95 protein-coding genes and 2 pseudogenes (1 of these 97 running past the window's edge) are annotated in these 115343 nt (G+C 71.6%); 40 read left to right on the top strand and 57 right to left on the bottom strand.

Annotated elements, in window-relative coordinates; all coding sequences use genetic code 11:
• Positions 1-1621 carry the 5' portion of an IclR family transcriptional regulator C-terminal domain-containing protein gene (locus ACFZCY_RS23125; protein ID WP_391176277.1) on the bottom strand. It extends 266 nt beyond the left edge of the window, so 1621 of the gene's 1887 nt are visible here — the first part of the coding sequence; it begins with the start codon at positions 1619-1621; its stop codon lies off the left edge, out of view.
• 97 nt (positions 1622-1718) lie between these two features.
• Here ACFZCY_RS23125 and ACFZCY_RS23120 point away from each other — a divergent pair, with 97 nt between their 5' ends.
• The 4 genes from ACFZCY_RS23120 (at position 1719) to ACFZCY_RS23105 (ending at position 6704) form a co-directional block, all read left to right on the top strand.
• Positions 1719-2903 (top strand): 4-hydroxybenzoate 3-monooxygenase, encoded by a 1185-nt coding sequence (locus ACFZCY_RS23120; RefSeq protein ID WP_391176274.1) that lies wholly within the window; start codon positions 1719-1721, stop codon positions 2901-2903.
• On the top strand, positions 2900-3712 hold the full coding sequence (locus tag ACFZCY_RS23115) for an IclR family transcriptional regulator C-terminal domain-containing protein (RefSeq protein ID WP_391176271.1): 813 nt from the start codon (positions 2900-2902) through the stop codon (positions 3710-3712). Before ACFZCY_RS23120 ends, ACFZCY_RS23115 begins: the two co-directional genes overlap by 4 nt.
• Positions 3713-3818: 106 nt before the next feature.
• Positions 3819-5264 carry an MFS transporter gene (locus ACFZCY_RS23110; RefSeq protein WP_391176268.1) on the top strand — a complete coding sequence of 482 codons (1446 nt, stop codon included), beginning with the start codon at positions 3819-3821 and terminating at the stop codon, positions 5262-5264.
• 48 nt (positions 5265-5312) lie between these two features.
• Positions 5313-6704, top strand: a complete 1392-nt coding sequence (locus ACFZCY_RS23105; protein WP_391176265.1) for an FAD-dependent oxidoreductase — start codon at positions 5313-5315, stop codon at positions 6702-6704.
• 22 nt (positions 6705-6726) lie between these two features.
• On the opposite strand, the gene hemE is transcribed toward ACFZCY_RS23105, so the two are convergent.
• The gene (gene hemE, locus ACFZCY_RS23100; RefSeq protein WP_391176263.1) at positions 6727-7812 is read right to left on the bottom strand and encodes a uroporphyrinogen decarboxylase; all 1086 of its coding nucleotides are present in this window, start codon (positions 7810-7812) and stop codon (positions 6727-6729) included.
• Between the two features lie 91 nt (positions 7813-7903).
• On the opposite strand from hemE, the gene ACFZCY_RS23095 reads away from it, so the two are divergent.
• The 5 genes from ACFZCY_RS23095 to ACFZCY_RS23075 all read left to right on the top strand — a co-directional run bounded on the left by ACFZCY_RS23095 (position 7904) and on the right by ACFZCY_RS23075 (position 14395).
• Entirely contained in the window at positions 7904-8626 is a 723-nt protein-coding gene (locus ACFZCY_RS23095) for a DUF3000 family protein (protein WP_391176261.1), read from the top strand.
• Between the two features lie 175 nt (positions 8627-8801).
• A complete protein-coding gene (locus ACFZCY_RS23090) occupies positions 8802-9464 on the top strand; it encodes a LuxR C-terminal-related transcriptional regulator (RefSeq protein ID WP_055549586.1) in 663 nt (220 codons plus the stop codon).
• 106 nt (positions 9465-9570) lie between these two features.
• On the top strand, positions 9571-10848 hold the full coding sequence (locus ACFZCY_RS23085) for an HRDC domain-containing protein (RefSeq protein WP_391176258.1): 1278 nt from the start codon (positions 9571-9573) through the stop codon (positions 10846-10848).
• A gap of 203 nt (positions 10849-11051) precedes the next feature.
• Positions 11052-12269, top strand: a complete 1218-nt coding sequence (locus ACFZCY_RS23080) for an acetyl-CoA C-acyltransferase (RefSeq protein WP_391176256.1) — start codon at positions 11052-11054, stop codon at positions 12267-12269.
• Positions 12266-14395: a 3-hydroxyacyl-CoA dehydrogenase NAD-binding domain-containing protein gene (locus ACFZCY_RS23075; protein ID WP_391176253.1), complete on the top strand. Its 2130-nt coding sequence runs from the start codon at positions 12266-12268 to the stop codon at positions 14393-14395. The genes ACFZCY_RS23080 and ACFZCY_RS23075 overlap by 4 nt, the downstream gene beginning before the upstream one ends.
• A gap of 81 nt (positions 14396-14476) precedes the next feature.
• On the opposite strand, the gene ACFZCY_RS23070 is transcribed toward ACFZCY_RS23075, so the two are convergent.
• The 4 genes from ACFZCY_RS23070 to ACFZCY_RS23055 are packed head-to-tail and all read right to left on the bottom strand — an operon-like array spanning position 14477 to position 18601.
• Entirely contained in the window at positions 14477-15298 is an 822-nt protein-coding gene (locus tag ACFZCY_RS23070; RefSeq protein ID WP_391176249.1) for an ABC transporter permease subunit, read from the bottom strand.
• Positions 15295-16245: an ABC transporter permease subunit gene (locus ACFZCY_RS23065; protein WP_391176246.1), complete on the bottom strand. Its 951-nt coding sequence runs from the start codon at positions 16243-16245 to the stop codon at positions 15295-15297. Before ACFZCY_RS23065 ends, ACFZCY_RS23070 begins: the two co-directional genes overlap by 4 nt.
• Before the next feature lie 9 nt (positions 16246-16254).
• A complete protein-coding gene (locus ACFZCY_RS23060) occupies positions 16255-17640 on the bottom strand; it encodes an extracellular solute-binding protein (RefSeq protein ID WP_391176244.1) in 1386 nt (461 codons plus the stop codon).
• 34 nt (positions 17641-17674) lie between these two features.
• Positions 17675-18601 carry a PfkB family carbohydrate kinase gene (locus ACFZCY_RS23055; protein WP_391176242.1) on the bottom strand — a complete coding sequence of 309 codons (927 nt, stop codon included), beginning with the start codon at positions 18599-18601 and terminating at the stop codon, positions 17675-17677.
• A 143-nt stretch (positions 18602-18744) separates the two neighbouring features.
• Between ACFZCY_RS23055 and ACFZCY_RS23050 the strand changes: the two genes are divergently transcribed.
• Complete coding sequence (locus tag ACFZCY_RS23050) at positions 18745-19530, top strand: DeoR family transcriptional regulator (RefSeq protein WP_391176239.1); 786 nt, start codon at positions 18745-18747, stop codon at positions 19528-19530.
• Complete coding sequence (locus ACFZCY_RS23045) at positions 19527-20882, top strand: 6-phospho-beta-glucosidase (RefSeq protein WP_391176236.1); 1356 nt, start codon at positions 19527-19529, stop codon at positions 20880-20882. The genes ACFZCY_RS23050 and ACFZCY_RS23045 overlap by 4 nt, the downstream gene beginning before the upstream one ends.
• Here ACFZCY_RS23045 and ACFZCY_RS23040 read toward each other — a convergent pair.
• A complete protein-coding gene (locus tag ACFZCY_RS23040) occupies positions 20879-21937 on the bottom strand; it encodes a hypothetical protein (protein WP_391176233.1) in 1059 nt (352 codons plus the stop codon). The genes ACFZCY_RS23045 and ACFZCY_RS23040 overlap by 4 nt on opposite strands.
• Before the next feature lie 68 nt (positions 21938-22005).
• Here ACFZCY_RS23040 and ACFZCY_RS23035 point away from each other — a divergent pair, with 68 nt between their 5' ends.
• Positions 22006-22410, top strand: coding sequence for an NTP pyrophosphohydrolase (locus ACFZCY_RS23035; RefSeq protein ID WP_391176230.1), 405 nt, complete (start codon positions 22006-22008; stop codon positions 22408-22410).
• A gap of 27 nt (positions 22411-22437) precedes the next feature.
• Here the strand turns inward: ACFZCY_RS23035 and ACFZCY_RS23030 are convergent, their stop codons facing one another.
• The 9 genes from ACFZCY_RS23030 to ngcE all read right to left on the bottom strand — a co-directional run bounded on the left by ACFZCY_RS23030 (position 22438) and on the right by ngcE (position 34841).
• Entirely contained in the window at positions 22438-23907 is a 1470-nt protein-coding gene (locus tag ACFZCY_RS23030; protein ID WP_391177202.1) for an amino acid permease, read from the bottom strand.
• A gap of 262 nt (positions 23908-24169) precedes the next feature.
• Positions 24170-26161 carry a 1-deoxy-D-xylulose-5-phosphate synthase gene (gene dxs, locus ACFZCY_RS23025; RefSeq protein WP_391176227.1) on the bottom strand — a complete coding sequence of 664 codons (1992 nt, stop codon included), beginning with the start codon at positions 26159-26161 and terminating at the stop codon, positions 24170-24172.
• A 116-nt stretch (positions 26162-26277) separates the two neighbouring features.
• The gene (locus ACFZCY_RS23020) at positions 26278-27618 is read right to left on the bottom strand and encodes a sugar ABC transporter permease (RefSeq protein ID WP_391176224.1); all 1341 of its coding nucleotides are present in this window, start codon (positions 27616-27618) and stop codon (positions 26278-26280) included.
• A complete protein-coding gene (locus ACFZCY_RS23015) occupies positions 27615-28403 on the bottom strand; it encodes an ATP-binding cassette domain-containing protein (RefSeq protein WP_391176222.1) in 789 nt (262 codons plus the stop codon). The genes ACFZCY_RS23020 and ACFZCY_RS23015 overlap by 4 nt, the downstream gene beginning before the upstream one ends.
• Positions 28404-28584: 181 nt before the next feature.
• On the bottom strand, positions 28585-29682 hold the full coding sequence (locus ACFZCY_RS23010; RefSeq protein ID WP_391176219.1) for a substrate-binding domain-containing protein: 1098 nt from the start codon (positions 29680-29682) through the stop codon (positions 28585-28587).
• A gap of 255 nt (positions 29683-29937) precedes the next feature.
• Positions 29938-31137, bottom strand: coding sequence for an ROK family transcriptional regulator (locus tag ACFZCY_RS23005; protein ID WP_361484603.1), 1200 nt, complete (start codon positions 31135-31137; stop codon positions 29938-29940).
• A gap of 270 nt (positions 31138-31407) precedes the next feature.
• Complete coding sequence (locus ACFZCY_RS23000; RefSeq protein ID WP_391176216.1) at positions 31408-32352, bottom strand: ABC transporter permease subunit; 945 nt, start codon at positions 32350-32352, stop codon at positions 31408-31410.
• A gap of 61 nt (positions 32353-32413) precedes the next feature.
• Complete coding sequence (locus ACFZCY_RS22995; protein WP_391176212.1) at positions 32414-33331, bottom strand: ABC transporter permease subunit; 918 nt, start codon at positions 33329-33331, stop codon at positions 32414-32416.
• A 73-nt stretch (positions 33332-33404) separates the two neighbouring features.
• On the bottom strand, positions 33405-34841 hold the full coding sequence (gene ngcE / locus ACFZCY_RS22990) for an N-acetylglucosamine/diacetylchitobiose ABC transporter substrate-binding protein (protein ID WP_391176209.1): 1437 nt from the start codon (positions 34839-34841) through the stop codon (positions 33405-33407).
• 338 nt (positions 34842-35179) lie between these two features.
• Between ngcE and ACFZCY_RS22985 the strand changes: the two genes are divergently transcribed.
• From ACFZCY_RS22985 to ACFZCY_RS22975, 3 genes are all read left to right on the top strand, one after another.
• Positions 35180-35701, top strand: coding sequence for a PT domain-containing protein (locus tag ACFZCY_RS22985; RefSeq protein WP_391176205.1), 522 nt, complete (start codon positions 35180-35182; stop codon positions 35699-35701).
• Positions 35702-35925: 224 nt separating this feature from the next.
• Positions 35926-39783: a GH92 family glycosyl hydrolase gene (locus tag ACFZCY_RS22980; protein WP_391176202.1), complete on the top strand. Its 3858-nt coding sequence runs from the start codon at positions 35926-35928 to the stop codon at positions 39781-39783.
• 92 nt (positions 39784-39875) lie between these two features.
• Complete coding sequence (locus tag ACFZCY_RS22975; RefSeq protein WP_391176199.1) at positions 39876-40421, top strand: isochorismatase family protein; 546 nt, start codon at positions 39876-39878, stop codon at positions 40419-40421.
• Between the two features lie 112 nt (positions 40422-40533).
• Here the strand turns inward: ACFZCY_RS22975 and ACFZCY_RS22970 are convergent, their stop codons facing one another.
• Positions 40534-40839: a hypothetical protein gene (locus tag ACFZCY_RS22970; protein ID WP_391176196.1), complete on the bottom strand. Its 306-nt coding sequence runs from the start codon at positions 40837-40839 to the stop codon at positions 40534-40536.
• 145 nt (positions 40840-40984) lie between these two features.
• Here ACFZCY_RS22970 and ACFZCY_RS22965 point away from each other — a divergent pair, with 145 nt between their 5' ends.
• From ACFZCY_RS22965 to ACFZCY_RS22955, 3 genes are read left to right on the top strand one after another with little or no spacing between them, the layout of a single operon-like run.
• Positions 40985-41836 carry a Scr1 family TA system antitoxin-like transcriptional regulator gene (locus ACFZCY_RS22965; RefSeq protein WP_391176192.1) on the top strand — a complete coding sequence of 284 codons (852 nt, stop codon included), beginning with the start codon at positions 40985-40987 and terminating at the stop codon, positions 41834-41836.
• A 10-nt stretch (positions 41837-41846) separates the two neighbouring features.
• Positions 41847-42116 carry a DUF397 domain-containing protein gene (locus tag ACFZCY_RS22960; RefSeq protein ID WP_391176189.1) on the top strand — a complete coding sequence of 90 codons (270 nt, stop codon included), beginning with the start codon at positions 41847-41849 and terminating at the stop codon, positions 42114-42116.
• 38 nt (positions 42117-42154) lie between these two features.
• On the top strand, positions 42155-42925 hold the full coding sequence (locus ACFZCY_RS22955) for a PIG-L family deacetylase (RefSeq protein ID WP_391176187.1): 771 nt from the start codon (positions 42155-42157) through the stop codon (positions 42923-42925).
• Positions 42926-43145: 220 nt separating this feature from the next.
• On the opposite strand, the gene ACFZCY_RS22950 is transcribed toward ACFZCY_RS22955, so the two are convergent.
• A complete protein-coding gene (locus ACFZCY_RS22950; protein WP_391176184.1) occupies positions 43146-43694 on the bottom strand; it encodes a MarR family transcriptional regulator in 549 nt (182 codons plus the stop codon).
• 85 nt (positions 43695-43779) lie between these two features.
• Here ACFZCY_RS22950 and ACFZCY_RS22945 point away from each other — a divergent pair, with 85 nt between their 5' ends.
• Positions 43780-44811, top strand: coding sequence for an alpha/beta hydrolase-fold protein (locus ACFZCY_RS22945; RefSeq protein ID WP_391176181.1), 1032 nt, complete (start codon positions 43780-43782; stop codon positions 44809-44811).
• Here the strand turns inward: ACFZCY_RS22945 and ACFZCY_RS22940 are convergent.
• Together ACFZCY_RS22940 and ACFZCY_RS22935 are read right to left on the bottom strand one after the other, a co-directional pair.
• Positions 44790-45050, bottom strand: coding sequence for an alcohol dehydrogenase catalytic domain-containing protein (locus ACFZCY_RS22940; protein WP_391177198.1), 261 nt, complete (start codon positions 45048-45050; stop codon positions 44790-44792). The genes ACFZCY_RS22945 and ACFZCY_RS22940 overlap by 22 nt on opposite strands.
• Before the next feature lie 39 nt (positions 45051-45089).
• The gene (locus tag ACFZCY_RS22935; protein WP_391176178.1) at positions 45090-45836 is read right to left on the bottom strand and encodes an MFS transporter; all 747 of its coding nucleotides are present in this window, start codon (positions 45834-45836) and stop codon (positions 45090-45092) included.
• Positions 45837-45940: 104 nt separating this feature from the next.
• Between ACFZCY_RS22935 and ACFZCY_RS22930 the strand changes: the two are divergent.
• Positions 45941-46302 (top strand): annotated as a pseudogene (locus ACFZCY_RS22930) (MerR family transcriptional regulator).
• 31 nt (positions 46303-46333) lie between these two features.
• On the opposite strand, the gene ACFZCY_RS22925 reads toward ACFZCY_RS22930, so the two are convergent.
• Complete coding sequence (locus tag ACFZCY_RS22925; protein WP_391176175.1) at positions 46334-47203, bottom strand: hypothetical protein; 870 nt, start codon at positions 47201-47203, stop codon at positions 46334-46336.
• A gap of 90 nt (positions 47204-47293) precedes the next feature.
• Positions 47294-48283, bottom strand: a complete 990-nt coding sequence (locus tag ACFZCY_RS22920; protein ID WP_391176172.1) for an NAD-dependent epimerase/dehydratase family protein — start codon at positions 48281-48283, stop codon at positions 47294-47296.
• 78 nt (positions 48284-48361) lie between these two features.
• Here ACFZCY_RS22920 and ACFZCY_RS22915 point away from each other — a divergent pair, with 78 nt between their 5' ends.
• Positions 48362-49249, top strand: a complete 888-nt coding sequence (locus ACFZCY_RS22915; protein WP_391176169.1) for a GNAT family N-acetyltransferase — start codon at positions 48362-48364, stop codon at positions 49247-49249.
• Between the two features lie 80 nt (positions 49250-49329).
• Here the strand turns inward: ACFZCY_RS22915 and acnA are convergent, their stop codons facing one another.
• Positions 49330-52047: an aconitate hydratase AcnA gene (acnA, locus tag ACFZCY_RS22910; protein WP_391176166.1), complete on the bottom strand. Its 2718-nt coding sequence runs from the start codon at positions 52045-52047 to the stop codon at positions 49330-49332.
• 294 nt (positions 52048-52341) lie between these two features.
• On the opposite strand from acnA, the gene ACFZCY_RS22905 reads away from it, so the two are divergent.
• Positions 52342-53241 carry a LysR substrate-binding domain-containing protein gene (locus ACFZCY_RS22905; protein WP_391176163.1) on the top strand — a complete coding sequence of 300 codons (900 nt, stop codon included), beginning with the start codon at positions 52342-52344 and terminating at the stop codon, positions 53239-53241.
• A 50-nt stretch (positions 53242-53291) separates the two neighbouring features.
• Here ACFZCY_RS22905 and ACFZCY_RS22900 read toward each other — a convergent pair whose 3' ends face one another.
• Positions 53292-53651 (bottom strand): GntR family transcriptional regulator, encoded by a 360-nt coding sequence (locus tag ACFZCY_RS22900; protein ID WP_391176160.1) that lies wholly within the window; start codon positions 53649-53651, stop codon positions 53292-53294.
• An 8-nt stretch (positions 53652-53659) separates the two neighbouring features.
• Positions 53660-54625: a hypothetical protein gene (locus ACFZCY_RS22895; protein ID WP_391176157.1), complete on the bottom strand. Its 966-nt coding sequence runs from the start codon at positions 54623-54625 to the stop codon at positions 53660-53662.
• Positions 54626-54736: 111 nt separating this feature from the next.
• Between ACFZCY_RS22895 and ACFZCY_RS22890 the strand changes: the two genes are divergently transcribed.
• A complete protein-coding gene (locus ACFZCY_RS22890; protein WP_055549643.1) occupies positions 54737-56266 on the top strand; it encodes a UDP-N-acetylglucosamine 1-carboxyvinyltransferase in 1530 nt (509 codons plus the stop codon).
• Positions 56267-56515: 249 nt separating this feature from the next.
• On the opposite strand, the gene ACFZCY_RS22885 is transcribed toward ACFZCY_RS22890, so the two are convergent.
• The 3 genes from ACFZCY_RS22885 to ACFZCY_RS22875 all read right to left on the bottom strand — a co-directional run bounded on the left by ACFZCY_RS22885 (position 56516) and on the right by ACFZCY_RS22875 (position 59312).
• Positions 56516-57352 (bottom strand): undecaprenyl-diphosphate phosphatase, encoded by an 837-nt coding sequence (locus ACFZCY_RS22885; protein WP_391176153.1) that lies wholly within the window; start codon positions 57350-57352, stop codon positions 56516-56518.
• A 92-nt stretch (positions 57353-57444) separates the two neighbouring features.
• A complete protein-coding gene (locus tag ACFZCY_RS22880; protein WP_391176150.1) occupies positions 57445-58662 on the bottom strand; it encodes a glycosyltransferase in 1218 nt (405 codons plus the stop codon).
• Complete coding sequence (locus ACFZCY_RS22875; RefSeq protein ID WP_391176148.1) at positions 58659-59312, bottom strand: VTT domain-containing protein; 654 nt, start codon at positions 59310-59312, stop codon at positions 58659-58661. Before ACFZCY_RS22875 ends, ACFZCY_RS22880 begins: the two co-directional genes overlap by 4 nt.
• A 144-nt stretch (positions 59313-59456) precedes the next feature.
• On the opposite strand from ACFZCY_RS22875, the gene ACFZCY_RS22870 reads away from it, so the two are divergent.
• The gene (locus ACFZCY_RS22870) at positions 59457-59834 is read left to right on the top strand and encodes a BlaI/MecI/CopY family transcriptional regulator (RefSeq protein ID WP_391176146.1); all 378 of its coding nucleotides are present in this window, start codon (positions 59457-59459) and stop codon (positions 59832-59834) included.
• Positions 59835-59849: 15 nt separating this feature from the next.
• Positions 59850-60785 (top strand): M48 family metalloprotease, encoded by a 936-nt coding sequence (locus tag ACFZCY_RS22865; protein WP_391176143.1) that lies wholly within the window; start codon positions 59850-59852, stop codon positions 60783-60785.
• An 80-nt stretch (positions 60786-60865) separates the two neighbouring features.
• Here the strand turns inward: ACFZCY_RS22865 and ACFZCY_RS22860 are convergent, their stop codons facing one another.
• Positions 60866-61342: a hypothetical protein gene (locus ACFZCY_RS22860; protein WP_391176140.1), complete on the bottom strand. Its 477-nt coding sequence runs from the start codon at positions 61340-61342 to the stop codon at positions 60866-60868.
• A 43-nt stretch (positions 61343-61385) separates the two neighbouring features.
• The gene (locus tag ACFZCY_RS22855) at positions 61386-62648 is read right to left on the bottom strand and encodes an AbrB family transcriptional regulator (protein ID WP_391176137.1); all 1263 of its coding nucleotides are present in this window, start codon (positions 62646-62648) and stop codon (positions 61386-61388) included.
• A gap of 238 nt (positions 62649-62886) precedes the next feature.
• Here ACFZCY_RS22855 and ACFZCY_RS22850 point away from each other — a divergent pair, with 238 nt between their 5' ends.
• Together ACFZCY_RS22850 and ACFZCY_RS22845 are read left to right on the top strand one after the other, a co-directional pair.
• On the top strand, positions 62887-63564 hold the full coding sequence (locus tag ACFZCY_RS22850; RefSeq protein ID WP_391176135.1) for a response regulator: 678 nt from the start codon (positions 62887-62889) through the stop codon (positions 63562-63564).
• Positions 63565-65022 carry an ATP-binding protein gene (locus ACFZCY_RS22845; RefSeq protein ID WP_391176132.1) on the top strand — a complete coding sequence of 486 codons (1458 nt, stop codon included), beginning with the start codon at positions 63565-63567 and terminating at the stop codon, positions 65020-65022.
• 108 nt (positions 65023-65130) lie between these two features.
• On the opposite strand, the gene ACFZCY_RS22840 is transcribed toward ACFZCY_RS22845, so the two are convergent.
• From ACFZCY_RS22840 to ACFZCY_RS22825, 4 genes are all read right to left on the bottom strand, one after another.
• Positions 65131-66225 carry a serine hydrolase gene (locus tag ACFZCY_RS22840; protein ID WP_391176128.1) on the bottom strand — a complete coding sequence of 365 codons (1095 nt, stop codon included), beginning with the start codon at positions 66223-66225 and terminating at the stop codon, positions 65131-65133.
• Positions 66226-66228: 3 nt separating this feature from the next.
• Positions 66229-66744, bottom strand: a complete 516-nt coding sequence (locus ACFZCY_RS22835; RefSeq protein WP_391176125.1) for a helix-turn-helix domain-containing protein — start codon at positions 66742-66744, stop codon at positions 66229-66231.
• 66 nt (positions 66745-66810) lie between these two features.
• A complete protein-coding gene (locus tag ACFZCY_RS22830; RefSeq protein WP_391176122.1) occupies positions 66811-67215 on the bottom strand; it encodes a Rid family hydrolase in 405 nt (134 codons plus the stop codon).
• Entirely contained in the window at positions 67212-68336 is a 1125-nt protein-coding gene (locus ACFZCY_RS22825; RefSeq protein WP_391176118.1) for an acyl-CoA dehydrogenase family protein, read from the bottom strand. Before ACFZCY_RS22825 ends, ACFZCY_RS22830 begins: the two co-directional genes overlap by 4 nt.
• A gap of 138 nt (positions 68337-68474) precedes the next feature.
• Here ACFZCY_RS22825 and ACFZCY_RS22820 point away from each other — a divergent pair, with 138 nt between their 5' ends.
• The 7 genes from ACFZCY_RS22820 (at position 68475) to ACFZCY_RS22790 (ending at position 74040) form a co-directional block, all read left to right on the top strand.
• Entirely contained in the window at positions 68475-70106 is a 1632-nt protein-coding gene (locus tag ACFZCY_RS22820; protein WP_391176115.1) for an AMP-binding protein, read from the top strand.
• Positions 70107-70110: 4 nt separating this feature from the next.
• On the top strand, positions 70111-70953 hold the full coding sequence (locus ACFZCY_RS22815; protein ID WP_391176112.1) for a PaaX family transcriptional regulator C-terminal domain-containing protein: 843 nt from the start codon (positions 70111-70113) through the stop codon (positions 70951-70953).
• Positions 70953-71222, top strand: a complete 270-nt coding sequence (locus ACFZCY_RS22810; protein WP_391176109.1) for a hypothetical protein — start codon at positions 70953-70955, stop codon at positions 71220-71222. Before ACFZCY_RS22815 ends, ACFZCY_RS22810 begins: the two co-directional genes overlap by 1 nt.
• Before the next feature lie 14 nt (positions 71223-71236).
• On the top strand, positions 71237-71692 hold the full coding sequence (locus ACFZCY_RS22805) for a hypothetical protein (RefSeq protein ID WP_391176106.1): 456 nt from the start codon (positions 71237-71239) through the stop codon (positions 71690-71692).
• Between the two features lie 233 nt (positions 71693-71925).
• The gene (locus ACFZCY_RS22800; RefSeq protein WP_391176103.1) at positions 71926-73140 is read left to right on the top strand and encodes a cytochrome P450; all 1215 of its coding nucleotides are present in this window, start codon (positions 71926-71928) and stop codon (positions 73138-73140) included.
• 20 nt (positions 73141-73160) lie between these two features.
• A complete protein-coding gene (locus ACFZCY_RS22795; protein WP_361484670.1) occupies positions 73161-73355 on the top strand; it encodes a ferredoxin in 195 nt (64 codons plus the stop codon).
• A 13-nt stretch (positions 73356-73368) separates the two neighbouring features.
• Positions 73369-74040, top strand: coding sequence for a TetR family transcriptional regulator (locus tag ACFZCY_RS22790; protein WP_391176099.1), 672 nt, complete (start codon positions 73369-73371; stop codon positions 74038-74040).
• Here the strand turns inward: ACFZCY_RS22790 and ACFZCY_RS22785 are convergent.
• Both ACFZCY_RS22785 and ACFZCY_RS22780 read right to left on the bottom strand, forming a co-directional pair.
• Complete coding sequence (locus ACFZCY_RS22785) at positions 74012-76348, bottom strand: bifunctional salicylyl-CoA 5-hydroxylase/oxidoreductase (protein ID WP_391176096.1); 2337 nt, start codon at positions 76346-76348, stop codon at positions 74012-74014. The genes ACFZCY_RS22790 and ACFZCY_RS22785 overlap by 29 nt on opposite strands.
• A complete protein-coding gene (locus ACFZCY_RS22780; RefSeq protein WP_391176093.1) occupies positions 76345-77172 on the bottom strand; it encodes an enoyl-CoA hydratase family protein in 828 nt (275 codons plus the stop codon). The genes ACFZCY_RS22785 and ACFZCY_RS22780 overlap by 4 nt, the downstream gene beginning before the upstream one ends.
• A 243-nt stretch (positions 77173-77415) precedes the next feature.
• Between ACFZCY_RS22780 and ACFZCY_RS22775 the strand changes: the two genes are divergently transcribed.
• Positions 77416-77973: an ATP-binding protein gene (locus ACFZCY_RS22775; RefSeq protein ID WP_391176090.1), complete on the top strand. Its 558-nt coding sequence runs from the start codon at positions 77416-77418 to the stop codon at positions 77971-77973.
• 104 nt (positions 77974-78077) lie between these two features.
• Positions 78078-78281: pseudogene (locus ACFZCY_RS22770) on the top strand (hypothetical protein); the annotation flags it as partial.
• Positions 78282-78364: 83 nt separating this feature from the next.
• On the opposite strand, the gene argF reads toward ACFZCY_RS22770, so the two are convergent.
• The 12 genes from argF to ACFZCY_RS22710 all read right to left on the bottom strand — a co-directional run bounded on the left by argF (position 78365) and on the right by ACFZCY_RS22710 (position 93533).
• Positions 78365-79369 (bottom strand): ornithine carbamoyltransferase, encoded by a 1005-nt coding sequence (gene argF, locus ACFZCY_RS22765; RefSeq protein ID WP_391176086.1) that lies wholly within the window; start codon positions 79367-79369, stop codon positions 78365-78367.
• Between the two features lie 155 nt (positions 79370-79524).
• The gene (locus ACFZCY_RS22760) at positions 79525-80754 is read right to left on the bottom strand and encodes an arginine deiminase (protein ID WP_391176083.1); all 1230 of its coding nucleotides are present in this window, start codon (positions 80752-80754) and stop codon (positions 79525-79527) included.
• Positions 80755-80850: 96 nt separating this feature from the next.
• Positions 80851-81657: a hypothetical protein gene (locus tag ACFZCY_RS22755; protein WP_391176081.1), complete on the bottom strand. Its 807-nt coding sequence runs from the start codon at positions 81655-81657 to the stop codon at positions 80851-80853.
• Positions 81658-81671: 14 nt separating this feature from the next.
• Entirely contained in the window at positions 81672-83801 is a 2130-nt protein-coding gene (locus tag ACFZCY_RS22750) for a hypothetical protein (RefSeq protein ID WP_391176078.1), read from the bottom strand.
• A gap of 267 nt (positions 83802-84068) precedes the next feature.
• Complete coding sequence (locus ACFZCY_RS22745) at positions 84069-84788, bottom strand: helix-turn-helix domain-containing protein (protein ID WP_391176075.1); 720 nt, start codon at positions 84786-84788, stop codon at positions 84069-84071.
• A 379-nt stretch (positions 84789-85167) separates the two neighbouring features.
• Complete coding sequence (locus tag ACFZCY_RS22740) at positions 85168-87771, bottom strand: polynucleotide kinase-phosphatase (RefSeq protein WP_391176072.1); 2604 nt, start codon at positions 87769-87771, stop codon at positions 85168-85170.
• The gene (locus tag ACFZCY_RS22735) at positions 87768-89360 is read right to left on the bottom strand and encodes a 3' terminal RNA ribose 2'-O-methyltransferase Hen1 (protein ID WP_391176069.1); all 1593 of its coding nucleotides are present in this window, start codon (positions 89358-89360) and stop codon (positions 87768-87770) included. The genes ACFZCY_RS22740 and ACFZCY_RS22735 overlap by 4 nt, the downstream gene beginning before the upstream one ends.
• 34 nt (positions 89361-89394) lie before the next feature.
• A complete protein-coding gene (mmuM, locus tag ACFZCY_RS22730) occupies positions 89395-90312 on the bottom strand; it encodes a homocysteine S-methyltransferase (RefSeq protein ID WP_391176065.1) in 918 nt (305 codons plus the stop codon).
• Positions 90313-90430: 118 nt separating this feature from the next.
• Positions 90431-91354, bottom strand: a complete 924-nt coding sequence (locus tag ACFZCY_RS22725) for a TIGR03560 family F420-dependent LLM class oxidoreductase (RefSeq protein ID WP_391176062.1) — start codon at positions 91352-91354, stop codon at positions 90431-90433.
• Between the two features lie 18 nt (positions 91355-91372).
• Positions 91373-91858, bottom strand: a complete 486-nt coding sequence (locus ACFZCY_RS22720; protein ID WP_055549708.1) for a DUF6099 family protein — start codon at positions 91856-91858, stop codon at positions 91373-91375.
• A 132-nt stretch (positions 91859-91990) separates the two neighbouring features.
• The gene (locus tag ACFZCY_RS22715; protein ID WP_391177195.1) at positions 91991-92329 is read right to left on the bottom strand and encodes a MazG-like family protein; all 339 of its coding nucleotides are present in this window, start codon (positions 92327-92329) and stop codon (positions 91991-91993) included.
• Between the two features lie 67 nt (positions 92330-92396).
• Positions 92397-93533: an AAA family ATPase gene (locus ACFZCY_RS22710; RefSeq protein WP_391176058.1), complete on the bottom strand. Its 1137-nt coding sequence runs from the start codon at positions 93531-93533 to the stop codon at positions 92397-92399.
• Between the two features lie 144 nt (positions 93534-93677).
• Between ACFZCY_RS22710 and ACFZCY_RS22705 the strand changes: the two genes are divergently transcribed.
• Together ACFZCY_RS22705 and ACFZCY_RS22700 are read left to right on the top strand one after the other, a co-directional pair.
• On the top strand, positions 93678-94202 hold the full coding sequence (locus ACFZCY_RS22705; RefSeq protein ID WP_391176055.1) for a hypothetical protein: 525 nt from the start codon (positions 93678-93680) through the stop codon (positions 94200-94202).
• A 108-nt stretch (positions 94203-94310) separates the two neighbouring features.
• The gene (locus tag ACFZCY_RS22700) at positions 94311-94718 is read left to right on the top strand and encodes a hypothetical protein (RefSeq protein WP_391176053.1); all 408 of its coding nucleotides are present in this window, start codon (positions 94311-94313) and stop codon (positions 94716-94718) included.
• 166 nt (positions 94719-94884) lie between these two features.
• Here the strand turns inward: ACFZCY_RS22700 and ACFZCY_RS22695 are convergent, their stop codons facing one another.
• The 7 genes from ACFZCY_RS22695 to ACFZCY_RS22665 all read right to left on the bottom strand — a co-directional run bounded on the left by ACFZCY_RS22695 (position 94885) and on the right by ACFZCY_RS22665 (position 102049).
• Positions 94885-95691, bottom strand: a complete 807-nt coding sequence (locus tag ACFZCY_RS22695; protein WP_391176050.1) for an ABC transporter permease — start codon at positions 95689-95691, stop codon at positions 94885-94887.
• Complete coding sequence (locus tag ACFZCY_RS22690) at positions 95688-96656, bottom strand: ATP-binding cassette domain-containing protein (RefSeq protein WP_391176047.1); 969 nt, start codon at positions 96654-96656, stop codon at positions 95688-95690. The genes ACFZCY_RS22695 and ACFZCY_RS22690 overlap by 4 nt, the downstream gene beginning before the upstream one ends.
• 91 nt (positions 96657-96747) lie before the next feature.
• A complete protein-coding gene (locus ACFZCY_RS22685) occupies positions 96748-98151 on the bottom strand; it encodes a class II 3-deoxy-7-phosphoheptulonate synthase (protein WP_391176043.1) in 1404 nt (467 codons plus the stop codon).
• On the bottom strand, positions 98148-98954 hold the full coding sequence (gene trpC, locus ACFZCY_RS22680) for an indole-3-glycerol phosphate synthase TrpC (protein ID WP_391176039.1): 807 nt from the start codon (positions 98952-98954) through the stop codon (positions 98148-98150). Before trpC ends, ACFZCY_RS22685 begins: the two co-directional genes overlap by 4 nt.
• Entirely contained in the window at positions 98951-99964 is a 1014-nt protein-coding gene (gene trpD, locus ACFZCY_RS22675; RefSeq protein ID WP_391177192.1) for an anthranilate phosphoribosyltransferase, read from the bottom strand. The genes trpC and trpD overlap by 4 nt, the downstream gene beginning before the upstream one ends.
• Before the next feature lie 13 nt (positions 99965-99977).
• On the bottom strand, positions 99978-100565 hold the full coding sequence (locus ACFZCY_RS22670) for a gamma-glutamyl-gamma-aminobutyrate hydrolase family protein (protein ID WP_391176037.1): 588 nt from the start codon (positions 100563-100565) through the stop codon (positions 99978-99980).
• Positions 100562-102049 (bottom strand): chorismate-binding protein, encoded by a 1488-nt coding sequence (locus ACFZCY_RS22665; protein ID WP_391176034.1) that lies wholly within the window; start codon positions 102047-102049, stop codon positions 100562-100564. Before ACFZCY_RS22665 ends, ACFZCY_RS22670 begins: the two co-directional genes overlap by 4 nt.
• 335 nt (positions 102050-102384) lie before the next feature.
• Here ACFZCY_RS22665 and gntA point away from each other — a divergent pair, with 335 nt between their 5' ends.
• Positions 102385-103080, top strand: a complete 696-nt coding sequence (gene gntA, locus ACFZCY_RS22660) for a guanitoxin biosynthesis heme-dependent pre-guanitoxin N-hydroxylase GntA (RefSeq protein ID WP_391176030.1) — start codon at positions 102385-102387, stop codon at positions 103078-103080.
• A gap of 50 nt (positions 103081-103130) precedes the next feature.
• Positions 103131-104033 carry a DUF5937 family protein gene (locus ACFZCY_RS22655; protein WP_391176026.1) on the top strand — a complete coding sequence of 301 codons (903 nt, stop codon included), beginning with the start codon at positions 103131-103133 and terminating at the stop codon, positions 104031-104033.
• On the opposite strand, the gene ACFZCY_RS22650 is transcribed toward ACFZCY_RS22655, so the two are convergent.
• Positions 104034-104561, bottom strand: a complete 528-nt coding sequence (locus tag ACFZCY_RS22650) for an ATP-binding cassette domain-containing protein (RefSeq protein ID WP_391176023.1) — start codon at positions 104559-104561, stop codon at positions 104034-104036. It lies immediately after the preceding gene.
• Between the two features lie 228 nt (positions 104562-104789).
• Positions 104790-115343: amino acid adenylation domain-containing protein (locus ACFZCY_RS22645; protein WP_391176019.1), on the bottom strand; the 10554-nt coding region annotated here is incomplete at its 5' end.

Genomic DNA, 115343 nt, shown 5'->3' with positions numbered 1-115343 from the left:
GGACGCGGGCCAGCTCGGGCACGGCGGTCACGGTGTGCCGGGTCAGCGGCTTCGGGGCGAGCCCGGCGAGATAAGCGGCGCGCGCCTCCGGGCCGAGCCCGGCGAGCAACACCCGTCCCATGGATGTCGCGTAGGCGGGGAAGCGGGTGCCGATGGTGATGTTGACGCTCATGATCCGCACGGTGGGCACCCGCGCCACATACCGGATGTCGTCGCCGTCGAGGACCGCAAGCGACGCCGACTCGTGGACGGTGCGGACGAGTTCGCGCATATGGGGCTGGGCCAGCTCGGTGAACGACAGGTCGCCCAGCGGCGCGTAGCCCAGCTCCAGCACGCGCGGCAGCGGGCGGAAGGCCCGGCCGTCGGCCGCCGCGTACTCGGCGTATCCCAGATCGACGAGAGTGAGCAGGGAGCGGCGCGCGGTGGCCCGGGGCAGCCCGGTGGCCTCGGCGACGGCGGTGAGCGTGAGCCCGTGCCGCGCGGCGTCGCCCTCCGCCCCCTCCCCCGGCGTGCCCAGCGCCCGCAGCACGGCGAGGCCGCGCGCGAGCGACTGCAGATACCCGGCCCCCAGCTCCCGCTTGGCCGCCCGCGCCGGATCCTCGGCGGGCCCGGCACCGGACCCGGCGGCCGAGCCCGCCGTGGCCCGCCCCGGCTGATCGGGCTCGGCACGGGCCGCCTCCGCCGGATTCGCCCGGCCGACCGGCCCCGCACCGTGCCCCGCGGGGCCCGCCGGGGCGCCCCCCGGGCCGGAGGCGCCCGGCCCGGTGAGCGCGCGCCCCGGCGGGCGCCCCCGGCGCGTGGGCGGGGCGGCCAACGCCGCCTCCATCTCCGGGATCAGCGCGCGCAGCGGACCCAGCACGGCGGCCCGCAGCGAGGCCACGTCGTGGCGGCTGGTGTGACTGACGACGTTCACCGCGCACGCGGTACGGCCCGAGGCGTCCCGGACCGGGACGGACACCGCCACCAGGCCGGGCTCGATCAGCTGGTCGTCGGCCGCCCAGCCGGTCCGGGCGGCCTCCCGTGCGCGCGCCTCGAAGCCGGTGTCGGCGGCGGGCCGGTGGCGCGGCGGAACGGCGGGGAACGCGGCGTCGAGGGGGTCGGCGGCGCGGCGGGCGCGCCAGGCCGCCCAGGCCCGCTCGTCCCACTCGGCGGCGAAGAGCGCGCCCGGGGCGCAGCGCTCGGCGGGGAGCAGATCGCCGATGCGGAAGGCGAGGGACATGGTGCGGCGGCGGGTGGCCTGGACGACGAAGCGCGCCCCGTCGCCGTCCGGCACGGCGACCGAGACCGATTCGTCGAGCCCGTCGGCCAGCCGCTCGGCGAACGGACCGAGCGCGTCCGGCAGGCCGCTGGCGGCGAGGTAGGCGTTGCCCAGCTCCATGAGCCGGGCCGCGAGGCTGACGTCGCGCCCGTCGAGCCGCACATATCCGAGCTGTTCGAGCGTGCCCACGACGCGGTCGACGACGGACCGGGCGAGCCCGGTGCCGCGCACGAGGTCGCCGGGCCGGACCGTGGCATCGCCCTGGTGCGCGGCCAGCCGGGTCAGCTCGCAGAGCACGGCGAGGCCGCGCTCGAGAGGGCCGACGGGGCCATTGACAGGTGGGGACACCGGACCGAGACTCATCACAACTCACATTATGAACGAAGTTTCACTCCGCGAACAAGTGGGGATCCTCATCCCACCCGGCCCGGACGGCCGGCCCGGACGAAGGGACGTTTCGATGCGCACGACCGTCGGGATCATCGGTGGAGGACCCGCCGGCCTGCTGCTCGCCCGTCTGCTGCACCGCGCCGGGGTGGACTGCGTCGTGCTGGAGAGCCGGGACCGGGCCTATGTCGAGCGCCGGCAGCGGGCCGGGATCCTGGAGCAGGGCACCGTGGACGTGCTGCGGGAGTGCGGCGCCGCCGAGCGCCTGGACCGCGAGGGGCTGCCGCACCAGGGCATCGAGCTGCGCTTCGAGGGCCGCGGCCACCGCGTCGACTTCCCCGCCGCCACCGGCGGCAAGGCGGTGACGGTCTATGCCCAGACGGAGATCGTCAAGGATCTGGTCCGGCTCCAGCTGGCCGACCCCGGGGGGCCTCCGCTGCTGTTCGAGGCCGAGGCCCTGGCGATCGAGAAGGCGGATTCCGGGGCCCCGGTCATCCGCTTCCGCCACGAGGGCCGTGAAGAGACGCTGAGCTGCGACTTCGTGGCGGGCTGCGACGGCTTCCACGGCATCGCCCGGCGCGCGGTCCCGGCCGGTCTGGTCCGCACCTTCGAGCGCACCTATCCGTATTCCTGGCTGGGGGTGCTGGCCGATGTGCCGCCGTCCTGCGAGGAGTTGATCTACGCCCGCCATCAGCGCGGCTTCGCGCTGCACAGCATGCGCTCCCCGCAGGTCTCCCGGCTCTATCTCCAGGTGCCGAACGACACCGATCCCGCCGACTGGTCCGACGAACGGATCTGGGACGAGCTGTCCACCCGCTTCGCCCTCGACAACAGCGGGTGGAGACTGGAGCGCGGTCCGATCACCGCCAAGTCCGTGACCCCGATGCGCAGTTTCGTGCAGGAGCCGATGCGCCACGGCAGGCTCTTCCTCGCGGGCGACGCGGCTCATATCGTGCCGCCGACCGGGGCCAAGGGGCTCAACCTCGCCGTCGGCGACGTGGTCACCCTGGCCCGCGCGCTCGCCCATCACCACACCACGGGCTCGACCGAGCTGCTGGACGGCTATTCGGCGACCTGCCTCGCCCGGGTGTGGCAGGCCGAGCGCTTCTCGTACTTCATGACGGACACCCTGCACCGGCGCCCGGAGCAGAGCCCGTTCGAGGACCGGCTGCAGATCGCCCAGCTGGACCGGATCGCCACCTCCCGCACCGCTTCCGCCGAGCTGGCCGAGAACTACGTCGGCCTCCCGCTGTCATGACGGCCCCGGCGAGCCCCCCGGTCGGCCACCGCCCCGACGCCGGGCGGTCGGTCGCGGGCCGGGTGCTGGCCGTGCTGGACGCGTTCGACGCCTCGCACCGCTCGCTGTCGCTCACCGCTCTCGCCCGGCGCGCCGGGCTGCCGCTGGCCACCGCGCACCGGCTGGTCGCCTCGCTCACCCGCTGGGGCGCCCTGGAGCGCGACACCTCGGGGGCGTACCACATCGGGCTGCGGCTGTGGGAGGTGGCGACGCTGTCGCCGCGCGGGGTCGGGGTGCGCGAGGCGGCGCTGCCGTTCATGGAGGACCTGTACGAGGCCACCCATGAGAACGTCCAGCTGGCGGTGCGCGACGGCCTGGAAGTGGTCTTCGTCGAGCTGATCTCCGGCCGCTCCGCGGTCCATGTGCGCACCCGGGTCGGCAGCCGCTGGCCGCTGCACGCCACCGGCGTCGGCCTGGTGCTGCTCGCGTACGGGCCGCCGGGGCTTGGCGAGCGGGTGTGCGCCCGGCCGATGCGCCGGTTCACCGAGCGGACCATCCAGGATCCGGCGCGGCTGCGGGCCACGCTCGCCGAGGTGCGGCGCACCGGGATCGCGGTCAGCGACCGGCAGATCACCATGGACGGGCTGTCCATCGCCGCCCCGGTGCGGGGTCCGCGCGGGGAGGTGGTGGCCTCGCTGTCGGTGGTGGTCCCGGCCGCGGAGGGGCGGGCACCGGGGCTGATACCAGCGGTGCGGGTCGCCGCCCACGGCATCTCCCGTACTCTCGCGGCCGCCTGGGATCAAGAGTCCCTTGCCGAGGCTTCCGGCTGACGGAAGACCTGGGTCCGCCTCTTGCCGGAGGTGCCTCCACGCCACATCCTGTGGGGCGCACCGCGCTCCGAGCTGGAACACCCAACACCCAAGGGGGCCGCCCGAAGTGACCATCGAGGACACCGCAGCGCGGGAGCCGACCGCCCGGCGCACCGGCTGGCAGCCGTATCACACGCTGTGGGCCATGCTGCTCGGCGGCTGGCTCTTCTCCTACGCCGATCGCACCCTCACCGGCCCGGTGGTCACCTGGCTGATCGAGAACGACCACGGCATGCTGGGCTCCGCCGGCCATCCGCATGCCCTCGGCGGACTGATCGGCAGCCTCTTCTTCGCGGGCTACATGCTCACCCAGTTCCCCGGCGGCTATCTCGGCGACCGCTTCGGCCATCGCACCATGCTCGCCGTCTCGCTGCTGTGGGCCGGGGTGGCGACCCTGGCCAGCGGGCTGGTGAGCGGGCTGATCGCGTTCGTCGTCCTGCGGGTGCTGACCGGTCTCGGCGAGGGCGTCTTCTACTCCAACGACCGCGCGCTGATCGCCCAGCGCACCCCGCCCGCGAAGACCAGTTTCGGCATGGGTGTGGCCATCACCGGGCTGTCCATCGGGCTGACGATCGCGACCATCAGCACGCCCTATCTGATCGACTGGGGCGCCGAGGCGTTCGGCCGGGAGGACGCCTGGCGGATGCCGTTCCTGGTGCTGGGCGGTGCCACGCTCGCGTTCGGCTGGATCACCACGGTCTATATGCGCCGCATCGGCGGCCCGCTGAAGGCCACCGGCTCCACCCTGCGGCTGCTGGGGATATCAGGAGTGCTGTGCGCGGCCGTCATGGCGGTCTATCTGATCGCCGACGGGGCGGGGATGCCGAGCTGGGGCGTGGCCGTCCTGGAGTGCGTGCTCGCGTTCGTGCTGATCGGGGCGATCTTCGCCAGGCGCGGGTCGCGGCTCGGCGCCATCTCCCGGAACCGCAATGTGCTGTTGCTCAGCTTCGCCTTCATCGCGGTCATGTGGAACCTGTGGTTCTTCAGCTTCTGGTCGGTGTCGATCGTCGCCGACGCCGCCCACAGCTCCTTCCAGAACGCGGCGCTGGTCGCGACGTTCAACGCGGGCGCGGGCATCCTCGGCTTCCCGGTCGGCGGCCGGCTGTCGGACCTGGCGAAGGACCGGGGGTGGGGGCGGCGGCCGCTGCTGATCGCGTTCACCGTGGTCCAGGGGGTGCTGGTGCTGGTCTTCGCGGCCTATCTCCAGGCCCAGGAGAAGCCGTCCCTGCTGGTGATGTCGATCCTGCTGTTCGTCACCAGCCTGTTCTTCAACGCCCTCCAGCCGATGGCGCACGCCCTGCTGAACGATGTGGTCGACGCGTCCGAGCGCGGCGCCGCCTTCGGCCTGTTCAACCTGGTCGGGGAGATAGGCGCGGTGATCAGCCCGGCGCTGAGCGGCACCCTCTTCGACCACTACGGCAGCTGGACGTCCGCCGTCTACATCGACGGCGCGCTGATGCTCACGAGTGCCGTTCTGTACGTCCTGGTCCGCGAGCCCATGGCGCGCTCGTAGCGTGGTACCCGACGGACCACGACATACGGCGACGAAGGGGCGGACGCGATGGCGGCAGCACGGCGGATGGTGGTCATCGGGGGCGACGCGGCGGGGATGTCCGCCGCGTCCCAGGCACGCAGGCTCGGCAAGCGGGGCGAACTGGAGATCCTCGCCTTCGAGCGCGGCCACTTCACGTCGTACTCGGCCTGCGGCATCCCGTACTGGGCCGGAGGTCTGGTGGACGGCCCCGACGACCTCGTGGCCCGCACCCCGGAGGCCCACCGCGCGCGCGGTATCGACGTCCGCCTCCGCAGCGAGGTGACCGAGATCGACGTCGCCGGGCAGCGGGTCCGGGTCCGGGAGCTGGACGCGTCCGGCGGCGCCGAGCGCTGGCACGGCTTCGACGACCTGGTCATCGCCACCGGCGCCCGCCCCCGCCGCCCCGGCATGCCCGGCATCGACGCGCCCGGGGTGCACGGGGTGCAGACCCTGGACGACGGGTGGGCGCTGCTGGAGACCCTGGAGGGCCGGACGGTCGAGCGGGCCGTCGTCGTCGGCGCCGGTTACATCGGGGTGGAGATGGCCGAGGCGCTGACCCGCCGCGGCTGCCGGGTCACCGTCCTGGAGCGCGGCGAACAGCCGATGGCCACCCTCGACCCCGACATGGGGCGGCTGGTGCGGGACGCGATGGGCGGGCTCGGCATCGACACCGTGACCGGCGCGGAGGTCGCCGAGGTGCTGACCGGCGAGGACGGCCGGGTGCGCGGAGTGGCCACCAAGGGCGGCGAATACCCCGCCGAGCTGGTGGTGCTGGGCCTCGGGGTGGCCCCGGAGACCCGGCTCGCCCGGGAGGCGGGGCTGCCGCTGGGCGAGTCGGGCGGGCTGCTCACCGACCTGGCCATGCGGGTGCGCGGCCACGCCAACATCTGGGCGGGCGGCGACTGCGTCGAGGTCCTGGACCTGATGTCCGGCCGCACCCGGCACATCCCGCTGGGCACCCATGCCAACAAGCAGGGCCAGGTCATCGGCACCAACATCGGCGGCGGCTATGCGACGTTCCCCGGTGTGGTCGGCACCGCGGTCAGCAAGGTCTGCGATCTGGAGATCGCCCGCACCGGACTGCTGGAGTCCCAGGCGGAGTCGGTGGGGCTGCGCTTCCACACCGTCACCGCCGAGTCCACCAGCCGCGCCGGGTACTACCCCGGCGCCCGCCCGATGACGGTGAAGATGCTCGCCGAGCGCCGCACGGGGCGGCTGCTCGGCGTGCAGATCGTCGGCCGGGAGGGCGCGGGCAAGCGCGTGGACATCGCGGCGGTCGCGCTCACCGCCGGGATGACGGTCGAGCAGGTCGCGTCGCTGGACCTGGGGTACGCCCCGCCGTTCTCCCCGGTGTGGGACCCGGTGCAGGTGGCGGCGCGCAAGGCGGCGGCCGTCGTACGGGAGGCCACCGGCCGGTAACGGTCCGGCGCCGCCGGGCGCGTCAGCGCTCGGTGCGGGTGTGGACGTACTCGACGAGCCGGGTCAGGGCGTCCGGGTCGGTGGTGGGCAGCACGCCGTGGCCGAGGTTGAAGATGTGCCCCTCAAGCCCCTGGGCCGCGTCCAGCACCTCGGCCGCCTTGGCCTCCACGGCCTCACGCGGCGCGAACAGCACGGCGGGGTCGAGGTTGCCCTGCAGCGCCTTGCCGGGGCCCACCCGCCGGGCGGCCTCGTCCAGCGGCACCCGCCAGTCGGCGCCGACGACGTCCGCCCCGGCCTCGCCGAGCAGGCCGAGCAGCTCGCCGGTGCCGGCGCCGAAGTGGATGCGCGGCACGCCGTACCCGGCGACGGCCTCGAAGACCTTCGCGGAGGCGGGCATCACGCTGCGCCGGTAGTCGGACGGGGCCAGGGCGCCGACCCAGGAGTCGAAGAGCTGCACGGCCGAGGCTCCCGCCTCGATCTGCACCTTCAGGAAGGTCGCGGTGATGTCCGCGAGCCGGTCGAGCAGATCGGCCCACAGCTCCGGGTCGCCGTACATGAGCGCCTTGGTGTGCTCGTGGTTGCGCGACGGGCCGCCCTCGACCAGATAGCTGGCGAGCGTGAAGGGCGCGCCCGCGAAGCCGATGAGGGGGGTGGCGCCCAGCTCGCCGACGAGCATCCCGACGGCCTCGGTGACGTACTTCACATCGTCGGGATCGAGCGGACGCAGCCGCTCCAGATCCGCGCGGCTGCGGATCGGACGCTCCACGACGGGGCCGACGCCGGGCTTGATGTCGAGGTCGATCCCGATCGCCTTGAGCGGCACCACGATGTCGCTGAAGTAGATCGCGGCGTCCACCCGGTGACGGCGCACCGGCTGCAGCGTGATCTCCGTGACCAGGTCGGGCCGCGTGCAGGACTCCAGCATGGCGATGCCCTTACGGGCCTCGTGGTACTCCGGCAGCGAGCGCCCCGCCTGCCGCATGAACCACACCGGGGTATGCGGCACCGGTTCGCGTCGACAGGCCCGGAGGAAGGCCGAATCGGCGCACGGGTTCGCCGCCGGACGGCCGGTCTGCTGCTGGCCCGAGGGCCGCTCTGTGGCGCTCATGCACCAAATCTTCGCACGGGCCGAACGAGTGACCCGCCAACCCGGGTGTTCCTCCCCGGTTGGAGCCCTCAGTGCGCCTAGTCTTCCGGGCATGGCAGCGGTTCAAGGACACCTCTCGAACGGTGCTGACGGTGCTGACGGCCCGGACGCGGGCGGGGAGGGCACCCCGCTCGCCTTCCGGCGTGCGGTCGCCGGTCTGCGCGCGGTACGGGTGCGGCCGGAGGTGGAGCTCGACCCGACCCCACCGCCGCGCCGGCTGGCGCCGTTCTCCTACGCACTCGAAGCGGTGGTCACGGACACCACCGCCGCCGACGACGAGGACGAGCTGGCCGAGGGCCGGCTCATCCTGCTGCACGACCCGGCGGGCCACGACGCCTGGCGCGGCACCTTCCGGCTGGTCACGCTGATCCACGCCGACCTGGAGCCGGAGATCGCGGCGGATCCCCTGCTGCCCGAGGTGTGCTGGTCGTGGCTCACCGGCGCGCTGGACGCGCGCGGCCTCGGCTGCGTGGAGCCCAGCGGCACGGTCACGCGCGCCAGCTCGCACTACTTCGGCGGGATCGGGGAGCGGGAGCCCTCGACCCGGATCGAGATCCGCGCCTCCTGGACGCCGTCGGACCACCCCTCCCCCGAACCGGCCCGCCCGGAGCGGGCGGACGAGGCGGCCGCGGAGCCACTGGGCGTCCCCGACACCGGGGCGCACCTGGCGGCCTGGTGCGATCTGCTGTGCCAGATCGCCGGGCTGCCGCCGGCCGGGACCACGGAGGCGGGTGTGGTCTCGCTCCCCCAGCGCCGCGGCCCCCAGCCCCGCTGACCCTCCGTATCCGTGCCCACCGCCCGGTCGCGCTGTGCGCTTCCGGCGCTCAGGCAACCCCGTCTGACCGAGATCGCCCGAATTGTTACTCACCAAATCGTGATCATTCCCTAAAGCTGGACCGTATCGGTGCCGAAGGAGTGGTGACCCGTCCCACCACTTTCCAGGAGGCCTGGTGTCTGTTCTCCTCGAGCAACCGTCCAGCCTGGTCGCCTATCGCCCGAACAAGCCGACGGCCATGGTCGTCGTCGCCGACCCCCGCGTTCGTTCCACCGTCACCCGTCACCTGTGGGCCCTCGGGGTGCGCGACGTCATCGAGGCGTCGTCCGTCGCGGAGGCCCGCCCCCGTATCGGCAACCCGCGCGACATCTGCGTCGCGGAGGTCCACCTCCCCGACGGCTCCGGCCTCACCCTGCTGTCCGAGACCCGCGCCGCGGGCTGGCCGAACGGGCTGGCCCTCTCCGCCGCCGACGACATCGGCGCGGTGCGCAACGCGCTGGCCGGTGGCGTCAAGGGCTACGTCGTCACCGGCACCCGCACCAACCTGGGCATCCCCGGGCGCCCCGGCGCCGCCCCCATCGGCGCCGCCGCCGCCCGGATGCACCGCCGCCCGCCGGGCGCCCCCGGTCACCCGGGCGGCTACCGGGAGCTGTCGGGACGCGAGGTCGAGGTGCTGAGGCTGGTTGCGGAGGGCCAGTCCAACAAGGCCATCGGCGTCTCGATGGGCCTGTCCGCACTCACCGTCAAGAGCCACCTCGCCCGCATCGCCCGCAAGCTCGGCACCGGCGACCGGGCCGGCATGGTCGCGGTCGCGCTGCGTACCGGCATCATCCACTGAGTCCTGCGGCGGGGATCGCCCCGTCCGGCACCGCCCCGCGCCCGTCGACGGAACGTTCCGTCGACGGGCGCCCTGTGTACCCCCCGTACACAGCTACCCTTGACAGGTGACCGACGCCCAAGAGACCGCAGCAGAGACGACACTGCGAACCACCGGGGGCGCTCCTCCGGACGACCTCCCCCCGGCGCCGGTCCCCTTGCTGGAGCCGCGTGAGGGCATTCCGCCCGTCACCGCCGACCCGGACGCGCTCGCCGAAGTCGTCGCGGCCTTCGCCGCGGGCCACGGCCCCGTGGCCGTCGACGCCGAGCGCGCCTCCGGCTACCGCTACGGACAGCGGGCCTATCTGGTCCAGCTGCGCCGGGCGGGAGCGGGGACCGCACTGATCGACCCCGTCGGCTGCCCCGACCTGTCGGGTCTGGGGGCCGCCGTCGCCGACGCCGAGTGGGTGCTGCATGCCGCGACCCAGGATCTGCCGTGTCTGCGTGACATAGGCATGGTCCCGGACCGGCTCTTCGACACCGAACTCGCGGGCCGGCTGGCCGGGTTCGCCCGGGTGGGGCTCGGCGCCATGGTCGAGAACATCCTCGGCTACGCGCTGGAGAAGGGTCATTCGGCCGTCGACTGGTCGACCCGCCCGCTCCCCGAGCCGTGGCTGCACTACGCCGCGCTCGATGTGGAGCTGCTGGTCGACCTGCGGGACGCGCTGGAGGAGGAACTGACCCGGCAGGGGAAGCTGGAGTGGGCCCACCAGGAGTTCGCGGCCATCGCCGCGGCCCCGCCCGCCCCGCCCCGTAAGGACCCCTGGCGGCGTACGTCGGGGATGCACAAGGTGAGACGACGACGGCAGATGGCCGTGGTGCGCGAGCTGTGGACGGCCCGGGACCGGATCGCCCAGCGCCGCGACGTATCGCCCGGCAAGGTGCTGGGGGACGCGGCGATCGTGGAGGCCGCGCTCGCGCTGCCGGTGAACGCCCGGGCGCTGTCCGCGCTCAGCGGCTTCGGCCACCGGATGAGCCGCCGCCAGCTGGAGCAGTGGCAGGCCGCGGTGGACCGGGCCCGGGACCTGCCGGAGGCCGAACTCCCGCAGCCAGGCCAGCCGGTGGCCGGTCCGCCCCCGCCGCGCGCGTGGGCCGACAAGGACCCGGCCGCGGCGGCCCGGCTCTCGGCGGCCCGTACGGCGGTGACGGCGCTCGCCGAACGGCTGAATCTGCCGCAGGAGAACCTGATCGCCCCGGATACGGTCCGGCGGCTGTGCTGGGAGCCCCCGGCGGAGCCGACGACGGACGCGGTGGCGGACGTTCTCGCTGCTCATGGGGCCCGTCCCTGGCAGATCGACCAGGTGTCCACGGTCCTGACCGGCGCCCTGCGGACGGAGACCGCGTGAGTCCGGAGTGATGTCCGGCGTGATGTGACGCGCGTGGACCGGCGGCCTCGGCCGCCGGTCCTTTTCGCCGTATGACCTGTGACCTTCGACGCTACGGCGGCGAAGACTGGGCAGCGTGGTTACTCATAAGTAGCATGAGGGTGTGGAGGCGCGCCGATGGCGTGCCCGCAGCAGTGCCATCCCGCACCTGGAGGAGAGCCAACGTGCCTCGTACCGCTAGGGACGTCGTCTTCGTCGACGGCGTCCGTACCCCGTTCGGCAAGGCGGGCCCGAAGGGCATCTACCACGAGACCCGCGCCGACGACCTGGTCGTCAAGTGCATCCGGGAGCTGCTGCGACGCAACCCGGATCTGCCGCCGGAGCGCATCGACGAGGTGGCCGTCGCCGCGACCACCCAGATCGGGGACCAGGGCCTGACCATCGGCCGCACGGCGGGCATCCTGGCCGGGCTGCCGCAGTCGGTCCCCGGCTACTCGATCGACCGGATGTGCGCCGGTGCCATGACCGCCGTCACCACGACCGCGGGCTCCATCGCCTTCGGCGCGTACGACGCCGTCGTCGCGGGCGGCGTGGAGCACATGGGCCGCCACCCGATGGGCGAGGGCGTCGACCCGAACCCGCGGTTCGTCTCCGAGAAGCTGGTCGACGAGTCGGCCCTCTTCATGGGCATGACGGCGGAGAACCTGCACGACCGGCTGCCGCACCTCACCAAGCAGCGCGCCGACGAGTTCGCGGTGCGCAGCCAGGAGAAGGCCGCCAAGGCGTACGCCAACGGCAAGATCCAGCAGGACCTGGTGCCGGTCTCGGTGCGCCGCACCACCCCCGAGGGCGGGGAGACCGGCTGGGGGCTCGCGACCTCCGACGAGCCGATGCGCCCGGGCACCACGCTGGAGAACCTGGCCACGCTGAAGACCCCGTTCCGGCCGCACGGCCGGGTCACCGCGGGCAACTCCGCGGGGCTCAACGACGGCGCCACCGCCTCCCTGATCGCCTCCGAGGACTTCGCCCGGGAGCTGGAGCTGCCGGTCCGGATGCGCCTGGTGTCGTTCGCCTTCGCGGGCGTCGAGCCCGAGGTGATGGGCTACGGCCCGGTCCCGGCCACCAAGAAGGCCCTGTCCAAGGCCGGGCTGACGATCGATGACATCGGCCTGTTCGAGATCAACGAGGCGTTCGCCGTCCAGGTGCTGTCGTTCCTGGACCACTACGGCATCGCGGACGACGACCCGCGCGTCAACCAGTACGGCGGCGCGATCGCCTTCGGCCACCCGCTCGCCTCCTCCGGCGTCCGCCTGATGACGCAGCTGGCACGGCAGTTCGAGGAGCAGCCGGAGGTCCGCTACGGCATCACCACCATGTGCATCGGTTTCGGCATGGGGGGCACCGTGATCTGGGAGAACCCGCACTTCGAGGGGAACAAGTGACTACCACCGCAGAGCTTCTCAAGGGAGCGGCCGAGCTGTTCCCGGACGAGGTCGTGACGCAGGCGCACGTCCGCCACCTCGACCTCCCCCAGGACGCGGGCCGCTTCGCGCTCATCACCCTGGACAACGGGCTTGACCACACCAAGCCCACCACCTTCGGCCCGGCCTCGCTGGCGAACCTCAACGCGGCGATCGACCAGGTGGAGAAGGAGGCCGCGGACGGCGCGATCACCGGCGTCGGCATCACCGGCAAGCCGTTCATCTTCGCCGTCGGCGCCGACCTCAAGGGCGTGGAGCTGCTGAAGCGCCACGAGGACGCGCTCGCCATCGGCAAGGGCGGCCACGACGTCTTCAAGCGGCTGTCCACCCTCGCCGTGCCGACCTTCGCCTACTACAACGGCGCGGCGATGGGCGGCGGTGTCGAGGTCGGCCTGCACTGCACCTACCGCACCGTCTCGGCCGCGCTGCCCGCGTTCTCGCTGCCCGAGGTGTTCCTCGGCCTGGTCCCCGGCTGGGGCGGCTGCACCCTGCTGCCGAACCTGATCGGCGCGGACCGCGCGGTCTCGGTCATCATCGAGAACTCGCTCAACCAGAACAAGCAGCTCAAGGGCAAGCAGGTCTACGAGCTCGGGATCGCCGACGCGATCTTCGAGGGCGCGGACTTCCTGGAGCAGTCGCTGATCTGGACCGCGGCCGTCCTCAGGGGCGAGATCGAGATCGCCCGCCCCGAGATCGACCGCGGCGACGCCTGGCACGAGGCCGTGGTGCGCGGCCGCGCCATCGCCGACGGCAAGGTGCACGGGGCGGCCCCGGCCGCGTACCGGGCGCTGGAGATCATCGACGCGGCCCGCAACGGCGACCTGGCCCGCGGCTACGAGGCCGAGGAGAAGGCGCTCGCCGACCTCATCATGGGCGGCGAGCTGCGCAGCGGCATCTACGCCTTCAACCTGGTGCAGAAGCGCGCCAAGCGCCCGGCCGGCGCCCCGGACAAGTCGCTCGCCCGCCCGGTCGGCAAGGTCGGCGTGGTGGGCGCGGGGCTGATGGCCTCGCAGCTGGCGCTGCTGTTCGCGCGCCGCCTGGAGGTGCCGGTCGTGCTGACCGACATCGACCAGGAGCGCGTCGACAAGGGTGTCGGCTACGTCCACGGCGAGATCGACAAGCTGCTGCTCAAGGGCCGTATCAACCAGGACAAGGCCAACCGGCTCAAGGCCGCGGTGACCGGTTCGCTGGACAAGGCCGCCGCCTTCGGGGACGCCGACTTCGTCATCGAGGCCGTCTTCGAGGAGATGGGCGTCAAGCAGCAGGTGTTCGCCGAGGTCGAGGCGGTCGTGCCGGAGCACGCCATCCTCGCCACCAACACCTCCTCGCTGTCGGTCAGCGAGATGGCCTCCAAGCTCAAGCACCCCGAGCGGGTCGTGGGCTTCCACTTCTTCAACCCGGTGGCGATCCTGCCGCTGCTGGAGATCGTCCGCGGTGAGAAGACCGATGACGCGTCGCTGGCGACGGCCTTCGGGGTGGCGAAGAAGCTGAAGAAGACCGCCGTCCTGGTCAAGGATGCCCCGGCGTTCGTCGTCAACCGGATCCTGACCCGCTTCATGGGCGAGATCCAGAACGTCATCGACGAGGGCACCCCGGTCGACGTCGCGGAGCGCGCGGTGGAGCCGCTCGGGCTGCCGATGTCCCCGCTGGTGCTGCTGGAGCTGGTCGGCCCGGCCATCGGTCTGCACGTCTCCGAGACGCTGCACGGCGCCTTCCCGGACCGCTTCACGGTCTCGCCGAACCTCAAGCGCGTGGTCGAGGCGGGCAAGCGGGGCTTCTACGTCTACGACTCCGGGAAGCCGGAGCTGGACCCGGAGGTCGCCGCGCTGCTCCAGCAGGGCGGCACGGTCCTGACGGAGGAGCAGGTGCGCGAGCGGGTGCTGGACGCCGTCGCGCAGGAGATCGGCCTGATGCTGGACGAGGGCGTCGTCGCCGAGGCGCAGGACATCGACCTGTGCCTGATCACCGGCGCCGGCTGGCCCTTCCACCTGGGCGGCCTCACGCCGTACCTGGACCGTGAGGGTGTCTCGGAGCGGGTGAACGGGAAGCGGTTCCTGGCCCCGGGCGTCGCGAGCGTGCCCGCGTAAGCCGCGGGCGGGTGAGGTGCCCGGGCGCCGGGCGGGCCGAGGGTCCGCCCGGCGCCCGGGTGTTTTCGCTCCTGTACCGCGTCAGCCCTTCACCGCGCCGGAGAGCATGCCGGAGATGAAGTGCCGCTGGAGGAAGACGTACAGGGCGACGACCGGCAGGGCCACGATGATGGAGGCGGCCGCCAGCAGGGAGTACTGGGTGGTGTGCTCGCTCTGGAAGAAGGCCAGGCCGAGCGGTGCGGTGCGCTTGTTCTCGTCGGTGATCATGACCAGCGGGAGCAGGAACTCGTTCCAGGTCCACATGAACACCAGCATCGCCATCGTCAGCAGCGCCGGGCGGCTGGTGGGCACCAGGATCCGCCACAGCAGCCGCCAGTCGGACGCCCCGTCCAGGCGCGCCGCCTCGATGACGCTGGACGGCACCGAGCGGAAGAAGTTGCGCATCCAGAAGACGCTGAAGGCGAGGGACTGGGCGGTCTGCGGGAGGATCAACGACCAGTAGGAGTTGGTCAGTCCGGTGTCGCGCAGGTTGAAGTAGAGCGGGATGACGAAGGCCTCGGGTGGGATCATCAGCCCGATGAGGGTGACGTAGAACAGCAGCGAGCGGCCGGGGTAGTCGAAGTGGGCGAAGGAGAAGCCCGCCAGGATCGCCAGGACGGACGTCAGGAACACCACCGCCACCGCGACCAGCACGCTGGAGGACAGATAGGTGCCGAAGTGGCCTTGGTGCCAGGCGGCGGCGAAGTTGCCGAAGTCCAGGTGGTGGGGCCAGGTGAAGGAGGGCGAGGACTGCGCGGCCGGGGTCAGCGCGGACGCCACCACGCCGATCAGCGGCACCAGGGCCAGCGCGGCGAAGACGGTGAGGATGGCGTAGTTCAGCAGGCGTTCGCGTCCGGAGATCACGTCTCGTCCTCCCGTGGCTGGAGCTTGGTGATCAGGAAGGTGAGAAAGAGGATCACCACGGTCAGCACGACGGCGATGGCGCAGGCCGAACCCACCTGGCTGGTGCCGAAGGCCCGGTTGTAGACCTCGTAGGCGGGCAGGCTGGTGGCGTCGCCGGGGCCGCCGTGGGTGGCGACGTACACCAGGTCGAAGGTGCGCAGGGCGGCGATCACGGTGAGAGTGAGCGCGACGGTGATCTGCCCGCGCAGTCCGGGCAGGGTGACGGCGAAGAACTCCCGTACCGCGCCTGCCCCGTCCAGCTTCGCGGCCTCGTACAGGTCCGCCGGGATCTGCCCGATACCGGCGATGAACAGCACCAGGCACAGGCCGATCTCCAGCCAGGTGCCGATGAGGCCGACGGCGGGCAGGGCGGTGGAGAAGTCACCGAGCCAGGGGCGGGCGACCGCCTCCAGGCCGATGGCGCGCAGCGCGGTGTTGAGGACGCCGTCGGGGGCGTAGATCGCCGTCCAGGCGGTGGCGGTCACGACCATGGCGACCACCTGCGGCAGGAAGATCATCGCCCGGAAGACCGAGACCCCGCGCAGCCGGCCGGCGCGGGTGGTGACCGCGGCGAGCATCAGGGCGAGCGCGATCGGGATGACGGAGAAGAACAGGATCAGGACGAACGAGTGGAGGAAGCTCACGCGCAGCTGCGGGTCGCGGGCGATCTCGGTGTAGTTGGCGAGCCCCGCCCAGGTGGAGGCGGACACTCCGTCCCAGTGGTAGAGGGAGATCTGCACCAGCTGACCGAGCGGGACCAGCAGGAAGACCGTGAGGACGGCCAGGGCGGGAAGGGCGTAGAGGTAGCCCTTCCACTGGATGACGCGGCCGCGGCGCCGGGCCGGCCCCCGGGTGGGGGCGCCGGCCGGGCGCTCGGCGGCCGTCGTGCGGGGTGCGGTGGTGGCCATGGGGGCGGGCTACTTGCTGCTCTGGAAGGAGGAGTAGTCGGACTGGAGCCGGTCGGTGAACGCCTTGGGACTGAGGTGTCCGGCGGTCAGTTCCTGGACGGCGGCGGTGAGGGTGTCGTAGAAGGTCGGGGTCGTGTAGTCGAGGTAGGGAAGCAGTCCGTCCTTCTCGCTCACGCCCTTCCACTGGGTGAGGACGTCCGCGTCGACGGTGCCGGGGGTGGGCTTGTAGTCGGCCGGCGGCAGCGCCGGCAGGTTGCCGTGGGCTGCGCTGACCTTCATGCCGCCCCGGTCGACGAGGAAGTTGATGTACGCGGCGGCGACGTCGGGGTGCTTGGACTTGGAGGTCACCGACCACGCGAGGCCCTCGCCGCCCTGGGTGAGCGGGGGCTGACCGGCGGCGGGGCTGAGCGCGGTGAAGCCGACGTTCTTGTTCATCTTCGGGGCGAGGACGGCCGCCTGCCAGGTGCCGTCCACGAGGAACAGGGACTTGCCCTTGGCGAAGGAGGCGACGGCCTGGTCCTTGCTCTGGCCGTTGAAGCCGGAGCCCAGGTAGCCCTTGTCGGCCCAGCCGCGCAGCGTGGTCGCGGCCTTGAGCGTGCCGGGGTCGGTCCACTTGGCGCCGCCCTCGTCGAAGACGAGCTTGCGGACGTCCGCCTTCCCGGCGGTGGCGGCCTGGACGACGCCGAAGATGTGGATGCCGGGGCTCTTGTCGGCGTCGCCGTAGGACAGCGGCTGGAGGCCCGACGCCTTGGCCTTGGCCAGGGCCTTCTCGAAGTCGGCGAGCGTGGTGGGCGCGGACAGGCCGAGCGACTTCAGCTTGGCCTTGTTGTAGTAGACGCCGACGATCTCACCGGTCTGGGAGACGCCGTAGAGGTTGCCCGTCTTCCAGGTCTTGCCGTCGGAGGTGAAGCGGTTGAGGTCGAGCAGCTGGGACGGGTAGGCGCTGTTCCAGCCGTAGGCCTTGGCGTACCGGTCCACCGGCTGCAGCAGCCGGGCCTTCACGAACGCGCCCATGTCCGGGTAGCCCTGGTTCGCCTGGACGACGTCGGGCGGGTTGGTGGAGGACAGCGCGAGCTTCAGGGTGGTCTTGAGGTCGGAGAAGGACCGGGAGACGCGCTTGACGGTGACGTTCGGGTACTTCTTCATGAACGCCTTGTTGAGCGCTTCGGTGGAGGCGTCGGTACCGGGGTCGGTGTTCTGGTCCCACTCGGTGAGAGTGACCTTCCCGGCCTTGGCGGGGTCTTTGGAGACCGGGCCGGAGGTCTTCGTGCCGCCGGCGGACGAGTCGGCGCTCGGGCCGGGGGAACAGGCCGCGACGCCGGTCAGGACACCGGTGGCGAGCGCGGCTGCGGCTATGAGGCGACGGCGGGGGTGCCGTGGGGTTCTCTCACTCATGGGATGGTTCCTTCTGGTGCTGTGGCGCGGTCGCTCAGGGGGCGGCGTCGTCCGGGCTGTGGGGGTTGCGTTCGAGGAAGGCGTCGATCTCCTCCCGGTACGGCGCGCTGCTCGCGCCGCCCAGATTCCGCACCGACAGGGCGGCGCACAGCCCGGCGTAGCGGAGCCGGGTGGGGAGGGACCAGCCGTGGCTCAGGCCGGTGATCAGCCCCGCGGTGAAGACGTCACCGGCGCCGGTGGGATCGACGGCCTCCACCCGTGGGGCGGAGGCCCGGACCAGCTCGCCGGTGCCGCCGTCCACCGCGACCGCACCGCGACCGCCATCGGTCACGACGATGTCGGGCACGTGGTCGGCGAGTATCTTCACCGCCTCCTCGACGGTGCCGGCGCGGGTGTAGCTCGTCGCCTCGACGGCGTTGCACACGAACACGTCGACCTCGGCGAGACGGGTGAGCAGCTCCGGTGACCAGTCGCCGGTGGGGTCCCAGCCGACGCCGCCCACCACACGGGTGCCGCGGGAGCGGAGTTCGGCCGCCCAGGCGGGCAGCGGCCGTCCGATGCCGAGGTGCAGGAAGCGGACGCCGGGCAGCTCGCCCTCCCACACCTCGGGGCGCCGGGCCCCGGCCTCCTCGTAGGTGAGGAAGGCGCGGTCGTGGTCCTGGGGCACCGCGACCGTGACCGGGGTGTGCACGGCGGGGTCGCGGCGCAGCCAGGTCAGGTCCAGGTTCTCCTCGGCCGCGAGCCGGGCGGAGAGGTGCTCGCCGAAGGGGTCGGTGCCGATCACGCCGAAGATCCCGGTCCGCAGTCCCAGGCGGGCCGCGGCGACGGCGCGGGTGGCGGTTCCGCCCGCGGAGACGGCGAATCGGTCGGCGTACACCTCGGTCCCCGGGGTGGGCAGGTGCGGGATGCCGCCGAAGACGAGGTCGCAGAAGACCTCGCCGGCGAAGACCACATCGAGCACGGGAACCGCCTCTCTCCGGTGCGACCGCAGTGAAGTGCTCAACTATGAGCACCGCATATGCCACACGACAAGAGTCGGTCAGTTACAACAATGTATCGACGCATAAATGACTGACTTCGGTCATGCAGTGCTATCTTCAACGCGTGACTTCACGCAAACGCCACGCGAAGATCGTCGAATCGCTCCGGTCGACCGGAGTGGCCTCGGTCCGCGAGCTCGCCGAGAACCTGCAGGTCAGCGAATCCACGATCCGCCGGGACCTGACACTCCTCGACCGCAACGGCGAGCTGGTCCGCACCTACGGCGGAGCGGCCCTGTCACCGCGGGGGGCCGCGGAGGCCGCCGGTGAGGAGGCGGCGGACGAGGTCCCGTTCGACGTGGTCGCCTCGCGCGACGAGGCGCTGAAGGTCGCGATGGCCGAGGAAGCCGTGAAACTGGTCGAGGACGACAGCGTGATCGTCCTGGACATCGGCACCACGCCCCGGGCCATCGCCCGCCGGCTGCGGGGCCGTCCCGTCACCGTGATCACCAGCAGTCTGGCGGTGCTCGACGAACTCCGCGACGACGACGCCGTACGGCTGGTGATGCTCGGCGGCGTGCTGCGCCGCAACTACCAGTCGCTGGTGGGTTCCCTTACCGAGCAGGCGCTCCGCCAGGTCAGCGCCGACCTGCTCTTCCTCAGCTGCACCGGAGTGCGGCCGGGCGGCCATGTGGTGGACAACATGGCCGTCGAGGCGCCCCTGAAGCAGGCCATGATCGAGACAGCCGGGAAGGTCGTCCTGGTCGCCGCCGAGACCAAGTTCCCCGGCACCGGATCGCTGCGCGTGTGTTCGCTCTCCGACATCGACGTCCTGATCACCACCAGCGGCGCCGACCCCGACACGCTCCAGCTCTGCCGCGAAGCGGACGGAAAGGTGATACTCGCATGAAGTTGACCATCCTCGGCGGCGGCGGATTCCGCGTGCCGTACGTCTACCAGGCCCTGCTGCGCGACGAGGGCTCCCCCCGCATCGACGACGTGTGGCTGTACGACACCGACCCGGCCCGCCTCAAGGCCATGGCCGCCGTGCTCGCCCAGTTCGCCGAGGGCCACGCCGACGCGCCCCGGGTGACGGTCAGCACGTCGCTCGACGCCGCCCTGGAGGGCAGCGACTTCGTGTTCGCCGCCATCCGCGTGGGCGGGCTGGCGGGGCGGACGTGCGACGAGCGGGTCGCCCTCGACCTCGACGTGCTCGGCCAGGAGACCACCGGCCCGGGCGGCCTGGCCTACGGGCTGCGCACCATTCCCGTCATGCTCGACATCGCGCACCGGGTACGGCGCCTGGCGCCGCACGCCTACGTCATCAACTTCACCAACCCGGCCGGCATGATCACCGAAGCGATGCAGAGCGTCCTCGGTGACCGCGTCCTCGGCATCTGCGACACGCCGTCGGGCCTGGGCCGCCGCATCGCCACGACCCTCGGCCTGGACCCGGCCCGGGCCCAGTTCGACTACGTCGGCCTCAACCACCTCGGCTGGATGCGCCGCGTCCTGCACGACGGTGAGGACGTCCTGCCCCGCCTGCTCGCCGACGAACGCCTCGCCGACCTGGAGGAAGGCGTCGTCTTCGGGCGCGAGTGGCTGCGCGACCTCGGCGTGATCCCCAACGAGTACCTGTACTACTACTACTTCAACCGGGAAGCCGTACGCTCCATCCTCGACGCCCCGCAGACCCGCGGCGAGTTCCTCGCCCGCCAGCAGCAGGAGTTCTACCAGCGGGTGACCGAGACGGCCGGCGGCTCGGCCGTGTCGCTGTGGCGAAAGACCATCGCCGACCGCAGCGCCAACTACATGGCCGAGGCCAAGGGCGCCGTCCAGGGAGAGGCACAGGCCGACGAGAGCTTCCGGCCGGACCCCGCGCACCAGGGGTACGCCGGGGTCGCCCTCGCGGTGATGGCCGCGATCAGCCGCAACGAACGCGCCACGATGATCCTCAACGTGCGCAACGGAACCACCGTCTCCGCCCTCCCCCACGACGCCGTCGTCGAGGTGCCCGTGACCATCGACGCCGGTGGCGTACGCCCGCTCACCATCACCCAGCCCGACCTGCACCAGAGCGGCCTGATGCAACAGGTCAAGGCGGTCGAGCGCCTGACCATCAGCGCCGCCACCACCGGCTCCCGCACCGACGCGGCGAAGGCGTTCTCGCTCCACCCCCTGGTCGACTCGGTGACGGTCGGACGCAAGCTGCTCGACGGCTACATCGACCGCATCCCCGAAGTGGCCGCGGTCTTCGCCTAGTCCGCCGGTCCCGGGCCCCCCACCCGGGACCAGGCGCGCAGGGCGAGGCCCCGTTCGTCCGTCTTCTGACGCGCCACCAGCAGCCCGCCGTCCGGCGCGAGCGCGGCCAGGACCACCAGCCCGTGCCCGTCGCGGGCCAGCGCCGGGTGCCGGGCGCCGGGGTCGCCGGACGGCGTCCACCACACGCCCGCCGCCTCGTCCTCCGCCGGATGCGCGGCGACCGCCAGCCGGCCGCCGGCGGCGTCGCGGTGCGCCAGTACGGTGCAGTCGTGGCCGTCCACCGGGGCGCGCAGCACCGCGACCGGGCCGCTGCCCGTCGCCCCGCCGAGCGGCGCGGGGGCCGGGGCGTCCGGCCGCCAGGCCATGACCTCACCGCTGCGGGCGTCGCGCCAGTAGTGGGTGACGGTGCCGGGGCTGGTCTCCACCGCGGACGCCGAATCCGGCCGGGCGTCGGCGGGGACGTCCTCGCCCCGCTTCGGGGCGGCGCCGGGCTCGGGCTGGTACCAGCGCAGCGCGGCGCCCTTCCCGGCCGGTGCGAGCAGTTCGAGGCGGCCGTCGGCGGTCACCGCCGCCGACAGGCCGTCCAGCACGTGCGCGCCCTTCCAGTCGGTCCAGCGGTCCCATCCGCCCTTGGGGTTCTGCCGCCGCGCGCTCACCCCGCCCCCGGCGTTGCGGACGAAGACGCGCAGGGCGCCCGTGGAGTCCACCGCCGCGGCCGGTGCCCCGATCCGCTGCGCCTTGGCGCGGTCCTTGGGGTGCGGGGTGCCCAGGGAGTGCCACGCGGTGAGCGCACGGCCGGTCTGGAACTGGGTGGCGTGGACGATGTCGGCCTGTGGCCCGTCCTTGCCCTCCGTGTGCCGGAGCCCCACGAGATGGACGTAGCCGTCGGGCCCCTGAGCGGCCGTCACCCGGGACAGTCCGGGGGCCTGGATCAGCCAGGGGCCCGTCCAGTCCGGTCCGCCGGGGCGGTCCTCGGTCCAGCGGGCGACACCGCCCGCCACCAGTGCGTAGGCCGTGAGCCTGCCGTCCTTGCCGCGGAGCAACCGCAACGCCATGGCCCGCCGCCCAACCTTCCCGCGTCGATGTGTCCGACCCCCGTCGCCCATAGTATTTTGCCTGGTCTATGAGTGGTCTTGTCGGGCTCGTCGTCGTGGACGCAGCGAACGTGGTCGGCTCGGTGCCGGACGGCTGGTGGCGCGACCGGCACGGGGCGGCCGAGCGGCTGCGCGACCGGCTCGGCGCGGTCGCGGTGAGCGGCGTCCCGGAGCGCGCGGACGTCCCCGGCTGGGCCCGTCAACCGCCCCTGGACATCCTCCTGGTGGTGGAGGGCGCGGCGCGCGGAGTGGAGCCGGTGGAGGGCGTACGGGTGGAGGCCGCGCCGGGAAGCGCGGACGACCTGATCGTGGAGGTGGTGGCCGGGCGCGATGCGGGCCGGCCCTGCCTGGTGGTCACCGCCGACCGGGAGCTGCGGGAGCGGGTGACGGCGCTGGGCGCGGAGGTCGTGGGCCCGCGCAGCGTCAGGGGCTAGACGCGCCGTCAGAAGGCCGACGGGGTGTCAGCCGCGCGTACCGGTCTCGGTCGCCCGGCTGTGGCCGCGCCCGTACAGGACGTAGATGACCAGGCCCAGCACCATCCACACCGCGAACCGCAGCCAGGTCTCCGCGGGCAGATTGAGCATCAGCCACACTGACGCCGCCACGGAGACGGCGGGCAGCACCGGCACCCATGGCGCGCGGAAGGCGCGGGGCAGGTCGGGGCGGGAGCGGCGGAGGACGATGACGCCGAGCGCGACGACGACGAACGCGAAGAGGGTGCCGATGTTCACCAGCGCCGCCAGCTGCTTGATGCTGGTGAACCCGGCGACCACGGCGATGAGACCGCCCAGCAGGATCGTCGAGCGGTACGGGGTGCCGAACCGCGGATGCACCTTGGAGAAGACCCGGGGCAGCAGCCCGTCGCGGCTCATCGCGAAGAAGACCCGGCTCTGGCCCAGCAGCAGGATCATGCACACCGTGGTGAGCCCGACCGCCGCGCCGAAGCTGATGAGGCCCGCGTAGAAGGGGTGCCCGGTCGCCTTGAAGGCGTCGGCGAGCGGGGCGTCGATCGACAGCCGGGAGTACTTCTCCATGCCGGTGACCACGATGGACACGGCCACGTAGAGCGCGGTGCAGATGAAGAGCGAGCCGAGGATGCCGCGCGGCATGTCGTGCTGCGGGTACTTGGTCTCCTCCGCCGCGGTGGCCACGACGTCGAAGCCGATGAACGCGAAGAAGACCACGGCGGCGGCGGTGAAGATTCCCTCGACGCCGAAGGCCGTCGGCTGGTATCCGGCCATCAGCTGGATCAGCGGCGCCTTCAGCCCGGAGGCGGCGGGCGTGGGCTGGGCCTCGGGGATGAAGGGGTGGTAGTTGTCGCCGTCGATGAAGAAGGAGCCCGCGATGATGACGAGCAGTACGACGGTCACCTTCACCGCGACCACGACGGAGGTGACGCGCGCGGACAGCTTCATGCCGAGGACCAGGATCGCGGTCAGCACCAGCACCAGGAGGGCGGCGAGGATGTCGAAGGTGAAGCCGCTCGCCTCGTCGGGCCCGGAGAGCACGGCGGGCAGCCGCCAGCCCGCGTTCGCCAGGAGCGAGCGCACGTACCCGGCCCAGCCGACCGCGACCACGGCGGTGCCGAGCGCGAACTCCAGCACCAGGTCCCAGCCGATGATCCAGGCGGGCAGCTCGCCGAGCGAGGCGTACGAGAAGGTGTACGCGGACCCGGCCACCGGCACGGTCGAGGCGAACTCGGCGTAGCACAGCGCGGCCAGCGCGCACACCACGCCCGCGACCACGAAGGCCAGCGCGGTCGCGGGGCCCGCCTGCTGTTTGGCGACGGCCCCGGTGAGCACGAAGATGCCGGTGCCGATGATGACGCCGACGCCGAAGACCGTGAGGTCCAGGGCGGAGAGCGACCGGGTGAGGGCGTGCTCGGGCTCTTCGGTGTCCTGAATGGACTGCTCGATCGTCTTCGTCCGCAGATAGGCCGGCCGGGCCTTGCCCCGGGGGCCGCCGCGGCCCCCGTCGCCGCCTGGTTCCTCATCGCTCACCGGTGACACCTCCACGCCTGCCCCCGCGCGTCATGGTTCTGCCAACCGCCCGGGAGCGAAGCGCGCACACTCGGCGGCCTCGCCGATTCACCCGATGGGGGCGGGCGAGCGGGACAGGCGCTGGGCCGGTCGGAGCATGAAACGGCCCCGGCCCGGACCGCAGAGGTCCGGGCCGGGGCCCTTCGTACGAGAGCTAGTCGCGCACCGGCTCGGCGGGGGTCGCCGGACGCGTCGCCACGCCCTGCCCCTCCGTACCGGACGGCTCCTCGTAGCCGCCGCCGAGCCGCGACACCAGGCCGGTGATCTGGCGGGCGACGTCCGGGGCGGTCAGACCGATCTCGGCCATGACCTCCTTGCGGGAGGCGTGCTCCAGGAAGCGCGGCGGGATGCCGAAGTCGCGCACCGGCATGTCGACGCCGGAGTCGCGCAGCGCCTGGGCGATGGCGGAGCCCACACCGCCGACCCGGCTGTTGTCCTCGACGGTGACGACGACGCGGTGGCGCTCGGCGAGCGCGGGAAGCTCCTCGTCCACCGGCTTGACCCAGCGCGGGTCGATCACGGTGGCCGAAATGCCCTGCTTGTCCAGAAGGTCGGCGATCTCCAGGCACATCGGGGCGAGCGCGCCGACCGAGACCAGCAGCACGTCCGGGGTGTCCCCCGCGGCCTCGGCGGGCTCGCGCAGCACGTCCATGCCGCCGATGCGGCCGACCGCTGCCACCTCCGGGCCGACCGCGCCCTTGGAGTACCGCACCACCGTCGGCGCGTCGTCCACCTCGACGGCCTCCCGCAGCTGGGCGCGGACCTGGCCCGCGTCGCGCGGGGCGGCGATCCGCAGCCCGGGGACGACCTGGAGCAGCGACATGTCCCACATGCCGTTGTGAGAAGCCCCGTCCGAACCGGTGATCCCGGCACGGTCGAGGACGAAGGTGACGCCGCACTTGTGCAGCGCCACGTCCATCAGCACCTGGTCGAAGGCGCGGTTGAGGAACGTGGCGTAGACCGCGAAGACCGGGTGCAGCCCGCCGGTGGCCAGGCCCGCCGCCGACACGGCGCCGTGCTGCTCGGCGATGCCCACGTCGAAGACCCGCTCGGGGAACCGTTTCGCGAACTCGGTGAGGCCCACCGGGTGCAGCATCGCCGCCGTGATCGCGACGATGTCCTCCCGCTCCTCGCCGAGCTTGACCATCTCCTCGCCGAAGACCGAGGTCCAGTCGGCGCCACCCGCAGAGATCGGCAGACCGGTGTCGGGGTGGATCGGGCCGATGCCGTGGAAACGGTCGGTCTCGTCCTGCTCGGCCGGGGTGTAGCCGCGGCCCTTCTCCGTGAGGCAGTGCACGATGACCGGGCCGCCGAAACGCTTCGCCCGCTGCAGCGCGGACTCCAGCGCCTCGATGTCATGACCGTCGATCGGGCCGACGTACTTCAGCCCCAGGTCCTCGAACATGCCCTGCGGGGCGATGAAGTCCTTCAGCCCCTTCTTGGCGCCGTGCAGCGTCTCGTACAGCGGCCGGCCGACGACCGGGGTGCGCTCCAGGAGGTCCTTGCCGCGGGCCAGGAAACGCTCGTAGCCGTCGGTGGTGCGCAGCGTGGCGAGGTGGTTCGCGAGGCCGCCGATGGTCGGCGAGTAGGACCACTCGTTGTCGTTCACGACGATCACCAGCGGGCGGTTCTTCGCGGCGGCGATGTTGTTCAGCGCCTCCCAGGCCATCCCGCCGGTCAGCGCGCCGTCCCCGATGACCGCGACCACATGGTCGTCCTTGCCCTGCAGCTCGTTCGCCTTGGCGATGCCCTCGGCCCAGCCGAGGACGGCGGAGGCGTGGCTGTTCTCGATGACGTCGTGCTCGGACTCGGCGCGCGACGGGTAACCCGACAGCCCGCCCTTCTTCTTGAGCCGAGAGAAGTCCTGGCGCCCGGTGAGCAGCTTGTGGACGTAGGACTGGTGGCCGGTGTCCAGCAGCACCTTGTCCCTCGGCGACTCGAAGACCCGGTGCAGGGCGATGGTCAGCTCGACCACCCCCAGATTGGGCCCGAGATGCCCTCCGGTCTTGGACACTGCGTCGACGAGAAAGGTGCGGATCTCCGCGGCCAGCTGATTCAGCTGCTCCGGGGAGAGCCGGTCCAGATCGCGCGGTCCCCTGATGCCGGTCAGCAGCACCCGTGCCTCCTTGCTGTCGAGCGTCTCCATCGAGCCAGTAGCCCCCGAGAGTCTAATGCTGCCCTACGGAAAGGCCCGGTTCGTCTCCGGGGCACGGTGTCGGTTCGCGCCCGGCCCTGGAGACGTCCCCGCGGCGGAGGGGGTTCCTAACCGCGGCCGGCCGAGCGCTGTGTTCTCCGCGACACCGAGTCGATGACCACGGCGGCCAGCAGCACCGCACCGGTGATCATGTACTGCACGGAGTTCGCGACGCCCAGCAGGTTCATACCCGAGGAGATCGACCCGATGACCAGCATGCCGAGCATCGCCGACCATACCGAGCCGCGCCCGCCGAAGAGGCTGGTGCCACCGATGACCGCGGCCGCGATGGCCTCCATGAGCAGGTTGCCGGTCCCGGCCTGCTGGCTCGCCGACCCGATCCGGGACGCGATCATGAGACCGCCGAACGCGGCCATCAGCCCGGACACGGCGAACACCGAGATCCGCACGGCGACCACGTTGATGCCCGCGCGGCGCGCGGCCTCGACGCTGCCGCCCAGGGCGATCACCTTGCGTCCGTACGGGGTACGGCGCACCACGAAGTCGAGCGCGACCAGCACCACCACGAAGATCACCAGGGCGAGCGGCAGGCCCAGGTACTCGTTGAGCCGCCAGGCCGCCGCGTAGGCGATCACCGCGAGCACGGCGGTGCGCACCAGGATCTCGCTCAGCGGCCGGGAGGGTATGCCGACCGCCTTGCGGCGCCGGCTGTCCAGGAACTGGGCGAGAAAGAATCCGGCCACCGCGACGGTCGCCGCGCCATAGGCGGCGATCAGCTGGCTGAAGTAGTGATCGGTGAGCATGCGCACGAAGCTGTCGTCGTCGATGCCGATGGTGCCGGTGGTGCCGAGCACCTGCAGCATCAGCCCGTTCCAGGCCAGCAGGCCGGCGAGGGTGACGACGAACGCCGGGACGCCGATCTTGGCGAAGAAGAAGCCGTGCAGCGCGCCCAGCGCCGCTCCGGCGGCCAGCGCCGCGACCACCGCGACGCCCTCGGGCACGCCATGGCGCACGTTGAGCACCGCGAGGGTGGCCGCGGCCAGACCGCTGAGGGAGCCGACGGACAGATCGATCTCGCCGAGCAGCAGCACGAAGACGATCCCGACCGAGATCATGCCGGTACCGCCGATGAGGATCGACAGGTCGGAGAGGTTCTTGGGCGAGAGGAAGGCGCCGTCCTTCCACTGGAAGACCGCCCAGATGACGGCGATGCCGACGATCACCGGGACCGCGCCCAGATCACCGCTGCGCATCTTGCGGGCGAACTCGCGGAGGTAGCCCTTGAAGCCCTCCTGGCGCACCAGCAGCCGCGGATCGACCACGGTCACCGCGTCCTTGGCGACCGGGCCGGCGTCGGCCGGTCCGGCCGGGGCCTTGTTGCCGACGTCGTCCCCGCCGGCCCCCTCCCCGCCATGGGCGTCATTGGTCTTGTCGAGACGGGTGCTCACTTGGCGGCCTCCCCGCTGCGCGCCTTGCGGCGGGTCACGGCGTTGTCCGTGGCGCCGGTGATGGCGGAAATGATCTCTTCTTGAGAGGTGGTACGGACGTCGAACGTGCCGTTGTTGCGGCCCAGCCGCAGCACCGCGACCCGGTCCGCGACCGCCTTGACGTCGGCCATGTTGTGGCTGATGAGGATCACGGCGAGCCCGCGCTCGCGCAGCCGCTCGACCAGGTCGAGGACCTGCGCGGTCTGCTCGACGCCGAGGGCGGCGGTCGGCTCGTCCAGGATGACCAGCTTGGGCTCGCCCAGCATCGAGCGGGCGATGGCGACGGTCTGCCGCTGGCCGCCGGAGAGCGAGGCGATCGGGATCCGCACGCTGGGGATGCGGATCGACAGGGTGCTCAGCAGTTCACGGGCGCGGCGCTCCATCTCGACCTCGTCCAGCACCCCGGCGCGCAGGATCTCGCGGCCGAGGAAGAGGTTGCCGACGACGTCGATGTTGTCGCACAGGGCGAGGTCCTGGTACACCGTCGCGATGCCCAGGTCCTGGGCGTCGTGCGGCCGGGTGATCCCGACGGGCCTGCCCTGCCATTCGAGGACGCCCTCGTCGGCGGGGCCGACTCCGGCGATCGCCTTGACGAGGGTCGACTTTCCGGCGCCGTTGTCGCCCACCAGGGCGACCACTTCACCGGCGCGGACCTCCAGTTGGATGTCGGTGAGCGCCTGGACGGCGCCGAACCGCTTGGAGATCCCGCGCAACGCCAACACGGGTTCGTTCGGCACGATGGCCATCTCCGTTCCGGGCAGGGGGCGGCCCCTGCTGTGTGACGGAGGGGAGAGATCTCTCCCCTCGGACGGGGGGTGTTCGTGGGGCAGCGGCCGGGCCGCCGGTGTGTTCACGGCGGCCCGGCCGCGCGCTGACGCGCTGTGCGCCGTACGGGGTCGTACGGGTCGTACGGGTCGTACGGCGGGGCTACTCGAGCCCGGCCGCGGCGCAGGCGGCCTTGAACTTCGCCGTGCAGATCTGGCCGACCGAGTACAGACCGTCCTTGACGACGGTGCTCTTGATGTTGTCCTTGGTCAGCGAGATCGGGGGGATGAGAGTGGCCGGGATGTCCTTGGTGGTCGGGCTGTCGACCGTGTTGGACTCGGCGACCTTCTCACCACGGCCGAGGGCGATGGCCATCTTCGCGGCCGCGGTCGCCTCCGCCACGTAGGACTTGTAGACGCTCATGTACTGCTCGCCGCTCACCACCCGCTGCACACCGGCGAGTTCGGCGTCCTGGCCGGTGACCGGGGGCAGCGGCTTGACGCCACCGCTCTTGAGCGCGGTGATCGCGCCGCCCGCCATGCTGTCGTTGGCGGAGTAGACGCCGACGATGTTGTCCTTGCCGACGGAGGAAATGGCTCCCGTCATGGCCTTGTTGGCCTCTTCGGCCAGCCAGCGGTCGACGTCGTAGGACTTGGCCACGTCCACCTTGCCCTTGAGGACCGACATCGCGCCCTTCTTGAACAGGGCGGCGTTGGGGTCGGCCTCCCAGCCGTTGAGCATGATGACCTTGCCGTCCTTGGCCTTCTTCCCCAGCGCCTTCAGCAGCGCCTCGCCCTGGACCTTGCCGACCGTCTCGTTGTCGAAGGACGTGTAGGCGGAGACCGGGCCCTCGGCCAGCCGGTCGTAGGCGACGACCGGGATGTGCGCCTCGGCGGCCTTCTTGACCGATCCGGCAATGGACTTGGAGTCCACCGAATCCAGAATGATCACATCGACCTTCTTAGTGATCATGGAGTCGACCTGCTGCTGCTGTACCGCCGGGTCCGACTTGGCGTTGGCGTACTGAATCTTGCAGTCGGAGCAGTCGGCCAGGATCTTCTTCTTGATCAAGGGCCGGTCGAAGTTCTCGTATCTCGCCGTCTGGTCCTCGGGCAGAAGGAGACCGACGGTCAACGGCCCGGACTTCTTCTTCTTTTCGCCCTTGTCGCCCGCTTCCTTTGCCGAACCACAGGCGGCGAGCGAGGCGGCCATCGATAAGGCGGCGGTGACAATGGCGACGCGGCGCATCGTTGCGTTCATAACGGGGGTGACCTCCCTGACGAGGCCGCGTCATTGCGGCCGAGGTTGGCGTGAAGTCAACTCCGGCCCCGTCATGGCGTCAAGAAGTAAATCCTTAACGAGATGGCAACGGTGCCATTCGTTATCTGAGTGAACGCAGCCGGACGGGCCCGAAAGGGCATGCCACATGCCCCCGGAGGGCACCGGGAAGGTCCTCGGGGGCACGCGGGGCGTCAGGCGTACGGCAAGCGCCGCGTACGGCGGCGGCGCGGCGGCTCAGGCGAGTGCCGGGGTACCCGCCGACAGGGCGCCCTCCAGCAGCGTCGAGTCGCCCATCTCGCTCAGCACCAGCGCGAGGGCGCCCAGCACCTCGGCCCGGCCGCCGAGCGCCCCCGGCATCACGGCCAGCTGACGGGCGGCGCTGGGAATGGCGTAGCGCGCGACCGACTCGCGGATCGGGCCCAGCACCAGCTCCCCCGCCTCGGCGAGGTGACCGCCGAGCACCATGCGGCTGGGGTTGATCAGGTTGCACAGGTTCGCCACGCCGCTGCCGATGTGCCGGCCGACGTCCGCGATCACCCGGCGGCAGCCGGGGTCGCCGTCCCGGGCGAGCTGCACCATGCGCTCGATGGTGAGGTCCGCGCCATGGCTGGAACGCAGCAGCGGCAGGATGTAGCGGGCCGCGGCGAAGGTCTCCAGGCAGCCGCGGTTGCCGCAGCGGCACACCGGGCCCGACTCGTCGAGGGTGATGTGGCCGATCTCGCCCGCCGTGCCGCCCGGGCCCCGGTAGATCTGGCCGCTGATCACCAGCCCCGCGCCGACACCGTCGGCGACCTTGATGTACGCCAGGTCGGCGACCCCGCGCCCGGAGCCCCACACCAGCTCGCCGAGCGCGCCCAGGTTGGCGTCGTTGTCCACGTGCACCGGCACCCCGAGCCGCTGGGCCAGGTCGTCGCGCGGATTGGTGCCCGCCCAGCCCGGCAGGATCGCGGTCGAGCCGAGCGTGCCGGTCTCCACGTCTATCGGGGCCGGGACGCCGAGGCCGACGCCGACGACCTTGTCCTGGCTCAGCCCGGTGCCGGCGATCAGCCTGCTGACCAGCTGCTCCGCCCGGTCCAGGCCCTGCGCGGAGGAGGCGTCCACATCCAGCGGCTCCGCCTCCTCGGCCAGGACCTGGTGGGCGAGGTTGCCGACCGCGACCCTGAGGTGCGTATGGCCGAAGTCCACGCCCACCACGATGCCCGCGTCCCCGCTGAGCGAGACGCTGCGCGCCCGGCGGCCACCCGCCGAGGTGGGCGTGACCTCGACCGTTCCGCCGTCCTTCAGCTCGCGCACGATGTTGGAGACGGTGGCAGCGGACAGCCCGGTGGACCGGGCGATCTCCGCCTGGGTCAGCGAGCCCGCCATACGCACCGCCCGGACCACCCGCTCCAGGTTGGCCCGGTGCAGCGACGACTGCGATCCCGGAGTCTCCACGCCCATCCACTCCCGCCTTCTGCGGGCGGCACGCCGGCCGCTCCGCCGGCCGGGCCGCAGCAGTGAGGCCCGGCTTTGTCTCCAACATGTGAACTCTAAGCTGAGCCGCCCCGCTTGTTCCACGTCAAGCCCTTGACATGGTGAGGCGGCCTTCGAGCGAGGGTGTGGCAGGAGGTTTCCCCGCGCTTCCCCGCACAATCGCGATATCCCGCCAGCGTACGACGGAGCGATTGCATCCGTTTCGTTCACATATCGAATACTATGCGGGTTCTACTTGAGCGCCCCGGCGGTCAGCCCGCTCTGGACCTGGCGCTGGAAGACGATGTAGGCCGCGAGCACCGGAAGCATCGCCAGCACCAGCCCGGCGAACAGCGCCGACCAGTCGCCCTTGTACTGCTGGCTGGCCGCGAGCTGCACCAGCCCCTGGGTGAGCACCCGCTTGTCCTCGTCCGTGTTGAGCACCGTGGGCAGCATGTACTGGTTCCACTGGCCGAGGAAATTGAAGATACCCACGCTGATCAGCCCGGGCTTCGCCATCGGCAGCATGACCTGGAAGAACGTCCGGGTGTGGGACGCGCCGTCGATCAGTGACGCCTCCGCCACCGAGGTGGGCAGGGTCTTGAAGAAGGAAGTGAGGAAGAAGACGGTGAACGGCAGCGAATAGGCGATGTAGACCAGGATCAGCCCGTGGAAGGTGTTGAGCAGACTCATGTTCTTCATGACGAAGAACAGCGGCACCAGCGCCAGGATGATGGGGAAGCTCATCCCGCCGACGAACATGAAGTAGATGACGCGCTTCCCCGGAAATTCGAACCGGGCCAGTACATACGCCGCCATCGCCCCCAGCAGCATCGTGCCGATCAGCGAACAGCCCACCACCAGAACGGTGTTGACGAAGAAGTCGCCGATGTTCGACTTGCTCCAGGCGCGCGACCAGTTGTCGAAGTGCAGCGCGGAGGGCAGCCCCCAGGGCGAGGTGAAGATCGCCTTGTCGGTCTTGAGGGAGCTCATCACCGCCCACAGCAGCGGCATGGTGACGAGCAGCCCCCAGATCACCAGGATGCCGTGCGAGAAGACGTTGAGGACCTTGCCCTCGCTGCCGATCCGCCCCTCGGGGGTGAAGCGCGGCGGCCGCTCGGCGCGGGGGGCGGCGAGCGGCGGCTCGTCGTCCTTGGTGACGCCGGGGAGTTCCGAGGGCTCTGCTTGCGAGGTCACTGTGATCCCCCCAGGTCGGCGGTCGAACGGTGGTTCGCGGGTGCGGTCACGGGCCCCGGCATCAGTACTCCAGCCGTTCGCGCCGGCCGAGCCTGCCCACGACGACCGCGAAGATCAGGGTGACGATCAGCATCGCGACGCCGATCGTGGTCGCGCGTCCGGCCTGCCCGTCGTGGAAGGTCTTGGTGTACACGTAGTAGCCGAGGACCTGGGTGGAGTCGGCGGGTCCGCCCGGGCCCACCGTCATGATCTGCACGACGGCGAACGCGTCGAGAGCGATGATGCCCATGTAGATCCAGCCGGTCTGGACCGTGTCCCACAGCAGCGGCAGGGTGATCCGGAAGAAGGTGTGCACGCGGTTGGCGCCGTCGAGCAGCGCGGCCTCGTAGAAGTCCTTCGGGATGGAGCTCATCCCGGCGGAGAAGAGGACGACATAGAAGCCGACGTTGCTCCAGACCATCACGGCCATGAGGCACCACAGCGCCAGCTTCGGATCGGCCAGCCACTCCTGTTGCAGCGCGTCCAGGCCGACTCCGCCGAGGAAGGCGTTGAGCGCGCCGTTGCGCGGGTTGTAGGTGAACTGGAACAGCAGGGCGACGATCGCGATCGACAGCACCTGCGGAAAGAAATAGATCACCTTGTAGACGCTCGACCCGCGCACGCCCGTGATGGCCGCGTTCTTTCTGCCGCGGCCGCCGACGTTGAGCATGAAGGCGAAGAAGAGTCCGAGCCCGAGCGTCACCAGCGGCACGACCAGCAGCAGCAGAACATTGTGTCCGACCGCTTTCCAGAAGAGGTCGTCATGCAGCAGCCAGGTGTAGTTCCTGAACCCGACCATCTTGAAGTCGGAACTCAGGCCGGTCCAGTCCGTGAACGAATAGTAGACGGCCTGGACGAACGGCGAGATCACGAAGACCGCGTAAAGGATCACCGGCAGGGCCAGGAACCCCGCGATGAACCGGTATTTACCATGCTGCATTTCTACCGACCTCGGACTTCTCTCGCGGATAATGCCGCCGGCGACGCGTCGAACTCCATCAGATGTGCCTCGATCAGACGTGCTTGTACTTCTTGACGGCGTCGTCCTTCGCCGTCTCATCGGCGAACTTCTGACACTTCTTGATCGCCTCGGCCGGAGTCATCCGGCCCGCCATCATCTCGCCCAGCGCGCCCACGCCGATCTGCTGCTTCTGCAGCGTCCCGTACCAGTCCTGCATGCGCGGGTTGACGATGTTCTTGCCCGCCTTCTCCAGCGCCTCCTGAGCGGACGCCAGGCCGGGCGGCAGCGTGAGGCCGTCGGTGCCACCGTTGAGGGAGGTGAGCGAGGAGACCTGCTTGATGAAGTTCTTGCTGGACTTCTCACCGAGCATGATCCGCAGCAGCTCCATGCCGCCCTCGGGGTTCTTCGCCGACTTCGGCACGATGAAGGGCTCACCACCGGAGGCCCAGAGGGTGCCGAACGGCATCTTGTCGCTCTTGTCGAGGCCGGACGGCGCGCCCACCGCCATCTGGAAGTCCTTCGGCGTGGTCTTCTTCGCCTCGTTCTCCACCCAGGAGCCGTTGGGGATGAACAGCGCCCGGCCCTGATTCCACGCGGTCTGCGACTCGATGTGGGTGAGGCCCGGGGTGCCCTTGAGGATGTAGCCCTTCTGGTACAGCTCGTAGTACGCCTCGAAGGCGGCCTTCACGGCTGGGTGCTTCCAGGCGTTCGGCTCCAAGTTGTCGATCGAGTCCAGGACCCCCCTGCCACCGATCTTGGCGATGAAGGGGTAGAGGCTGAACGGCAGGTAGTACGGGTACTTGCCCGGGTACGTCCAGCCCGCGATGCCCTTCTTCTTGGCCTTCTCGCAGACCTTGAGCATGTCGTCCCAGGTCTCGGGGTACTCCACGTCGAGCTTGCCGAGATTGGTCTTGGAGTACCAGACTCCGTAAACGGTGTAGGCGTAGTAGAGGACGTAAACCGGCTTCCCGTCGAACTGGCCCATCTCCGCGACACCGGGGCGCAGCGTGTCGCGCACCGTCTTGTTCGGGTCGTCGACGGAGGGCGCGTCGAGCAGCGGAGTCAGATCGGTGAGCTGGTTCTTGCCGACCAGGGTGCCGATGTCCATCTGCTCGGCGCCGTTGTTGTCGACCAGGTCCGGCGGGGTGCCGCCGTTGAACCGCGGCTGGAGCACGGTCTGGACCTTCTGGGTCGCCGAGTGCTTGATCTTGCCCTTGGTCTTCGGGTACGCCGCGGCGTACTCGGCCTCGGCGTCCTTCGCGTACTGCTGGCCCAGGCCGCCGTCGAAGATGACGACGTCGAGGGCGGCGCTTTCGTTGACGGCGAGCGGGTTCTTGGCGCTCTTCTTGCCCTTGTCGACCTTCTTCTCGCTGTCGTCACCACCACTGGCACAGGCGGAGAGCACACTCATCGCCGGCACCGTGATCAGCCCGAGGGCCGCCGACCGCTTGATCAGGTCACGCCGTCCGAAATCTGGGGTGGATCCCATGCTCAAGTCCTCGCCTTCGTCAGGACTCAGGCGGTGTAACGGTTTCCCGTACATGCTCGCCTCCGGGCGAGGGGCCCGACACCGCGGGTCAGTTGAAGCGTGAAGCGGAATTGCTGGGTGTGCGCCGGGAGGGCTCAGAACCGCCGAGGCCAGCTCGACACGGCCGCGGCGCGGCCTCCCCCTGGGGCGACAGGTATAGTCCACTGGGCATCGAGAGGGCAAGATCGAATGGTCATCGGGTAGGCATCTTTCCCGAGTTGAGACCTGTCCGACATACCGTGGAGGGCCCAGCCCGTACGGCACTCAGCCGTGCGCGCGACGCTTGAGAGGCGGTCCCCGTGTCCCGGAAGCAGCTCCCCCTCGCCACCAGTGTTGTCGTGGCCGCGACACTCGCGTTCTCCGCCGGCTGTGGCTCGGACAGAGGCGGCTCGCCGGCCGGGGACGCCAAGGGCGGTGCCGCGATCGGCAAGGGCATGGCCCGCCTCCCCGTGGAACCGACCCAGGAGCCGACCGAGGAGCCGACCGAGGACCCCACCGACGAGCCCTCGGACGGGCCCACCGGCGGCTCGGGGCTCATATCGGCGGACGCCAAGATGGGCACGTGCGGCTGGAGCCCGGACGGCAAGCCGTACGCCAATGTGAAGATCAGCAACTCCAGCTCCTCCACGGCCTACTACTTCCTCCTCGTCGGGTTCGTGGACAGCTCCGACGAGGTCGTGACCACAGGCACCGAGTCCGACGCCTCGGTGGCGGGGAACTCCGACAAGACCGTCAAGGTCTCCGGCCTCCAGGCGGACTCCTCCAAGAAGGCGAAGAAGTGCCGTCTGTCGATGGCCACCAAGTCCGACTCTCCCGGCTGATGGGTCGCTGATGGATTATTGACCGGCCGTCATGGACAGGGGCCGCATCCCGGCGCGGGTGCGGCCCGCGTCGCGCGGTCGCCACCCCAAAGATCACTCGCATGGAGTGATCACCCGCACGGGTTGTGCACCGCCGTCACCTTGACACCACCCTCCCCGCGACGCCCTACTTATCCTTGCCCCACCCAATCGACAACGTTGTCAAACTCGTTGAGAGGCCGAGTATGCGACAGAGACGGCTCAGACGCAGACCTCCGTTACGTCGAGCGGCCGCCCTGGTGACGGCCGCTCTGCTGGCGGTCACCGCCCAGGGCGCGGCGACCGCCGTTCCGCGGAGCCCCGGAGCGGCCGCTGACCGGGCCGGGACGGCGTTCGCCTCGTCCTTCGAGGCGGACGATCCGCAGCCCGACTGGCGCAACACCGTCGAGACCACCCCGGACGGCGCGAAGAAGGCCGACGGCGTCGACGGCGGCTACACCACCGGCATCCCGGGGAACGTGACCGACAAGGTCACCGACGTCCGGGCGAGCGGCGAGTACACCGACGCGGGCGAGACCAAGGAGAACCTGGTCGACGGTGAGGTCACCACCAAGTGGCTCGCGTTCGACCGGACGCCCTGGCTCGAATTCGACCTCTCCGAGCCCGTCGCCGTCGTCCGTTACGCCCTCACCTCCGCCAACGACGCCCCGGAGCGCGATCCGGCCGACTGGACGCTCAAGGGTTCCGCCGACGGCTCCGGCTGGACCACGCTGGACACCCGCGAGAACGAGGCGTTCGACAAGCCCCACCAGACCCGGGAGTTCCCCGTCGAGGGCGCCGCCGCCTACCGCCACTTCCGCCTGGAGATCACCCGTAACAGGGGCGCGGACGCCACCCAGCTCGCCGAGGTGCAGTTCGGCAACAGTGACACCAGCCCGCCCGCCCCCGCCGACATGCGCAGCCTGGTCGACCAGGGCCCCACCGGTTCCCCCACCGCCAAGCGGAACGCGGGCTTCACCGGCACCCACGCCCTGCGCTACGCGGGCACCCACACCCCGGACGGCCGGGCGTACTCGTACAACAAGGTCTTCGACGTGAACACGGCCGTCACCCGCGACACCCTGCTCTCGTACCGCATCTTCCCGTCGATGCCCGAGACCGACCTGAGCTATCCCGCCACCCATGTGTCGGTCGACCTCGCCTTCACCGACGGCACCTACTTAAGTGAGCTGCCCGGCGCGGTGGACCAGCACGGGGCCCGGATGAGCCCCCAGGGGCAGGCGGCCTCCAAGACGCTGTACGTCAACCAGTGGAACCACAAGGAGTCCCGGATCGGGGCCGTCGCGGCGGGCAAGACGGTCGACCGGATCCTCGTCGCGTACGACTCCCCGGGCGGCCCGGCGAAATTCCGCGGCTGGGTGGACGACATCTCGCTCGCCCCCAAGGCGCCCGAGAAGCCGCTGAAGCACCTCTCCGACTACGCGGTGACCACGCGCGGCACGAACTCCAGCGGCAGCTTCTCGCGCGGCAACAACTTCCCCGCGACCGCCGTCCCGGGCGGCTTCAACTTCTGGACGCCGGTGACCAACGCGGGCTCCACCAGCTGGCTCTACGAGTACGCCCGCGCCAACAACGACGACAACCTGCCCACCATCCAGGCGTTCGGCGCGAGCCATGAGCCGAGCCCGTGGATGGGCGACCGGCAGACGTTCCAGGTGATGCCGTCCGTCGCGGCCGGCACTCCGGACGCCTCCCGCACCGCCCGCGCGCTCCCCTTCCGGCACACCAAGGAGACCGCTCGCCCGTACGGCTACGGCGTGACGTTCGAGAACGGCCTCACGGCCGAGATCGCGCCCACCGACCACGCGGCGGTCATGCGCTTCACCTATCCGGGTGAGGACGCGAGCGTCATCTTCGACAACGTCGACAACAACGGCGGGCTCACCCTCGACGCCGAGCACGGCGTCGTCTCCGGCTACTCCGACGTCAAGAGCGACCAGTCCGCCGGCGCCACCCGGATGTTCGTCTACGGCGTCTTCGACGCGCCCGTCAGCGCGAGCGGCACGCTGCCCGGAGGCGGCGGCAAGGACGTCACCGGCTACTTCCGCTTCCGCCCGGGCGCGGACCGTACCGTCACCCTCCGCATCGCCACCTCCCTCATCGGCGTCGACCAGGCGAAGAACAACCTGCAGCGCGAAATCCCCGCCTCGACCTCGTTCGAGCAGGTCAAGCGGAGCGCCCAGAGCGCCTGGGACGACATCCTGGGCCGTATCGAGGTCGAGGGAGCGAGCCGCGACCAGCTCACCACGCTCTACTCCAGCCTCTACCGGCTATACCTCTATCCCAATTCCGGTTACGAGAACACCGGGACCGCGCGGAAGCCGCGCTACCAGTACGCGAGCGCCTTCTCACCCGCCGCCGGGGAGAACACCCCGACCCGCACCGGCGCGAAGATCGTCGATGGCAAGGTGTACGTCAACAACGGCTTCTGGGACACCTACCGCACCACCTGGCCCGCCTACTCGCTGCTGACCCCGAAGCGCGCGGGCACGATGGTCGACGGCTTCGTCCAGCAGTACAAGGACGGCGGCTGGATCTCCCGCTGGTCCTCCCCCGGCTACGCCGACCTCATGACCGGCACCAGCTCGGACGTGGCCTTCGCGGACGCGTACCTCAAGGGCGTCCGCTTCGACGCCGAGGCCGCGTACGAGGCGGCGCTGAAGAACGCCACCGCCGTGCCGCCCTCCTCGGGCGTGGGGAGGAAGGGCATGTCCACCTCCCCCTTCCTCGGCTACACCAGCACCGAGACCCATGAGGGCCTGTCCTGGGCGCTGGAGGGCTACCTCAACGACTTCGGCCTCGCGAAGATGGGCCGCGCCCTGTACGCGAAGACCAAGAAGCCCCGCTACCAGGAGGAATCCGACTACTTCCTGCACCGCGCCCAGAACTACGTCACGCTCTTCGACAACAAGGCGGGCTTCTTCCAGGGCCGGGACGCGGCCGGGAAGTGGCGCGTGCCGTCCGAGAAGTACGACCCGCGGATCTGGGGCTACGACTACACCGAGACCAACGGCTGGGGCTACGCCTTCACCGCCCCGCAGGACAGCCGGGGCCTGGCCAACCTCTACGGCGGGCGCTCCGGCCTGGCCAAGAAGCTCGACACCTACTTCTCCACCCCGGAGACCGCCTCCCCCGACGTCAAGGGCTCGTACAACGGCGTCATCCATGAGATGACCGAGGCGCGCGACGTCCGGATGGGCATGTACGGGCACAGCAACCAGGTGGCCCACCACGCCACCTATATGTACGACGCGGCCGGACAGCCCTGGAAGGCCCAGGAGAAGGTCCGCGAGGTGCTGGCCCGCCTCTACACCGGCAGCGAGATAGGCCAGGGCTACCACGGCGACGAGGACAACGGCGAGCAGTCCGCGTGGTACATCTTCAGCGCGCTCGGCTTCTACCCGCTGGTGATGGGCGGCTCCGAGTACGCGATCGGTTCGCCGCTGTTCACCAAGGCCACGGTGCACCTGGAGAACGGCCGCGACCTGGTCATCAAGGCGCCGCGCAACAGCGCGCGGAATGTGTACGTCCAGGCTCTGAAGGTCAACGGCAAGCCGTGGAACTCCACCGCCCTACCGCATGCGCTCCTCTCCAAGGGCGGCACGCTGGAGTTCGCCATGGGCGCCAAGCCGTCGAAGTGGGGTACGGGGGCGAAGTCCGCACCCTCCTCCATCACCCAGGACGACAAGGTGCCCACCCCGCGCCACGATCTGACGGTGCCGAGCGGTGGCACCGCGCTGCTGGACGACACGTCGGGTACGGAGGCGACGTTCGAGTCGGTGGACCTGCCGGTTGAGGATGCGGGCCGCGCGGTCCAGTACACCCTCACCTCTGCCGACCGCGCGAAGGCACCCACCGGCTGGGTCCTCGAAGGCTCACACAACGGCGAGAAGTGGCAGGCCCTGGACCGGCGCTCGGATGAGTCGTGGTCCTGGGACAAGCAGACCCGCGTCTTCTCGGTACGGGCGCCCGGTACGTACGAGCACTACCGCCTGGTGCCGGACGGCAAGGCGACCCTGGCCGAGGTCGAACTGCTCGGCTGAGCGGTTGGGGTGGGCCGGGTCCGTACGCACGGCCCCGGCCTGCCCGGCCCTGGACGCGAGCAGGTGACCGGGCGGCCCATTACGGTGAGTTCATGTCACATTCCCTCGCACTCCTCGTCATCGACATGCAGAACGCTCTGGCGGCGATCTCGTACCGGTCCGCCGAGACCATCGCCGTGATCGCGGCGCTCCGCGAACGTGCCAAAGCCGCGGGCGTACCGGTCGTGACGATTCAGCACCGGGGCGGCGAGTTGGAGGCTGGTACCGAGGGCTGGCGGATCGTGCCCGCACTCACGCCCGCCGCTGACGAGGTCGTCGTCCACAAGACCAGTGCGGACAGCTTCCTCCACACTGATCTCGACAAGACCCTCAAGGCGTTGGGCGTCACCGAGGTGGTCATCACCGGGTTCGCGACCGAGGTCTGTGTGGACACCACGGCCCGGCAGGCGCTGAGCCACCAGTACGACTTGGTGCTGGTCGCCGACGGGCACACCACATCCGAGCGGCCCGACACCGGCGAGTACGCCTCGCCGGAGAGGTCGATCGCCCACCACAACGAGATTTTCCGGCACATCGACTTTCCCGGGCGCCGCATCCGCGTAGTGCCCGCACACGAAGTGGACTTCACTGGCGCTTAGCACTGTTCTCGGCGTGAGGACGCCGGACGGCGACGGCGCGGGCCCCGCCCCGGCCCCGCCGCTGCTCCATGCGCCGAAGGCGCGAGACGAAGCCCGCGCCCGACGGCCGGTCTCAGGCCGCTTCGGCCCGCTCGAAGGTGGGCGCCGAGGGCGCCGCGAACCACACGATCCGGGCGGTGATCCCCTTCTCCCGCCCGAACCACAACGTCGCTCGTTCGGGTGAAGTGAGGCTGAGCCGGTGTTGCCCGTTGGCGGTGACGACGTGCGCGCTCCCGTCCTCGTAGGCCAGGCCCCACGCGGCGATCTCCCCGTCCAGCCCGCCGGGTTCCACCTCGTACTGCACGGCGACGGCGAAGACGCGGGGCGCCTGGTCGAGTGCGAGGTCGCGGAGTTCTTGGTCGAAGTCGAAGACAGACATGGAAGTCTCCCGTCAGGAAGGGGAATTGAGCCATGCACGTACGGTGACGTGGTTCACACCATAGCGAGTCACATCTAAACCTTTACTTGATTTACCAGGAATCCTTTATAGATACCCTCTTGTGGGGGACAAGGGAGGGAACGTCATGCCGACAAGTAACCCACCGACCGCGCGACGACAACGCCTGGGCGCCGAACTCCGCAAGCTCCGTGAGCGCGCGGGAATGTCGGCTGCAACGGCAGCGGGGCGCTTGGGCGGCAACCAGACCCAGATCAGCAACATCGAGGCGGGCCGCCACGGAGTGAGCGCTGACCGCGTCCGGACGCTGGCTCGCCTCTACTCTTGCGGGGACCAGGACTACATCGACGCACTCGCCGCCATGACCGGCGCGCGCACGCGAGGGTGGTGGGAGGAGTATCGCGAGTACCTGCCGGTCGGACTGCTCGATCTGGCCGAGGTGGAACACCACGCCACGTACGTACGCGTCGCCACCATGGTCCACATCCCAGGGTTGCTCCAGACCACCGAACACGCACGCGTGGTCTTCAACGCAGGCATCCCGCAACTCGCACCGTACGAGGTGGAGCATCGCGTCTCGCACCGCATCAAGCGGCAGGCGATCCTCCACGGGGACACCCCGACACCGCTGACAACGATCATTCACGAGGCCGCTCTCCGCATGGGGTACGGCGGCTCCACGGTGGTCCGTAGGCAGCTTCAGCACCTGATCGACATGGGCGAGCGGGACAACATCACCATCGTGGTGATTCCGTTCGGTGCCGGACCTCTTCCCGGCTCCGGCCAGTCAGTTGTTTACTTCGGAGGCCCCGTGCCGCAGCTCGACACCGTCGAACTCGATACCAGTCACGGTATCGAATTGGTCGACGCGGAGGCCCAACTGATCAATTACCGAAACGTGCTGGACCGTATGCAGGGGTATGCCCACAAGCCCGCAGCATCCAGGGACCTCATCCACCGCATCGCGCAGAGCAGCTAAGGGGAACCACGTGTCCATCCATGACTGGCAGAAGTCCTCGTACTGCGCCCAAGGAGCCAACTGCATCCACGTCCGCAAAGTGACTGCTGAATGGCAGAAGTCGTCCTACAGCCACGAGGGGGCCAACTGCCTCAACGTCGCCGCCCCGGCTCCCCACACCATCGCGCTCCGGGAGAGCGACGAACCGGACGTCATCCTCACCACCACCCCCGCCACGCTCGGCACCTTCATACGCGCGGCGAAGGCCGGGGCGTTCGACGGGCTCACCCAGGACCGATAGGGCGCGTCGCGCCGCCCGCGAATGCCAGGATGGAGCGCATGGCTACCGTCCTGGCATTCCACGCCCACCCCGACGACGAGGCGCTGCTGACCGGCGGCACGCTCGCCCGGCTCGCCCACGAGGGACACCGGGTGGTGGTCGTGGTCGCCACGGACGGCCTGATCGACGCCGCGCCAGCGGAGGGAGAATCACCCCGCCTGCACGAACTGCGCACCAGCGCCGCTTTGTTGGGCGTCGACCGCGTCGTCCACCTCGGCTACGCGGACAGCGGCCACGGCCCGCTCCTCTACCCCGACCCGCCGGACCGCGCCCGCTTCGTCCGCGCGGACACGGAGGAGGCCGCCGAGCGGCTGGCCACGATCCTCCGCGAGGAGGACGCGTCGATGCTGCTTCACTACGACCCCCACGGCGGCTACGGCCACCGCGACCACATCAAGGTCCACCAGGTCGGCCGCCGCGCCGCCGAACTGGCCAAGACGCCCAGGGTGCTGGAAGCGACGATGCCGCGCGACACCGCCGAGCGCCTGATCCGCCTGGCCCACCGGCTGAGGATCCCCCTCCGCTTCACCCCCGAGGAGCTGAACACCCGCTTCAGCCCCCGGTCGGACATCACCCACCGCCTCGACGTCCGCCGCTACGCCCGCCAGAAGCAGGCGGCCCTGGCGGCCCACCGCTCCCAGATCAACGGCAACGGCCGGATGAGCGCCGCCATGCGGACGATGCTCCGGCTACCGGCCCCGCTCTTCGGTCTGCTGCTGGGCCGGGAGTGGTACATCGACGTCTCCCCCGTCCGAGCCCCACAGCCCTAGCCAGTGCCGCATCAGACAACCTTCGCCCTGTAGTGACGTGACGCCAGGCAGGGGACCGGCGAGCATCTCCAGGATCCGGTTGTGGGCGCCGGGCCGATCCGGATCCAGCGGGGCCCGGCGGCGCGTTACCGATCTTGCTCCGGCAAAGGGTCGTTGGCGAGAGCGGCGGCTGAGGTCCAGGGGTCGACTTCTGACAGAGCCCACTGAGCCGGTGGGGCGTTCAATCGAGGGTCGGCATCAGCGGTGGGCCATCCGACTCCGCCGCCAAGGTGACTTTTCGCAGCAGGACCACAAGTTGCTCCCGCTCCGCTTCGCACAGCGGCGCCAGTAGTGCACGCTCAGTCGCGAGCTGATCGCCAATCGTGGATGACCAGGCATGGCGTCCCTTTTTGGTCAATGTGACAAGCAGGCTCCGGCGATCCTCCGAGGCATGATCTCGGGTCACGTAGCCGGACTTCGCCAGACGGTCCAGTCGGTTCGTCAGCGTCGCCGGATGGGTGTCCAGAGCTTGAGCCAGCCGCGTCGGCGACATCTGGTACGGCTCCCCGACGGAGCACAGACGCCAGAGGATCTCGTACTCCCACATCTTCAGCTTGCGCTTGGCGAGCCCTGCCTCCTTACGGCGCTGGAGATGTCGTACCAGCATCTGCATCCGCGTGACGACGCCTTCGATCTTCGGATCCAGGTCAGGGACCTCGTGTCCCCAGTGAGCAATGTGCCGGTCGATCGAGTCCACCGATGAGAGCGGATCGTGCGGCGTCGTGTCCATGAGGCCAGCATACAGTCAGTTACTACCGATACATATATTTTGAAATCATAGTAATGTCGAACCACTCGCTTCCGAGGAGGTTCTGATGGCTCCCTTGCCCACCGCGCTCGCAGGCCGCATCGACGAGCACGTCATCGACAGCACCCTGCTGCGCCACAACCCCCTGGGAGATTCGGCGCACAGGCCGTTGTGGGTCTACACCCCACCCGGATACGACACCGACACCGAGCACCGATACCCCGTCACCTATCTGCTGCTCGGCTACGCCGGCACCCTCCCGATCTGGCGCAACCGCACCCCATACCGCCAGCCGGTACCCGAACTCATCGACGGGATCTTCGCCCGTGGCGATGCGCCGCCGATGATTCTGGTGTTCGTCGACGCCTGGACCACCTACGGCGGCAGCCAGTACGTCGACTCACCAGGGACCGGCCGCTACCACTCGTACCTCTGCGAGGAGATCGTGCCGTGGGTCGATGCCCACTACCGGTCGCTCGCCGACCGCGATCACCGGGCGTTGGCGGGGAAGTCCAGCGGGGGACTCGGCGCAATGATCACATCGATGCTCCGACCCGACCTGTTCGGAGCGTTCGCGACACACTCAGGCGACTCGTTGTCGGAGGCCCAGTACATCCCTCATTTCCTCATGGCAGCACGCCACTTGAGGACGTACGACAGCGACATCTTCCGCTGGTGGGACGACTTCCGCTCACGAGTGGCCTTCACCAAGGACGAGGACCTGCGGCTGCTCGAACTGCTCGGTGTCTCGGCCTGCTTTTCGCCCGCTCCGGACTGCACACCACAGTTGCCCTTCGATCCACGCACGGGCGCGATTCGGCCGGAGATCTGGCAGCGCTGGCTCGACTGGGACCCGGTGAGGATGGCGCCACTGCACGCCGAGGCACTGCGATCCCAGCGGGCGATCTGGATCGACGCGGGCACCCGCGACGAATGGTTCCTCGACCTGGGTGCACAAGCATTCCGCGACGCCCTCGCCGAGATAGGAGTGGATGAGGAGGTCATACGCTTCGAGCTGTTCGACGGAGGGCACCATGCCGTGGAATACCGGATGCCGCCCGCACTCGCATGGCTCTCTCAACGGATGGCGCGCCCGTAGCACCTAGCCGGGACCCCTCCGGAATCAAGACGTTGACCGGCACCGAGGTCTGAGTCCCAGCCAAGCGTGGCCGGCAGCGGCGGGCCAACCTGCCGGTCGCGGGTCTTCCAGTCCACCGGGTTGAGGCTGCTGGCCGTGGTGCGGATGAGGACTTCGCCGGCGGCGAGGGCGGGTTCAGCGATCTCGCGGACGGTCAGGACGTCGGAGCCGCCGTGGCGATCGATCTGGACGGCATGCATGGTCAAGAGAAGACCTTCCAGGGGACGAGGGCTGGGCATTCAAGCGGCAGGAGAGACCGCGGCGTTGTCGGTACGTGACACGGCAGGGGTGCGGGGCAGAATCAGATGGGTCAGGGCCAGGCCGGCCAGGCTCAGCACGGCTCCGGCCAGTCCGGTCCAGCGCAGCGCGCCCGCGGCCACAAGGAGCCCGCCGAGGGCGGAGCCGACGGCGGCCCCGAGGTTGAACGCGCCGACGTTGACGGAGACCGCCAGGGTCGGGGCCGACCCGGCGTGTGCAGGATCAGGCCCTGCAGGGGGAGCGATGGTGGAGGTGGCGAGCAGGCCAAGGACGAGGACGGCGAGGACGACGGTGGGCTGCCAGACGGCGGCGAACGGCATGGCCGCCAGCACGCCGGTCAGGCCGCCGAACACGCCGCGCACGGTCGCTGACATGGACTTGTCGGTCAGCTTGCCGGCAGCCAGGTTGCCCACGAAGCTGCCGACCCCGTACGCGAGCAGCAGGGCGGAGACGGCGACCGGGGAGAACCCCGCGACGCGGGTGAGCAGCGGCGCGATGTAGGTGAACACCACGGCGACGCCGGAGAAGCCGACCGCGGTAGTGGCGATCGCCAGTAGCACCGGCTTGCGGGTCACCACCAGCAACTCGTCGCGCAAGCTCGTAGCCGCCGTCCGCTGCCTGGGCAGCACCACCGCCAGCAACGCGACGGCGGCCAGGGTGAGCGCGGTGAGCACCGCGAACGGGGCGCGCCACCCAGCGGCATGCCCCAGCAGCGAGCCCAATGGCACCCCGAGCCGCCTGCCCGGCGGTGCCCTGCGAGATCTGAAGATCCGCGCCCACCTCTATGTGAGAGTCAAGCGGCGTTGCCCGCCGCCGAAGCATCCCTGAGCACGTGCGGATCGGCGAACTTTCCCGCAGGACCGGCGTACATGAACGGCCGCTGCGCTACTACGAGGAACAGCGCCTGCTCCGGCCCGAGCGGCGCCCAGCGGCTACCGCGAATACAGCGAGGCGGACGTGGACACCGTGCGCCGCGTCCGCAGCCTGCTCGCCGCCGGCCTGAACACCGCCACCATCGCGACGGTCCTGCCCTGCCTGCGCGACGAGGACGAGCGCCTGGTGCCAACCTGTTCCGACCTTCTCGCCGACCTGCAAATCTCCCGGGCCGCGCTCGACGCCGTCATCGCCGCCGCCCCCGCCGACGTCGCCGAACGCGCGACCGGCGGAGCGACGGCTGCCGCCTCCACACGGTGACTGCCACACCTGCCCCGGGCGCGCGCGGGCATCAGTCGAACAATTCCTCGACGCGGGAGGCGGTCACGGCCCGGTCCAGCCAAGTCCCCAGCACGTCCAGATCCGTGCACGACTGGATGCGCTCACGGGTCTCGGCGGTCACCTCAAGCCCCCGAAGGCTCAGGATCCGCAGAACGTCTTCTGCAGCCCTTTCAGCCCGCACCTGCGCGAAGGCTCGCTGGGCGTGCTGGGAGCGGAAGAAGTTGAGCAGCGCGGACATCAGGTCCCTCCAAAGTTCTCGTACCGAGGTGTCTCCCAGCCCGGCTTCGACTAGTTCGGCGTAGACGGTTGCCTGGTCGGGGTCGATTTTGTCGAGCGTGCTCGCCAGCGCCTTCAGTATGGCATCGGCGTTTGCGCTCTTACTGTGTGTAATCGCAGAGAAGGCGGCGATCGGGATATCGCGGGCCACTTCCTTCTCATCCGTGATCACGGGCGTGTTGCCAGGTCCGAGCACGAGCGGACGGACGGTCAGGGACGGGTGGCTCGGTAAGCCCAGCGTGATGGGCCGGGCGGCCCAGCGGGCGGTGGCCTCATCGGAGCAGAGCACGACCAGCACCGGCTGGTGGCGGAACTTCGCGTGCAGGTACGAGAGGTAGTACGCCCAGGCCGCCGGCTTGTCCGGGTCCCTTCTGCCCTGCGACTCGATGGCGAACAGATACGTGCCGTGCTTCTCGGTCTCGACCTGGAGCAGCGTGTCCACGCGTCTTTCGACCGGCGCGATCTCGGTGAGGTCCGGACTGACGACGAACGTCTTGCTCGTGTCCGGGAACGGGATCCCGAGGAGTTTCCGGAGCGCCCGGACGACCGCGCCGGTGTCTTCCTGGAATATCCGGTGGAGGGCTTCGTGTGAGGAACTGACCATGCGCTGAACGCTAGAGACGCTCAGGCACGTACCGGGGGCAATTGCCCGACCATACCCTCGATCGCGTGAAGAGGGCCCGTGCGTTGACGCTCACGAAGACGCCAGCACCTCCGCCTCCTTCTCCGGCGCAAGGCCGACCGCCGACCGGTCCGGGCGCTGCGGGGCGCGGCCGCCCAAGCCACGCAGCCAGGTCCACGTGTCGGTCACCGTGTCCGCGATGGGGCGGCAGCGCAGGCCCGCCGCGACCGCCTTCGAGACGTCGGCGGCGTGCAGCGTGTCGTACAGCTCGCCCGGGGGGAGCCAGATCGGGAGGTCGGTCCAGGGGGCGATGTCGGCGGCCAGGATGCGGTCCGGGTCGGTCCAGCGCAGGTCGGCGGTCGAGCCGGTGGTGCGTACGCAGGTGTCCAGGAGTTCGCCCATCGTGGTGTGGCCCTGCGGGCTGACCAGATTGTACGGACCGCCGAGGCCGCGCTCGGCGGCGTCCAGGAGCCAGGCGGCCAGGTCGCGGGCGTCGATGTACTGCAACGGGAGGTCGCGCGGGCCGGGGGCGAGGACCGGGCCACCGCGGGCGATGCGGGTCAGCCACCAGGGCAGGCGGCCGATGTTCTCGTACGGGCCGAGGATCAGCCCGGCCCGGGCCAGCAGTGCGCGGTCGCCGAAGGCGGAGAGCGCGGCGAGTTCGCCGCCCCGCTTGGCGCGGGCGTAGTCGGCGTCGTCACCGTCGTCGGGGGACGCCTCCACCACCGGGCCGTCCTCGGCGAGTCCGGCCGGGGCCGGGTAGGCGTAGACGGAGCGGCTGGAGACGTACGCGTAGTGGCGGGCGCGCCCGGCGAGAAGTCTGGCCGCGTCGCGGACGGCCGAGGGGGCGCCGGACCAGGTGTCCACGACGGCGTCCCACGCGCCGTGTTCGAGGGCGGCGAGCCCGCCCGGCGCGGTGCGGTCGCCGTGCAGCGCGGTGACTCCCGGCGGCGCGGCGTGCCGTCCGCGGTGGAACACCGTGACCTGCCAGCCGCGGGCCAGGGCCGCCTCGGCGACCGCGCGCCCCACGAATTCCGTACCGCCCAGCAGCAGAAGTCTCATGACGAAGACTCTGCCCGCTCGGGGCAACGCGCGTCCGGTGCATTAGCCCTCAGCAGATTTCGCGCCATGATGGTGCGCATGATCCTCCGCCAGCTACGTGACACCGAGGAGGACGCCGAGGCGGTGAGGACCGTGGCCTCGGCCGCCTTCGACACCTCGCGCGCCCTGCGGGGCGAACCGGCGGCCGACTGGCCGCCCGACCGGCTCGCCCGCGTCGACAGCCGCAATCGCCATCTGGCGCGGACCGATCCGGGCGGCTGCTGGCTCGCCGTGGACGATGTCGGGATGCCGGTCGGCACGGTGCTGTCCACGCGCCGCGAAGGCACCTGGGGGCTCGCGCTGTTCGCCGTGCTGCCCCGGGCCCAGCGGCGCGGGATCGGCCGGGAGCTGATGGCCGCGGCGCTGCTGTACGGACGGGCCTGTCTGCGCGGGATCATCTGCGGGTCCCGCGATCCGCGCGCGGCGGCCACCTACCGGCGGGCGGGCTTCACGCTGCATCCGTCGATGCGGCTGCGCGGCACCGTCGACAAGGAGCTGAAGACCCGGCTGCCCCCGCTCGACGGCGCCGTCCACGAGGGCACGGAGCGGCACCGGGACCTGATGGACTCCGTCGACCGCCGTACCCGCGGCGGGGCACACGGCCCCGACCACGAGGAGATGCTGCGGCACTCGCGGCTGCTGGTCGTCGACGACCTGGCCGGGAGCGGCTACTGCTACGTCGGGGCTGACGGGGACATCGAACTGCTCGCCGCGACCTCCCGCCGCATCGCCGGGCGGCTGCTGACCGCCGCCCTGCTCAGCGTCCCGGCGGGCACCGAGGTGGCGGTGGAGAACCTGACGGCCGAGCAGGAGTGGGCGGTGGACGTGGGGCTCGCGGCGGGTCTTGAGCTGTCCAACGCGGGCTATGTCTGCCTGCGCGGTATGCGGCCGCCGTCCCCGTACATCCCCTCCGGCGCGTTCCTCTGACGACGCGCGTTCCTGTGACGACAACGCGGACGGGCCGCACCCCGGTGTGGGGTGCGGCCCGTCCGTGACGCGCAGGCGCCTTACTTGCGGATCAGCGAGCGCAGCACGTACTGCATGATGCCGCCGTTGCGGTAGTAGTCCGCCTCGCCGGGGGTGTCGATGCGCACCTTGGCGTCGAACTCGACGTCGCCCGCCTTGACCTTCACCGTCTCCGGGATGCCGCCCTCGTTGAGCGCGGTGACGCCGGTGATGTCGAAGGTCTCCTCGCCGGTCAGGCCCAGCGACAGCGCCGAGGCGCCCTCGGGGAACTGGAGCGGGAGGACGCCCATGCCGATGAGGTTCGAGCGGTGGATGCGCTCGTACGACTCGGCGATGACGGCCTTGACGCCGAGCAGCGCGGTGCCCTTGGCGGCCCAGTCGCGGGACGAGCCGGAGCCGTACTCCTTGCCCGCCAGGATGACCAGCGGGGTGCCGGCCGCCTGGTAGTTCTGCGAGGCGTCGTAGATGAAGGAGACCGGCCCGCCGTCCTGGGTGAAGTCGCGGGTGTAGCCGCCCTCGGTGCCGGGCGCGATCTGGTTGCGCAGCCGGATGTTGGCGAAGGTGCCGCGGATCATGACCTCGTGGTTGCCTCGGCGGGAGCCGTAGGAGTTGAAGTCACGACGCTCGACACCGTGCTCGGTGAGGTACTTGCCCGCCGGGGTGTCGGCCTTGATCGCACCGGCCGGGGAGATGTGGTCGGTGGTGACCGAGTCTCCCAGCTTGGCCAGGACGCGGGCGCCGGTGACGTCCTCGACCGGGGCCGGGTCCATGGTCAGGCCCTCGAAGTACGGGGGCTTGCGGACGTAGGTGGACTCGGTGTCCCACTCGAAGGTGTTGCCGGTCGGCACGGGCAGCGCCTGCCACTGGGCGTCACCGGCGAAGACGTCCTGGTAGGACTTGTTGAACATGTCCTCGCCGATGGCGTTGGCCACCACGTCGTTGACCTCGGCCTCGGTCGGCCAGATGTCCGCGAGGAAGACCGGCTTGCCCTCCTGGTCGGTGCCCAGCGCGTCCGTGGTGATGTTCACCTTCATCGAACCGGCGATGGCGTACGCGACGACCAGCGGCGGGGACGCCAGGTAGTTCATCTTGACGTCGGGGTTGATCCGGCCCTCGAAGTTCCGGTTGCCGGAGAGCACCGAGGTGACGGCGAGGTCGGCCTCGTTGACGGCCTTGGAGACCTCGTCCGGCAGCGGGCCGGAGTTGCCGATGCAGGTGGTGCAGCCGTAGCCGACGAGGTTGAAGCCGACCTTGTCGAGGTAGGGGGTCAGGCCCGCCTTGTCGAAGTAGTCGGTGACGACCTTCGAGCCCGGGGCCAGGGTGGTCTTGACCCACGGCTTGCGGGTCAGGCCCTTCTCGACCGCCTTCTTGGCCACCAGGGCGGCGGCGACCATGACGTACGGGTTCGAGGTGTTGGTGCAGGAGGTGATCGCGGCGACGGTGACGGCGCCGTGGTCGATCTCGTACGTGGACCCGTCGGGGGCGGTGACCTGGGTGGGCTTGGTCGGCACGCCGTTGGAGACGGCCGGGGCGTCGGAGGCCGGGAAGGACTCCTTGCCCGCCTCGTCCTCCTCCGCGTCCTGGACGTAGTTGCGGACGTCCTGGGCGAACTGCTGCGCGGCCTCGGCCAGCACGATGCGGTCCTGCGGACGCTTGGGACCGGCGATCGACGGGACGACCGTGGAGAGGTCCAGCTCCAGCTTCTCGGAGAAGTCCGGCTCGGCGGCCGGGTCGAGCCACAGGCCCTGCTCCTTGGCGTACGCCTCGACGAGCGCGACCTGCTGGTCGGAGCGGCCGGTGAGCTTGAGGTAGTTCAGGGTCTCGTCGTCGATCGGGAAGATCGCGGCGGTGGAGCCGAACTCCGGCGACATGTTGCCGATGGTGGCGCGGTTGGCGAGCGAGGTGGCGGCGACGCCCTCGCCGTAGAACTCGACGAACTTGCCGACGACACCGTGCTTGCGCAGCATCTCGGTGATGGTCAGCACGAGGTCGGTGGCGGTGGTGCCGGGCTTCAGCTCACCCGTCAGCTTGAAGCCGACGACGCGCGGGATGAGCATCGAGACCGGCTGGCCGAGCATCGCGGCCTCGGCCTCGATGCCGCCGACGCCCCAGCCGAGCACGCCGAGGCCGTTGACCATGGTGGTGTGCGAGTCGGTGCCCACGAGGGTGTCCGGGTACGCCTGGCCACCCCGGACCATGACCGTACGGGCCAGGTGCTCGATGTTCACCTGGTGGACGATGCCGGTGCCGGGCGGGACGACCTTGAACTCGTCGAACGCGGTCTGGCCCCAGCGCAGGAACTGGTAGCGCTCCTTGTTGCGGCCGTACTCCAGCTCGACGTTCTGGCCAAAGGCGTCCTTGGTACCGAACTTGTCGGCGATCACGGAGTGGTCGATGACCAGCTCGGCCGGGGCCAGCGGGTTGATCTTCGCCGGGTCGCCGCCCAGCTCCTTGACGGCCTCGCGCATCGTGGCGAGGTCGACCACGCAGGGCACGCCGGTGAAGTCCTGCATGATCACGCGGGCCGGCGTGAACTGGATCTCCTGGCTCGGCTGGGCCTGGGAGTCCCAGCCACCGAGCGCTCGGATGTGGTCGGCGGTGATATTGGCGCCGTCCTCCGTGCGGAGCAGGTTCTCCAGCAGAACCTTCAGGCTGTAGGGGAGGCGGGCAGCCCCCTCCACCTTGTCCAGCCTGAAGATCTCGTACGACTCGTCGCCCACCTGCAGGGTGCTGCGGGCATCGAAGCTGTTCGCCGACACGACAGTCTCCTTCATGCATGAATTACGCGCGTACCACCGCAATGCTGCCGCGACATGCCCGCGCCGATCCGCTAAGGTAAGGCTAAGTTAGGTCACCCTTACCGGTGCGGCGCGACGGTAGCGCCCGCCGACAGATATCTCGATGTCGAGATAACTCTAATACATGGCCCTCGCGGGGGTCAGCTCAGCCCTGCCACCGGGCGGCGTCATGCCGTGCGGATCGCGGTACCCGGCCTCGGCCCCGATATCCGGCAGGCCCGTGGACGGCCCTGCCGAGCCGCGATACTTGTCCCCATGGATCCGCATCTGCTCCGCACCTTCGTCTCCGTGGCCCACTGCGGCTCCTTCTCCGACGCCGCCCACAGGCTCGGCGCCACGCAGGCGGCCGTCTCCCAGCAGATCGCGACCCTCGAAGCCGATCTGCGCACCCCGCTGCTGACCCGGCGGCCGGTGACGCTCACCACCGCCGGGGCGCGGCTGCTGGAGCACGCGGGTCCGCTGCTGCGGCGGCTGGACGCGGCCCGTGCGGACGTCGAGCGGCTGGCCGGGCCCGCCGCCGCACGGCTGGCGCTCGGCGCCTCACCGCTGGCCATGACGTCCGCGGTCGCCACGGCCCTCGACGAGACGCGCCGCGCCTGCCCCGACGCGGGCGCCGCCGTACGGATCCTCGGCCGCCGGGACCTCCCGGCGGCCGTCGCGACCGGCGCGCTGGACCTGGGGCTGCTCGACGGCCCGGCCGCCCCCGGCGAGCCCCTGCCGCTGCCCGGCGCCGGGCCGCTCACCACGGTCGCGGTCGCGGAGACGCCGCTGGTCGTGGTCCTGCCGCTCGGCCACCCGCTGGCCCGCCGGCTCGGCCTGCGGCTGGCCGACCTCGCCGACGCCCCCTGGCTGGACGCCCCCGACGCCGCGATGCCGCTCGGCGCCCTGCGCACCGCGAGCGGCACCGGCGGCTTCCGCCCCTCGCTGACGTACGAGGGCACGGACGTACGCGCCCTCCTCGCCCTGGCCGCGGCCGGCCACGGCCTGACGCTGCTCCCGCACACGGCCGCCGAGCACGCCCCCGGCATCGCCACGATCCCCCTCACCGCACCCCGCCTGATCCACCGCACCGAACTCCTCCACGGCCCCGCCGTGGACGGCCCGGCCCGCACCCTGGCGGCGGTCCTGACGGGAGACGGTCACCGGTACGGGTGACTGCCGAGGGGATGCGCCCGAGCCGGTCGGGGCGGAGCTTCCGACCCGGCTCAGCCGCCCGCCAGCCGGGACCGCACCAGGGACAGGACCTCCTCGTCCGACAGGCCGAGCGACCTGGCCTCCTCCACCAGGCTCTGGACGCCCTCCAGGAGCCGGGCCCGGGCGGTGGGCTGTTCGCCGGTGACCACGGCGCCGCGGCCTCGGCGGAGGTCGATCAGGGCCTCCTCGCGGAGGCGCTGGTAGCCGCGGAGCACCGTGTGGACGTTGACGCCGAGCGAGTCGGCGAGGGTGCGGGCGGCGGGGAGGCGTTCGCCGGGGCGGAGGGTGCCGTCGGCGATGGCACCGCGGACGGCGGCGGCGATCTGGTCTCCCAGCGGGACCGGGGAGCCGAGGTCGACACGGAAGAGCATGGTCAGCCTTACGTTCCAGGGGCGGGTCGGCCGCGCTCGATGAGGGTGTTGAGCAGGGCCGCCGCGGTGGCGGCGTCGTCCACCGTCACCACGAATTCCTTGCCGGTGACCAGCCGCAGGAACAGCGCGTCGCCCGAGCGCAGCACCAGGGCCCTGCGGCCCGGCTGGAGGCGGTAACCCCAGCCGCCGAGGCCGAGGGCATCGGCCTGGCGGCTGGTGGCCTTCTCGATCCGCTCCAGCGGTATCCGCAGCCGCGGGCGCGGCGCGAACCACGGCGCGACGGACAGGCCGCGCCGGTCAGCGACGACCCGGCAGCGGCACGGCGCCACCGAGATCAGCCCGGCGGCGGTCAGCACCGCTCCCGCCGTCACGTCCGTTGCCACGGTGAGCACCACGCCCAGCAGGGTGCAGCCCGCTCCCACGACCGCCAGCACGGGCGATCCGACGCTGTGCGTCCAGACGGCGGCCTCGCCCTCGGCGAGCGGCAGCCGGGGGCCGGCCGCCGCGTCGGGCTCGTCGGCGGGGGCGGCGCCCCGGCCCGCCAGCAGCCATCCCGCCCAGCCGACGGCCCCGGCGACGGCGAACGACACGGCCAGGTGCCACAGGGGGAAGCTCACGTCGGCGGCACGGGCGGCGCCGGCGTTGGCGCCCAGCAGCGCGATGAAGTCGTACGCGAGCATCGCGGCCGTCCCGTACCCCGTGGCGAGCAGCATCCGCCACGCGCCGAACCCCGTACGCCACGAGCGGTGAGCGGCGGCCGCCACGAGGAGGCCGGACAGGAGCAGAAGGGTGGTGACCACCGGGAGGAAGGCACCCAGACCGGTGAATCCGTCGGCCTGCCCGCCGCGGCCGATATGGATGGCGAGCGGATCCGGCAGCCGGTCGCGCAGCACGGCGAAGGCCGCCAGAACAGCAGCCCAGGCCAGCACAAAGGGCAGAGCGACGACAGCGGCGCGCCGCCAGGATCGGTCCACCACAACCTCCCTTGTTCGCGCACTACTAGAACAATGCCCGGCTGGACAGCCGCTACACCTCCGCTTCCCCCGGTCGCATGCGCATCTCATATCTGAGATAGCCTCTTCTGTATGACTGACGACTATCTCTCCCGCATCGGCAAGCTCATCCGTGACGCCCGGCAGCACCGGGGTTGGACCCAGTCACAGCTCGCGGAGGCGCTCGGCACCAGCCAGAGCGCCGTCAACCGCATCGAGCGCGGGAATCAGAACATCAGCCTTGAGATGATCGCCCGTATCGGTGAGGCACTGGACAGCGAAATCGTCTCCCTCGGCTACGCGGGCCCGATGCATCTGCGTGTGGTCGGTGGCCGGCAACTGTCGGGCGCCATCGATGTGAAGACGAGCAAGAACGCGTGCGTCGCGCTGCTGTGCGCCACGCTCCTCAACTCGGGGCGCACGACGCTGCGGAGAGTCGCCAGGATCGAGGAGGTGTACCGCATTCTGGAGGTGCTGGGCAGCATCGGCGTCCGCACCCGCTGGATCAACGACGGGGCCGACCTGGAGATCGTGCCGCCCGCCGAACTGGACCTCGACTCCATGGACACCGAGGCCGCGCGCCGCACCCGCAGCGTGATCATGTTCCTCGGCCCGCTCCTGCACCGGATGGACCGCTTCCGGATCCCCTACGCGGGCGGCTGCGACCTCGGCACCCGCACCGTGCAGCCGCATATGACCGCGCTGCGCCCGTTCGGCCTCGAAGTGACCGCCACCGACGGGATGTACCACGCCCGGGTCGACCGCTCGGTCTCCCCCGGCCGCGCGATCGTGCTGACCGAGCGGGGCGACACGGTCACCGAGAACGCGCTGCTCGCGGCCGCCCGCCACGACGGCGTCACGGTGATCCGCAACGCCTCCTCCAACTACATGGTCCAGGACCTGTGCTTCTTCCTGGAGGAGCTGGGCGTCAAGGTCGAGGGCGTGGGCACCACGACGCTGACCGTCCACGGCGTCACCCACATCGACCGTGACGTCGACTACGCGCCGTCCGAGGACCCGGTGGAGGCGATGAGCCTGCTCGCCGCCGCCGTCGTCACCGAGTCGGAGCTGACGATCCGCCGGGTGCCGGTGGAGTTCCTGGAGATCGAACTGGCCATCCTGGAGGAGATGGGGCTCGACCACGAGCGCACCGCGGAGTACGCGGCGGACAACGGCCGTACCCGGCTGATCGATCTCACGGTCCGGCCGTCGAAGCTCCAGGCGCCCATCGACAAGATCCACCCGATGCCGTTCCCCGGCGTCAACATCGACAACGTGCCCTTCTTCGCCGCCATCGCGGCCGCCGCCCAGGGCTCGACGCTGATTCACGACTGGGTCTACGACAACCGCGCCATCTATCTGACGGAGCTGAACCGGCTCGGCGCCCACGTCAAACTCCTCGACCCGCACCGCGTCCTGGTCGAGGGCCCCACCCGCTGGCGCTCCGCCGAGATGATGTGCCCGCCCGCCCTGCGCCCCGCCGTGGTCGTCCTGCTGGCGATGATGGCCGCGCCCGGCACCTCCGTGCTGCGCAACGTGTACGTGATCAACCGGGGTTACGAGGACCTGGCCGAGCGCCTGAACTCGATCGGCGCCCAGATCGAGACCTTCCGCGACATCTGAACCACGGATGCCGCCACACCCTGCCTGACCAGTATGAATGCGAGACAGGAGGAGGCGTGGCGGCATCCGTGGGACTTCTCTGGGACTGTGGGGCCCACGCGGGGACTTCGGCGACGACCATCCGTGCCGGCACCCGGACGGCCCGAGGCTGCGCAAAGATGGCGGCGGCCAGCGCCGGCCGCGGGACTTTCCGGTGCGGTGGTCGGCTGCGGGCGGTGCGGGTCGGCCGGGTGCCCGTACTCGAAGTGATCATGCGGTGAGCGCCCCGGTACCCAGCAGGCCGAACAGCAGCAGGCCGATGACGACGCGGTAGATGACGAAGGCGTTGAAGGAGTGCTTGGCGACGAATTTCAGCAGCCAGGCGATCGAGGCGTAGGCGACCACGAACGAGACGGCGGTGCCCACCACGACGGGCAGGGCGCCGACCCCGGCGCCGATCGTGTCCTTCAGCTCGTACAGACCCGCGCCGGTCAGCGCCGGGATGCCGAGGAAGAAGGACAAGCGGGTGGCGGCCACTCGGTCCAGGTCGAGGAGGAGCGCGGTGGACATGGTGGCGCCGGAGCGCGAGAAGCCGGGGAAGAGCAGCGCGAGGATCTGCGAGCAGCCGATCAGCATGGCGTCCTTGAAGCTCGTGTCGTCCTCGCCGCGCTTGTGGCGGCCCATCTGGTCGGCCACCCACATCACACCGGATCCGACGACGAGGGAGCCGGCGACCACCCACAGGGACGCGAGTGGTCCCTCGATGAGCGGTTTGGCGGCCAGGCCCACGATCACGATCGGGATGGTGGCGCAGATGACCCACCAGGCGAACTTGTAGTCGTGGAGGTGCCGCTGTTCGCGGTGAGTCAGTCCGCGGCCCCAGGCGGAGAGGATCCGCACGATGTCCTTGAAAAAATACACCAGCACCGCGGCGATCGCCCCGACCTGGATGACGGCGGTGAAGCCGACCACGGAGGGGTTGTCGACCCGGATGCCCATCAGTCCTTCGGTGATCTTCAGGTGGCCGGTGGAGGAGACGGGGAGGAACTCCGTGATGCCTTCGACGATGCCGAGGACGGCCGCCTGACCGATGCTGATGGCACTCATCTGGATCCGTTCTGTCGTGGATGAAGTGGATGAAGTGGGCCGTGCCCGCAGGGGGGAATCAGCGGGGTGCGACCGCGGTCAGGGGCGGGGGGTCAGTGGCTCAGCCGGCGCAGGGTCCGGCCCGCGCGAGTGCGCCAGCGGGCCTTGCGGCGCTGCCAGGCGCGGGAGGAACGTGTGGCGGCGAGGTCGGCGAACAGTTCCTCGTAGGCACGGGCGACATGGGCCGGGTCGAAGCGGCGGGCCGCGGCGCGGGCGGCCTCGCCCATGCGGCGGCGGCCGTGCTCGTCGGCGATCAGGTCGCACAGCGCGGCGGCCAGCGCCTGCCGGTCGCCCATCGGAACCAGGCGGCCGTCGACACCGTCGTTGATGATCTCGGCGGGGCCGAGCGGGCAGTCGGTGGCGACCACCGGTATGCCACAGCGCATCGCCTCGACCAGAGTCATGCCGAAGGATTCCGCGCCGGATGCGGAGGCGACGATCGACGCCTTGGCGAATTCGGCCTCGATCGGGGACACCGCGCCCATCAGCACCGCCCGGTCTCCCAGGCCCTGCTCCTCGATCAGCCTCTGGAGCCGTTCCTTGTCGGTGCCCGCGCCATAAACGCGCAGCGACCAGTCGGGGTACTTGGCGGCGACATCGGTGAATGCCTCGATGAGCAGGTCGAACCGCTTGGCGCGCACCAGGCGTCCGGCCGCGGCGATGACGTGGGCGCTGCCGTCGGCGGGCGGCAGACCCGGGTCGGGCACGCTGTTGGGAATGGCCAGGCCCCGCACGCCCGGCAGCCGCATCTTCGCCCGGTAGACGGCCGCGTCGGCTTCGGTCGTGGTGACCACGGCGTCCAGGTCGCGGTACCGGCGGGCGAGTTGGGCGCGCAGCGCCTTGGTGTGCATGTCGTGGGTGAGGTGTTCTTGTGCGATGCGCAGCGCCCTGGGCGGGGCGAAGCGGGCCAGGTACACGTTGATGCCCGGCCGGGTACCGATGACGACGTCCGCGTCGCAGGTACGCAGGTACTCCTGCGCCCGCTGGTCAGTGAGGCGGCTGTACTGCCCGTACCGCTTCTCGGCGGTGGGGAAGACCTCGGCCGGCTGGTGCAGCAGCGGGTCGGCTGTGTCGGTGGCGTCCGCGCGTATGTCGACCAGGGGCACCACCGCCACCCGCGGGTCGATGACGAACCGCGGGCGGGCGCGGTGGCGCAGCATCGACACGACCGTCACCTCGTGGCGGTCGGCGAGCGCGGCGGCGAGATTGAGCGTGGTACGGATCGTGCCGCCGATCGCGTACACGTTGTGGATCAGGAAGGTGATCTTCACTTGGCGCCTCCCGGTGTCTGCTCCACGGTGGTACGGGCCCGGCGGGCCCTGAGCGCTTCCCGGGCCAGTGGCAGCAGGGAGACGGCGGCGATCACCGCGACCAGGGGGAGCAGGTAGCGGTCGACGTTCGGGATGCTCGCGCCCAGGGCGTAGCCGCCGAGCACCAGGCCCACCGTCCACATCACGCCTCCGGCGACCTGCCACAGTGCGAAGGTCCGGGCGGGCAGGCGGACCATTCCCGCGAGCGGGTTGAGAACGGTCCGCACGACCGGGATGAAGCGGGCGAGCACGATCGCCTTGCCATGTCCGTAGCGGGCGAGCAGTTCCTCCGCGCGCCGCACTCCGTCGCTCAGGTACCGGCCGCGGGTACGGGCCAGCAGGGCCCGCCCGGCGCGGCGGCCGATCACATAGCCGGTGTGGGCGCCGAGCACCGCCCCTGCCGCGGCCGCGAGCAGGACCCCGGGCAGCGACAGACGGACGTCACCGCCCGCGGCCGTGCACAGCAGGCCGGCGGTGAACAACAGGGAGTCGCCGGGCAGGAAGAAGCCGATCAGCAGCCCGGTCTCGGCGAACAGCACCAGGAAGACACCCGCCGTGCCGAACGCTGTCAGCAGTTGGGCGGCGTCCAGCGGGTTGAGGGCCAAAGGCACCGCAGGGTCCTTTCCGGCCGTGCGCCCCCAGGGCAGAGTTCTGCCTGGGCATGAGCGCATGGCACACTTGGGAGACCAGCGACTTTTACACCGGTGTAGGAGTCCTACACGAGTGTAGGAGATGAGGGGAGAGACGCCAAACCCATGGGCACCCGCACGCCTGGACACGGCCCGAAGCGGCCCAACGGTGCACGCGAGGCCGAGATCCTCGAACTGCTGCAGCGGGCCGACGGCGCGCTGACCCCCCGCGAGGTCACCGAACGCCTCGGCAGCGAGCTGGCCTACAACAGCGTGGTGACGATCCTCTCGCGCATGCACACCAAGCAACTGCTCACCCGCACCCCGCGCGGCCGTGCCTACGCTTACGCTCCCGTGACCGACGACCCCGGCTTCGCCGCCCGCCGCATGCGCTCCGTTCTGGAGGAGCGATCCGACCGCCAGGACGTCCTCGCCCGCTTCGCCGACGGCCTGTCCACCACCGACGCGGCCCTGCTGCGCCAACTGCTCGGACCCGACCAGTAGGAAGAGGCCGCCCAGATGCGCGTCGCCGTCTACATCCCCCTGCTGCTCTCCCTGCTCGCGCCCCTGGGAGCACGCCCCCTGTCGGAGCGATGCGAACCCCGCCTGGCGACGTGGCTGCTCACCGCCTCGGCCCTCGTACTGGGTGCGGCGACCACCATCTCGCTGGCGCTGCTGGCCGTCACCGGACTGATCCGCTTCCCCCAGCTCGCCGGCATCGGCCACTGGTCGGCCCACACCGCGCAGCGCGACGACCCGGCCGAACTGTCCGTCGCCCTGTTCGCCGGCCTTCTGCTCGGCGCCGCCGTGCTCATGGCCGCCCGCATGCTCTGGCAGCGCGTCCGCACCCTGGCTTCCGCCGCCCTGGAAGCGGCCTGCATGCCCACCAAAGACGGCCTGGTCGTGATCGAGGACGAGGCCCCGGACGCCTTCGCGATCCCCGGACTGCCCGGCCGCGTCGTCGTCTCCACCGGCATGCTGCGCACCCTGGACGAAACCGAGCGCCACATCCTGCTCGCCCACGAACGCGCCCACCTGGCGGCCCACCATTACGCCTTCGTCGCCCTCACCCAGCTCGGCGCCGCCGCCAACCCCCTGCTGCGCCCCCTGGCCACGGCCGTGACGTACACCATCGAACGATGGGCCGATGAGAACGCGGCCACCGCCACGGGCGACCGCGAACGGGTCGCCCGCACCGTCGGCAAAGCCGCCCTCGCCGCCCACCACGGCCCCGGCCGCGCCCCGGGCGCCTCGCTGGCCATCCTCGGCCGCCGTACCCCGCTCACCGTCGCCGGGCCCGTGCCCCGCCGCGTCGCTGCCCTCCTCGCGCCCCCCTTCGGCCGCCGCCCCGTCCTCGCCGCCGCGACAGCCACGCTCCTCGTGACCGCGGCCCTGTCCACCGCCGACGCCGCCCAAGATCTCCATGTCCTGCTGGAAGCCGTCGGAGCACGGTAGACCGGCTTCTGCGAAAGCGGCCCGGAGCAGCCGCACCAAGCCGCTTCCGGAACGACGACATCGCCTTGCGGCCGGGGCGGTCAGCCGACCGCGGGGTCCGGGGGTTCGACATGGAGCAGTTCCGGGGCGTCGGTGCTGCAGTAGACCAGCCCGTCGGGGTCCACGTCGCAGGGCGTGACCGTGCCGTCGTCGTACACGAGCCAGGCGAGCACGGGACGGCGTTCGAGGTATTCGGCGCCGCCGACGCCGTTCGTACCGCTGGGGCCGCCCGCGCCGCCGGGCGGCGGTGCGCCGAGGCGGTAGCAGACCGTCCAGCCCATTCCGGGCAACGCCCCGACGACCTGTGGACGTCGCTCGTATGCCAGGAATCCCGGGTGACGGTCAGCACGGACGACACGGCCCTTGTCCCCATGGGCCGCGTCGCCCGTGCCGCATATGTAGCCGACCAGTTCCGCCCCTTCGGGCAGCCACTCCACGATGTCGCACGCCTCGGCGTATCCGTTTCCGCGGTCGACGAGAGCGACCCATCGCTGGCCCATTCGGGCGGTGGCTTCCACGGGCGGTCCTTTCGACGGCTGGTCAGTCGGTCATCGGGTCATGTCATCGGGCCACAACGGCCCGCGGGGACGGCGGCCGGCCTCCCCGGGCCGCCGCCGCCAGCCGACGCGTGATCAGCGGCGTCACCAGGACGACGACCAGCAGGCGCAGGCTCTGCACGGTGGAGACCAGGGCGACGTCCGCGTGGGAGGAAACCGCGGTGGCGAGTACCGCGTTGATCCCCCCGGGGGTCGTGGCGAGATAGGCGTCGGTGAACGGAGTGCGCGTCAACTCGGCGAAGACCCACGCCAGCCCCGTGCAGCCGAGGCATACCGCCGCCATGCAGGCCGTGATCGGGGGCAGGAGGCGCCGCACCCTGACGAGCGTCTCGCGGGTGAACCGTACGCCCACGTCGAGGCCGACGAGGACGAAGACGAGGTTCTGCAGCACCCCGACGGGCGCGAAGCCCGGTACGACGCCGCTGAGCGTGGCGACCAGAGCGGCCAGCATCGGGCCGATCAGCAAGGGCGTGGGCACCCGCAGCCGCCGGCCGGCCCAGGAACCGGCGACGGCGATGACCGCGAGGGTGAACAGGCCGGTGAGCTGGTCCGGCCCCGCGACGACGTGGAGGAGGCCGGAGAAGAGGCCGGACCCGGCGGCGCCGCCGCCCGCGGCCGGGTGACCGCCCGCCGCCGAGGAGGCGGAGGTCAGCCAGTGGGCCGCGAGCGGGGCGGTGGTGGCGACGAGGCCGACACGCAGGTACTGGGTGAAGGCGACGAGCCGCACATCGGCGTTCAGCTCGTCGGCGCAGGTGACGATCGCGGCCGAACCGCCGGGCACCATGCCGAGGACGGCGCTGGGCCGGCCGATGCGGCCGCCGCGGGCCAGGAACCAGGCGACCGCCACACTCAGCGCGATCGTGGCCGCGGTGACCACGGTCAGCGGCAGCGCGACGGGCGCGGCGGAGAGGAGGGCGGAGGGGGTGAGGTAGCTGCCCATGAGCGCGCCGACCAGCGCCTGGGAGGCCCGGTTGGCCGGTGCCGGGAGCCGGTCGCGGACCATTCCGCACAACGCCAGGGCGGCGCCGACCAGCAGTGAGGACAGCAGGTAGGGGGCGGGAACGCCGAAGGCGGCCGCCGCGAGGCCCACGGCGTACCCCCCGGCGATGATCAGGGCCCAGAGCCCGAGGGGAGCCGCGCCCGAGGTGGTCGGAGCCGAGCGGGGGGAGACACGGGATTCGGAGGTGCGCGGGGCGGGCTTCGGCGCGGTACCGGCCGTGGGGGACGGATGTTCGTCCATGCGCCGCGGCGCGGAAGTCGGTGCCACAATTGGCGCCTTTCGTCGAATGGTGCAGGTCCATTGGACTCGATGCCTGAACGAAGCAGGCACTTCCCCACTGTGACGCTTACGGACTGTGCGGACACTGAGAGCGCTGAGTGAACGCTGAGGAGACCCTGAGAGCCCGCTGAGAGACGCGCGGCCGACCTGCGGTCCCGCCTCTAGACTCGCAACCGAGGATCAGTCTTCCGGCCGACGCGTCGGTACGGTCACGAGGTGATGTCGGGTGCGCGTGCTGGTGGTCGAGGACGAGCAGAACATCGCCGCCGCCGTGGACCGCGGCCTGCGCGCCGAGGGATTCGACGTGGACATCGCCGGGGACGGCGAGAAGGCTCTCGGCCTGATCAGGCACAACGACTACGACGTGATCGTGCTCGACCTCATGCTGCCGGGCCGCAACGGCTACGACGTCTGCCGGACCCTGCGTGCCGCGGGCCTCGCCACCCCCGTACTGATCCTCACCGCCAAGGACGGGGAGTACGACGAGGCGGACGCCCTCGACCTCGGCGCCGACGACTATCTGACCAAGCCTTTCTCGTTCGTGGTGCTGCTGGCCCGGATCCGCGCACTGCTGCGCCGCAGCGCCCCGCAACGGTCGCCCGTACTCCGTGCGGGTGATCTGTGGCTGGACCCCTCCGCGCACCGGTGCGGTCGCGGCGACGAGCGCCTGGAACTGACACCGCGCGAATTCGGGCTGCTGGAATTCCTGCTGCGCCACCCCGACACGGTGGTGAGCAAGACCGACCTGCTCGCCCAGGTCTGGGACGCCTGGTTCGAGGGCGACCCCAACATCGTCGAGGTCTATGTCGGCTACCTCCGGCGCAAGATCGACACCCCCTTCGGCCGGTCCGCCATCGAGACCGTGCGCGGTATCGGTTACCGGCTGGATGCGAAGGGCGGCTGAATGTCCCGACGCCTTCGCATCGGGCGTCCGGCATTCGGCCGGGTGCAGCGGTTCACCCGGAAGCTGAGTCTGCGGGCCCGGGTCACCATGTGGGCGACCATGGTCGTCGCCATCGCGATGGTGGCGGCCGGGCTCGGGCTGCTGCTCGGTCTCCAGCACTCCATGTGGAGCGATCGGGACAGTACCGGCCGCCAGCGGCTCTCCGACGTCACCGCCCTCGTCCAGCACGACCAATTGGGTTCCCTCATCCCGTCCAACGGAGGGGACGCCGACGTCGTCGAAGTTCTCGACACCCACGGGAAGGTGCGGGCCAGCTCCGACTACGACACCCGCCCGGGCAGCCCCAGCGGCTTCCCGGCCCCGCTCCCCCCGCGGGTGCTCGCAGGACACCCCACGACCGTGCGCGACCTCGGCATCGGCGACGGAGGCGACTTCCGCGTCCTGGCCCGGCCGATCCGCATCGACGGCCGCCCCGCGACCATCGTCGTGGGAGTGTCCCTGACCGAGGCCGAACACACCCTGTCCAGCCTCACCACGGGCCTGGCGATCGGCGTACCCGCACTGACCGCGCTGGTGGCCTGGACGATCTCGCTCACCGCCGGCCGCACCCTGCGCCCCGTGGAAACCCTGCGTCGCCAGGCCGCCGACATCACCGCGACCGATCTGCACCGCCGCCTCGACCTGCCCGTCTGCCAGGACGAGATCCACGCCCTCGGCGCCACCCTCAACGACATGCTCGCCCGCCTCGACGACGCCTCCATGGCCCAACGCCGCTTCGTCGCCGACGCCGCCCATGAACTGCGCAGCCCGCTGACCGCGTTGCGCGCCCAGCTCGAGGTCATGTCCAGCTACCCCGACCCCGGCCGGGACCCACAGATGGCCGCCACCCTGCTGGAGGACACGGTACGGCTGCACGACCTGGTGGAGGGACTGCTGGCACTGGCCCGCAGCGAGGACCCCGCCCGGTCGCGGTCACAGGTCGCGCGCGTCATCGACCTGGACGAGGTGGTACTGGCCGAGGTCCGCCGGCAGCGCTCCCTGACCCAGGCGGACATCGACGCCCGACGGGTCTCCGGCGGGCGGGTCCGGGGCGACGCCGAGGCGCTGCGCTGCGTCGTACGCAATCTGCTGGACAACGCCCGCCGCCACGCAGACCAGGCGGTACGGGTGACCCTGGGCGAACGCGGGAGCACCGTCGAACTCACCGTCAGCGACGACGGGTCGGGCATCCCGCCCGCGGACCGGGTGCGCGTCTTCGAGCGCTTCACCCGGCTCGATGAGGCACGGTCCCGCGAGGCCGGCGGTTCCGGCCTCGGCCTCGCCATCGTCGGAAAGGTCGTCACCGCGCACGGCGGCACCGCCCACGCCGACCAGGACCCCGCGCCGGAGGACGGCGGCCTCGGCGGGGCACGCCTGGTGGTCAATCTGCCGACCGCGCCCGCACCGCTCGAAAAGTGAGCGAAGCCGGCTCCGGCTGGGTGCCCGCGAGCCGCATGGTCTCTTCCGCGACATCTGAGGCGAGCCGGGCGGGGGCGCCGCGCGCCCCCTCGGACGCGACGGCGGCGGTCAGCGGGCCGCGTCGAGGGCGCTGAGCAGCCGTACGGTCAGCGAGCCGATGGGATAGTCCTTCCCGTCGGCTCCCTGGCTGAAGGTGTTCACCATCATCACCACGGCCGTCCCGCTGTCCCTGCAGAACGCCACGCAGGTGGTGAAGCCGCCGGTGCCGCCGTCGTGCAAGGCCATGGTGCGGCCGCTGGGCAGCGGGGTGAGGTGCCAGGCAAGCCCGAGCCACAAGCCCTTCCCGGCGTCGAAGCGCGGCCGCTGGGTCAGTTCGATGGCGTCGCGCAACGGGGAGCGTGCGGGGCGGAGTTGGGCGGCCAGGTAGCGCAGCATGTCGTCGGCCGTGCTGTAGATGGAGCTGCCCGCCCCGCTGAGCACGCGGTCGTGCCAGTCGGGAACCGGTATTCCCCCGGCGTGGCCCACGGCCTTGCGGAGCAGCATGTCCGGCCGCAGCGTCGTCGTGGTGTCGGTCAGGCCCAGCGGCTCGGCCACCCGGTGCCGCAGCATCTCGTCCACATGGTCGAAGGCGAGTGCCTGGCCGAGGAGTCCGAAGCCGAGGTTCGAGTAGGAGTATGTCTCGCCCGGTTCGGTGGCGAGGGTGGTCTTGCCGAGGCCCTCGGCCAGGTCGTCCAGCGTGTAGTGCGCGTACGGGTCGTACGGGTTCGCGCCGTCGAGGAGGCCCTCCGGCAGTCGGGGCAGGCCGGAGGAGTGGGTCGCCAGGTCCGCGAGGGTGATCCGGCGGGAGCCCTTGCGGGGTATGGGAAAGCGGGCGGGCAGGGTGAGCGGTGCGTCGAGTCGCGTTTCGCCCGCGGTGACGGCACGGGCGAGGGCCGTGGCGGTGAGCGTCTTGCCGATCGAGCCGAGCTGGAACACGGTCCGGCCGTCCGGCGTCCGCTTGCCCTCTCCGGCCGCGCCCGCCACGTACGTCCGTCCGCCCCGGATGACGCCGCACACCGCGCTCGGAGCCCCGGCGGCCAGCGCCTGGTCCAGGGTGTGCCGCACCCGTGCGGGCAGGGTGTCGTCGGCCGCGGCGGCGGTGCCGGGCAGGAGTGAGGCGCCCGTCGCGGCGGCCGCCGTGGTGAGAAGCGTGCGTCGGTTCATGAGTCATTCCCCCGTTGTCGGATTGCCTGGTGGCACCACCGCGGACAGCAGCACGAGCAGCGGTACGACCCGGCCCGCGGGCACCTGGTAGTGACCGCGTCCCTCGGCCTGGAGCCAGCCGGCCGCCGTGAGCTGTTTGAGGTGGTGGTAGAGCTGGCCGGTGGTGTTCAGCCCGGCGGTCTCCTGCAGTTCGGCCGCGGAGCGGGTGCCGCCCAGTACGGCGCGCAGCAGGGTGAGCCGCACCGGGTGGCCCAACGCGGCGTAGGGCGCGGCGTGTTCGGACCAGTCCGCGTCCAGCAGGCCGTCCGTCGTGGCGCCCTGCTGCCATTCGTAGCGCTGGCCGGTGGGCAGCTCGACCGCACCGGTGAACAGCACCTGCCCGTGTCCCGTGATCCGCCGGCGCAGCCCCTCCAGCGCCCAGAACACCTCGTTCCGGGGGGAGTCCGGTGCCTCGGACTCCAGCCGCGACACCCGTTCTTCGAGTGCGGCGACCCGCTCGTGCAGGGACTCGTCGGCCATGCGCGAGAGATTACGTTATTCCGGAATAACAGAGCAAGGGCTCCGGGCTGTTAGGGCTCCAGGCTGTTACGGCAGCACCGCGATCCCGTCCAGTTCGACCATCGCCTCCTCGTCCCACAGCCGGACGACGCCGATGACCGCCATCGCCGGATAGTCGCGACCGGCCATCTCCTGCCAGATCCGGCCGAGTTCGGGGGCGTAGTCGCGGTAGGCGGCGACGTCGGTGGCGTAGACGGTCAGCCGGGCGAGGTCGGCGGGGCTGCCACCGGCGGCCTGCAGCGCGGTGAGCAGATTGGTGAGCGCCCGGCGGAACTGGTCGGGGAGGGCGTCTCCGACGACCTTGCCGTCCTGGTCCAGCGCGGTCTGCCCGGCCAGGAAGACCAGTTGTCCGCCGGTCGCGGTGACGGCGTGGCTGAATCCGGCGGGCGGGGACAGCTCGGCGGGGTTGATGCGGTGCAGGGGTTCGGTCATCGGTACAGCTCCTTCGCGATGATCGTGCGCTGCACCTCGGTGGCGCCCTCGTAGATCCGGGGCGCGCGCACCTCACGGTAGAGGTGTTCCAGCGGATGGCCACGGCGCAGTGCGCGGGCGCCGTGGATCTGGACGGCCGCGTCCACGACGTACTGCGCGGTCTCGGTGGCCAGCAGCTTGGCCATGGCCGAGCGCCGGGCGATGCCGGGCTCGCCGTCGTCGTACGCGGCGGCCGCCGCGTAGACGAGCAGCCGGGCGGCCTCGGTGCGGGTGGCCATCTCGGCGAGCTGATGCGCGACGGACTGCAGATCCTTCAGGGGCCCGCCGAAGGCGGTGCGGCTTCCGGCGTGCGCCAGCGAGGCGTCCAGTGCCGCCTGCGCCATGCCGACGGCGAACGCGCCCACGCTCGGCCGCAGCAGGTTGAGGGTGCGCATGGCGACACGGAAGCCCGCGTCCGGTACGCCCAGCACGTCCTCGCCGGTGACCGGGACGCCGTCGAAGACGAGGCGGCCGATGGGGTGCGGGCTGAGCATCTCCAGGGGCTCGCCGCCGAGTCCGGGGCGGTCGGCGGGCACCAGGAAGGCGGTGACGCCGCGTGAGCCCGCGCCCGGGGTGGTGCGGGCGAAGACGGTGGTGACGTCGGCCTCGGGCGCGTTGGAGATCCAGCACTTCTCACCGGTCAGCCGCCAGCCCCCGGCCCCGTCCCGGTCGGCCCGCAGGGTGAGCGCGGCCGCGTCCGATCCGGCGTCCGGCTCGCTCAGCGCGAAGGCGGTGACGGTGCGTCCGGCCCGGACCCCGGGCATCCAGCGCTCGTACAGCTTCTCGCCGCCGGACAGCACGATCGGGTACGCGCCGAGCCCCTGGAGGGCGAGCGCGGTCTCGGCCTCCGTGCACTCCATGGCCAGCGACTCGCGCAGCAGGCACAGGTCGAGCGCCCGGACCGGCCCGTCCTCCGGGAACAGCCGCTCCAGCAGGCCCAGTTCGCCCAGCGCTGCGGTCAACGGCCGGTTGATCCGCCCCGGCGTACCGGCGTCCGCGAGGGGGCGCAAGCGCTCGCGGGCCAGCGCGCGCAGCCGCGCGCACCAGCGCCGCTGCTCCGGATCCAGTGCGAATGACGGCATCGGGGCCCTCCCTCGGCGCGACCCTTGTTCGCGACTATCGCGGGATATTGACTGTCGTCACCATCACGTTACGCTGACAAAGCGGCTTCAGACAGCCATCCGGCAGGCACATCGGGCAGGCAGGGGGGCGCATCCTCGATGGAGCTCAGGCCTTCGGCACACCTCGACACCTTCGCCCGTGACCACCTCCCGCCCGCCGACCAGTGGCCCGGGCTCCTCCTCGACCTGCCGGGGCCGCGCCGCCCCGACCGGCTCAACTGCGGGGCCGAATTACTGGATCGCACCGTCGAGCGGTACGGCCCGGAGCGCACCGCCGTGCGCGACGGCTCCGGCGCGGTGTGGACGTACGGGCACCTCCTCGCACACGTCGACCGCATCGCGCACACCCTCACCACCACGCTCGGCGTCGTCCCCGGCAACCGGGTGCTGCTGCGCGGCCCCACCTCCCCCTGGCTGGCCGCCTGCTGGCTCGCCGTCATGAAGGCGGGCGCGGTCGCGGTGACCGTCCTGGCCGCGCAGCGGTCCCGCGAACTGGCCACCATCTGCGACATCGCCCGGGTCGGGCACGCGCTGTGCGACGCGCGGTGCGCGGACGACCTGGTCAAGGCGGAGGTGCCGGGTCTGCGCACCCTCACCTACGGCGGTGACGCGCCCGACGACCTGCTGCGGCTCGCGGCCCGCGCGCCCGCGTCGTACGAGGCCGTGCCGACCTCCGCCGACGACGTCGCCCTCATCGCCTTCACCTCGGGAACCACCGGGCGGCCCAAGGGCTGCATGCACTTCCACCGCGATGTCCTCGCCGTCGCCGACACCTTCTCGGCCCAGGTGCTGCGGCCCACCCCCGACGACGTGTTCGCGGGCAGCCCGCCGCTCGGCTTCACCTTCGGCCTCGGCGGTCTCGTCGTCTTCCCCCTGCGCGCCGGGGCGTCGACGCTGCTGACCGGCCGGGGCGGGCCGGACCGGCTGCTCGCCGACATCGCCCGGCACCGCGTGTCCGTGCTGTTCACCGCCCCGACCGCCTACCGGGCGATGCTGAACCGGCTGCGCACCGAGCCCGCGGCGTACGACCTCTCCTCGCTGCGCCGCTGCGTCTCCGCCGGGGAGAACCTGCCCGCCGCCACCTGGCACGACTGGCACCGGACCACCAGGCTGCGCATCATCAACGGCATCGGCGCCACCGAACTGCTCCACATCTTCCTGTCCGCCGCCGACGACGCGATCCGCCCGGGGACGACGGGCGTCCCGGTGCCCGGCTTCGAGGCCCGCGTCGTCGACGCCGGCCTGCGCCCCGTCCCCGACGGCGAACCGGGCCTGCTCGCCGTGCGCGGCCCGACCGGCTGCCGCTACCTGGCGGACGAGCGCCAGCGCTCTTACGTACGCGACGGCTGGAACCTCACCGGCGACACCTACATCCGGGACGCGGACGGCTACTTCCGCTACGTGGCCCGCGCCGACGACATGATCATCTCGTCCGGGTACAACATCGCGGGCCCCGAGGTCGAGGACGCCCTGCTGCGCCACCCCGACGTGGTCGAGGCCGCGGTCACCGGAGCGCCGGACGCGGAGCGCGGCACGATCGTCGTCGCCCATGTGGTGCTGCGCGCGGGCGTCCCGCGGACCGAGGAGACCGTGGCCGCCCTCAAAGCCTTCACCACCGCCGAACTCACCCCCTACAAATGCCCGCGCCGCTTCGTCTTCCTCGACGCGCTCCCCCGCACCGCCACCGGCAAGCTCCAGCGCTACCGCCTCCGCGACAGCGCTCTACAGTGACCCCGTGAACGGCCAGCACACCCCCCGCTCCCTGATCGTCACCCACTACGGCGCCTACGGGCGCGGCGCCGCCGACCGCCCCGCCGGGCCGGTGCCCGTCGCCGCCCTCATCCGGCTGCTGGGCGCCGTCGGCGTCGACCCGCCCTCGGTGCGCTCCGCCGTCTCCCGCCTCAAGCGGCGCGGCCTGCTGGTCGCCGACCGCACCGCCACCGGCTCCGCCGGGTACGCCCTGTCCGCCGACGCCCGCCAGCTCCTCGACGACGGCGACCGCCGCATCTACCCCCGCCCCGCTCCCGGGCCCGACCGCTGGCTCCTCGCCGTCTTCTCCGTCCCCGAGCAGGAGCGCAACAAGCGCCACCTGCTTCGCTCCCGCCTCTCCCGCCTCGGCTTCGGCACGGCCGCCCCCGGCGTCTGGATCGCCCCGGACCGCCTCTACGACGAGACCCGCCACACCCTTCAGCGCCTCGGCCTCGCCTCCTACGTCGACCTCTTCCGGGGCGACCACGCGGGCTTCACCCCCACCGCCGAGGCGGTCCGCCGCTGGTGGGACCTGGACGAACTCGCCTCCCTCCACCACGCGTTCCTCACCGCCCACGAGCCCGTCCTCACCCACTGGACGCATCACGCCCCCACCCCCGAGGCCGCCTACCGCGACTACCTCCTGGCCCTCGACTCCTGGCGCCACCTCCCCTACGCCGACCCCGGCCTCCCCTCATCGCTCCTCCCCGCCGACTGGCCCGGCGCCCGCGCCGCCACCGTCTTCGCGGCGCTGCACGACCGCCTGCGCGACGCGGGCGCGCAGTACGCGGAGGCGGCCTTGCGCGGAGCGGCGGTGAGACCGCCCTGATGGCACTCGCAGCCCTGGGGTTCGCCCTCATACCGTGGCTATGGGCCCTCGCCGCCGCCATCCCTTTCCGCCGGGCCCGAACGGGACTGCTCTGGGCCCTCCTCCACCTGTCCGCCACCGGTGCCCTCCTGCTGTGGCTACGCGCCCACGCGGGCGGGGAGACGGCAACTCTGGCAAAGCTCCTCGCCCCGCCGCTGCTCGCCGGCGGCGCGCGGCTCGCGTACGAGATCCACCACCACCTCACCGGCGACGCGCACGACAAGCCCTGAGCCCAGGAGACACGGTGTTCCCTCTCCAACGAGGCGCGACCGGTTTCTTCCGGCCCCAGGACGGCCCGCTCCCGGAAACCGACGTGCGCATCTTCCGCGCCACCCTGCACGCCGCCGCCCGCGCGGCCGGGGGCCGTGTCGGCGATGTGGTGGAACAGACGTACCCCCGGACCTTCCACACCGCCTCGATCATCCGGCGCGACGACGAGCGTGTCGTCCTGTGCCATGCCCATCACTCCTGGATCGCCTTCGCTGAGGAGCGGCGGGACTGGTACGAGGACGGCTTCGCCTCCCCACCATCTTGGTCGGACGTCTTTTCGGCCTCAGGGTTCGACGTACTGACGGCCGAGCACCTGGGGACGCCTCTCGCCGACCTGGATAGGTCAGGGTTCTCGCGAGCCGATTGGCACCAGATCAGCTACTTCGGGATCACCACGCTGGGCGGAGTCCTCTTCAACTCCTGGGACTGACGGGGAAAGGCGAATCGGCAGTTCGGCCCAAACCACCTTGCCGCCCGTGGTGCGGTAGGAGCCCCATCGAAGTGCCAAGAGACGTACGAGCAACAGACCACGCCCATTTTCCACATCGCCGGCAGGTGCCCACCCTGTGGGTCGAATGTCGGCCACACCTTCTAAGTCCATTGATTTAATAAGGCGATCGTCTTACGGTGCTCAGAGATCCCCGACACCGGAGGAGTCCCCCCATGACGGAAGCCGTCCCCGACTACCCGTTCGAGCAGCCGAACCTCCTGGAGCCCCCGCGCGAGTGGGCCGAGACGCGGGCCGCGTGCCCCGTGGCACATGTGCGGATGCCCAGTGGGGACGTGGTCGGTCTGCTGACCGGGTACGAGGAGATCCGCGGGCTGCTGACCGACCCGCGGTTCAGCCGCAACCTCGACCGCAAGGGCGCCGCGCGCATGGCGACCACCGAGGACGGCGGGATGTTCAGCCGGCCCTCCCCGGGAGAGGTGGACAACAAGGAGGGGCCGGGGCACCGGCGGTGGCGGCGGCTGATCAGCCGCGCGTTCACGGTGAAGAAGATGGAGGCGTGGCGCCCGCGCGTCCAGGAGATGGCCGACGCGCTGGTGGACGACATGATCGCCAAGGGGTCCCCCGCGGATCTCCGCGCGGCGCTGGCGCTCCCCCTTCCGGTGCAGGTGATCTGCGCGCTGCTCGGCGCGCCGAGCGAGGACCAGGACAGGTTCGCGCACTGGTCGGAGGTACTGCTGACGCTGACGCGCTACACCCAGGCCGAAGTGGACGAGGCACAGCGGGACTTCCACGCCTACGCGTCGGATCTCGTCGAGCGCAAGCGGGCGCGTCCGGGCGAGGACCTGCTCAGTGAGCTGACCCAGATCTCCGACAGCGAGGACGGACGGCTCAGCCACGACGAGCTGATCTCCACCGCGGTCGGCCTCCTGCTGGCGGGGCACGAGACCACCTCCAATATGATCCTCAAGATGACGGCGATGCTGCTGTCCGAGCGGGAGCGCTACGAAGCCGTGGTCGCCGACCCCGGGCTGGTCCCCGGCGTGGTGGAGGAAGCGCTGCGGATGGACGCGAACGGCGGCGTGGGCATCCCCCGGTTCATCACCGAGGACACGGAGGTCAGCGGGGTGCCGGTCGCCGCTGGGAGCACGCTGTTCGTCAATCTGCACGCCGCCAACCGGGACGAGCGCAAGTTCCCCGAACCCGACCGGTTCGATCCGCGCCGCGAGAACAACGCCCAGCACCTCGCCTTCGGCGCGGGACCGCACTTCTGCGTCGGCCAGACCCTCGCGCGGGTGGAACTCCAGGTGGTCCTCGACACGTTCATCAGGCGGCTGCCCGAGCTGCGGCTGCGGGAGTCCCCGGAGAATCTCCGCGCCCGCGAGGGAGTCGCGGCGGGCGGTTTCGAGGACATGTGGGTCACCTGGTGACGGCCGGCGAGGAAGGTACCATGAAGATCACTGCTGACCAGGGAGTCTGCTGCGGCAGCGGGATGTGCGTGCTCAGGGCCGACCAGGTCTTCGACCAGCGTGAGGAGGACGGGATCGTGGTCGTGCTGGACGACGCTCCGCCTCCGGAGCACTTCGACGCCGTCCGTGAGGCGGCCTCGGTGTGCCCGACCGGTGCCATCCACCTGACGGAATGACCCTCCCAGCGGAATGACTCTCTCCGGCCCGGCTGCCCCGCCCTCTCCCCGCTCGGTGCTCGCGCGGGACAAACTGATGCGCACCGCCGAGCGGCTCTACGCCGAGCGCGGCTTCGCGAACGTCTCGGTCAGGCAGATCAGCGAGGCAGCCGGCCAGCGGAACAACTCCGCGGTGCAGTACCACTTCGACAGCCGTGACAACCTCATCAAGACGATTCTGTCGAACCACACCGCGCTCGTGGAGAAGCACCGCATCGCCATGGTGGAGGCGCTGCGCGGGCAGGACACCGTGTCCCTGGAGGAGCACTACCGCTGCCTCATCCTGCCGACCGTAGAGACCCATATCGAAGCGGGCACCCCCACGTGGCGCGCCCGCTTCTTCGCCCAGGCACTCGTCGAACCGGTGTTCCGCGACTACGTCCTGCGGGAGCATCTGGACAGCCCGTCCCTGCGCCTCCTGGACGAGATCGGTGCCATTCGCCGGGACGACATCCGCCCCGATCTCTTCGCCCGGCACGGCGCCATGGTGCGCCAGCTCTCGGCGCACGCCTTCGCCGAGCTGGAGTACGACCTGGCGAACGGCCGTATCGACCCCGCCGCGGCGGTGGATTCGTGGCGGGTACTGGGCCAGGACCTGATCACAGCCCTGTGCGGGCTCAGCACCGCCCTGCTCGGTCCCCTCTGAGGTTCTGGAGCGCGAGCCGGGGCCGGGGGGCGTCGGTGCGGCCCGTGGGGGGTTTGCGGCTGCCCGCCCGGTACGGCAGGGGCCAGGGGGCGGCGGGGCCGGAGTAGTCCTGGTCGGCGGCGGCGTGCAGGGTCCAGTGGGGATCGTAGAGATGGGGGCGGGCGAGGGCGCAGAGGTCGGCGCGGCCCGCCAGGATGAGGGAGTTGACGTCGTCCCAGGAGGAGATGGCGCCGACCGCGATGACGGGGACGCCCAGCTCGTTGCGGATGCGGTCGGCGTAGGGGGTCTGGTAGGAGCGGCCGAAGTCGGGGGTCTCGTGGGGGACGACCTGGCCGGTGGAGACGTCGATGGCGTCGGCGCCGTGGGCGGTGAAGGCGGCGGCGATGGCGACGGCGTCGTCCGCCGTGGTGCCGCCGTCGGCCCAGTCGGTGGCGGAGACGCGGACCGTCATGGGGCGGTCGTCGGGCCAGACGGCGCGGACGGCGTCGAAGACCTCCAGCGGGTAGCGGAGGCGGGCGCCGAGGGAGCCGCCGTAGGCGTCGGTGCGGTGGTTGGTGAGCGGGGAGAGGAAGCTGGAGAGCAGATAGCCGTGGGCGCAGTGGAGTTCGAGGAGGTCGAAGCCCGCGCGGGCGGCGCGTTCGGCGGCGCGGACGAACTGGTCGCGGACGGCGGCGAGTCCGGTGGCGTCGAGGGCGTGCGGGGTCTGGCTGACGCCGGGGCGGTACGGGAGGGGCGAGGGGGCGACGAGGGGCCAGTTGCCGTGCGGGAGGGGGAGGTCGATGCCCTCCCACATCAGCCGGGTGGAGCCCTTGCGTCCGCTGTGGCCGAGCTGGACGCCGACGGCCACGCCCGGCGAGTGGGTGTGGGCGAAGTCGGTGACGCGGCGCCAGGCGCTCTCGTGGGCGTCGGCGTAGAGGCCGGTGCAGCCGGGGGTGATACGGCCTTCCGGGCTGACGCAGACCATTTCCGTCATCACCAGCCCGGCCCCGCCGAGCGCCCGGCCGCCGAGGTGGACGAGGTGGAAGTCGCCGGGGGTTCCGTCGTGGGCGGCGGAGTACATGTCCATGGGGGACACGACGACGCGGTTGCGGAGGGTGAGATCGCGGAGGCGGAAGGGGGTGAACATGGGCGGGGTGGCGGCGGGAACGGCGGCTTCCCGCTCCACCGTCTCGATGAATTCCGTATCGCGCAGCCGCAGGTTGTCGTGGGTGACGCGGCGGCTGCGGGTGAGGAGGTTGAAGGCGAACTGCCGGGGCGGCTGGTCCAGATACAGCTCCAGGTTCTCGAACCACTCCAGGCTGGCGCGGGCCGCGCGCTGGGTGGATTCGACGACCGGGCGGCGTTCGGCCTCGTACGCGGCGAGCGCGTCGGGCAGGGCGGGGTGTTCGTCGAGGGCGGCGGCCAGGGCGAGGGCGTCCTCGACGGCGAGTTTGGTGCCGGAGCCGATGGAGAAGTGGGCGGTGTGCGCGGCGTCGCCGATGAGGACCGTATTGCCGTGTGACCAGCGCTCGTTGACGACCGTGCGGAAGGCGGCCCACTGGGAGCGGTTGCCGCGCAGGGGGTGGCCGCCGAGGGCGTCGGTGAAGAGCTTGGCGCAGCGCTCGGTGGACTCGCGTTCGGTGCACTGGTCGAGTCCGGCGCGCCGCCACACCTCTTCCCTGGTCTCGATGATGACGGTGCTGGCGGCCGGCTCATACGGGTAGCCGTGGAGCTGCATGACGCCGTGCCCGGTCTCGGCGATCTCGAAGCGGAAGGCGTCCAGGGCGATGTCGGCGGCGAGCCAGATGTAGCGGCAGCGGTGGGTGGTGATGTGGGGGCGGAAGGCGTCGGCGTGGGCCTGGCGGGTGGCGCTGCCCGCCCCGTCGGCCGCGATGACCAGGTCGTACGTGCGTGACAGCTGCTCGGCGGGCGGCGCCTGGGTACGGAAGCGGAGCCGTACGCCGAGGGCCTGGCAGCGCTCGTGGAGGATGCGCAGCAGCCGGCGGCGGCCGAGGGCGGCGAAGCCGTGGCCGCCGGAGGTGAGCACATGGCCGCGGTGGGCCACGTCGATGTCGTCCCAGCGGACGAACGCGTCGCGCAGGGCGGCGTAGACGGCCGGGTCGGCGTGTTCGATGCCGCCGAGGGTCTCGTCGGAGAGCACGACGCCGAAGCCGAAGGTCTCGTCGGGTCCGCCCCGCTCCCAGACGGTGATCTCGCGCCGCGGGTCGAGGCGGGCGAGCAGGGCCGCGGCGTAGAGGCCGCCGGGGCCGCCGCCGACGACGGCGATGCGGAGGGGCCGGCCCGGGGAGGGGGCGGGTGCGGTGGTCATCGGCCCTGCCACCGGGGGGCGCGGCCGGCGGTGAACGCGGCGTGGAACTCGGCGTAGTCCGCGCCGGTCATCAGCAGCGCCTGGGTCGACGCGTCCATCTCGATCGCGGCGGACAGCGGCATGTCGAGTTCGGCGGTGAGCAGCGCCTTGGTCTGGGCGAGGGCGAGGGAGGGGCCGTCGGCCAGCCGCCGGGCGAGCGCCGCCGCCTCGGCCCCGGCCTGTCCCTCGTCGGCCAGCACGCTGATCAGTCCGATGCGCTCGGCCTCGGGGGCGCGGACCGGTTCGCCGAGCATCAGCAGCCGGGTGGCGTGGCCGAGACCGACCACGCGGGGCAGCAGATAGGCGGCGCCCATGTCGCCGCCGGAGAGCCCGACCTTTGTGAAGAGGAAGCAGAAGCGGGCCGACGGGTCGGCGACCCGGAAGTCGGCGGCGAGCGCGAGGACGGCGCCCGCGCCCGCGGCGGCGCCGTGCACGGCGGCCACCACCGGGAAGGGGCACTCCCGCAAGCCGCGGACCACCTGCCCGGTCATCCGGTTGAAGTCGAGCAGCCGGCGGGTGTCCATGGCGAGGGTGGCGCCGATGATCTCGTCGACGTCGCCGCCGGAGCAGAAGCCACGGCCCTCGCCGCCGAGCACCAGGGCGCGTACGGAGCCGTCGCGGGCCAGCTCGGCGAGGAGGTCGCGCAGATCGGCGTAGGCGCCGAAGGTGAGCGCGTTGAGCTTCTCGGGGCGGGCGAGGGTGACGGTGGCGACGCCCTGGTCGAGGGTGAGGCGCAGATGCCGCCAGTCCTCGGTGCGGGGCGCGGAACCGGTGAATGGACTCATGGGGGCCATGGCCTCCTTCAGCCGGACGGCTGGGTCTGCCTGGTGCCTGCCTGGGTGCCTGCCCTTCGAAGTTATCACCGGTACGTGACTGTCGTCACGAGCGCGCGATAGGGCGGATGCGTGACCGGGGAGGACATAAGTCCTCCCAAGAGTGGTCCATGGCCCCTTCCGGCACTATCGTCCGCTTCATACCGTCAAGGGCTGCGGTGTCCCTCCTCCCCGCCGACCGACTGGACCAGTACGTTGCCCGATCCCACCCGCGCCGCCACCTGGCGCTTCGCACTGCCGCACACCACGGCCGCGGTGCCGCTGGCCCGTGCGCTGATCCGCAACACGCTGGCGGACATCGGCGCGCCCGTGGACGGCGACACGGCGGAGCTGCTGACGGCCGAGCTGGTCGCCAACGCCGTGCAGCACACGGCCGGGGACGAGCCGATAGAGCTGGTGGTGGAGCTGGTGCCGACCGGCGGCTGGCAGGTCGAGGTGCACGACATGGACCCCACCCCGCCCGGCGGGTTCGGCGGACCGGACGTCCACGGTCCGGGCGGCACACGCGAGGCCGCACGGGACGGCGTGCGCGATGACGTGCGGGAGGGCGTACGGGACGGCGTGCGCGATGACGTGCACGAGTCCGACGGCCCGGGCCGCCCCGAGGGCCCGAAGAGACCCGACGCCCTCGCCGAACAGGGACGCGGACTGCTGCTCATCCGCGCCCTCAGCGCGGACACCGGCTACCGCCCCACGCCCTACGGCAAGGCCGTCTGGTTCACCCTTCCCCCCACTCCCCCGGCTTCCTCCTAGGACGACGGGTCAACCCTTCAAAGGGATATGGGTACCCCCGCCCGCTCACGGGCGAGCCGCTTTGCCTGGATCTCCTCAACACCCGCTGGGTCGACCGCGGCACCATGCCCCATGACCTGCTGGACACCCTCGACGGGCTGGCCGTCTGGCCGGACTCGGCGGGGCTCGCCGACCGGGCCGAGCCCGACCAGGCCGCGCTGGACGCGCTGCTCGACGTACCGGCGGCGCTGCCGACCCTCGTCGAGCGGGGCCACACGGGCCCGGCCGCCGACACCCTCAACCAGGCCCTGGCGCACGGCCGCGTCCTCCGGTCCCTCGGCCCCGACGGCCCCGAGGAGACGGCGCGGACCGACTACCCCCATCAGCTCCCCGCCTGGCTCGCCGCCGACCCCTACGGAGCGCCGAGCGTCGCGACCAGCACCGCCTTGATGGTGTGCATCCGGTTCTCCGCCTCGTCGAAGACGACCGAGTGCTCCGACTCGAAGACCTCCTCGGTGACCTCCAGCTCGGTCAGCCCGTGCCGCTCGTGGATCTCCCGGCCCACGTCGGTGCCCAGGTCGTGGAAGGCCGGGAGGCAGTGCAGGAACTTCACGGCGTCGTTGCCGGTGGCGCGCAGCACGTCCATCGTCACCGCGTACGGCCCCAGCAGGGCTATCCGCTCGTCCCACACCTCCTTGGGCTCGCCCATGGAAACCCAGACGTCGGTGGCGATGAAGTCCGCGCCGCGCACGCCCTCGGAGACGTCCTCGGTGAGGGTGATCCGGGCGCCGGAGGCCTTGGCCATCTGACGTGCCAGCTCCACGATGGTGTTGTCCGGCCACAGCAGCTTGGGCGCGACGATCCGGACGTCCATGCCCAGCAGGGCGCCGGTGACGAGGTAGGAGTTGCCCATGTTGTACCGGGCGTCGCCGAGGTAGGCGTAGGCGATCCGGTCCAGCGGCTTGGTGCTGTGCTCGGCCATGGTGAGGATGTCGGCGAGCATCTGGGTGGGGTGCCACTCGTCGGTGAGGCCGTTGTAGACCGGCACTCCGGCGTGGGCGGCCAACTCCTCGACGACGCCCTGGCCGTGTCCGCGGTACTCGATCGCGTCGTACATCCGGCCGAGCACCCGCGCCGTGTCCTTGACCGATTCCTTGTGCCCGATCTGCGAACCGGTCGGGTCGAGGTACGTGGTGGAGGCGCCCTGGTCGGCGGCGGCGACCTCGAAGGCGCAGCGGGTGCGGGTGGAGGTCTTCTCGAAGATCAGGGCGATGTTCCTGCCCTGGAGCCGACGCGTCTCCGCGCCCGCGCGCTTGGCCGCCTTCAGCTCGGCCGACAGGTCGACCAGGTGCCGGAACTCCTCCGCGGTGAAGTCCAGCTCCTTGAGGAAGTGGCGGCCGGTCAGGTCAATCGCCATGGGGTGGGCTCCTATATCGCGGCGGTCGAGCGGGTCGAGCGGTCGGGCGGGTCGAGCGGGTCAAGGCAGTCGCGGCGCACAGCACCGCGACCGGATCTATGGAAGCATATACGAGCAACTGTATATATACGGAGGCGCGGGGGTAAACCCCGCCGTTACGACTCCACGGCGTCCCGCTCGACCGGGCAGCTCATACAGCGCGGCCCGCCCCGGCCGCGGCCCAGCTCGCTGCCCGGGATGTCGATGACCTCGATACCGCGCTTGCGGAGGAAGGTGTTGGTCGTCGCGTTCCGCTCGTAGGCGACCACCACACCCGGCTCGACGGCGAGCACATTGCAGCCGTCGTCCCACTGCTCCCGCTCCGCCGCGTGCACGTCCTGGGTGGCGGTGAGCACCCGGATGGCGTCCAGGCCGAGGGCCGCGGCTATGGCCCGGTGCATATGCTCCGGCGGATGGTCGGTGACCTTCAGCTCCCGGCTGCCCGCGCCCGGCTCGATGGTGTACGAGCGGAGCATCCCGAGCCCCGCGTACTGGGTGAAGGTGTCCCCGTCGACCATCGTCATCACCGTGTCGAGGTGCATGAAGGCGCGCCCCTTGGGCATGTCGAGCGCCACGATCGTACGGGCGGAACCGGCCTCGAAGAGCCGGTGGGCCAGCATCTCCACCGCCTGCGGGGTGGTCCGCTCGCTCATACCGATCAGCACCGCGCCCTTGCCGAGCACCAGCACGTCGCCGCCCTCGATCGTCGAGGGGTACGCGGCCTGGCCCTCCGACCAGACATGGAAGTCCTCGTCCGCGAACAGGGGGTGGTGGCGGTAGACGGCCTCGTAGTGCACCGTCTCGTGCCAGCGGGCGGGCCAGCGCATCGCGTTGATGGCCACCCCGTCGTACACCCAGGCGGAGGCGTCCCGGGTGAAGAGGTGGTTGGGCAGCGGGTTCACCAGGAAGTCGTCGGGCTCCATGGCGTGGAAGCGGATGGAGACCGGCTCCGGGAACCGCGCCAGATACTCCCGCTTCGTCATGCCGCCGATCAGCGCCTCGGTCAGCTCCGGGGCGGTCAGCTCGTCGAAGGCCGCGCGCAGCCGGTCGGTGGCCAGCGGGCCGTACTCCTTCTCGTCGAAGACCCGGTCCAGCACCAGGGACCGCGGCTCGGCGAGGGCCAGGCTCTCGGCCAGCAGGTCACCGAACAGATGGACCTCGACGCCCCGGTCGCGCAGCACGTCCGCGAATCCGTCGTGCTCCTGACGGGCCCTGCGCACCCACAGGACGTCGTCGAAGAGGAGCGCGTCCCGGTTGGAGGGGGTGAGCCGCTTCAGCTCCAGGTCGGGACGGTGCAGAATGACGCGGCGCAGCCGCCCGGCCTCCGAGTCCACATGGAATCCCATGATTCCATCTTCGCCGTTCCGGGCCCGCCGCGGATGTCTCGCGACACAAGTCGTGACCGAGGCCCCGGCCTGACCGCCAAGGTCTGACCGCCCCGGTCAGACCGCGGCCAGGATGACGATCAGGACCAGGGCCACGGCCAGGAAGCCCAGCAGGGCCGAGACCCACAGCTGACCGGGCTGCAGATCGATACGGCCGCCGCCGTCCTCGGGTCCGCGGCGGCGCGCGGGCCAGGTGGCGGGTCGGCGGGCGGGCCGACGGGCCCCACGGGGGTCGGCCTCCGCGCGCTCCCGGCACCCCTCATGCTCCCGGCACTCCTCCGCCAGCCCGCCGAACAGCGCCTTCCAGCCCTTCTCCCCGAAGCCGGTGACCTGCCGGGTGGCGACGATACGGCGCACCACCTCGCGCCCCGCGCCGTCGCCCGCCGCCCACAGCCCGGGCAGGACGCACGCCATCAGCTCGGGGACGGCGCCCCGGTCGGCGTACGGGCGCACCAGGCCCTCGTACAGCATCAGCGCGTTGCGCACCCGAAGCCGGCCGCCGCCGCCCGGCTGATCGAGGTAGAGGTGGGCGATCAGCACCTTCTCGCAGACCGCGTCGGCGAGCCGTGGCCCGCGCTCGGGGGCGCGGCGCACCAGCTCGACGACGACGCGGGTGGCCCGGTCGGCGGGCAGCCCCGCGTCGAGGGCGCTCAGCAGCAGCCCGTCGTCGGCCTCGCGCAGCGCCGCGGGGAGGGCGTCGCCGCCGTGGCGCAGCGCCTCGCGCAGGGCGCGCTGGGTGTGTACGGCGCCCACCGGCGTCCGGGACGAGCCGCCGTCCGTGTCCTGTATATGCGATGTGTCCTGTGCGTGCTCCGTGTCCTGGGCATACTCCGTGTCCTGGGTGTACTCCGTGTCCTTCACCATCGACGTCCCTCTCCTCACAGCGCTTCCAGCACCTCCCGGATCCGGGTGGCCGCCCGTACGTCGAGCGGTTCGTCACCGTCGTGCGCCAGCCGGGGCAGGAAGCCGTACAACACCGCCAGCTGGCGGTCGTCGCGGGCGGCCCGCCGGATCCAGCCGACCAGCGCGTCTTCGGCCGCGGCCGCCGACCGGGCCCAGGTCAGGGCGGCCCGCAGCAGTTCGGCGAGCTGCGGTGCGCTGCCCGGGCGGGCCGCCAGCAGGGCGGTGGCCAGCGGCCAGGCGGCGTACGGCTCCAGCTCCGGCACCTCGCCCAGCCCCCACAGATGGGAGGTCCGGGTGGTGACGGCGCGCAGCACCGTCAGCAGCGCCAGGTCCCGGCGCGGCCGCCGGGTGTCGTGCAGCCAGTGGGTGAGCCCGGCGAGCACGGCCTCCGGTTCCGTCCCGGCCAGCAGCCGCAGCACGCTGTACGAGGTGATCCGGCCGTCGTCCTCGTACGCCAGCCGGGCCAGCTCCTCCAGGGACGCCCGGACGGAGCCCGCCGCGAGGCCGTAGCCATGGGCGAGGACCGCCGTCTCGCGCTCGCGCTCGTCGTCGCCGAGCGCCCAGCCGCGCAGCAGTCCGTCCACGGCGGGCCGTACGCCCTCGTCGCGGGCCGCCTCGGCGAGCGCGGTGGCCGCCGCCATCCGCTGCACCGGGCTGTCGGCGCGGGCCAGCGGCAGCAGCAGTTCGACGAAGCCGTACAGATAGTCGCGGGCGCAGAGCACGCCCGCGGCGACCGCCGCGCGCACCCACACCTGGGGGCGCGGATCGTCGCACAGGGCGCGCAGCCAGCGGGCCATCGGGCCGCGGACGTTGTGGTGGCCGTCCCACGCCTCGTACAGCACCGCGGACGCCAGCCGCCGCCCCTGGAACCGGACGGCGCGGACCGGGACCGACGCGTCGCCCAGGTCCTCCACGCCGTCGCCGCACACCGCGCGCGCCGCGGCGAGCCCCGCGCCGGGACGGGCGGCGAACAGCTGGCGCCCGGGCGCGTACTGCGGGTCGAGCGTGACGGCCAGCTCCCAGGTCAGCAGCTCGGCGGCCTCGGCGGTGAGGCTGTGCGCGGAGCCGTTGAAGACGGCGAGCGCGATCCGCAGCGCCGCCGTACGCAGGGCGGGCAGCGCGGCGGGCAGAGTGCCGGGGCGGCCCGCGCCGTCGAACCACGCGCGGGCCTGGTCCGGGGCGAAGGCCCGGCAGCGCTCCCGCAGCCCTTCGTCGGACAGCCGGCCCTCGGCGTGGGCGGCGAGGTGCCGGGCGAGCCGGGCGGCCTCGCCGGGGCGCGGCTCGTCCAGGCCGAGCGCGTCGGCCACATCGGGGCGGGCGGCGGTGGCGCGGGCGAGGTCCAGCAGCTCGGCGGGCTTGTCCGCGAGCAGGTCGGACAGCTGATGGTCCAGCACCTCGGCGGCGGCCGGGGGTTCGTACGGTACGGCGTGGCGGCGGGCGCTCAGCAGCCGGTCGGCGGCCGGGCCGTCCGCGACCAGGACGACGCCGAACGCCTCGCGCTCGGCGAAGTGGGCGCGCAGCCGGTCCAGGAGGGGGCCGGGGTCGGTGTCGTCGGCGGGGAGTTCGAGGAGGTAGCCGTGGCCGCGCTCGGTCCGCTGCGCGGTGGGGGCGGCGCCGGGCCCGAGCCGGATCACGTCACCGCCCGCCGCCGCGGCCGGGCCGTCTCCCTCGGCCGGGCGGTCTCCTTCAGCCGAGCCGTCGCCCTCGGTCAGGCCGTCTCCTTCGGTCAGGCCGTCTCCTTCGGTCAGGCCGGCCAGGAGCGCGAGACCGGTCCAGGCGCGGCCGGTGCCGGGTTCGCCGCACAGGGCGAGGAGGTGGGTGTGGCGCAGCCGCTCCCGCATCGCGGCGTAGCCGGGGACGGGCCGGTAGACCCGGCGCAGCCGCGCCAGCTCCTCGCGGGCGACCGGCCCTTCGGGCAGCGGACGGTGCTCCTCCCCGCCCGGCGGACGCGGTGGGCAGTCGGTGAGGCGCAGATGCGCGCGCGCCTCGCGCGCCGTGCGGGCGCCGCCCGCCTCGCCCGCGCCGTCCAGCGGGCCGCCCCTCGGGATGTCCAGCCGCCGCGGGCCCGGTTCCGCCGGGATGCCGATGTCGTCCGGTCCGCTCATCGCCCGCCGTCCTTCATGCCGTGGTCCCCGTGGGTCCTCGTACGTCCGCGGGGGTGGCGTCCTTGGAGGGAGGCCCGGAAGCGGGCGGCGAAGCCTCTCCCCCGATCCGCCCCGCCGCCCTTCTCCGGTGCCAGGCACTGGGCCGTGTGCACCCCCGTCGCACACGGTCCCGTTCGCCTGTGCCTCCACCAGAGTGGGCCGGGCGCGGGGCGGGGGCTGTAGCCGTTTACACAGTCGCGCGCATTCGCGGGGCGTGTGCGCCCGCGCTCATTCGCAGGGGCGCGCCGGGATGTGCTCCCCCGTCGCACGCCCCTCGGCCAGCAACCGCAGCAGCCCGATGTCCCGCACCTCGAAGCGGCGCGAGGCGGTCCGTACGACGCCCTGGTCGCGCAGCAGCCGCAGCGCCTTGGCGACGGCCTCCCGGGTCGAGCCCACGGCGGCCGCGATGTCGTGCTGCGGCAGCGGCAGATCGACCGCGATGGCCCCGCCGGGACCGGTGTGCCCGGTGCGTTCGGCGATCTCGACCAGCCGGGCGGCCAGCCGCTGGAGCACCTTCTCGGAGGCGAGGGAGCGCCGTTCACCGTCGGAGCTGCGCAGCCGGGAGCTGAACTGGCGCATGATCAATACGGTGGCGACCGGCCGCGCGGCCAGATAGGCGCGGAACCGGTCACCGGAGACCACGACCGCCTCCATCCGGCCGAGCGCGGTGACGGTGGCGCTGCGCGAGCCGTGGTCCACCGCGGCCTGGTCCCCCACCACCTCGCCCGCGCCGCGCAGCGCCAGGATCAGCCGCACCCCGCGCTCGGTCTCCACGGAGACGGTGGCCCAGCCGGAGACGATCGCGACGACGAAGGTGGTGCGGTCGTGCTCGCGCAGGATGACCTCGGAGGGGTCGTACGTCCGCGGGCTGCCGAGCGCGAGCAGCGCGCGCCGGTCATCGGCGGGAAGCGCGTGCAGAAAGGGCCGGCCGTCCTCGAAGAGACTCATCCGCCCTCCCGCTTCGCTGGTGGCTCGTCAGGTTGCGGAGAACCGATGGGATGACGAGCACGCTAGGCAGGTGGCACGGGCACGTCAATGGGGCGGCCGGAACCGGTGTCCACGGACGGACCTGCGGCGGAATCCGTTCGAACACCTCTGCAATCCCCCGCCCGTCCGTCGGAGCCGGCGCCTCCGCGAAGGGCCGTCGCCGCGAGGGCGGCGAGCGCTGCGGTCACCGCGGCGAAGGCCCAGCCCCCGCGCAGCGTCCCCGTGTCCGGCCGGGCGGCACCGCCGGTGATCATGACCAGGGCCGCCACTCCCAGGGCCGAGCCACCCTGCCGGGACATCATCAGCACGCCCGAGCCGAGGGACAGCCCCCGGCCCTCCGCTACAGCCGTGGGTCCACCGGCTCCGACTCCAGGGCCAGCACCGCGAACACCGCCTCGTGCACCCGCCACAGCGGCTCGCCGTCCGCCAGCCGGTCCAGCGCCTCCAGCCCCAGGGCGTACTCCCGCAGGGCGAGCGAGCGCTTGTGGCCGAGGTGGCGCTGACGCAGCCGGTCCAGGTTCTCCGGTCGGGTGTACTCCGGGCCGTAGACGATCCGCAGATACTCCCGGCCCCGGCATTTGACGCCCGGCTGGACCAGCCGGCCGTCGCCCTTGCGGACGAAGCCCTGGAGCGGTTTGACGACCATGCCCTCGCCGCCCGCCTCTGTCAGCTCCAGCCACCAGGCGATCCCCTCGGCCACCGACGCGTCGTCCTCGGTGTCGACGACCAGGCGGCGGGTGGGGGCCAGCAGGGGGCCGCCGTCCGGGTCCGGCTTCTCCGCCTCGATCATGCGGTCGATCAGGGCGAGCTGCCGGTCGTGCGGGAGCGCGGCGAGGCTGCGGCCCTGGGCGGCCAGGATCTGGAACGGCGCCATCCGTATGCCGTTCAGCCCGTCGACCGGCCAGCAGTAGCGCCGGTACGCCTCGGTGAACGCGGCCGCGTCCACGGCCCGCCCGCGCTGCTTGTCGAGGAGCGCGGACACCTCGACGCCACGCGCCGCCGCGCCCTCCAGCGCCGAGAGCACCCCCGGGAAGACGGCCCCCGAGGCCGCGCCCACCGCCGCGTACTGGTTGCGCAGCAGCCCCGCGGCCTTGAGGGACCACGGCATCAGCTCGGCGTCCAGCAGCAGCCAGTCGGTCTCCAGCTCCTGCCACAGACCGGCGCCCTCGATGCCGCCGCGCACCCCGCCGAGGACGGACTCGGCCAGCCGCGGATCGTCGAAGAACGGCCGCCCGGTGCGGGTGTACACCATGCCGGATACGCCCTCGGGCGCCCCGAAGCGCTCCTTCGCCACCTCCTCGTCGCGGCAGACCAGCGCCACCGCCCGGGAGCCCATGTGCTTCTCCTCGCAGATCACCTGGCGCACCCCGTCCGCGCGGTAGGCGGCGAACGCCTCGGCCGGGTGCTCCAGGTACCCGTCCTCCGCGGAGGTGGCGGCGGGCGCCATGGTGGGCGGGAGGTAGGCGAGCAGCCGCGGGTCGACGGCGAAGCGGCTCATGACCTCCAGGGCCGCCGCCGCGTTCTCCTCCTTGACCGCGATCCGGCCCATGTGCCGGGTCTCGACGATGCGGCGGCCGCGCACATCGGCGAGGTCGAGCGGACGGCCGTCGGTGCCGCCCGGGGCCTCGTTGCCCAGGGGCTTGACCGGCTCGTACCAGACGCGCTCGGCCGGGACGTCCACGATCTCGCGCTCCGGCCAGCGCAGCGCGGTCATCCGGCCGCCGAAGACACAACCGGTGTCCAGGCAGAGGGTGTTGTTCAGCCAGGACGCCCTGGGGGTGGGCGTGTGGCCGTAGACGACGGCGGCGCGGCCCCGGTAGTCCTCGGCCCATGGGTAGCGCACCGGCAGCCCGAACTCATCGGTCTCACCGGTCGTCTCCCCGTACAGCGCGTGCGACCGCACCCGGCCCGACGTACGGCCGTGGTACTTCTCGGGCAGCCCGGCGTGGCAGACCACCAGCGCCCCGCCGTCCAGCACATAGTGGCTGACCAGCGACTCGATGAAGTCTCGCGCCCGGTCGGCGAACTCCGGGTCCGCGGCGTGCTCGCGGTCCAGCTGCTCGACCGTCTCGGCGAGACCGTGGGCGACCCGGACCTTGCGGCCCTTGAGGTAGCGGGCGAGCTTGTTCTCGTGGTTGCCGGGCACGCACAGGGCCGCCCCGGAGGCGACCATGCCCATCACCAGGCGCAGCACCCCGGGGCTGTCCGGCCCGCGGTCGACGAGGTCGCCGACGAAGACGGCGGTGCGCCCCTCGGGGTGGACGGCGTCGACCGGGCGGCCCCGGTCGTCGGGGCGCAGCGCGTATCCGAGCTTGCCCAACAGGGTCTCCAGCTCGGAGCGGCAGCCGTGGATGTCGCCGATGATGTCGAACGGGCCGGTGAGGTGGCGCAGATCGTTGTAGCGGCGCTCGGTGACGACCTCGGCGGCCTCGACCTGCTCGGCACCGCGCAGGATGTGCACCTTGCGGAATCCCTCGCGCTCCAGGGACCTCAGGGAGCGGCGCAGCTCGCGGCGCTGGCGCGGGATGACGTGGGAGGGCATATCGGCCCGGTCGGGGCGGGCCGCGTTGCGCCGCGCGCATTCGGCCTCGGGGATGTCGAGGACGATCGCGACCGGGAGGACGTCGTGCTCGCGGGCCAGCTGGATCAGGGCGCGGCGGGCCTCGGGCTGGACGTTGGTCGCGTCGACCACGGTCAGCCGCCCGGCCGCCAGCCGCTTGCCCGCGATGTAGTGGAGCAGGTCGAAGGCGTCCGACGTGGCGCTCTGGTCGTTCTCGTCGTCGGAGACCAGGCCCCGGCAGACGTCGGAGGAGACGATCTGGGTGGGCAGGAAGTGGCGCCGGGCGAAGGTGGACTTGCCCGAGCCGGTGGTGCCGACGAGGACCACGAGGGACAGGTCGGGCACGCCGAGGCTGCGCCTGTCGAGTGTCATGGTGTCGGTCATGCGGCGGCCTCCTTCGGTGTCGTGGTCGTGGTGGTGCCGGTTTCGCCGCCGTCCTGCCGGAAGAGCGCGAGCTGGGTCGGCGGGCCGACCTCGGGGTCCTCGGGGCCGACGGGGCGGAACTCCACGGCATAGCCGTGCCGTTCGGCGACTCCCCGCGCCCAGTCGCGGAACTCCTCGCGCGTCCACTCGAAGCGGTGGTCGGGGTGGCGGACCTGCCCGGCGGGCAGGGACTCCCAGCGCACGTTGTACTCGACGTTGGGCGTGGTCACCACGACGGCCGTGGGCCGGGCAGCGCCGAACACCGCGTACTCCAGGGCGGGCAGCCGGGACGGATCCACGTGCTCGATCACCTCGCTGAGCACCGCCGCGTCATAGCCGGTCAGCCGGGAGTCGGTGTACGCGAGCGAGCCCTGCGTCAGCTTGAGCCGCGCCGACTGCCGCTCGGGCATCCGGTCCAGGCGCAGCCGCCGCGCCGCCTCGTTCAGCGCGCGTATCGACACATCGACACCGACGATCTCGGTGAACCGCGCGTCCTTGAGCAGCTCGCCCAGCAACTGGCCCTGGCCGCAGCCGAGATCCAGCACCCGGGACGCCCCGGCGCCCCGCAGGGCGTCGAGGATCGCCTCGCGCCGCCGCACGGCCAGCGGCACGGGCCGCGGTGCGCTCTCCCCCTCCGGCTCCACTCCCCCTCGCTCCCCTCGCTCTGCCTGCTCCGCCTGCTCCGCCTGCTCCGGCTGTCCTTCCTGCTCGGCGCGCTCGGCCTCGTACTCGGCGGCGGGCTCCTCCACCGCGTTGTCGATCTCCTCCACCTCGGCGTCGTCCGTCTCCGCGAGCCGCGCCAGCTCCAGCCGCTCCATCGCGCTGCGGGTCAGCGACCAGCGGCGGGCCAGATAGCGGTTGGTGATCAGCCGCTGCTCGGGGTGGTGCTCCAGCCAGCCCTCGCCGGACCGCAGCAGCTTGTCCACCTCGTCCGGGGCGACCCAGTAGTGCTTGGCGTCGTCCAGCACCGGCAGCAGCACATACAGATGGCGCAGCGCGTCGGCGAGCCGCAGCTCGCCCTCCAGCACCAGCCGTACGTACCGCGAGTCGCCCCACTGCGGGAACCGCTCGTCCAGCGGCACCGGCTCGGCCGTCACCGCCCAGCCCAGCGGCGCGAAGAGCCGCTCGACCAGGGCGGCGCCGCCGCGCGCGGGCAGGGCGGGCACCTCGATCCGCAGGGGCAGCGGCCGCTCCGGCAGCTCGGGCCGCGCCTTGCACTGTCCCCTCAGGGCGCTGGAGAAGACGGTGCTCAGCGCGACGGCCAGCAGCGAGGAGGCCGCGTACGGACGGTCGTTGACGTACTGGGCGAGCGCGGAGTCGGGCGCGCCGCCCCGCCCCTTGCCCCGGCCCCGCCGCACCAGCGCGACGGGGTCGACCTCCAGCAGCAGCGCCGCCGTGCAGCGCTCGGCGTCCGCCTCGGGGTAGAGGAGATGCGCGGTGCCGTGGGAGGTCGAGAACCGCTGCGCCTTGTCGGGGTGCTTGTGCAGCAGAAATCCCAGGTCGGTCGCGGGGCGCTCGCTGGTGCCGGTGGTGGTAATCGTCAAGAACACCCGTCCGAGTATCGCCGGGTGAACGCCCCCTCACCTAATGGTTTCCCACAACGCCCGCCAGCTCGGCGATCCGATCCGGCCCCACCCGGCAGCAGCCGCCGATGAGCCGCGCACCGGCATCCCGCCACGCCTTCACCCGCGCCGGGTCGAAGGTCGACCGCCCGCGCCAGCTCCGGGCCGCCGCGTCCCACTCCTCTCCGCTGTTCGGATACACCACCACCGGCTTTCCGGTGGCCTCGGCCGCGATCTCCACGGCCCGGTCCGCGTCGCCCGGCTCGCAGCAGTTGACGCCGACGGCGATCACCTGCTCGTTCCCGGCGGCGAGGGCGAACGCCTCCCGGAGCGGCTGTCCGGCCCGGGTGGTCTCGCCCGCGATGCTGTACGACAGCCAGACGGGCACCCCGCAGCCCTCGACGGCCCGCAGCATGGCCGCCGCCTCGTCGGCGTCCGGCACCGTCTCCAGGGCGAGCACATCGGGCCCGGCCGCCACCAGGGCCTCGATCCGCGGCCGGTGGAACCGCTCCAGCTCGGCCACGCTCAGCCCGTACCGCCCCCGGTACTCGCTGCCGTCGGCCAGCATCGCCCCGTAGGGCCCGACGGAGGCCGCCACCCACACCGGGGCGGCCGGGTCGGCCGCCTGCCCGGCCGCGCCGCGCGCCAGCTCGACGCTGCGGCCCAGCAGCGCCGTGGCGTCATCGCGCGCCACGCCCCGGCGGGCGAAGCCCTCGTAGGTGGCCTGGTAGCTGCTGGTGATGAGCACCCGTGCGCCCGCCCGCGCATACGCGGCGTGCGCCGCCTCGATCTGCCCCGGGTCGTCGGCGAGCAGCCGGGCCGACCACAGCTCGTCGGACAGGTCGCAGCCCTGTGCCTCCAGCTGGTTGGACAGCCCGCCGTCGAGGACGAGCGGCGCGCCTTCCAGAGCGGTGGCCAGTGGCGTGGGCGGGACGGACATCACGGGTACTCCTGGTGGTTCGGTGAGCCACATGGCTCGGTCGGCCCGGCGGCCGGGGCGGGCCGGCGGGTCGGCGGGTCGGTCGGGCCGGTGGCCGGTGGGACCGGCCGGCCGGCGGTCAGCCCAGCTGGGCCTGGACCTGGGATGAAATCAGCTCGAGGTGATCGAGGTCGTCGAGGTCCAGAATCTGGAGGTAGACCCGGGACGCCCCGGCCTCCGCATAGCGGCCGATCTTCTCGACGACCTCGGCCGGGGAGCCCGCCAGCCCGTTCTCCTTCAGCTCCGGGACCTCGCGGCCGATCTTCGCGGCCCGCCGGGCGACCTCGGCGTCGTCCTTGCCCACACAGGCCACCAGCGCGTTGGAGTACACCAGGTCGTCGCCCTTGCGCCCGGCCGCCTCGGCGGCCGCCCGCACCCGGCCGAACTGGGCCTGGCTGTCCTCGACCGAAGCGAACGGCATGTTGAACTCGTCCGCGAACCGCGCGGCCAGCCGCGGGGTGCGGGTCGGCCCCTGGCCGCCGACCAGCACCGGCACCCGGTCCTGGGCGGGCTTGGGCAGCGCGGGCGAGTCGGTGAGCTGGTAGTGCGCACCGTCATGGCTGAAGGTCTCGCCGGCCGGCGTCTTCCACAGGCCGGTGACGATGGCCAGCTGCTCCTCCAGCCGCGCGAACTTCTGCTTCGGGAAGGGGATGCCGTACGCGGTGTGCTCCTCCTCGTACCAGCCGGCGCCCAGGCCCAGCTCGACTCGTCCACCCGACATCTGGTCGACCTGCGCGACCTGGATCGCGAGGACACCCGGCAGCCGGAAGGTGGCGGCGGTCATCAGGGTGCCCAGCCGGATCCGCTTGGTCTCGCGGGCCAGCCCGGCCAGGGTGAGCCACGCGTCGGTCGGACCCGGCAGCCCGTCGACATCCCCCATGTGCAGATAGTGGTCCGAACGGAAGAAGGCGTCGAAGCCGAGGTCTTCGGTGGCCTTCGCGACGGACAGCAGAGTGTCGTAGGTCGCCCCCTGCTGGGGCTCGGTGAAAATGCGGAGATCCATGGCCCCCATCCTGCCTTCTCATGCCGCACCACCCCACTCCCCACCCCACTCCAGCTCCGTGAGGTGCCTCAGCATCCCGTGGACCCGGTCCCTGGCCTCGTCCGCCGCGTCGATCGCCTCCACGCACTGCCAGTACAGCGCCTCCTCCTCCGTGCTGGAGGCGACGCCCACCAGCGCGAATCCCGCCTCCGCGAGCAGATCCCCCAGCGCCAGCAGCACGCCTCTGGGATCCCGCACCTCCGACATCTGAGCCGCCCGTAACCCCGCGCCGCGCAGCGCGGGATGGTGCAGCGCCGGGTGGAACAGCGCCCCGCGCGCCCTGCCACCCGCCTCGCACAGGCCGCGCGCCTCCGCTCGCGCCGCCGCCGGGCCGCTCACCATGAAGTATCCGCCGACCGCTTCCGCCAGCGCCTGGACCTGCCAGGCCTCGGCCACGATGTCGTGCACGCCCCCGGCCTTCGCCAGGGCGTGCCGGGTGACACCGATCAGCCGCATCGCGTCCATGCCCCGAACCCCTCTCAACGGACTTTCCGCACCCGTCACTCCTCCACTACCCAGAGTGATGACTAACAGGCCGAAAAGCTAGGGGAATTCAGGAATCTGTTGACAACAGTTGCGTTATGGATAACTTCATCACTACTGAGAGTGACGAACGGGGCTTCCAGGTGCCGCGATCGGGAACCGGCCCTCGTTGCGGTCGATCTTCGCGGCCAGCGCGGCGAGCGCGTCGATCCCCAGCACTTCGCAGAACTGGAGCAGATACGCCAGCACGTCGGCGACCTCGTCCTCGACCCGGGCCGCCTTCCCCGGCTCCTCCATCACCCGCGCCGACTCCTCCGGCGTCAGCCACTGGAAGATCTCCACCAGCTCCGACGCCTCGACGCTCAGCGCCGCCGCCAGGTTCTTCGGGGTGTGGTATTGCTGCCAGTCGCGCACCGCCGCGAAGGCCGCCAGCCTGCGCTGCAGGCCCGCCACATCGAGGTCGTCGGACCGTCGCTCACCAGCGGCGGGACACGCGGCGGAAGGCGCACCGGACTCGGGTTCAAGAGACTCGCTCACGCTCCAGGTTTACCACCGTGACGGGGGCGTCCCCGACCGCCCCCGTCACGTCCCCCACCGTCCCCACCAGCCGGATGTGCCCCCGTGCGCACATCCGGACCGCCACCCCCAGCAGTTCCCGCGCCTGCCGCCGGTCCAGGCACCGGTCGAAACCGTCCGCCAGCACCGTCAGCACCTGCCGCGCGGGCAGGACGTCCGCGGCCGGGTCCATCGCCAGCACCCCCGGCCCGGTCAGCAGCACCAGCGCGAGCGCCAGATAGCGCAGCTCCCCGTCGCCCAGCCGCTCCACGGGCATCGCGCCCAGCTCCCCCTGCTCCACCAGGGCCCGCACCCCGCCGCCCCCGGCGCCCTCGGTCACCAGCCCCTCCACCGGCCCCGCGCACCCCGCCCGCACCGCCGCCACCAGCGCCGCGTGCCGGGAGCCGCATTCCCGGCTGGTGCGCCGCAGCACCGCCGCCAGGTTCTCGCAGCCCCCGCGCAGCCGCCCGTCGCGCGGCGCGGCCGGCGCCCGCATCCGATCCGGCCGCGGATCGCACGGGAACACCGAGCGCAGCGCGATCACCACCTGCTCGGCGGCGGCCAGCGCCAGCCGCTGCCCCTCGGTGATGCCCGCCACCCGCAGCGGCAGCACCGAGGTCGCCAGCCGGTCGTCGGGCAGCGGAGCCCGGGTGACCGCGACCGCCCCCGCCGTATGCCAGGCTGCCTGCACGCAGCGCCGCCCCGGGTCGCGCAGCGCGGTCTCCAGCAGCGTCTCCCCCGCCCCCGTCAACCGCTCCCCCACGATGCGCAGTTCGGGCTCGGCCTGTACGGCGACATCGAGCTTCACCGGCCCCACCGGGCCGTCCACGGTGCACCCGATCCGAAAGCCGCGCCGCCCCTGCCGGTCCGGCCGTGCCCGGCGCGGGATGTACGACGCCGGCTCGCGGAACACCTCCGCGAGCCGGGCGCCGCCCGCCAGGCGCGCGAGCGCCCCGTACGCCTCCAGCACGCCCGACTTACCGCTTCCGCTCGGCCCGGCGAAGAGAGTCAGCGGCCCCAGGGAAAAGACCGCACGTCGATGGGACTTGAAGGCGGACAGCCTCAACTCGGTCACGGCGGGCCGCAGCCCGGATGCGCTCATGCCCGGAACATATCTGTGGCGCATACCGCCGAACCGTTACTCCTTCCGTATCTTCCTACCATCGGGGGATGGTGACCGTGGCCGAAGATGACCGATGGGGAAGCGGGGGCGACATGAACGGGGCAGCGGTGGGGGGCGGCCGTGTTGGCTGACAGCACCTTCTGGATCGCGGCCCTCACCGGCGGCACCGCCGTCCTGGCCAGCTGGGTCACCAGCCGCGGCAACACCCGCGCCGCCCAGATCCAGGCCGACACCGCGGCCCGCGCCCAGCAGATGGAGCGGCTGCGCGACAGCAGGCGCACCGCGTACCTCGAACTGATCGAGCAGATTCACCGCATGGGCGACTTCTACTGGGAGATCTCCGCGGCCCAGCGGAGCGGCGAATTCCGGAACCGCCCCGCCCTGCTCGACGAAACGCTGGAGCGCGAGCGCGACCACTACGGGAAGCTGCGGCAGTGTGCGCGGGTGGTCGAACTGGAGGGCCCCGCCGCCGCGGGCGAGGCGGCCCACAAGCTCCAGAAGTCGACCGGCCGGTTCCACCGCTCACTGGAGGCCATGGCCGCGGACGACCCCGAGGCGATACGGCGCTTCAACGACGCCTACAGCCCGTTCTGGGCCGCCCTCGCGGACTTCGTCGACACCGCGAAGAAGTCCCTGCAGGAGCCGTAGACGAGGGCCGCCGGCCGTAGGCCCCAACAGCACAACCTTGTACTTGACTTGACCGTCTATTTACGGTGAGCTGCAGCGTCTGCTTTATGTGATCCGGGGGGATCCCGCATGAATCGCACCATACGTACCACTGCCCTGTCCGTGGCCCTCACCGGCCTCGTGCTCGGCCTCTCCGCCTGTACGGAGGAGAAGGCCGTCGACACCGTCGACAAGGTGGTGGACCAGACGTACGAGGTCACCTACGAGGTGACGGGGAAGGACGTGGACTCGATCGAGTTCAACGGGGGCGGCGGCAAGGCCATGAACCCCAAAACGGCGACGGTGAAGAAGCCCGCGCTGCCCTGGAAGAAGACGGTGACGCTGCGGGGCATCATGCCGTCGTCGGTGATGCCGGTCTCCACCGACTCCACGGTGAGCTGCAAGATCCTGCACAAGGGCAAGGTCATCGCCGAGGAGAAGGGCGAAAGCCTGATCAACGCCGGTGGCTGCGTCGCGGAGTCGCCGATCGGCGAGTGACGCCGGGTGGTTCACTCGCCGTGGCGGGGCGGCCGCGGCCGCGCTCCTGCCGGGCACGCCGCGTCCTCGACCTGCTCAGCGGGCCGATGCCCTGGAGCCCCGAGAGCAGATGCGCCGGCGCGCTGCTCGGCCGCCCCAGGGCTCCGGCGTTCTCCGACCGCCGATGCTACCTGCCCAGCCGCCGCCTGTACGCGCGCATCGACAGCGGGAAAAAGACGATCACGAAACCGGCCATCCAGGCCAGACCACCCAGCAGCGGACCCGTCACCTCGGTCTCGCCCAGCAGCAGCGCCCGGTTGACGTCCGTCATGAGGGTGACCGGGTTGATGTTCACCCAGGCCTGCACCCAGCCCGGCATGGACTCGGCGGAAGCGAAGACGTTGCTGCCGAAGCTCAGCGGCATGACCGCACCCATCAGTACACCGGGGACGGCAGCCGGGGTGCTGAGCATGATGCCCGCCAGGATCGCCATCCAGCAGACGCACAGCCCGAAGGCGACCATCAGGCCGACCGACACCAGCACGGCGAGCGGGTTGGTGTGCACCCGGAAGCCCATCAGCGTGCTGACGCCCAGCACCACGGACACCGACAGGAGGTAGCGGGCGATGTCGCCGATCACGATTCCCGCCAGCGGAGCGGACCGGGCGATGGGCAGGCTGCGCAGCCGGTCGAAGAAGCCCTTGGAGATGTCCGTGCACAGCGCCACACCGGTGCCGATGGTGACGTAGAGCGGGCTGAACACGAGGAGGCCGGGAACCAGTTGCTGGAGGTAGGCGCCCCGGTCACCGCCGCCGATGGCGCCGCTGAACAGGAGGGTGAACAGGAAGAGCATGAGCAGCGGCTGGAACGTCACATCGAGGATCGCTCCGGGGTTCTTCCTGAGCTTGGTGATGTTCCGGGAGGCGAGGGAGAGAGCACTCCCGACGGCGTCCAGCGGACCGATGCTCCGGGTCTCACGGGCGGGGGTCGTCATCGCAGTTTCTCTTCCGTGAGAGGGGCACGTACGCCACCCGGGCTGGTGATCGCGAGGAATGCCTCGTCCATGGTGGGGAGCCGCAGACCGAGCTCGTCGAAACCCACGTCGGCCGCGTCGAGCTTGTGGACCAGGGCGGACAGGACCATCGGGTCCTGGACGGGCACGGTGAGGCGGCCGGTGTCCTCGTCCCGGGCCGGCAGCTGGCCGGTGAGGCCGAACGTGATCTCGGCGACGGTGTCGACTTGGTCGCGGCGCGCGGCCCTGACCTCCAGGGTCTGTCCGCCTGCCAGTCGCTTGAGCTCGTCCGGCCGGCCCTCGGCGACGACGGTGCCGTGGTTGAACACGGTGATGCGGTCCGCGAGCTGGTCCGCCTCTTCCAGATACTGGGTGGTGAGCAGGACCGTGGCCCCATCGGCGACGAGCGTGCGCACGGTGTCCCACACCTCGTTGCGGCTGTGCGGGTCGAGGCCGGTGGTCGGCTCGTCCAGGTAGAGCACGGAGGGCCGGCCGACCAGGCTCGCCGCGAGATCGACGCGGCGCCGCATGCCGCCCGAATAGGTCTTCACGGAGCGGGACTGGGCGTCGGTGAGGCCGAAGGCGGCGAGCAGCTCACGTGCTCGGGCGCGGGCTTCGGAGGCCGGCAGACGCAGCAGCCGGCCGATCAGTATGAGGTTCTCCAGGGCGCTGAGTTCCTCGTCGAGTGCCGCGTACTGGCCGGTCAGGCCGATGATGCCACGCACCCCGACGGGATCGCGGACGACGTCGAGCCCGCCGACCGTGGCACGGCCGGCGTCAGGGGCCAGCAGGGTCGCCAGGATGCGTACCGCTGTCGTCTTCCCGGCTCCGTTGGGGCCGAGGACGCCGTGCACGGTGCCGGCCGGTACGGCGAGGTCGACGTCCCGCAGGGCCGTCGTCTCCCCGTACCGTTTGACCAGTCCCTCGGCCTCGATCGCGAGCGGCATGGAGGTTTCCCTTTCGGTAGTCCGGCGGGCTCGATGTTCCACCGGCCGATTCGGCACGACAAGGTCGTTAAGCCCAGACCTAATGAAGCGCTCAGCCGGAGTGCTGGATCCGAAGGAACTCGGCCGTCCGGAAGGCGAGTTCGATGGACTGGACGGCGTTGAGCCGCGGGTCGCAGGCGGTTTCGTAGCGGGTTTCGAGCTGCCCCTCGACGATCTCGTCGAGGTCTCCGCCGAGGCACTCCGTGACGTCATCCCCCGTGAGTTCGAGGTGGATACCCCCGGGGTGGGTCCCCACTTCCCTGTGCGCGCCGAAGAACTCGGCGACCTCGGCGGTGATGTCGGAGAGCCGGCGGGTCTTGTAGCCGCTGCCGGAGACGAAAGTGTTCCCGTGCATGGGGTCGCAGGCCCACACCGGCGTGTGGCCCGCGGAGCGCACCGCGCGCAGCAGAGGCGGCAGCAGTTCGCCGGCCTTCCCGGCGCCGAGCCGGGTGATGAGTACGAGCCGGCCCGGCTCGCGGGCGGGGTCCAGCCGTTCGCACAGTTCCCGCAGGTCGTCCGGGGTGGTGGTGGGGCCGACCTTGACACCGACCGGATTGCCGATGCCGGACAGCAGCTCGACGTGGGCACCGTCGGGGCGGCGGGTGCGGTCGCCGATCCAGAGCATATGGGCGCTGGTGTCGAAATAGGTACGGCGGCGCTCGTCGTAGCGGGTCAGCGCCTGCTCGTAGCGTGGCAGCAGCGCCTCGTGCGAGGTGTAGAGCTGGACCTGCTGGAGCGCGGCCTGAGCAGGGATGTCCAGGCCGCATGCGGACATGAAGCGCAGCGCCCAGCCGACGTCGTCCGCGGCCTTCTCGTAGCGGCGGCCGGCGGTGCTGCGCCGGACGAACTCCTGGTTCCAGTCATGCGCCTGACCGAGGTCGGCATAACCCCCGAGAGTGAGGGCGCGCAGGACGTTGAGGGCCGCCGAGGAGTGGTGGTAGGCGCGAAGCATCCGGTCCGCGTCGGGGCGGCGGGCCTCGGCGGTGAACTCCGGGGCGTTGACGATGTCACCCCGGAACACCGGGAGTTCAACCCCGTCGGTCACTTCGGTCGGGCTGCTGCGCGGTTTGCCGAACTGGCCGGCGATGCGGCCGACCTTCACCACAGGCAGCCCTGATCCGTAGGTGAGCAGAATGGCCACCTGGAGGATGACGCGGAGCTTGCTCCGGATGCCGTCCTCGGTGCAGGAGGTGAACCGTTCGGCGCAGTCGCCGGCCTGGAGCAGGAATCCCCGCCCGGCCGCGACCCCCGCGAGTGCGTCACGCAGTCCCACGATCTCGTCGGGCAGGACCAGCGGAGGCTGGAGGGCGAGGGTGTCCTCGACCCGCTGGAGAGCCTCGGCGTCGGGATAGTCGGGCTGCTGGGCGGCCGGCCGGGTGCGCCAGGAGCCTGGACTCCAGGCGGGGGGAGCCGGAACCAGGGGCTCGGCGCGCGGGGTCAGACTGCTGAGAGTCATCCGATCAGCTCCTTGATCACGGCATCGGGGCGCTCGGCTCGCATGAGGAGCTCGCCGACGAGGACGGCGTCCACCCCGGCCCTTTCGAGTTCGCGGGCGTCCTCGGCGCCGCGTATACCGCTCTCGCCGACCATCACGGCACCGGAACCGGTGCGGTCGGTGCCGACGCGGTTGCGCAGCCGGGCCGAGAGTGTCCGGTCGATCCGGAAATCCCGCAGATCACGGTGGTTGACCCCGATGACGGTCGCCCCGGCGGCGAGCGCGGTGTCGACCTCGGCCTCGTCGTGCACCTCGACGAGCGGTTCCATGCCCAGCTCCCGGGTGGCGGCGACGAGGCCGGCGAGCCGCGCGGGATCGAGGGCGGCCACGATGAGCAGCAGGGCGTCGGCGCCGAAGGCGCGGGCCTCCGTGATCTGGTACTCGTCGACGATGAAGTCCTTGCGCAGGACGGGGATGTCCACCTCGGCGCGGACGGTGGCCAGGTGCCCGGGGGTGCCGCCGAAGCCGACCTCGTGGGTGAGTACGGAGACGGCCGCGGCGCCACCGGCGGCGTACGCGCGGGCCCGTTCGGCCGGCTGGTAGTCCTGGGTGAGTGCGCCCTTGGACGGGCTGCGGGGCTTCAGCTCGGCGATGACGCCGAGGCCCGGGGCGCGCAGGGCCGCGACGAAGTCCCGTGGTGCGGGTGCGGCAGCCGCCCGTGCGGCGATTTCAGCGGCCGGGCGGGCGGCCCGGCTGCGTTCGGTCTGCATCCTGGCCTGGTCCGTCAGAGCGGCCAGCACTCCACCGGGTCGTGGGGCGGTCATGCGGACACCTCCAGCCCGGCGCCGGCGAGCTCCCGCGACACCGTTGCCCAACGGGCCAGCACGGCGGCGGCGTCGCCGCGGTCGACGGCGCGCGCGACGGCGCGCAGGGCGGTGGACCAGCTGTCCGCCACACCGGCGACGCGCAGCGCGGCGGCGGCGTTGAGCAGCACGACATCGCGGGCCGGGCCCGGCTCACCTGCCAGCACCCGGCGGATGATGGCCGCGTTGACGGCGCGGTCGCCGCCCGCCAGGTCCGCAGGGGTGCAGGGGCGCAGACCCAGCCGGGAGGGGTCGAAGCGGTACGCCCGGCGGCTGCCGTCGGGGAGCAGTTCGACCACCCTCGCCGGAGCGCCGGTGCTCAGCTCGTCCATGCCGTCCTCGCTGCGGAACACCATGGCGCGCCGGGTGCCGAGCCGGGCCAGCACCTCGGCCATCGGCTCGACCATGTCGGGGTCCGGCACACCGAGGGTCCGCAGCCGGGCTCCGGAGGGGTGGCAGAGCGGGCCCAGCAGGTTGAAGACGGTCCGGGTGCCCAGTTCGCGCCGTGCGCCCGCGGCGTACCGGAAAGCGGGGTGGTAGGCGGGCGCGAACAGGAACGTGATGCCCGTGGCGGTCAGGCAGGCAGCCGCCTCTCGGGGGGCGAGGTCGATCGCGACCCCGAGTTCCTCCAGTACATCGGCGCTGCCGCACGCCGAGGAGGCGCTGCGGTTGCCGTGCTTGGCGACCGGGACACCGCAGGCGGCGGCGACGATCGCAGACGCGGTGGAGATGTTGAAGGTGCCCAGGCCGTCCCCGCCGGTGCCGCAGGTGTCGAGCACATCGCCGTCGAACGGCACGGGGACCGCGAACTCCTGGGCGGCTCCCGCCATTCCGGCCAGGTCGTCCGCCGACGCCCCTCGCACGGTGACGGCGAGGGCGAAGCCCGCGATCTGGGCGTCGGTGGCCTCGCCGCGCATGATCGTACGCATGACGCCGGCGGCCTCCGGCTCGGTGAGTGGGCGTCCGGCGATGGTTCTCAAGAATTCAATCAACGCTGCACTCCAGGAAGTTGGCAATCAGTCGCTTGCCTTCGGAGGTGAGCACCGACTCGGGGTGGAACTGCACGCCGAAGGTGGGATGGTCGCGGTGGCGCAGGCCCATGAGGGTTCCGTCGGCGGTGCGGGCGGTGGCGGTGAGCTCGGCCGGGAGGCTGCCCGGGTCGACCACCAGCGAGTGGTAGCGGGTGGCGGTGAAGAGGTCGGGCAGGCCGGCGAGGACGCCGCTGCCGTCGTGGTGGACCGGTGAGGTCTTGCCGTGCACCGGGGTGCCGCGCACCACGGCCGCGCCGAACGCCTCGGCGACGGCCTGGTGGCCCAGGCACACGCCGAGGATCGGCAGTACGCCGCTGAGTGCTCGGACCGCCTCCACGGAGAGTCCGGCATCGGCCGGGGTCCCGGGACCCGGCGATATGAGCAGCAGGTCGTAGGTGGCCAGTTCGTCGAGCGTGGTGGCGTCGTTGCGGAAGACCTGCGGGTCGCCGCCCGTCTCGGCGAGGTAGTGCACCAGGTTGTAGGTGAACGAGTCGTAGTTGTCGACGACCGCGACGCGGGGCGCGGCGGGCGGGTTGATCACGCGTGGGCCTCCGCCCGTCGGACGGCGCTGATCATGGCGCCCGCCTTGTGGAGGGTCTCCCGGTACTCGGCAGCGGGATCGGAGTCGGCGACGATGCCGGCGCCGGCCTGGACGTGGACGTATCCGTCGGCGACGACCATGGTGCGCAGCGCGATGGCGAAGTCGGCCAGGCCGTCGTGGCCGGCGAAGCCGAGCGCTCCGCCGTAGACACCGCGCTGCTCGGGCTCCAGCTCGGCGATGATCTCCATCGCCCGGATCTTGGGCGCGCCGGAGAGAGTGCCGGCGGGAAACGTGGAGCGCAGTGCGTCGAATGCGGTCCGGTCCTCGGCAAGGCGGCCGGAGACGCTGGAGGACAGGTGCATCACGTGGGAGAAGCGCTCGACGCGCATGAATTCGTCCACGGTGACGCTGCCGGCCTCGGTGACCCGGCCGAGGTCGTTGCGGCCGAGGTCGACGAGCATGACGTGTTCGGCGCGCTCCTTCTCGTCGGCGAGGAGCTCTCGCTCCAGTGCGAGGTCGGCCTCCGGGTCCGGGTGCCGAGGGCGGGTGCCGGCCAGCGGCCGTGTCTGTACCCGGCGGCCCTCGGTCTTGACGAGCAGCTCGGGCGAGGTCCCGATCACGTGCCGGCCGGCGCCCAGGCTCAGGTGGTACATGTACGGCGACGGGTTCGTGGCCCGCAGGTGCCGGTAGAGGTCGAGTGGTTCGGCACGCAGCGGTTTGCTCAGCCGCCGTGAGAGCACGATCTGAAAGGCGTCGCCCGACGCGATGTGCGCCTTGGCCCGCTCGACGCGGGCTCGGAACGCTTCCTCGGTGAGGTTCGAGGTCCAGCCGGCCGTGGGATCGGGAACCGGGGTGGTGGGCAGGAGCGGGCGGCCGGTGAAGCGGGCGCCGGGAAGCGGCTCGCGGAGCCGCCGCCCCATGCACTCGATTCGCTCCACGGCCTCCTGGTAGTCCTCGGAGGCAGGCCGGTGCAGGGTCACCAGGAGCACGCGCTGGGTGGCGTGGTCGAAGACGACCAGGTCGTCGGCGGCCAGGAAGGCGGACTCCGGGAGCCCGGGCGGCGGGCCCGCGGAGACGGGCAGCTGCTCGAAGTGGCGTACGGATTCGTATCCGAGATATCCCACGACACCGCCGTGGAACGGCGGCAGGCCGGGCACGGGCGCCTCCGGCGCAGCGAGCCGGGCTTCGAGTACGGCCAGTGAGTCACCCTCGGGCAGGTCCAGCGGTACGGGGCGGTGACCGACGTACGAGTAGCGGGCGACGCCGCCGGAGACGGGCACGCTCTCCAGCAGGAAGCCGGGCTCGTCCGTGCCGCACAGCAGGGCGAACGCGGCGACCGGGGTGAGGGTGTCGACCAGGAACTCCTGGCGGAGCGGGACGACTTCATGGGTCCGGCCCAGTACGGCGGCGGTGCCCCGGTCGGGCACGGTCGCGGGCTGGGCCGCAACTGTCGCCTCGGCGACAGCTTCGGTGAGGGCCGGCACAGGTGTCCTCCAGGTGAATTCGGCCAGCTTCGGCGTTGCTTCGGGGGGATGTGACTGCGCCGGACCGTATCCAGCGCGTCTGGCCAGCACCATGTCTTTCAATTACCGCCGAAGTACCCGGAGCCAGGCCTGCGCCGACCTCCTTGATGCTCCTCACCTGGGCTGATGCCGTCCCGGAGCACCAAGCCACCGGCCGGCGACAGTGAAGAATTCACATTCCAGTAGGAGAATTACTCACACCGGGCATGCGAGTTATTCACGTTGCAAATAAACAAGCCGATGCCTAAAGTAGGCGAGGCCGCTCAAGGGGGGGAGGTGCATGGCATTTTTACACGATGCACATTCGGCAAGGGGGAAAAGTGGAAGATTCGGCTCGCCTTATGACTGACTGGATCATGAGCGAAGACTTCTCGTGCCTGGCGGCCAAAGCCGCCGTCCGCCGAGGAACTCTGACGCCGGTCCATGTCGGCAAGATGGGAAGCGCGGACACCACGTCCGATCTGCACGAGGCGCTGCGCGCCTTCGTCTCCGGGCAATTATCGCCGAACGAAAATTTCGCGACACTGATCGCCGTATTCGAGGAACCGGTCGGACTCTCCGAGTCCGAATTCGACGAACTGATGTGGCAGCAGCTCACCGAGCTGCACCGTCTCGACGTCGAACGGGGCTTCTCCTGGGCTTCGGACACCGCCCAGGACCCCGCTTCGCCCGACTTCGCGTACAGCGTGGCCGGGCACCCCTTCTTCGTGGTCGGCATGCACGAGAACGCCTCCCGGATCTCCCGGCGCTTCGCCTGCCCCGCACTCGCCTTCAACTCCAACCACCAGTTCAGGCGGTTGAAGCAGTCAGGCGTCTACAAGGGCCTGCAGAGGCGCATCCGGCAGCGCGAGGAACGCCTACAGCACTCCATCAACCCCAACCTCGCCGAGTTCGGCGAGGCATCGGACGCCCGCCAGTACTCCGGCTCGGCGACCGACGAGCACTGGTGCTGCCCCTTTCATCCGCAGGACGGCGCACCCTCCGGTTCCTGAGCCCGTCCGGCATCCGGTTTCCCTTCTTCCATCATGGAGTGCATCCCGCCATGCAACGCGTGCATTTTTCCGCCCAGGACTTGGCGCGCACCGTCGTCAAGGTCACGGAAAGACCCGTCGTCGAGACACTGTTCGCTCTTGATCTGCTGGCCCACCAAGGCGGCGGTGACGCCTACGCGTCCTGGCGCCGGAGGACCACCAGCCGGCTGAGCCGGCGCTCGTGGTCCCTGCTGACGCTGGCCCGTACCCTGCGCCCCGTGCCCGACCTGCTGCACATGGCCGAGGACGCTGCGAACCGGGACACCGGAGCCGCACGGCAGAACCTGACCGCGACGCTCGAGAACTTCCACCAGGTCGCGCTCGCGCCCTACTGGGACCGCGTATCGGTGACTCTGGAGGCCGATTGCGCCGCCCGCGGCCGCACCGTGCTGGCCGGCGGCATCGAGCGACTGCTGTCCACCGTGCACCCCATGGTGCGGTGGAGCGGCGGTGTCCTGGAGATACCCAGCCACCGCAGGCAGGACGTGCACCTGGGCGGCGCCGGCCTGCTGCTGGTCCCGTCACTCTTCCTGTACGACCGGCCGGTGCTGATCCCTGCGGCCTCCCACGGCCAGCCGCCCCTGTTGGCGTACCCGATCGCCCCCGGATCGGCCAAAGACGTGCTGAGCGCACCCGTGTCGGAACAGGACTCCGTCGACGCTCTCGGCCCGCTGGTCGGGCGGACGCGGGCTGCCATCATGAAGAGCCTCACCGAGAGCTGCACCACCACCGAACTGGGCCGCCGAATAGGCATATCGGCCGCCTCCGCCAGCCAGCACACCTCCGTGCTGCGCAGCGCCGGGCTCATCACCACGCACCGGCGGCTCAACACCGCCCTGCATTCGCTGACGCCGCTCGGGGCCGCCCTGCTGGACGGCTTGCACCACCGCGACCTCGCGGACGCGCGAACGTAGTCAGCACCGGCCGGCGAGCTGCTCCAGACGGGCGGCGATCCCCTCGGCGGGGACGTCGCACATGGCGTCGGCGAGCCGTCCTTCCACCAGGAACAGCACCACGTCCGCGGCGGCCGCAACGGCCGCCGCCGATGTCGTCACGAGCACGGTACGGGCCTCGTTCTCCGGGCTCATGGCCGCGTTGAGGTACTGCGCGTCCTCCATGTCGTCGGCGATGAGCAGTTCGGGGCGGTCCACGTCAGCCGCCGGCAGCCCCTCCCACTCCACCGGGTCGGACGCGACGAGTTGGTCGTGCAGGCCCACCCACCCGGACGTCGGCGTCTGCCGGCCGGTGACACAGGCCACCAGGGAGCTCTTCCCCGAACCGGGCAGCCCGATCACGGCGGTCACCGCACCGCGCACGAGCCCGATCGTCACCCCGCTCAGCGCGGGGACCGATCCGTACGACACGGAGACGGCGTCCATTTCCAGGGCGTAGGGGGGGATGTCCCGGGTGTGCCAGCCCTCCGGGGCTTCCGTGGTGTTCATTTCGGGGGACCTCCAGTGCATTGAGCGATATAGAAAAACTACCGATCGGAGACGGTCCGGGTAAGCACGCGAGATACCCTTTCGACAGTGGAGCTGGCTCCACCAAAGAATGGGGAGCCAGCAGTAATGCCCCGTCAATTCCCCGCACACTATTCTCTTCACAAGTCAAGGGCTCCCCGGCCCGCGGACCGCTCGATCCCCCGCGAGCGCACCGCGGGCCGGGGTTTTTCATCCCTGCGAGGTGGTACTGCTGCCGGCGAGGTCACGGAGCAGATCGCCCAGCCGGACCGTGAGCCGTTCGATGTCCGCGCGGTCGTGCACCGCCGTCGAATACGAGATGCTGATCGTCAGCCGCTCTTCCTGGACCCCGCACACGACGTCCAGCAGATGCGCGCGTACCCCTGATCCGCCCTGGGTAACGGACGGATCGTCCAGGAGCCTGCCGTAGAAGCCGCGGTCGAACCCGTCCGACCGGCCCACGTAGTTGAAGCTGACGTCGGGCAGCGGCCGGCTCAGCGGGGAGTCCTCCCGCAGATGGCGCAGCACGCCGTAGCCCAGCCCCTTGTGCGGGACCGCCCGCAGGCGGCGCTTGACCTCCGCCACCGCGGGCCGCCAGCCGTCGCCCTCCGGCACGTCCCAGGCGAACGGGAAGACGGTGGTGAACCATCCGACCGTGCGCGACAGGTCGGCGCCCTCGATCAGCTCCTCCTCGCGGCCGTGGCCCTCCAGGGCCACGGCCACCCGGTGGTGGCCGGTCCACCCGGCCAGGGCCCGGCCGAGGGCGGCGATCAGCACCTCGTTGACGCGGGCCCGGTAGGCGCCCGGGACCGACTGGAGCACCGCCCGGGTGGTCTGCGCGTCCAGCCGTACGGAGACGGTGTCCTCGGAGCCCGCGACGTTGGCCGCGGAGCCGGAGCCGGGGAGCGTCGGGACCCGCTCGGCCTCCTGCCAGTATGGGATTTCCTCGTCGAGGCGGCCGCTCCGGCCCAGTTCGGTGAGCTTGCCGGACCACTCCTGGAAAGAGGTGGTCCGGGCTCCGAGGCCGGGCTGCTCCCCCGACGCGATCCGCTCGTACGCCGTGGCCAGGTCGGTGAGCAGCACACCCCAGGAGACGACGTCGGTGACCAGGTGATGGGCGACCAGGGCGAGCCGGACCGGCAGGTCCGAGCCCTGATCGAAGACGAGCGCCTTGAACAGAGGGCCGCGGGCGATGTCCAGGCCGGCGTGCGCGGCGGCGAGATGCCGTTTCATGTCCTCCGCACGCGAGGCGGGGTCGTTCTGGAACAGGTCGTACCAGGTGAGCCAGGTGCCGTCCTCCCGCGCGACGACGCTCTGCTGCCAGCCGCCGTCGGTGCGGGTGAAGCGCGAACGCAGTCCGTCGTGGTGGTCGTACAGCGCGGCGACGGCCGCCGCCAGGGTGGCGCGGTCGGGGCGCTCGGACAGTTCGGCGTACGCGGACATGGTGAACCGGTCGTACGAGTCCCGTTCCCCGTCCAGGAACCAGCGCTGGACGGGAGTCAGGACCACCGCTCCCTCGACGGGCCCGGTGGTGCTTCCCGCACCGTCGGCCCGGTCGGCCAAGGCGGCCAGAGCGGCCACGGTGGGCGCGGTGAACAGGTGTCTGGTGGAGATCACGAGACCCAGGGCCCGGGCCCGGGCGACCACCTGGATGCTCAGGATGGAGTCACCGCCGAGCTCGAAGAAGTTGTCGTGCACACCGATCTCCTCGACGCCGAGGACCTCCTGCCATACCTCGGCGAGGGCCCGCTCCGCGTCGGTGCGAGGAGCGGTGTACACCCCCTCGCGAACCGACGGGCCGGGGGCGGGCAGGGCCCGCCGGTCCAGCTTTCCGTTGGCGGTGAGCGGTATCGCGTCGAGGACCACCCAGGCCGACGGAACCATGTAGTCGGGGAGCGACCGGGCGGTGTGTTCCCGCAGTTCCTCGGCGTCGGGGGCGGAGCCGGATCTCTCGCCGACGACATAGGCCACGAGCCGTTTCACCCCGGGCTGGTCCTCACGGACCTGGACCACGGCCTGGCACACCCCAGGGTGTGCGGCCAGTACGCTCTCGATCTCACCGGGCTCGATGCGGAAGCCCCGGATCTTGACCTGGTCGTCGGCACGGCCGAGATAGTCCAGCTGCCCGTCGGGCAGCCGGCGCACCACGTCCCCGGTGCGGTACATCCGCTTCCCCGAGAAGGGCGAGGCCACGAAGCGGCCGGCGGTCAGGCCGGGCCGGCCCAGATAGCCGCGGGCCACGCCCGCGCCGGTGACGTACAGCTCGCCCGGGACACCGGCAGGTACGGGGCGCAGCCGGTCGTCGAGGACGTACACCTGCGTGTCCAGGTTCGGCCGGCCGATGGGCGGGACGGTGCCCGCGACAAGACGCTCGCTGATGGTGGCGGAGATGGTGATCTCCGTGGGCCCGTACGCGTTGTACATGGCACGGCCGGGCGCCCAGCGGTTCACCAGCTCCGGTGGGCACGCCTCGCCGCCCACCACGAGGGTGCGCAGTTCGGGCAGTTCACCGGCGTCCACGCCGGCCAGCGCCGCCGGCGGAATCATGGCGTGGGTGACCCGTCGGCGCGCGAGCACCTCGGCCAGTTCCTCCCCGAGGACCCGGCCCGGGGCGGGCAGCACCAGGGCGGCACCCGCGGACCAGGCCATCAGGATCTCCATCACGGAGGCGTCGAAGTTGGCCGAGGCCACCTGGAGCACCCGGGAATCCGGGGTGATCGAGAACCGGTCCGCCTGGGTCGCGGCGAAGGCGGCCACCCCGCGATGAGTGACCAGGACGCCCTTGGGGACGCCCGTCGATCCGGAGGTGTAGATCAGATACGCCGCCGAGTCCGGAGAGACCGGGCCGGAACCGTCCGCCGTCGCGTCACCGCCGTGCGGGACCGTGTCCGGTATGTCGCCGACCAGCAGCGTGCGCGCGGCGGTGGCCCGCAGCAGACCCGCGTGGTCCCCGTCCGTGAGCACCACCGGCGCGGCGGAGTCGGCGAGCATGAACGCCCGCCGGTCTGCCGGGTAGTCGGGGTCGAGCGGGAGGTAGACCCCACCGGCCTTCACCACGGCGAGCAGGGAGATGATCCAGTCCGCACCGCGCGGCAGGCACACTCCGATGACGGTCTCGGGTGTGACACCCTCGGCGCGCAGTCGCCGGGCCAGGGCCGTGGCGCGGTCGTCGATCTGCGCGTAGGTCCAGGTCCCGGTGTCGGTGACGACCGCCGGGGCGTCGGGCCGCAGCTCCCGCTGCCGCTCGAACAGGGCGGACAGTGGCAGCGGTTCGACGTCCGCGGCGGTGGCGCTCCGCTCCTCCAGCAGGGCGAGGCGTTCGTCCTCGGAGAGCAGTTCCAGTTGGAAGAGGGCGCGTCCGGGGTCGTCGGCGAGCGCGGTCAGGACGGTGACCAGGTGGTGCGCCATACGGCGGACGGTGCTCTCGTCGAACAGGTCGGTGTTGTGGACGAGGTCCAGCTGGAATTCCCCGTCGGCCTCACCGAAGTCGAACGTGAGGTCGAACTGGGCGGTCCGGCTCTCCAGCGGGTGGTCCGACCATCTCAGCGCCCCCGGCGCGGCGGCTGTCCGGTCATGACCCTCGGCCGGGCTCTCGTAGCTGATGACCGCTTGGACGAGGGGGGTACGGCTCGGGTCGCGCGGGGTGCCGACGGCGCTGACGACGCGGTCGAAGGGCACCTCGGCGTGAGCGAAGGCGTCGAGGACGGTACGGCGTACCGAGGCCAGCAGCGCGTCTCCGGTGGCGCTCTCGTCGATGACCGTACGCAGGGCCAGTGTGTTGACGAAGAACCCGACCACATCCTCCAGTTCGGCCCGGTCTCGGCCGGAGGTGACGGTGCCGAGCACCACGTCCCGCTGGCCGCTGTAGCGGGACAGCAGCAGCTGCACCGCCGCAGTCAGGCCCATGAACAGGGTGGCGCCATGGGACTGGCAGACCTCGTTGAGGCGGGCGAGCAGTCCGGCCGGGAGGACCGTCCGATGGCTCGCGCCGCGGGTGCCGCGCTCGGCCGGGCGCGGCCGGTCGGTGGGCAGGTCCAGGACGGGCGCGCCGAGCAGCTGTCCCCGCCAGTAGTCGAGCCCGTGCTCCAGTGCCTGCGGGGTCAGCCGGTCGCGCTGCCAGACGGCGAAGTCGGCGTACTGGATGGCAGGTTCGGCCGCGTCCCGGCCCTCGTACAGCTCGGTCAGCTCCCGGGTGATCACGTTCATCGACCATCCGTCGGTGACGATGTGGTGCATCGAGAGGACCAGGATGTGATCCTGGTCGCCCGTCCGGACGAGCGTGGGGCGCAGCAGTGGGCCGGTGCGCAGGTCGAAGACCTCGGCGAACAGGGACCGGATGACGGCGTCCGCGCTCCCGGCCGCAGGGGTGAGTACGGGCAGAGGCACGGGGGCGGCGCGGTGGATCACCTGGACGCCCTGGCCGTCGACGGTGCCGAAGGTGGTGCGCAGCGACTCGTGGCGGGCCACCAGGGCGTCCAGCGCCCCGCGCAGCGCGCGGAGGTCGAGGGGCCCCGTCAGCCGCAGCGCGATGCCTGAGTTGTACTCGATGCTCCCGGGGTCGTTCTCGGCCGCGAAACGCAGCCGTGCCTGGGCGTACGACAGCGGCAGCACCCCGTCGCGGTCGACCGGTCGGACCGGCTCGGCGGCTTCGCCGGCGGCGGACGCCAGGGCGGCGAGGCCGGCGACGGTGGGCGCGTTGAACAAGTCGCGCACGGTGGCGTCGTACCCGGCCACGCGCAGCCGGGAGATGGCGCGGGTGGTGAGGATCGAGTCGCCGCCGAGGTCGAAGAAGTTGTCGTGCGCGCCGACGCGGTCGAGTCCGAGCACATCGGCCCAGACCGCGGCGACGGCCTTCTCGGCCGCCGTGCCGGGCGGCGTGTACGCGGTCGCCAGGGCGGCCGGGTCGGGGGCGGGGAGGGCACGCCGGTCCACCTTGCCGCTCTGGTTGAGCGGCAGTGCGTCCAGCCGCATCCAGGCCGCCGGCACCATGTAGTCGGGCAGGGCCCCGGCCGCGTAGGCGCGCAGCTCCGCCGCGTCGGCATCCGCGCCCACGACGTAGGCCACCAGTCGCTTGATGCCCGGCCGGTCCTCGCGGGCCACCACCACGGCCTGGGTGACGTGAGGGTGGCGGGCCAGCACGGTCTCGATCTCGCCGAGCTCGATGCGGAATCCGCGCACCTTTACCTGGTCGTCGCGTCGGCCGAGGAACTCGACGGTGCCCTCGCGGGTCCAGCGCACCAGGTCACCGCTGCGGTACATGCGTCCCCCGGTGAACGGGCAGGCCACGAATCGGCCTGCGGTCAGGCCGGGCTTGCCGACATAGCCGCGGGCCAGCCCCGCGCCCTCGATGTAGAGCTCGCCGACCACCCCGGCCGGGACCGGGCGGAGCCGGGCGTCGAGCACGAAGGCGCGGGCGTTGCCGACCGGGCGGCCGATCAGGGGGCGTGCGCTGCCCTGGGCGGTCCACGTCAGTGAGTCACAGGTGCACTCGGTGGGCCCGTAGAAGTTGTACGCGGTGACCTCGGGGTGGGCGCGCAGCGTGTCCCAGATCTGGCCGTCGACGGCCTCCCCGCCGAACACGACGACACTCGGCACATGGGTCTCGTCGGTGAGCAGTCCGTCGGCGATCAGCTCGCGCAGATAGGTGGGTGCCTCGTCGATGACGTCGATCCGGGCGTCCCGCAGGTAGGCGCGGAAGGCCCTCGGGTCGATGTGGGTCTCGTGGTCCACGGCGTGCAGCTGGTGCCCGCCGACCAGCCACAGCAGAGCGACGCAGGACGCGTCGAAGGAGATCGACGCGGTCTGGGCCATGCGCATCCGGCGGCCCTGCGAGGTGGGCTCGAACATGCGCCGGCGGTGGTGGGCGAAGAGGTTGCGGAGGGCACCGTGCCGGATGAGGGTGCCCTTGGGCAGACCGGTGGAGCCGGAGGTGTAGATGACGTACGCGAGGTGGTCCGCGGTGAGCGCGGGTACGGCAGGGGCCTCCGGGGCGCCGTCCGCGCCGCGGTCCAGAGTGAGCAGGGTCCCGGCGTGGTCGGCGAAGCGGCCGGCCAGGTGCTCCTGTACGAGGACGGTCGCGGCACCCGAGTCGGACAGCATGTGCCGGACTCTGTCCGCCGGATAGGCGGGGTCGATGGGCAGGCAGGCGGCGCCGGCCCGGAGGATGCCGAGCAGGGCGACGATCACGTCCGTACCGCGTTCGGCGCAGACACCGACGATGGTGTCGGGCCCGGCGCCCCGCTCGCGCAGGCGGTGGGCCAGTCTGCCGGCGGCCCGGTCGAGTTCGGCAAAGGTCAGCCGCTCATCACCGTGGACCAGTGCGACGGCGTCGGGAGTGCGGGCGGCCTGGGCCGCGAACAGCTCGGGAAGCAACGGCGCCGGGACCTCCGCGGCGGTGTCGTTCCAGCCGCGGGTGAGGGTGTGCTCCTCCTCGGAGGTGAGCATGCGGACCGCCGAGAGCGGCTTGTCCGGGTCGGCCATCTCGGTGAGGACCGCCGCCAGGTGCGCGCCGAGCTGCCGGATGGTGGCCTCGTCGAACAGACCGGTGTTGTAGTTGATCATCCCGGTCAGCGCGCCGTCGTGGACGGCGAAGTCCACGGCCAGCTCGAACTGCGCGGTGTCCACGTCGAAGGGCTGGTCCCGCCACGTCAGTCCGGCACCGGTGGTGGGGGCGGGGGGCGTCTCCATGCTGACCAGTGCCTGCACCAGGGGGCTGCGGCTGGGGTCGCGTTCGCTGACTACGGCGTCCACGACCCGGTCGAAGGGGATCTCGTCGTGGGCGAAGGCGTCCAGGACGGTCTCGCGTACGTCGGCCAGCAGACCCGCGACGCTGCCCCGCTCGTCGATCCGCGTCCGCAGGGCGACGGTGTTGACGAAGAAGCCGATGAGACTCTCCAGCTCGGCCCGGTCGCGGCCGGAGGTGACCGTGCCGACGACCACGTCCTGCTGGCCGCTGTAGCGGGAGAGGACCAGCTGCACCGCGGCGACCAGCCCCATGAACAGGGTCACTCCACGCTCCCTGCACACCTCGGTGAAGCGGGCGGCGACCTCGGCCGGGACCTCGAACTGCGCCAGTGCGCCGGCCCAGGTGCGCTCAGCCGGGCGGGGCCGGTCGGTGGGCAGTTCCAGGACGGGTGCGCCGGCCAGCCGCGTACGCCAGTGTTCCAGGCCCGCGGCGAGTGCGTCCGGGGTCAGCCGCTCCCGCTGCCAGGCGGCGAAGTCGGCGTATTGGAGGGCGAGCGGGGGGAGTTCGGCGCCTCGGTACAGCTGGTCGAGCTCGCGGAGCGCGACGCCCATGGACCATCCGTCGGTGATCATGTGGTGCATCGCGAGCACCAGGATGTGCTCCTCCTCCGCGACACGGAGCAGCGTGGGGCGCAGCAGCGGACCGGTGAGCAGGTCGAAGACACCGCCGAGCGCCGCACGGATCCGCCCGGGTACGTCGGCGGGCGCGCACTCGACGACCGGCAGGTCGACGGGAGCCGCCGGCCGGACGAGCTGCACGGCCTCGCCATCGGCCTCCGCGAACGTGGTTCGGAGGGACTCGTGCCGGGCGACGAGGGCGTCCAGCGCCCGGCGGAGCGAGGCCACGTCCAGCGGGCCGGTGAGCCGCACCGCGCCGCCGGAGTTGTATTCGGTGCTCTCCGGGTCGAGTTCGGCCGCGAACCACAGCCTGCGCTGGGCGTACGAAAGGGGCAGCGGGCCACCGTCCCTGGCGACCGGAACCGGCGGGGCGTCGGTGTCCGTGAGAGCGGACCGGTCGGCGGACGTGCCGATCAGGGCGGCCAGGGCGGCGACGGTGGGGTGGTCGAAGAGGGTGCGTACGGTCGCCGGGTAGCCGGCCCGGCGCAGCCGGGACACGGCCTGGATGCTGAGCAGCGAGTCACCACCGAGGTCGAAGAAGTCGTCGGCCACGCCCAGTCGTTCGGCGCCGAGGACCTCGGCGAAGACATCGGCCACGGCCCGTTCGGCGGCAGTCGCGGGAGCGATGTACTCCCGCACGAGGGTGGACAGGTCGGGGGTGGGCAGGGCCTCGCGGTCGACCTTGCCGTTCGCGTTGAGCGGGAACGCGTCGAGGACCATGCAGATGGCCGGGACCATGTAGTCGGGCAGTGAGCGGCCCACGAACTCGCGCAGTTCGGCGGGGAGGACGCCGTCGCCGACGACGTAGCCGACGAGTCTGCGGGTGCCGGGCCGGTCCTCGCGCACCACGGCGACCGCCTGGGACACGGCGGGGTGCCGGGTCAGCGCGGCCTCGACCTCGCCGGGTTCGATGCGGTGGCCGCGCACCTTGATCTGATGATCGGTACGGCCGAGGAACTCGAGCTGGCCGTCGGCGCGCCGCCGTACGAGGTCACCCGTGCGGTACATACGGCCGCCGGTGAACGGGGCGGCCACGAAGGCGCCCGAGGTGAGGCCGGGGCGGCCCACATAGCCGCGGGCGACCCCGGGGCCGGCGAGGTAGAGCTCGCCGGCGGTGCCGTCCGGCACCGGCCGCAGCCAGCCGTCCAGGACGAAGGTGCGGGTGCCGTCGATCGCACGGCCGATCGGGGGCGCGGCGACGGCCGGGGCCAGCCGGTCGCTGAGGGTGGCCGCGACCGTGGTCTCGGTCGGCCCGTACGCGTTGAGCAGGATCCGGCCGGGCCCCCAGCGGGCGGGGATCTCGGCGGGCATCGCCTCGCCGCCGGAGACCAGGGCCCGCAGGTGCGGCAGAGGCACGTCGGGCAGGGTGGAGATGGAGGCGAGCGGCAGCATCGCGTGGGTGATCCGCTGCTCGTCCAGAAGCCGGACGAGGGGCTCGCCGACGCTCTGGCCGGGCGCGGCGAGGACGAGGGCCGCGCCGGCCGTCCAGGCGTTGACGAGGTCCCCCATGGCGACGTCGAAGCCCAGGGAGACGCTCTGCAGGATGCGTGAGTGGCCGTCGAGCTCCAGGGCGCGGACGTGTGCGGCGCCCAGGTCGCGCAGACCTCGGTGGGACACCGCGACCCCCTTGGGGGTACCGGTGGAGCCGGAGGTGTAGATGACGTACGCCGCCGCGTCCGGGTGGTCGGGCCGCCGGGGGGGTACGGGGCTGATGTCCCTGCCGAGGGCGAGGAAGTCCCTCGCGTTCAGCTCCGGTGCGGTGTCGGCGTTGCCGAGGACCAGCCGGGCGCCCGCGTCGGCGGCCATGAAGGCGAGCCGGTCGGCGGGGTGGGCCGGGTCGAGCGGCAGGTAGACCGCGCCCGTCTTGACCACCGCGAGCAGGGAGACCAGCCAGTCCACGCTTCGCGGGAGGCTGACGCCGACCACGGTCTCGGGCCCGACGCCGATGTCGGCGAGCCGGTGGGCCAGGCCGTTGGCGCGGGCGTCGAGTTCGCCGTACGAGAGCGTGGTGTCCCCGCAGACGATGGCGGGCGCGTGAGGGCGGCGAGCGGCCTGGGTCTCGAAGAGACCGGGCAGGGTCGTGGTCGGGCGCGACCCCTCGGCGGGTCCGTTCTCTTCGGCGAACCGGTGCTGTTCGGCTGGGGTGAGCAGCGGGACGCGGGCCAGGAGCTCCTCGTCGACCAGGCCGCGGACCAGGGTGGCAAGCCGCTCCGCGAGGCGGGTCGCGGCCGTGTCCCCGAACACCTCGGGGTCGTAGGACATACGCAGGGAGACGCCCGGTTCGTGGCCGCCGACGAGCTGACGGCCGGTGAAGGCGGTCAGTGAGAGCGGGTAGTCGCCGCCCTGGACGGCGGCGTCCGCCTCGGTGACGGCGAGGCCGTGGCGGGCGGCGAGGTCGTCGGCCACCGGGTAGTTCTCGAAGACCAGGACGCTCTCGAAGAGGCGGGTGCCGGCCGGCAGGTCGGCGAGCGCGGTGAGCTCGGGCAGCGAGAGGTACTCGTGGGCGCGGGACTGCCACTGTTCGGCCTGGAGTTCCTGGAGCCACTGCACGACCGGCTTGGCCGGGTCGAGGACCGTGCGTACCGGAACCGTGTTGATGAACAGGCCGATGGCGGAGTCGGCACCGGCCAGGTCGGCCGGGCGTCCTGAGGTGGTGGCGCCGAATACGACGTCCCGCCGTCCCGAGCAGGCGGAGAGCAGCAGCGCCCAGGCCCCTTGGATCACCGCGTTGACCGTCAACCGGTGGCGACGCGCGAACTCCCCGATCTCGGCGGGCAGAGTCCCGGGGAGCACGACGTCGAGATGCCTGATGGCGGCGGGTCCGGTGTCCTGAAGGTCCTGGGGGTCAGGGGCGGCGGGAAGGGTGAGGGCGGTCTCGTAGCCCGCCAGTACGGAGCGCCAGTGCGCGCGGTCGGCCTCGGTGTCGCGGGCGTCGAGCCATTCCAGGTAGTCCCGGTAGGAGACGCGGACCTGGGGCACTCCGCCCGCGTACCGGGTGAAGACATCGTCCAGCAGCAGCGGAGTGCTCCAGCCGTCCAGCAGCAGATGGTGGAAAGTCCACACGAGCTGGACGCGGGCACCGCCGAGGTCGGCGAGGGACAACCTCATCAGCGGGGCCTGGTCGAGCCTGAGGTCGTGGAAGTCTGCGCTCTTGCGGGCCGCCAGGCGTTCGGCACGCGCGGTGGCGTCGAGTGCGGTCCAGTCCTCGGTGTGGACGGGTATCTCCACGCGCTCGTGAACCAGAAGGGCCGGTTGGTCCGCCTGTTCCCACACCACGGAGACGCGTAGTGCGTCGGAGGCGTTGACGGCCTCCTGCCATGCGGCCGCCAGCCGCTGGACATCATCCGCGCCCTCGAGCACGAAGGACATCTGCTCGACATACGCCGTCCCCGACGGATCCTC

The sequence above is a fragment of the Streptomyces sp. NPDC007983 genome, assembly GCF_042958345.1.
GTDB lineage: Bacteria > Actinomycetota > Actinomycetes > Streptomycetales > Streptomycetaceae > Streptomyces.
The sequence above is the reverse complement of the archived record's forward strand: the minus strand, read 5'-3'. Positions and strand labels throughout refer to the sequence as shown.

What these genes read in the sequence shown, in the direction of transcription:
- ACFZCY_RS23120 (WP_391176274.1), top strand. Translation starts at nt 1,719, where the DNA reads ATGCGCACGACCGTCGGGATCATCGGTGGAGGACCCGCCGGCCTGCTG.
- ACFZCY_RS23115 (WP_391176271.1), top strand. Translation starts at nt 2,900, where the DNA reads ATGACGGCCCCGGCGAGCCCCCCGGTCGGCCACCGCCCCGACGCCGGG.
- ACFZCY_RS23105 (WP_391176265.1), top strand. Translation starts at nt 5,313, where the DNA reads ATGGCGGCAGCACGGCGGATGGTGGTCATCGGGGGCGACGCGGCGGGG.
- hemE (WP_391176263.1), bottom strand. Translation starts at nt 7,812, where the DNA reads ATGAGCGCCACAGAGCGGCCCTCGGGCCAGCAGCAGACCGGCCGTCCG.
- ACFZCY_RS23095 (WP_391176261.1), top strand. Translation starts at nt 7,904, where the DNA reads ATGGCAGCGGTTCAAGGACACCTCTCGAACGGTGCTGACGGTGCTGAC.
- ACFZCY_RS23065 (WP_391176246.1), bottom strand. Translation starts at nt 16,245, where the DNA reads ATGGCCACCACCGCACCCCGCACGACGGCCGCCGAGCGCCCGGCCGGC.
- ACFZCY_RS23060 (WP_391176244.1), bottom strand. Translation starts at nt 17,640, where the DNA reads ATGAGTGAGAGAACCCCACGGCACCCCCGCCGTCGCCTCATAGCCGCA.
- ACFZCY_RS23045 (WP_391176236.1), top strand. Translation starts at nt 19,527, where the DNA reads ATGAAGTTGACCATCCTCGGCGGCGGCGGATTCCGCGTGCCGTACGTC.
- ACFZCY_RS23040 (WP_391176233.1), bottom strand. Translation starts at nt 21,937, where the DNA reads ATGGCGTTGCGGTTGCTCCGCGGCAAGGACGGCAGGCTCACGGCCTAC.
- ACFZCY_RS23035 (WP_391176230.1), top strand. Translation starts at nt 22,006, where the DNA reads ATGAGTGGTCTTGTCGGGCTCGTCGTCGTGGACGCAGCGAACGTGGTC.
- dxs (WP_391176227.1), bottom strand. Translation starts at nt 26,161, where the DNA reads ATGGAGACGCTCGACAGCAAGGAGGCACGGGTGCTGCTGACCGGCATC.
- ACFZCY_RS23015 (WP_391176222.1), bottom strand. Translation starts at nt 28,403, where the DNA reads ATGGCCATCGTGCCGAACGAACCCGTGTTGGCGTTGCGCGGGATCTCC.
- ACFZCY_RS23010 (WP_391176219.1), bottom strand. Translation starts at nt 29,682, where the DNA reads ATGAACGCAACGATGCGCCGCGTCGCCATTGTCACCGCCGCCTTATCG.
- ACFZCY_RS22995 (WP_391176212.1), bottom strand. Translation starts at nt 33,331, where the DNA reads ATGCAGCATGGTAAATACCGGTTCATCGCGGGGTTCCTGGCCCTGCCG.
- ngcE (WP_391176209.1), bottom strand. Translation starts at nt 34,841, where the DNA reads ATGGGATCCACCCCAGATTTCGGACGGCGTGACCTGATCAAGCGGTCG.
- ACFZCY_RS22980 (WP_391176202.1), top strand. Translation starts at nt 35,926, where the DNA reads ATGCGACAGAGACGGCTCAGACGCAGACCTCCGTTACGTCGAGCGGCC.
- ACFZCY_RS22975 (WP_391176199.1), top strand. Translation starts at nt 39,876, where the DNA reads ATGTCACATTCCCTCGCACTCCTCGTCATCGACATGCAGAACGCTCTG.
- ACFZCY_RS22970 (WP_391176196.1), bottom strand. Translation starts at nt 40,839, where the DNA reads ATGTCTGTCTTCGACTTCGACCAAGAACTCCGCGACCTCGCACTCGAC.
- ACFZCY_RS22965 (WP_391176192.1), top strand. Translation starts at nt 40,985, where the DNA reads ATGCCGACAAGTAACCCACCGACCGCGCGACGACAACGCCTGGGCGCC.
- ACFZCY_RS22955 (WP_391176187.1), top strand. Translation starts at nt 42,155, where the DNA reads ATGGCTACCGTCCTGGCATTCCACGCCCACCCCGACGACGAGGCGCTG.
- ACFZCY_RS22950 (WP_391176184.1), bottom strand. Translation starts at nt 43,694, where the DNA reads ATGGACACGACGCCGCACGATCCGCTCTCATCGGTGGACTCGATCGAC.
- ACFZCY_RS22945 (WP_391176181.1), top strand. Translation starts at nt 43,780, where the DNA reads ATGGCTCCCTTGCCCACCGCGCTCGCAGGCCGCATCGACGAGCACGTC.
- ACFZCY_RS22940 (WP_391177198.1), bottom strand. Translation starts at nt 45,050, where the DNA reads ATGCATGCCGTCCAGATCGATCGCCACGGCGGCTCCGACGTCCTGACC.
- ACFZCY_RS22925 (WP_391176175.1), bottom strand. Translation starts at nt 47,203, where the DNA reads ATGGTCAGTTCCTCACACGAAGCCCTCCACCGGATATTCCAGGAAGAC.
- ACFZCY_RS22920 (WP_391176172.1), bottom strand. Translation starts at nt 48,283, where the DNA reads ATGAGACTTCTGCTGCTGGGCGGTACGGAATTCGTGGGGCGCGCGGTC.
- ACFZCY_RS22915 (WP_391176169.1), top strand. Translation starts at nt 48,362, where the DNA reads ATGATCCTCCGCCAGCTACGTGACACCGAGGAGGACGCCGAGGCGGTG.
- ACFZCY_RS22905 (WP_391176163.1), top strand. Translation starts at nt 52,342, where the DNA reads ATGGATCCGCATCTGCTCCGCACCTTCGTCTCCGTGGCCCACTGCGGC.
- ACFZCY_RS22900 (WP_391176160.1), bottom strand. Translation starts at nt 53,651, where the DNA reads ATGCTCTTCCGTGTCGACCTCGGCTCCCCGGTCCCGCTGGGAGACCAG.
- ACFZCY_RS22890 (WP_055549643.1), top strand. Translation starts at nt 54,737, where the DNA reads ATGACTGACGACTATCTCTCCCGCATCGGCAAGCTCATCCGTGACGCC.
- ACFZCY_RS22885 (WP_391176153.1), bottom strand. Translation starts at nt 57,352, where the DNA reads ATGAGTGCCATCAGCATCGGTCAGGCGGCCGTCCTCGGCATCGTCGAA.
- ACFZCY_RS22870 (WP_391176146.1), top strand. Translation starts at nt 59,457, where the DNA reads ATGGGCACCCGCACGCCTGGACACGGCCCGAAGCGGCCCAACGGTGCA.
- ACFZCY_RS22865 (WP_391176143.1), top strand. Translation starts at nt 59,850, where the DNA reads ATGCGCGTCGCCGTCTACATCCCCCTGCTGCTCTCCCTGCTCGCGCCC.
- ACFZCY_RS22845 (WP_391176132.1), top strand. Translation starts at nt 63,565, where the DNA reads ATGTCCCGACGCCTTCGCATCGGGCGTCCGGCATTCGGCCGGGTGCAG.
- ACFZCY_RS22840 (WP_391176128.1), bottom strand. Translation starts at nt 66,225, where the DNA reads ATGAACCGACGCACGCTTCTCACCACGGCGGCCGCCGCGACGGGCGCC.
- ACFZCY_RS22835 (WP_391176125.1), bottom strand. Translation starts at nt 66,744, where the DNA reads ATGGCCGACGAGTCCCTGCACGAGCGGGTCGCCGCACTCGAAGAACGG.
- ACFZCY_RS22830 (WP_391176122.1), bottom strand. Translation starts at nt 67,215, where the DNA reads ATGACCGAACCCCTGCACCGCATCAACCCCGCCGAGCTGTCCCCGCCC.
- ACFZCY_RS22825 (WP_391176118.1), bottom strand. Translation starts at nt 68,336, where the DNA reads ATGCCGTCATTCGCACTGGATCCGGAGCAGCGGCGCTGGTGCGCGCGG.
- ACFZCY_RS22820 (WP_391176115.1), top strand. Translation starts at nt 68,475, where the DNA reads ATGGAGCTCAGGCCTTCGGCACACCTCGACACCTTCGCCCGTGACCAC.
- ACFZCY_RS22810 (WP_391176109.1), top strand. Translation starts at nt 70,953, where the DNA reads ATGGCACTCGCAGCCCTGGGGTTCGCCCTCATACCGTGGCTATGGGCC.
- ACFZCY_RS22800 (WP_391176103.1), top strand. Translation starts at nt 71,926, where the DNA reads ATGACGGAAGCCGTCCCCGACTACCCGTTCGAGCAGCCGAACCTCCTG.
- ACFZCY_RS22795 (WP_361484670.1), top strand. Translation starts at nt 73,161, where the DNA reads ATGAAGATCACTGCTGACCAGGGAGTCTGCTGCGGCAGCGGGATGTGC.
- ACFZCY_RS22790 (WP_391176099.1), top strand. Translation starts at nt 73,369, where the DNA reads ATGACTCTCTCCGGCCCGGCTGCCCCGCCCTCTCCCCGCTCGGTGCTC.
- ACFZCY_RS22785 (WP_391176096.1), bottom strand. Translation starts at nt 76,348, where the DNA reads ATGACCACCGCACCCGCCCCCTCCCCGGGCCGGCCCCTCCGCATCGCC.
- ACFZCY_RS22780 (WP_391176093.1), bottom strand. Translation starts at nt 77,172, where the DNA reads ATGAGTCCATTCACCGGTTCCGCGCCCCGCACCGAGGACTGGCGGCAT.
- argF (WP_391176086.1), bottom strand. Translation starts at nt 79,369, where the DNA reads ATGGCGATTGACCTGACCGGCCGCCACTTCCTCAAGGAGCTGGACTTC.
- ACFZCY_RS22760 (WP_391176083.1), bottom strand. Translation starts at nt 80,754, where the DNA reads ATGGGATTCCATGTGGACTCGGAGGCCGGGCGGCTGCGCCGCGTCATT.
- ACFZCY_RS22755 (WP_391176081.1), bottom strand. Translation starts at nt 81,657, where the DNA reads ATGGTGAAGGACACGGAGTACACCCAGGACACGGAGTATGCCCAGGAC.
- ACFZCY_RS22750 (WP_391176078.1), bottom strand. Translation starts at nt 83,801, where the DNA reads ATGAGCGGACCGGACGACATCGGCATCCCGGCGGAACCGGGCCCGCGG.
- ACFZCY_RS22745 (WP_391176075.1), bottom strand. Translation starts at nt 84,788, where the DNA reads ATGAGTCTCTTCGAGGACGGCCGGCCCTTTCTGCACGCGCTTCCCGCC.
- ACFZCY_RS22740 (WP_391176072.1), bottom strand. Translation starts at nt 87,771, where the DNA reads ATGACCGACACCATGACACTCGACAGGCGCAGCCTCGGCGTGCCCGAC.
- mmuM (WP_391176065.1), bottom strand. Translation starts at nt 90,312, where the DNA reads ATGTCCGTCCCGCCCACGCCACTGGCCACCGCTCTGGAAGGCGCGCCG.
- ACFZCY_RS22725 (WP_391176062.1), bottom strand. Translation starts at nt 91,354, where the DNA reads ATGGATCTCCGCATTTTCACCGAGCCCCAGCAGGGGGCGACCTACGAC.
- ACFZCY_RS22720 (WP_055549708.1), bottom strand. Translation starts at nt 91,858, where the DNA reads ATGGACGCGATGCGGCTGATCGGTGTCACCCGGCACGCCCTGGCGAAG.
- ACFZCY_RS22710 (WP_391176058.1), bottom strand. Translation starts at nt 93,533, where the DNA reads ATGAGCGCATCCGGGCTGCGGCCCGCCGTGACCGAGTTGAGGCTGTCC.
- ACFZCY_RS22700 (WP_391176053.1), top strand. Translation starts at nt 94,311, where the DNA reads ATGAATCGCACCATACGTACCACTGCCCTGTCCGTGGCCCTCACCGGC.
- ACFZCY_RS22695 (WP_391176050.1), bottom strand. Translation starts at nt 95,691, where the DNA reads ATGACGACCCCCGCCCGTGAGACCCGGAGCATCGGTCCGCTGGACGCC.
- ACFZCY_RS22690 (WP_391176047.1), bottom strand. Translation starts at nt 96,656, where the DNA reads ATGCCGCTCGCGATCGAGGCCGAGGGACTGGTCAAACGGTACGGGGAG.
- ACFZCY_RS22685 (WP_391176043.1), bottom strand. Translation starts at nt 98,151, where the DNA reads ATGACTCTCAGCAGTCTGACCCCGCGCGCCGAGCCCCTGGTTCCGGCT.
- trpC (WP_391176039.1), bottom strand. Translation starts at nt 98,954, where the DNA reads ATGACCGCCCCACGACCCGGTGGAGTGCTGGCCGCTCTGACGGACCAG.
- gntA (WP_391176030.1), top strand. Translation starts at nt 102,385, where the DNA reads ATGCACATTCGGCAAGGGGGAAAAGTGGAAGATTCGGCTCGCCTTATG.
- ACFZCY_RS22655 (WP_391176026.1), top strand. Translation starts at nt 103,131, where the DNA reads ATGCAACGCGTGCATTTTTCCGCCCAGGACTTGGCGCGCACCGTCGTC.
- ACFZCY_RS22650 (WP_391176023.1), bottom strand. Translation starts at nt 104,561, where the DNA reads ATGAACACCACGGAAGCCCCGGAGGGCTGGCACACCCGGGACATCCCC.